Origin of the sequence: Paenibacillus contaminans, assembly GCF_003285015.1 — a bacterium.
In the GTDB taxonomy this organism is placed as follows: Bacteria; Bacillota; Bacilli; order Paenibacillales; family NBRC-103111; genus Paenibacillus_V; species Paenibacillus_V contaminans.
In genome coordinates this window covers 1-106,233 of sequence record NZ_QMFB01000026.1, presented here as the reverse complement: position 1 = coordinate 106,233, position 106,233 = coordinate 1, and the positions used below count along the sequence as shown (strand labels likewise).

The following is a 106,233-nucleotide window of genomic DNA, read 5'->3' as shown; positions in this document are numbered from 1 at the left end:
CGAATGGCTGTGCCCGTGATCATCGTGCTTATGATCCTGCGAATGGCTGTGCCCGTGATCATCGTGCTTGTGATCATGCGAGTGGCTGTGCCCGTGATGCTCATGCTCGTGATCATGCGAGTGACTGTGTCCATGGTGCTCGTGCTTGTGATGGTGGTGATGCTCATGCTCATGCCGGGTTTCATGTCCCATGTGGATCAAGGGAGGCGTGCACTTTGCCAAATGCGGGTCGGTGTGACCGATAACGATGCGAAGCACGTTCGGCTGGCTCGGCAAGTCGCGGGTACCGGCGCCGTAGCCGATCGATTCGACGATCATCGGCGGAAGGGCGCTTGAAAACTCGTCGACAATACCCGCTGCGATGCCTGCGCCGGTCGGCGTAGTCAGCTCCACGCGGTGTGAGGACGGCGCAATCGGCAATCCCTTCATCATTTCCAGTGTAGCCGGAGCAGGGACCGGGTAAATGCCGTGATCGCAACGAACGGTTCCCGATCCGAGGGGGACGGGGGCGCAAACGATTTTGTCGGCCCCTATGGAATCGAGCGCCAGCGCGACGCCGACGATGTCGACGATCGAATCGATAGCGCCGACTTCATGGAAATGAACCTTATCCACAGGAATACCGTGGATTTTCGCTTCCGCGATGCCGATATTGCGGAAGATCGCCAAGCTAAGCGTAACGACGCGTTCGCTGAAGCCTGCACCTTCTATAAGCTTAACGATATCCGTGTAATGGCGGTGATGCGAGGGAGCCGAGCCCGGCTCGATCACGACGTCCATTTTTAGCGCGGATATGCCGCTTTTGTTCACGCGTTTCCATTCGAGCGCAAACGGTTCGATGCGTATCTTCGCAAGCTCGTTCTCCACATATTCGCGGTCCGCCCCGGCGTCGACAAGCGCAGCCAGAGTCATATCACCACTAATCCCCGAAAAACAGTCAAAATAAACGATTTTCATGTTTCCCATCCTTCTTGGCTAAAATGGCAAGCTTATTTCGACGCCGCTTGATCGGCGATGTTCTTGTGAATGATGCCTGCTGCGTACCCTGCCCCGAAGCCGTTGTCGATATTAACGACGGTGACACCGGGCGCGCAGCTGTTCAGCATGGCAAGAAGCGCGGCCATACCTTGGAAGCTTGCGCCGTAGCCGATGCTGGTCGGGACGGCGACGATCGGCTTGGACACCAGGCCGCCGAGCACGCTGGCCAGCGCGCCTTCCATGCCTGCCGCGACAACGATGGCGCTTGCGCCGCGAATGACGGGCAGCCGCTTGAAAAGCCGGTGAATGCCGGCTACGCCGACGTCGTACACGCGCTCGACGTGCGACCCCATGCATTCCGCGGTCAGAGCGGCTTCCTCCGCTACCGGCAGATCGGAAGTTCCGGCGCAGACGACCGCTATATAGCCGCTTTTTACGTGCAGGATCGGCTTTTTGAACCAGGTCAGGGCACGGGCCGTCGCATGATAGGTTACGCCGCTCAGCTGCGCGATGACCTTCTCCGCTTTATCCGCATCGACGCGTGTCGCCAGTACCCGGTCGGCATGCTCCATCAGCTTGGCGAAGATCGCGGTAATTTGCTCCGTCGTTTTGCCTTCGCCGAAAATGACCTCCGGAAAGCCGGTCCGTTTCTCGCGTTCCGTATCGACCTGCGCGAAGCCGAGGTCGGCGATGCCGGAGGAGAGCAGCGGCTGCATATGTTTTTTGGCTTCGTCTATTTGCAGTTCACCGCTTTGAACTTTTTGCAATAGCTGTTCAAGATCCATCATAAAGACGCGTCCTTCACTTTCTGCTTCGTCGACTGGCTTAGCACTTCATTCATGCTTCCCGTCCGATAACCGGCCAAATCCAGCGTGACATACGTAAAGCCAAGCGAGGTGAATTTCTCGAAAATGAGCTCGCGATGCTCCAGCACCTTATTAATTTCCTCCGGCATAACTTCAATCCGGGCGATTTTGTCATGATGCCTGACGCGAACCTGAAGGAGGCCGAGCGAAATGAGAAAAGCTTCGCCTTCGTCAAGCTGATCGATTTTATATTTTTCGATTTTGGTGCCGTAGGGGATGCGCGACGATAAACAAGCGAACGACGGCTTATCCCAGACAGGCAGCCCGAGTTCCTTGGCCAGCTGGCGTATTTCCGTTTTGACGAAGCCGGCTTCTTGCAGCGTACTGCGGACGCCTTGCTCGTTTTTGGCCTGAAGGCCGGGCCGGTAATCGCCGAGATCGTCCACGTTGGAGCCGTCGAGCAAATAGGAATAACCGAGCTCGCGGGCGAGCGTTTGCAGATGGGCGTACAATCCCGTTTTGCAGTGGTAGCAGCGGTCCGGGTTGTTGGCCACGAAATCGGCGTTCTCGAATTCCTTCACTTCCGTTTTATGAATGCGGACGCCCAGCTCTTCCGCGAGCTTTACCGCCGCGTCAAATTCGCGTGTTGGGAACGTCTCCGATGCCGCAATAACCGCGAGCACCTGATCCCCGAGCTCCTGTTGAGCCCTTTTGAGCACGAACGAGCTGTCCACGCCTCCCGAAAACGCGACCATTACGCGCCCCATTTCCCGCAAAATGGCGCCTAGCCGCTCATCCTTCTCCCGGACGGCTGCCGGTATTTGTTCCAGTTCCATGTAAGCCGCCTCCTCGCCGATTGTGACTGATATTTTCAACCGTTTTGGTTGTATGTGTAAAATGCCGCGCACAAAGACATCGATTTCTATGCACACGTTATCTATGCTATTCAGTGTACCATATTTGGCTTTGAAATCGAACAAAATCACACCTTTTCAAACAACGTCATCCGATTATTTCAATTAGGCTCAGTGTAATATGGAGATAAACGTAACGGATAACAAGCCGGCCCTTCAAGTTTTCATGATTGCGCCGCTCGTTCTTTCCGGAAAAATAAGGTCTGGCTGATATCTCTGAACGTATAACCTTGGCTGTTCGTTCGATATCCCGGTAAACGCGCTTGTCAACAAGAAGACGTGGCGGTTTATCTTTCCGCTGATTGTTCCAATTCCCGGTAAACACGCTCGTCCAAAAGGACGGCACAGCCATTTATCCTTGGTTCCATTTTCGTGCTATAATAGCGGGAAAGACGGAATGACCAATCTACGCAGAAAGCGGGTTCCAGGGATGCCAAGAGAACGGAGCGGCCGGAAGCCGGAATGGCTGAAGATCAAGCTGACGACGGATGAGAATTTTACGGAAATCAAACAGATGATGCGTTCCAAGACGCTCCATACCGTGTGCGAGGAAGCCAAATGTCCGAACATTCACGAGTGCTGGGCGAATAGAACGGCGACGTTTATGATTTTAGGCGATATATGTACGAGGGCATGCCGGTTTTGCGCAGTCAAAACAGGGCTCCCGACCGAGCTCGACCTGCAAGAGCCGGAACGCGTTGCGGAAGCGGCGGAGCAGATGGGGCTGCGGCATTGTGTCGTGACGTCGGTTGCGAGGGACGATTTGGCCGACGGCGGAGCGGGAATTTTTGCCGAAACGATTCGGGCGATTCGCCGGAAGATGCCGATGTGCGGGGTAGAGGTGCTGATCCCCGATTTTATGGGCGACGCGGAATCGCTGCGAAAGGTGCTTGACGCGAAGCCGGATATTTTGAATCATAATATCGAAACGGTGGAACGGATGTCGGACCGCGTCCGCTCGAAAGCCAAATACCGCCGCTCGCTCGAGCTGCTGCAACGCTCCAAGGAGATGGCGCCGGCCATCCCGACGAAGTCCAGCATCATGCTCGGCGTTGGGGAAACATGGGAAGAAATTTTGCAAACGATGGACGATTTGCGTGCCGTCGACGTAAATATTATGACGATCGGCCAATATTTGCAGCCTTCGCTGCAGCATCTGGTCGTAAAGCAATATTACACGCCGGAGCAGTTCGCGGAGCTCAAGGCCGAGGGCATGAAACGCGGCTTCAGCCACGTGGAATCCGGCCCGCTCGTACGCAGCTCATACCATGCGCATGAGCAGGTGAAATCGGCGGTCGAGACGCTCGTTTAGCGGTAGGAAGCGCGGATTTGAGCGCTCGGATTGGTCATCGGGCATCGGGCAAGCAGTGCTCAGCTAGTACCGTGCGCATCTCTAGGGCATATAGATGGAAAAAGTGCATCTATTTTTCTAGTTTCGTGCCTCATTTGATAAATAGATGGATTTTCTGCATGTAAATTAGCGAAAACCTTCAATACGGGCGAAATGGAACGAAATTAACTGGAGAAATTCCCGTTAAATGCATTTTTTAGCTGTTTTGAGCAAATTTAGCTGTAGGATTTCCAGTTAGAGGCGAGCTTACGCTTCACTTTACAGGGTAATCGGGGCTCCCCGTAAAGTACTCGGAATAAGCCTCGAAGCATCACTTCACTTTATGGGGTAATCGGGGCTCCCCGTAAAGTATTCGGAATAAGCATCGGAGCGTCACTTCACTTTATGGGGTAACCGGGGCTCCCCGTAAAGTACTCGGAATAAGCATCGGAGCATCACTTCACTTTATGGGGTAATCGGGGCTCCCCGTAAAGTACTCGGAATAAGCATCGGAGCATCACTTCACTTTATGGGGTTGAGAATGGGGGGATAGCATTTGTATCATGTTGGTGGCAATACGTACGAGCTGCTGGCCGAAAATAAGGATGGCTGGAATTTAGAGGCATTTCGCGAGCGGTACAGCGACGTGCTGGAACGATATGATTACGTCGTCGGCGATTGGGGCTACAATCAGCTGAGGCTGCGCGGATTTTTCAAAGAGTCGAATGCGAAGGGCAGCAAGGATTTCTCGATTTCGACGGTTCAGGATTATTTGAACGAATATTGCAACTTCGGCTGCGCTTATTTCATTATCGAGAAGCTGAACGTCAAAAACGCCCGTCAAGCGAACGGCGAGCTGCTCGCCGAGCATCCGCTTCAAAACGGCGGCAATGGCTCGGACGAGCTGCAGGAGCCGCAAGAAGGAATCGTTCCGCGGGAATGGAACAGCAGAGGGACGAAGGAGCCGCGGGAGAACCAGGACCCGGAGCGCTTGAAAGATAATCCCGAGAGGGAAGGCAGAGACGCCCCGCGCGAGCATATCAGGGACGAAAGACATCATCAGCGCGCGGCTCAGAGAGAGCCGAAGGAAACGCATCGCGAGCATGTCCGCGAACCGCGCGAGCACAAAGAGCCGCGTGAGCGCCATCAGCAGCACCACGAGCGCCAGGAGCGCTCGCATAAAGGTCACTCCGGCAGAGAGCATCAATCGGCGAAGCCGAAGTTTCAGCAAGGGAAAGAGCAGCATTCGTCAGGCAAGCAGCATGCGAACGGGTCGAAGCAGCAAATGTCTCGCGGTCAATCGGGGCCCGGCCAGCCGGGCGGCAAGCATCAACAACGCGGCCAGCAGCCACAGCCTAACAGCACGACCGGCCGACCTTAACGGAGGCGACGCAGTGGGGAAGAAGCGGAGAAACGGAACGAAAGCGGGAACGATATTGGCAGCCATGCTGCTTATGTCCGGATGCGGATTGATTCCGGTACATGAAGAGGCGAAGCCTGAACTGCTGCCGCCGGTCAAGGACAAGGTTGAATTGTTGGAGGTAAGCAAAGGCCATCTTTCTAACGAGATCCATGGTACAGGCGTTATCGTGCCGGCTAACACCGAGTTTGTAAAATATACGATTGACGGCAAAATCGCATCGGTACAGGTCAAAGCCGGCGACCGCGTGAAGAAGGGCGACGTGCTGATGACGCTTGATCCGCAATCGCTGGAGCTCGATCTGAAAAAGCAGCAACTGGCGTTGGAAGCCGTTAGAGTGGAGATGGACAAGGTTCGAAGCGGCGATTCAGCCGACGAAACCAAAATCGCCGTAATGAACGTGCAGATTGAGGAGATGCGTCTTGCGGGCATGGAAGCGCGTAAAGAAAAGCTGAAGCTGATCGCTCCGATAGACGGGGTCGTCACATTCGTCGATTTCCTTCGCCCGGGCGATAGAGCGGTCGCTTATCAGGATGTCGTCGGTATAGCGAATGAGGGGGCTCTGCAAGTTCGTTATTCAACTCCGCAGGGTTCCCTGACGAACCTGACCGAAATCGAGAAAGGCATGCCGGTCGAACTGACGGTTCGGGACCAAACGGTTACGGGCGTCGTTAAGCAAAGCCCTTCGTCTGCACCGTTTACGCTGGATCAAGCCGTTGCCGATCAAAACGCCCGCACGCTGCTTTTCGAGTTTGATTCCGTATCGTCTGACTTCGCATTCGGCGATAACGTGCATTTCAAGCTAGTGCTGGCCGAAAAAAACGACGTCGTCAAAATTCCGAGGGTGGCGCTGCGCTCTTACCAGGGGCGGGACTTCGTGCATATTATCGAAGGAGAGAACCGCAAGGAGGTCGACGTTGTCAAAGGTCTTGTGACATCGACGGAGGTTGAAATCAAGAAAGGGCTTGCCGAGGGTCAGCAGATCATCATGAACCGGTAATAGCAAAAGGGTTGCCTCATACAGTGCAGCCCTTTTTTCGTAGTGCGCCATTACAATCCATATAGCCGGAAACCTTCTTGGCCTATCGGAATCGGTAATCGGATTTTGGATGAAGTTCGTTTTCAATCTTGCCGTTCTTCAATCACATCTTCAAATCCATTGCGGAGTAACGCCGACGGAATGTCGCTGAAAGCCGTCGGCGAGAATGCAGCTGTTTAGCGGGAAGAGCAGCTCGGCAGCCCTTTACCAGGCTTGCGCATAATTTTAGCGGTTGCCGGCATAGAGCGGCTTTTCCTACATATGCTAATGGTTGATACCATAAGCAATTAGCAAGGAGGCGAACGCAAATGTCGACATCGAAGCTGATGAAGTGGATTACCGGGGTGATGGAAGCGATATTGGGCATCCCTTTCCTGGGCGGCCTGATCGTGATCTCTCTTTCGTGGGTCCCGCTTATAATCATGCTTGTTCTGCACATCGTTACGCTGGTCATCTCGGTCAACGAGAAGTCCGGCAAAACGGGAAGCATTGTGGGCATCATTACTTCATGCATCGCATGGATTCCTTTTGTCGGGATGATCATGCATCTTATTTCGGCTCTTCTGCTGCTGATCGACGCGGCCAAGAAGGAGACGTACGGAAGAACGTACTAAACCATTCTGCTCCGCGCAGCTCCCATGTGGATATACGTATCGGCTGTCAGCCGCAGACCGCTGTAACCCCGATCCGGAACGCAGATATGCTTCCGGATTTTTTGCTTTGCGGAAAATTGCTGCGGCAAGCATGGCGCCACTCCTCCGGCTCAGCTCAAATATCCTTCTTCAAATAGTAGTGCGTAAAGCCGCCGGCATTCGGTATCGTTCCGTATACCTCGAACCCTTGCTTCAGGTAAAAATCCAATGCTTGAAAGCTTAACGTATCGAGCTTGATGAAATCGCATTTTTTCGCTTTGGCGATACGTTCGGCTTCAGACAGAAGCTTTGTGCCATAACCGAGATGACGAAGCTCCTCATCGACGAACAAATAATGCACCTCGAGCCAGTTCCAGCATATTTCGCCGACGATCCCGCCGTATATTTGTCCGCATTCGTTCTTCAAAAACAAACTCAGTTCTTGATACCTGCTCTTTAACTCATCGGGAAAATGCCTGTAATTAAACTCGATCAACTTGTTTCTTACATACGCTTTATCTTCGGCGCTCAGATCGTTCGTAATGGATAGTTCCATCCTTCATTTCGCTCCGTTCTTCCGACATTCGCCCGGCACGAGCCAGGTCATGCCACTACCTTACCATACTGCACCGGTTTTCGAGTGGTAGAAAACGCCTATAAAAAAACAAGCAGGGGATGCCTGCTTGCTTGTTATTTTTCCTCGAATCCGATGAACGCTTCGCGGACACGATCCCAGAACGGAAAGGGGCGGTAGCGGGCGAACCGGACTTTTTGCGTCGAGACCATCGTGCGGACGGAAACGACGTCGTTGCGGAGCGAAAGGTTATGGTCAACCGACAATACGAACTGATGGTGTCCCTTCGGATAAATATCGCAATGATGATGCTTCGGCAAAATCATCGGAGAGCCGAGCGTCCGGTAAACGCGGTTGTTGATCGAGGCGATCTCCGCGATCTGTATCGCTTCGATGGCCGGATGCAGCAGCGCGCCGCCCAAGCTCTTATTATAAGCGGTACTGCCCGAAGGCGTGGAGATACAAATACCGTCGCCGCGGAACATTTCGAACATTTCGTCGTTGATGTTAAGCTGGGCCACAAGCATCTTTTCGACGCCCTTCAGCGTGAATTCATTAAGCGCCAAGTGGGATTCCGTACCGTTCTCGGTTGTAATCAATATGTCGAGCAGCGGGTATTGAACGATCTTCAGCTTGCTCGCCGGAGCCGGCTGAATGATAAGCGCCATAAGATGCTCGATCTCATCGGGCTTCCAGTCGGCAAAAAAACCGAGGTGTCCCGTGTGAATACCGACGAAAGCGATATGATCGATCTGCTTGATGAATTTATGAAACGCATGCAGCATCGTGCCGTCGCCGCCGATCGAGAGAACGATATCCGGCTTCCCCTCGTCAAGTATCATCCCGTGCTTCGAAGCGAGCTTGTGAAAATGTTCGGCTAGCCGCAGAGACGCTTCGTCGCCGCGATCCACTACGTAATAGTTCAAAACGGAAATCCTCCTCTGTCTCGGGGCCAAGTGATGTGATGTACGAATGCCGGAAAAATAACCACCGCTGAATGATACCTTTCATGGCGGCAGGCTTGTCCTAAGCTTAAGCTAATTCCCACGGTTAACGCAATACTCGTCAATGCACTGCAGCAGCTCTTTCGGCGTATCGCGGAATTCAACGGCTACGCGGTAGGAGTCGATGCTGTACGGCGTGACGCGGATCACCTCGCCCGAAACGGAAAATTTCTCTTCAATATCGGGCAGATGAAAGGAAGCCTCTAAAAAGAGCGATTTAAACATGCGTGAATTCGTGACGAATGCCATGCCTCCCGCACATAGATCCAGCATATTGCCCGAGAAGGCGATCCCGTGCTTCGCCGAATTGGTACGTATGCCGACGATTTTGCACATTACCGGCGTTTTGGCGGGCAGCGTAATCCGGCTATACCTGCGGTTTTGAAAAAGATGCATCTCATCCGGCGCGGTTAGCGTCAGTATGCATTTGTTTTTGCGCGTTTCCAGGTTGAGCAGTTGAACGAATGAGTAAAATTGGACGCCGCGCTCGCGGAACGAGTATTCTACGAAGGTGACATGCTCCAATCGGTCAAACGGATTTTGCGCACGAATATCGAAGCCGACCGTTAGCTGCGTTTCGGTCACCTTCTCGATGCGAAAGCTATCTTCGTAGCAGAAAGGCCCGCCCTCTTTCGTCTCGCCGACGATAATCAGCTGGCAGTCGGTTTCGGGTATGACCATATCTTGCTTAAGAACGTCGTTCCATTTCATAGGATCACCAGGTTGTTGGAGTTTCCATCCGTCGGATGGACTAATTTTATAATAAACAATAAAGTTTTAGAAAACAATGCTATATCGCGTTTCGCAAGCTGAGAAGCACCTATATATTATGACAGGGTCAGGAAAAGAAATGTTTGCCGATCAGGCTGCGAATCCTTTTGAAGGTGGCAACACCGATTGCAAGAGCGAGAAGTCCGGCGCATATTGCCGCCAACAGCAGCAGCGAGGCAGGCAGCGAAGCACCCCATCCGAGAAGGGAAGGGCTCGCGGTTTTTGCAAAAGGAGCGAACGCCGTCAGATCCGGAGCTTGAGCGGGCTTGAGCCAATCCCACAGCAGTAGGACGGCCCCGGCCGACAGGAAGCCGTGCAGGACTCGGGCTAAAGCGAAAGGTGTATAGCGAAAAGGAGTTCGGTAGAGCAAGCTGACGATTTGAGCATGTACGGATAAACCGGCCCAGGATAGCACGAATGCGCAAACCGCTGCTTTATAAGCCAAGGGAATGGCGGCGCCTCCCGCGCCGGCAGCTTTCGCTCCAAGCGTAACTTCGAACATGCCGTTGATGATGGCAGCCGCCAAAGGCTGGGGCAAACCGAACAGTCCGAGCAAAGAACCGATCGCGATTGAGACGTACTCCATAAGGTGAGTAATGCGCATCGCTTCCAGCACGACGGAGAAAAATACGACTAACCCGCCGATGACCATAATGAGCTGAATGGCGATTTTGACAGCTTGATTCAGCATCGTGCCTAATGCGCGTCCGTCACGAAGTCTAGCCTCGTGCATGGCATGGAGAGCGCGTTTGAGCAGAGAGGGACTCGTTTTCGACCGCTTACGTCCGACGATTGCCGATCTTGCGGCGGCTTCATATCCGGCCTTCTTGTCTCTGCCGTGAAACCGCATAAGTAAACCAAGCAGCACGGCGCTGCCGTAATGAGCGGAAGCGAGCACGACGGCCAGCCGGACATCGTGAAAAAATCCGACGGATACGGCGCCGATCATAAAGATGGGATCGGATGTCGTCGCGAAGGCGACCAGGCGTTCTCCTTCTTCGCGATTGACCAGCTTCTGATCCCATAATTGGGAAGTGAGACGGGCGGCGACCGGGTAGCCGGATGCAAAGCCCATAGCCATTACGAATCCGCCGATACCGGGGACGCGAAACAAAGGCCTCATAAGCGGATCTAACAGCATGCCGATAAAATGCACAAGGCCGAGGCCGAGCATCATCTCGGCTATGACCAAAAACGGGAATAGTGCCGGAAACAACACGTCCCACCATATGACAATACCCCTCATTGCAGCGGCTGTTCCCTCCGCAGGGTAAACGATCATGAACAAGCCTATCGCAAGCAGAGCCAGCGCAAGGATATGAAACGGCTTCAAGCGCATCATGGTACCTCCCGGCTGTCCGTGCGCGTTTGGATACAGCTTTCCGCAGGACAGACTACACTTCATGAATATGAATGAACAAGGACATCCATGACGCTTTATGCTACAATACGAATAGGCGTAGTAAAAATGTACTGTGCTTTTCAACGATTCTAAAGCAGGAGAATGATCCTATGAGCGAAACGAATCATACCACTATATATGAAGCGATCGGCGGAGAACGGACGATTCGCCGTATCGTAGAAGCATTCTATCCGAGGGTGCAGGCACATCCCGACCTGGGACCGTTATTTCCGGAAGACATTATGCCGGTCATGGAGAAGCAGTTTATGTTTCTGACGCAATTTTTCGGCGGGCCTTCGCTGTTCTCGGATATGTACGGCCATCCGATGATGCGCGGGCGGCATATGCCGTTTCCGATCACTCCGAAGCGTGCGAATGCATGGCTGAGCTGCATGGGCGCCGCGCTGGAAGAGATCGGTCTCGATCCGACGCTGCGTCGGGTAGTGCTCGAACGACTGCAAGGTCCTGCCTACCATTTCGTCAATACGGAAGACGATACGACCGAATAATCTGCATAATCCTGAATAAACACTGTATAATTTCCGGTTTGCGCGAAAGGATGCTGGCAGATGTCACTCGACCCTTTATTCCAGACGAAAGTAACTTGCATGTATTGCGAAAGCGTTTTTGAAACGTCGCGCGTTCGGCCAAGCTTCAAAAAAGCAAGCGGCAGCGATACGGATTTTTATTTAAGATATAAAGAAGTGAATCCGGATTATTACGTGGTTCGGGTATGTCCCGTTTGCGGGTTCGCCAGCACGGAGAATTTCTCCGACCGGTTCGTCGCTTCGCACCGGAAGACATTCGAGGAACGGGTTAGAATCAATTGGTCGATGAGGGATTACGGCGGCAAACGCGGCTGGGACGAGGCGATGCAGACGTTCAAGCTGGCGCTGTTATGCGCGCAGATTAAGCAGGAGAAGGACCGGATTATTGCAGGCATGCTTCATCATATCGCTTGGCTTTGGCGGGAGAAGGAAGATGCGGAGCAGGAGCGGCGATTTTTGGAACATGCCTTGAACGCTTACGTTAAGGTTTACGAGACGGAAGGCGCGGATGTGAACAATGCCAGGCTCATGTATTTGATAGGGGAGCTGAGCCGGCGGACAGGCCGTTATCAGGATGCGGTCAAATGGTTCGGCAAAGTGATCAACGACAAGAAAATTATGGATTCCGGCATGATTCGCGCCAGCCGCGAGCAATGGGCCATTACGCGCGAAGAGATGCTCGCTGCGCAGATCGATCTGCCGGAGGAAATGAAGCAGCAAAAATAGCCTTACGGATAGGTTTCCATACACTCAAAAAAGCATCGCGTCCCGAAGTTGCGGGATGGATGCTTTTTTTGCGTTTGACGCTGCTCCTTACTTCCGTTTGCTCCTTACGGGCCGGTCGCTGAGCAAATAATCGTTGTCGTTATCGACGACAGTCATTTTATTATGGCAGCATGGGAATATGAGCAGCTTTTTGCGTCCGTCCCGGATTTCCTGAAGCTCGTCCTTCTTCATCCTCAGCATAACGTTGGCAGTCTGGCAGAACGGGCACTCCTGCACATAAACATCTTGCCCGATCGTCTCGTAAGGCCAAGTGTTGGCGAACGGAATCATGAGGATTGCTCCGGATCGTTCTTATCTGCGGCTGGAGCGTCTGCATTCGTTTGTTTGGCGAGCTCCGCCATCTTCTGGAGCAAAATATGCTGCGGCATGTGCATCAAGTGCTCGATCGGCACGTTCAGCGCCTTGGCGAGCTTCACTGCCGTTTCGGGCGATATTTGCAAAGGTTTCATTGAGTTAACCGCCTTTCTGCTTGCTATGCACTTATTTAATCACACGGTTGGCCGCCGATCAAGGGCGATGTTCGCGATGAACGGCGAAAGGCCGCCGGAGGCGACCTTTCTATTAAGCTTATGGCGTGTGCTCAAGCTTCTTATGCTACTTTGCGAAAGCACTTATAGCTTGAATATTTGAATCGCTTTCTGGAGCTGGTTAGCGGAGGAGGCCATATTCTCGGATTGTTTGACCATGCTCTGTACGGCAGCGATTTGCTCGTTCATGGAGGCGGAAACTTCCTGCGTACCGGCGGCCGATTGCTCCGTGATCGCCGAAATGTTCTCCATGGTGGCGGAAATCGTCTGTGCTCTTTCGAGCATCAGATCGCTTTCTTTGGCGAATACGTAAATTTGCTGCGTGATGAATTGAATGCTCTCGACGATTTCCGAGAAAATTTTCTCCGTCTCGGAAATTAGCGTCGTCTGCGCTTGGACGATGCTCTCGTTCGTTTGAATATTATGCAGCGCCTGGTCGATGCTTTGCTGGATGCTGCGCACAAGGCCGAAAACCTCCTTGGTCGACGCCGTCGATTCGACGGCCAGTTTGCGCACCTCCTGGGCTACGACTGCAAAACCTTTGCCGTGCTCGCCGGCACGGGCGGCTTCGATCGAAGCGTTGAGCGAGAGCAGGTTGGTTTGCTCGGCAATGTCCGAAATCGTACCGGTAATGCGGGAGATGTTATTGGCTTGCTTGGCAAGCAGGTCAATCGCCGACGACACCATGTTCGTCGCTTCTACGTTACGTTTCATCCCTTCATTTTGAGATTCTACTGCGTTTCTTCCTTTATCGACGAGTCCCACCATCTTCTCGGAATGCATGTTCATGTCTTTGGTCGAATGAGCGTAGTCGGTTACGCGCGTTTCGATATCCTTGATCGCGACGGATATGTTGCTGACTTCTTCGGAAATTTGGTTGGCACCCGCCGCAAGCTCGCCTGCGGAAGTCGTCACTTGACCGATGACCTCCATCAGGTTTTTGTTCTGCAGGAAGCTGTCTTGGCTTGCTTCCGCGACAACCTTGGAGGTTGTCGACGTTTCTTTGAGAATGTCCTTTAAGCGGTCGATCATTTTGTTGAAGGAATCGGCCAATTCCCCCATCGCGTCGTCGGAGTTTATGTATACCTTCTGTGAAAAGTCGCCTTTGGCGATGCTCATCGCGCTTCTGGTTATGTTGTCGATAGGTTCTGTAAGCGCTCTCTCCAGCCAGCTTATAAAAGGAAAACAGAGTCCGAAAAACACAACTGCAAGAAGAATGCTCAACCAAGATTGCGTAAAGACGATGAACAGCAGCGATAAAACCGCTACCGGCGTGTAGCAGCCGATTTGGAGCTTCCTCTTGAAAGATTTTTCGCGGAACCAACCCATACGTTTCGACAACTCCTTCGACAATACTTTGATATGTATCCTAGATTATACCATCGCTGTGTCATTTGGTCTATGAAATTTAGTACCCTCGACTAGTGCCGGAAACCCTAGTGGGGACCATCGTACCCTCCTATAATAGAAATAGGCACCCCCGCATTGGAAAGAATAGGTGCGAATGCTGTAGCAAATGTCATTCCATCACGGATACATGCGGCTTTTGTCGTGGAATATATCGTAGGAAAGCGAGAGTGAGTCCGAGTGGTACTGGGAAATTGCAAGAAATGCGGAACGCTCTATATCAAGGCCAAATCGCCGTACAGCAATGACTGCCAGGTCGTACAGGACGAGGTTTATTTGCAAGTGCGCAATTATGTGAAGCAGAATCCGAGAAGCACGATGCTGGATATTCATGAGAAGACCGGCATTCCGATCTCCAAGCTGCTCGAGCTGCATAACGAGGATTACTTGCCGTTCGGGAAATAAGTAATGCACAGTTGACGGCTAAGACTAAAGAACCGGGACGAAAGCGATCCATCGCCGTCCCTTTTTTGCGTTTGTTCTCGATTTCATTTTCGGAAAATTTCAAATATATGCAAATTAATGTTGAAATAGGTAAGATGCACTCGTATAATGTGACATAAGACCTGTATAACTTACATATATTTTACACTTCTGCGTCGAATTAACTACTTACCTGGCCGGAAGGAGGGAATTTATGTATTTGGAACAACTGCCATTGAGCAAGCAAATCGAAGTCGTTTTTCGTGAAGTTAGGGAAGAATTATGCAGAATGACTTCGGGGATCGTGTTCGTGCAAATCCGCAATAATATCGTCGGGAAATTCGGCATCCGCCATTTTCCTCTCGAGAGCAAGGGCGGAGTGCTGCAGGTTTGCGAGGAAGGGCTGTCGGAGACGCATCTTCAATCGTTCCGCAAAATGGCCGCCGAGTCGCTTCGCCACAAGCATCATTGGACGCATGGGGAGATTGTTTTCGAATTCGCGCTGAAGAACAACACGCTGCACGCAAGCGTACAGTTCGAATCGAATTACAACATGGCTACGCTGTTTGTTTCCAAAGATTCGCGTAAGGGAATCAAAGAGAAAGAACTGCATTAGCACTCATTTTATTATTCCTTGAAGACGCCTCGCGAGAGGCGTTTTTTATTATTTTTATCAGCATTTATAGGTTTCACGTTGCTTAGGCCTGAAAGTTCATCGGTAAACGGGGGCAAATGAAAATGTGTTGGACCCTCATTATTGTTTTGGGTAAATCGTCGATTTTCTTCGGTTTACGGGCTAATACTCTAATATTAATGGGTTCGCATGAACTTGTAATAAGAATATGTTGAAGAACCGAGTCAGAAGAACTAAAATAAGGAGAGCGCAATCGGTAATCTTTGAAGGCGCGGTAGCATGAATGTTCACTTACATAACCTGGGGGGCTGGCAGCTAGATGGAGAAGTCGAGTATTATCGGAATTATTCTTGCGGTTATTGCAGTTGGAGTCGGAATGGTATTGAAGGGCGCCAGTCTTAGCGCGCTTGCCAATCCCGCCGCGTTCCTCATCATTTTCGTCGGAACGGCCGCTACTTTATTTATCGGCTTTCAAATGCCAGAAATTAAAAAATTTCCGTTTTTGCTGAAAAAAATTTTCGTAGGCCAAAAACTGCAGGACAAAAAAGAGCTTGTTCAAATGTTTATCGAATGGACGAACATATCCCGCCGCGAAGGGCTGCTTGCGTTGGAAAGCAAAATAGAAACGATTGACGATCCTTTTCTGAAATACGGCATGAGAATGATCATCGACGGCAACGATCCCGATTTCGTAAAGGAAGTGCTGCTTGAAGACATCGGGGCGATGGAGGAGCGTCACCGTTCGGGAGCGTCTTTGTTCTCGCAGGCCGGGACATATGCCCCGACGCTTGGCGTTCTCGGGGCCGTCGTCGGATTGGTAGCGGCTCTCGGCAATCTGAATGAGATAGAAAAGCTCGGCCATTCTATAGCTGCCGCTTTTATTGCGACGCTGCTGGGGATTTTTTCCGGATACGTTCTCTGGCATCCAATGGCTAACAAGCTGAAGCAAATGTCGAAGAAGGAAACGGAAATTCGCTTAATGATCGCCGAGGGGATCCTCTCGATTCAGTCCGGCGTTTCGAGCATCGCGATCGAACAGAAGCTGTCGATCTTCATCCCGTTGTCGCAGCGATTCTCCGAAGAGAAACAGGACGGGGAGGAGAAAGCCGGTGAGTAAGCGAAAGAAAGAGCATCACGAGGAGCATATGGACGAAACGTGGCTGATCCCGTACGCCGATTTGCTGACGCTCCTTCTCGCCCTCTTTATCGTCTTGTTCGCAGCCAGCCAAGTGGACAGCAAGAAATTTAGCGAGCTGATGCAAGCCGTTAATGCGGCCTTTAACGGAAATGTGGGCGTGATGAATCAGCCGGGCATTTCGCAGTTCCCGAAGCCGATTCAGCAGCAGACGACCAATAGCCGGGACCTTGAGCAATCGGGCAAGGCGGAAGGAGACGGCCGCTTCGAAGAGGAAACGAAAGAGCTGGAAGCGATGAAGGAAAGCATAGAGAAATATATAGCCGACAAAGGGATGGATCAGCAACTGGCCGTAGGGCTCGATGATAAGCAGCTGACGATCACGATCAGCGATACCGCGTTGTTTGGTTCAGGGAGCGCTGCGGTAAGGCCGGAGGCGCAAAAACTGGGGATGACGCTCGCCGATATCCTGGTTCAGTATCCAGGCTATCAAATTCTTGTGACCGGCCACACCGACAACATTCCGATCAGCAACCGGGAGTTCGAATCGAACTGGGATTTGAGCGCCAAGCGGGCGATCAATTTCATGAAGGTGCTCCAGCAGAACAAGCAGCTCGAGCCGGGCAGATTCAGTGCCATCGGCCAAGGAGAGTTCCGCCCCGTAGCGCCTAACGATACGAAAGAAGGAAGGGAGAAAAACCGTAGGGTAGAGTTGTCCGTCCTGCGTAAAACCTTACCTTAACAATTTCGGATTGGCTATGGCAGGTGCGACAGTCGTATTGATTTGCAAACGTCCGGGTTCCGGGCGTTTTTTTCTAGGCCTACGCCAAACGCCGGCGTCTATTCTCCGGCTAAAATGAAAAAAGGTGACGGCTGTCACCTTTTCCATTCGAAGCGTTATGTGTTGCTTAGCGAGAAAATTGTCCTGCCAGCTGTTGCTCGGCAATTTGTACGAGGCGGCGAGTGATATGTCCACCGATCGCACCTGTATCGCGCGTAGCCATGAAACCATAGTATCCGTCCTGTGGGATTTGAATGCCCAGTTCTTGTGCCACCTCATATTTCAGCTGATCAAGAGCTGCGTTTGCTTGAGGGACGACAAGAGAGTTGCTGGAGCGGTTTTGTCCTTGAGCCATCATTATCACCTCCTGTACAGGTATTATGAACCAAAATAGAAAACTTACTCCAAAGAATAATTGGAAATTTTAACCTTAAAAATTTTGCGTATTTTGTCCTCCCGATGGCGTTCAGTAAGAATGCGTTTCACGCCTGATTGCCAGCTGCAGCGGCAAAATGATACGATTACGCCATAAAGCTTGCGGCAGTCAGATGCACAGGCGTCAAAGGGAGAAGTAAGATGCTTACATTATCTTTTGCCAATTGGTCGCTCGATAAAGATTTGCAAATCATCCACGCCGATGTCCGGTTCGAGATCGAAGGAAGCGTATTGGTGGACGAACCGGTTTGTGTCGATGTAGGATTGCCGGCGCTGCTGCTAAGCGGCTTGGAAAATACGGAGCCGAATCGTTGGGCGCCTGCGGACGAGTGGGGGAAGATGCCTTTCTTCGTATGCGGCTGCGGCGATCCGGAGTGCAGAGGTTTTTCCTTTGCGGTTACTCACCTTGACGGCGATCGTTTGGACATCGTGGAGGCGGAGGAACGTCAGGATGGCGGCTTTAAAACGCTTGACCGGTTTACCGTGAATGCGAAGGAGTATCGCGCGCTTGTGCTGGAGGCGGGGCGGACGTTTCTTGGCTTTGTCGCGGCATTGGATTATCGGCCGTATTTAGCGGATACGGTCGCCGTCGTGAGCGGATTGGTCGGACGTTTGGAAGCGATAGCTGCAGAAAATAAAGTTGTAGACTGAGAAAATAAAGGAATAAATTATCTATACGTATTAAGCTAAATAACGATAGAGGGTCGACTGATTATGTGTTTTAAGATGCGTTATCAGACGTTTAAAAAATATTTTCGTATGATGTAGAAATTCATCGATCTGAATCGTCTTTATAGCGAAGACATGAAACAACCCCAGTATGAATGTTGAGAGGAGCAATAACCATGAATTACACACTGCTAATGTATGAATCGACGGAGGATTTCGCCAAACGAATCGATCCGATTCACAAGGAGGCATATGTCGCAAGCTGGACACATTATGTCACAGCGATGATTGATTCGGGCATTGTGATAAGCACCGCAGGTCTTCAGTCCCCAGAGACGGGGACCACGCTCAGCCGGAAGGGCGGCGAACTGCTGGTTCAGGATGGCCCGATCACCGAAACCAAGGAGCATATTGGTGGTTTGGCCATCATCGACGTGCCAGATTTAGACACCGCATTGGAATGGGCGGCACGTTGTCCCGGCAGCTCGGTTGAGGTCCGTCCTACCTTGTATCCAATCTCGAAATGAGCGCCATGCATGCTCACCAAATGATTGAACAGACGGCCCGTGATTCCTATGGCCGTCTGGTTGCGTTTCTGGCTGTGCGCTGGCGTGACCCGGCTGCAGCGGAGGATGCGCTTGCCGACGCTTTCCTGGCTGCGCTGGAATCATGGCCTGCGACCGGAGTGCCGGATAATCCCGAGACCTGGCTGCTCACTGCTGCTCAGCGCCGACTGATCGACGGTACCCGGCATGCCCGCGTACATGCCGGTGCGGAGCAGACTTTGATCGCAATGGCGAAAAATATGCAGCAATGGGCCGGACTCGAAGCGTCTTTTCCGGATGAACGGCTCAAGATGCTGTTTATTTGCGCCCATCCCGAAATTGATCCAGCCGTGCGTACACCGCTCATGCTTCAGTCCGTGCTTGGCCTTGACGCAGCCCGCATTGCTTCTGCCTTCGTTGTTAAGCCTGCAACGATGGGGCAGCGTCTTACCCGCGCGAAAGCGAAAATAAAGAGCGACGACATTACATTCGACTTGCCCGGTAAGGACGAATGGTCGGAGCGCCTCAATGCCGTGCTTGAAGCCGTCTATGCAGCCTATGGAAGCGGTTGGGACGATATTACCGGCGTCGATCCGCGCCGGAAGGGGCTGGCCGAAGAAGCGATTTTCCTGGGAAGGCTGATCGTGCGATTCATGCCGGGGGAACCGGAAGCGCTAGGCTTGCTGGCTCTTATGTTGCATTGCGAAGCGCGCCGCCAGGCGCGGCGCGATGAGGCAGGCGGTTATGTGCCCATATCCGAGCAGGATCATTCGCGTTGGTCGATCGGGATGATCGAGGAAGCGGAGCATTGCCTTCGCACTGCCGCTCAAGGGAACCGCATCGGTCGGTTCCAGCTTGAAGCGGCGATTCAATCCGTGCATGCGCAGCGTGCCTGGACTGGCCGTACGGAATGGGAAGGGATCGCGTTGCTATACGAGGGGCTGGTAGGCATCGCTCCAACGATCGGCGCCATCGTAGGCCGCGCGGCAGCCATTGCCGAAGCGCGCGGCGCCGAAACCGGGATGGCGCTTTTGGATGAAATACCGGCAGAATCGGTTAAGAGCTATCAGCCTTATTGGGCGCTGAGCGCCCATTTATTCAAGAGGATGAAGAGGTTCGAGAATGCCCGTGCCGCATACAGCCGGGCCATCGGATTGTGCATGGATCCATCCATTCGAGCATTTCTGGAGAAGCAATCCGGCGAATGTTAGTTGTTTCGTTTGAAAATAATACATCCAGTCTAATCCTTTATTTTCACAGAACAAGCGAAGAACGGTTTATAAGCAAAAGACGCCAATACCTATTGCAGGTGTTGGCGTCTTTCTCTGCGTTTTTTTTGCCTGTATGCATCTAAGCAAGCGTCGATCGTTTACTGGGACTTACCCCCGTGCGAAATCTCCATTACGATATCCAGCGCAAGCGTCTCGCCCGGCGCGATGGCGCGCAGTCCGGTGATTTCGGGATCGAGCGGAAGGTTCGGCGCGTTCGTCACCCATGTGTAGGGCTCCAGGCAGATGATTTCGTCCGCGATGCCTTTGGTAAATATGACCCACTGCTTGAAGGGACCTTCACCGCGGTAACGAATTTCGCAGCCTTCTTTGGATAGGACGGCTTCGCACGGATTGTCCCCGATTTGAAAAACGGTGTCGAGATCCCGTCCGCGCAAATTTATTCCCCGGGCAATGTCCGACAAATCCCCCAGAGGCTTGCGCTCGCCTGTCGGCATCAAATCGCCGTCAAGCTCCCAGATCGATTCGACGGGTAGCGTAAGCGTCCATTTCTCCGGCTCGTTATCGAGCGCAAACCAAGTATGTACGCCATAGCCGAAGGGCGCCGGTTTGCCGCTGCCGTTGGTCGCGCGGAGCCGCTGTACGAGTGTCGTTCCGCTCAGCTCGTAGGTCATTTCAATGCGCATTTCATGCGGGTACTGGGCAAAAATATCCTGATGTGCGGTCGTGTCCAGCACGGATGTGACGGACAGCGTGCCGCTGTTATCGGCGGTATTGGTTACTTCCCACGCATGATTGCGTAAAAAGCCGTGAATATGATGCCCGTTCGGCGTGTTGATATCGAATTGGTAAGCCTGGCCTTCGTATTCGAAACGCCCGTTCCGGATCCGGTTCGGCGGCATCATAAGCGGCGTTCCGAAATGGCCGGGGTTGTCAATGAGCGCCTGAGGTCCGGCAGGGACGCGTAATATTTCACGTTCCGCGGCCTTGTCCCACATCCTGTACAAATTATTACCAAGCGATGGGCAAAGAGATATGAGCAGCTTGTCGTTCTCGAGGGTGACGATTGATCTGCCCTGCCATTGTTCGTGTTTGATCATCGTTCGTAAAAGCTCCTTTCGCCATCGGCGTAATCATTTGAATTGTGCACGTTTGCAAAGCTTTCCTTGTCCATTGTATCAGAGCCTGAGGGCAGTGCCAATGGAGCGGTTTACGAGAATCGTTTTGGCAGGATGCCGCGATTTTTTGTCGATCGATAATCGGATTCGTCATAAAGTGACAACATTTTTGGAGACAGCATACTATAATAGGATTTATTTTCCTGTTTTTGTGAGCTCACAATGGGAAGTTTGGAGGAGCGGTCTCTTGAATCTCGTAGTGCATTTCACCAAAAAAGGCGTAAAACACGCAATTATCGATGTGGACAATACGATTTCCAAAAGCAATGTGGTGGAGTTTTACTTGTTCGTTCGGTCCGCTATGATGCATCCGGTGCTGTATCGGGTGTGGTTATGCTACTTCATGATCGTGCATATCCCTATGTACCTCATGCTCGACTTTTGGAAACGCGAACGGTTTCAGCAGGTTTTTTACCGGAACTACGCCAAAATTCCGATCGGACAGTTAGAGCGGAGGGCATATGAGTTTTTTGAAATGAAAGTGAAAGCAAGCTTCATTCAACCCGTACACGACCTCATTTTCGACTTGAAGAGGGCCGGTATATCCGTCGTTCTTCTCTCGACCTCGATCGAGCCGATCGTGAAACAATACGCCGACTATTTTCAGGTGCCGTATGTTTGCTTGGAAGCCAGGTCGGAAAACGGTGCGACGCAAATCGATTTGTCGAGCTTAAGCGACTTTAAGCTCAATTATATTCGCGAATGCGGCTGTGACCCGTGCAATACGGTTTCCATCGCGGACTCGAAGCATGATTTCGATGTGCTGAACTATCCGAAATACGCGGTCGTCGTTAACGATCGGGTACCGAAATGGATGAAAGGGCTGCAGAACGACGCCGTTTTTTTGGATCGAAAGGGAAGGGAATAAAAGCGAGCCGGCCGGTCCTGCGAAGGGCCGGCTTTCAAACGTTCGAGGCAACTTCTCATTATTTATATGTTATATAATATTACAATAAAGTGACATAACTTCTCTTCATGCGTTCGTTATGTTAATATATATGACATAAAACATGGCGGGGGGAGATCCATGATGGGGGTAGGGCTTCGCGTTCTAAAAACGGTCATCTCGGTCGCCATCAGCATTACGCTGGCGAGGCTGCTGCGGCTTGACCCGGCGCATTTTGCCGGCATTATTTCGATGCTTGCGGTTCAGCCTTCCGTGTACCGGTCGCTGCATCATTCGCTGTCGCATATCGCCAGCGCGTTATTTGCCGCAATGCTCGGTATCGCCGTCTGTCTCTTGTTAGGCAATCTTTCGATCATTATCGCCGCAGTTTCCTTTATCGTGATGGCCATCCATATCAAGCTGAAAAGAACGGCGTCGCTGCAGCTGGCCGTTATCGTCACGATCAATACGATGGGCACGTTCAGCCAGCTTTCCGGGAGCGCCGCCTACAATCAATTCATGCTCGTGCTGATCGGGATGATCGTCGGCACGGTCGTCAACGTCATCATCAAGCCTGTGCACCGGGAGCGCGAGGAGGTGCTGCTGGCGAAGTCGGAGAGTATGTTACGCGTGCTGCTGCATTATGTCCGGCTCGATCTGAAAACGGGCCAAATGACGCCTTACCGTCCCTACATGCGAGCGCAAATCGAAGATGTGCGGGCGTATATCGAGAAGGGGAGGGCCGTCTCGCAGCTGATCCATGAGGATCGCTGGCTGAGGCGGGGGGAAGAGCAGGAGACGGCGTCGCTTTTCGATGCATACGAGTCGATGGTCGAACGCATCCGCGATATGATCAAGGTGCTGCAAAAAGCCGATCTGCGCCACCCTGAGGCGGGCAGGCTCATTCAAGCGATCACGCTGACCATCCACGTACAAGAACGCTTGCTGGCAGGCAGGAAGGCGCCTGTGAACATGCTGCTCCGCTCGCTCCGCCCGGACGAATCGAGGCGTTATGACGAAAATTACGGCTTGCAGCAAGTATTCGTATACTACCAGGCCTATGAGGCGCTGGGGGAATATTTAAGCGAGTTCGCCGCTTCGCAGGAGCGGGTTCCTTCCGTCAGTCTGAATAAGCTGGCCGATCTGCGGAAAGCGGCGGGGGTTCGCCGCGGCTCGGCGTTTTCCGCGCGTTACTGACGGAATGCGTTACGGCAGCCCGTAATCTGCCGAAGCCGCAACGGCGTTTTGCGTCGCTGCACGGCGTCGGAGCTGCCCGCGGCGTTCCGCAAGCGGCATGGTTGAACTTTTTGCGGTCACGGAGTATAATGAGTACTAATTTTATATTCGTTTTTGCGTTGAGAGGAAAGAGTAGAAAGCGATTGTGTCTCTGCAGAGAGCCGGGGGGCTGAGAATCCGGTGTGGCGCGCCTTTCGAATGGGTCCTTGAGCATAATGCCGAACGCGGCATGCAAGTAGCTATCGTGTCCAAAACGAGGCGAACGATGCGGCCAGTAGGTTGAACGGAAGCTCCCCGTTATCGGAGCGATAAGGCTTTCCGCTTGCGGTTAATGTTCCGGCATAATCCGGTCATTCCCTGGGGAAGCGAATTAGGGTGGCACCACGGTCTCTCGTCCCTTGCGGCGGGAGGCCTTTTTGTGTGTTTTTCAGAAAGTATATCGTGGAAGCAGCTCTAAACCTCGGTAAACGCGCCAGTCCCAGCTTATGCTTACGAAGTCGCTTTCTTCGAAAGCGATTAGCACGGCGAAGCCGTTTATCCTTGAGTGCGTCAGAAAGCGTATCCGGAATGCGGGTAGGGTAAACGCGGCATCAAGGGCGCTGAAACGCGTTTGGAGCTTTGGAACGAAAATCAGGAGGCGATAGGTTATGAAAAGAGTTTTATCAGGCATTCAACCGAGCGGTCAGCTGACGCTGGGCAACTACATCGGGGCGCTGCAAAATTTCGTGAAGCTGCAGGACGATCACGAGTGTTTCTTCATGGTGGTCGACCTTCATGCGATAACGGTACCGCAGGATCCGGCGGCTTTGCGCGAGCAAATCGAGTCCGTCGCAGCGCTGTTCATCGCGAGCGGAATCAATCCGGACAAATCGGCATTGTTCTTGCAATCCCATGTAACTGCGCATGCCGAGCTCGGCTGGTTGATGACGACGCTGGCCTATATGGGCGAGCTGGAGCGGATGACGCAATTCAAAGAAAAATCGGCCGGTAAAGAATCGATCGGCGCAGGCCTGTTTGTGTACCCGGCGCTTATGGCTGCGGATATTTTGGTCTACAACGCGGATCTCGTTCCGGTAGGCGACGACCAGAAGCAGCATCTTGAAATCACGCGCGATTTGGCGCAGCGCTTCAATCAGCGGTACGGCGATTTGTTCACCTTGCCGGAGCCTTACATTCCGAAGGTGGGCGCACGCATCATGTCGCTGGACGACGCTTCCAAGAAGATGAGCAAGAGCAACCCGAATCCGGGCAGCTTTATCGCCATGCTCGACGAGCCGGACGTCATCCGCAAAAAGCTGAGCCGCGCCGTCACGGATTCCGGCCGCGAGGTCAAATACGATCCGCAATCGAAGCCTGAGGTTAGCAACCTGATGAGTATTTATACGTATTGCTCGGGTCTGTCGATCGGCGAAATCGAGGCGAAATACGAGGGGCAAGGGTACGGAGCGTTCAAAAAGGATCTGGCCGAGCATGTCGTCGCGACGCTGGAGCCGATTCAGAAGCGGTATAAAGAGATCCGCGAAAGCGGCGAGCTTGCTTCGTTCTTGCGGAAAGGCGCGGAGCGCGCCAACGCCGCGGCAGAACCGCTGCTGCGTGAAGTGAAGCGGCGGATGGGCTTCGTCCTTCCGGAATAGCAACTGGACCCGCCTCTTTCAGAGGGTCTTAAAATCAAAGGAGCTGTCTGCGGACGGCTCCTTTTGCTGAAAATGGGCTGGCTAGACGGCATTCTCATCATACCTGCGACTCGTCGGGCTTGTCCTGTGTACTTTCGTACAGGCTAGCCCTTTTTCTTGCGGGCTTTCGCTTTGAACATGAAGCCTATTCCGATGAAGAGGATGGATACGAGGGAGCAGAGCAGCGTCAGCCATACGCTACGATAGCTGATGGCAAGCCCGATGGATGCGAGCAGCAGGGTGCCGACTACGGCGAAAAACAAAGCTTGTGAACGGTTCATGTGATGGACTCCTCAAATAAAAAGATTTTTGAAAACTTTGTGTATATTCTTTCGCAACGGAAACATAATAAGTTTGCAAGCTTGCACTATACATCAACGAGGTTTGAAAGGAGCACGACCTATTATGGCAAACTCGAGAAGCAGCAACAGCCTTGTCGTTCCGCAAGCAAGCCAAGCATTGGATCAAATGAAGTATGAAGTTGCACAAGAGCTGGGCATTCAAATCCCGCAAGACGGTTACATGGGCTACATGGCTTCCCGCGATGCAGGCGCATTGGGCGGAAACATCACTCGCCGTCTTGTGCAAATTGCCGAGCAAACGATTTCCGGTGGTAAAACGCGTTAATCATTTCCACTAGAACCGGGGGAATCGTTAAGATTCCTCCGGTTGACTGGTAATAATCCAATTGCTCGCATGGGCCCGGCAGCGCAACTAGACGCTGTCCGGGCCTATTCCATTGTCCGGTGAGCTTTGCCTGATAGTCCTCTATTAGAACCCGAGGCCGATACAGGCAGCCAATTCGGGCATCAAACCGACGCATATCGTTCGTCTGGCCGTTGACGGGCAAAAGGAAGTCGCCGTTTGACCGGCGACAAGGGAAAGCTTTTATAGTAGTACGTGCTTGACAGCGTCTGTTAATGCGTACCTACGCGAAGCTTTTTCTCCAAACGGGAGTCGCTGAGCCAGCCCACGTACGAATCAAGCGGCAGCAGCTCTCTGTCGAGCAGCAGAACGGCGACGAAGGGATATTGCTTGCGGTGCCGATACCGGACATCGACCCATCGAACCTCGTATCCCCAAGGATGCTCCTTCAATTCGGCACAAGCGAACGAGGAGAAGTACAGGAACGAGGAAATATCCGAATGATTTTTGGAAGCCTCTACGGCCGGATGCGATGCGCAGGAAACCGAATCGAACCATTTGAGCTGCTTGTTTTTGTACTCGCCGACGACGAACGTGCCGTTCTCTTGCTTCTTCACGACGTTCCATACGTACCAGTGAAAGGTCGGAATCAAGAAGTAACGGTCGGTTGGCGTGTAGTGCATATCCTTCTGATAAAGCCTGGATTCGAGCAGGTAATGGACGACGGTCCGCCAAATGTAGTATAACGCAATTAAGCCGTACAGCACAGGAAAAATCGTTTGCGGCTTTCCCGCACCGATCGACCATAGGAACACCGCGATCAGATGCGATCCGAAAATAAAGGGGTCGAATATGTGAATGATGTTCCACGACACCCACTTTTCCGAGAAAGGGCGAAGCGCTTGCGTGCCGTACGTATTGAATAAGTCGGTGAATACGTGAAAGACGACGGCGGCAAACACCCATCCGAGCACATGCAGCACCGGCAGACTGCCGAATGCGAGAACGAGGGCGGCGGTAATCAGAAGCGTCCAAATGAAGATGGCGGGTATCGAATGGGATGCTCCGCGATGGTTTCGAATATAGGCGGCGTTGCCGCGGAGACGAAGAAATCCGTCCGAATCGGGTGCCTGCGAACCGAGCACTGTGCCGATCAGCACGGCGGCCGAAACTGTTGAGTCTGCGGCGACTACAGGGTCAATGTGTGCGAGTCCGGCTAAACCGAGACCGATGACTAAATGCGTTCCGGTGTCCAAAAAGTAATCCCTCCTGGTGTGGAGATTCACACGTAGTGTTGTTATTATTGTATCATTTTATGCTGTAAATGAAATCCGTAACCGCTAAACCGCGAAACTTCGCGAATTTTAGGAAAAAGAAGGTGCTTCGATGATAACCGTTTTTGCCGAATATCGGGTCAAGGAAGAAGAAAGAAATAACTATTTGGATTGGATTGCGCCGATCCGCGAGCGAGCCGGGTTCGACTTATATGAAGGAACGGATCAGAAATCGCTTTTTGTGGAAATTTGGACGGTTGCCGATGAGGAGGCGTACCTCGCGCTCAAAAAAGAACGTACGGACGATCCAGATTCCGTCTGGCGGAAGCTCGACCTCTTTGTAACGGGCGGAATCGCCAAAGCGCATATGTGGGCGTTCCGGAAGGTTTGAAGATTTCACGGGCTCGCCGCGTCATCGCTGAAGCAGCTTCGGATCGGTTTGCATGGTGATGGTAATATAGTCCATGTTTTCGAGCATGGATATCCATGTTTTCTTCCTGTTTTTCATTGTAACCTTACAAGTAAAGGTTTCATGAAGAGAAGGTACATAGCGAAAGCGCCGTGATAACGGCGTTTTTTCTAGGCCGGACTGGGGGAGAACGAATGAAAAGAAAGGCGATTATTCTCGACTATATGCGAGAGAAACGATGGCCTTACCTGCTCGGCTTTGCATTATTGTCCATCTCTTGCTTGATGCAGCTGTTGATTCCGGACATTCTCGGAAGATTTACCGACCTGCTGGAGCAATCGCGGCTTACGCTCGAAGATGCCGGAACGTACGCGCTTTGGCTGCTGGCGGTAGCCGTGGGCGTAGCTTTGTTTCGATCGATGGGCCGGATTTATTTGTATCGTCTGTCCAGAATGCTGGAAATGCGTATCCGCAACAATTTATTTTCGCACTGGGAGAAGCTCTCGGCGCAATATTTCAACAATCAGCGGATCGGCGACCTGATGTCGCATGCGATCAGCGATGTAAGCGTCATTCGCGAAGTGACGATGAACGGCATTTTTAACATCATGGAGGCGCTAGTTCTCATCACCTTTACCGTCGTGACCATGGTTTCCGCGGTAAACGGCTGGTTGACTCTGCTTACGATGCTTCCGCTCCCGCTTTTGAGCATACTGGCATACCGGTTCAACAAGCGGATTCAGCAGCAGTCGAGCGATATGCAAATCGCGGTTTCCAATATGACGAGCCGCGTGCAGGAATTTATAGCGGGAATCCGCGTCGTCAAGGCTTTCGTCCAGGAGAAAGCGGAGCGCAAGCATTTTACGCGGGACAATCAGTATGCGGTCGAAATGAACAGGCGCTTCGTCCGCTCGAACTCGCTCTTCGGCGCGCTGAGCACGGGCATCGTAGGATTAAGCTTTCTCATATCCGTCGTTCTGGGCGGCGTCCTCGTGCTTAACGGAACGATCACCCTCGGCGAATTTGTAGCCTTCAACACCTATTTATCCCTCATCATGGGGCCGATCGAGAATCTGGGTAAAGTCGTGAACCAAGTCCAAAGAGGCATAGCGTCCGAAAAACGGCTTCTGTCCATTTTGGAAACGGAGCCGGAGGTTGTCGACGATATCGCGGCGAAGCCGGATATCGGGCAGCTCGAAGGGCGCATCGATATTCGCAACTTGACCTTTCATTACCCGGAGGCGAAGGAGCCTTCGCTCAAAAATATAAACCTCACGGTACCACGCGGCACCAGCCTTGCCATCGTCGGACGTGTAGGCAGCGGCAAAAGTACGCTTGTCCACTTACTGGTTCGTCTGTACAATCCGCCTCAGGGTACGGTGTTCATCGACGGACACGACATTCACGAAATTCCGCTTCGCACGCTGCGTGGGCAGATCGGCATCGTTCCGCAGGACCAGTTCCTGTTCTCGACGACCATACGCGACAACATCAGCTTCGATCCGAATCCGTATACGGAGAACGAAGTGGAGGACGCAGCGAAGCTCGCCCAGGTTTACGAGAATATCGCGGAGTTCCCGAACCGTTTCGATACGGCGCTCGGCGAACGGGGCATTTCGCTCTCCGGCGGGCAGCGGCAGCGGGTCAGCATCGCAAGGGCGCTTATCAAGAAGCCGTCGATCCTTATTTTTGACGACAGCTTGTCGGCTGTAGACACGATTACCGAGGATCTTATCCTCGAAGGCCTTAATTCGGTGATGAACGACCGGACCACGATTATTATCGGACATCGCATCTCGTCGGTGAAATCGGCTGACCAAATTGTCGTACTCGAGGAAGGCGCGATCGCCGAACGGGGAACGCATGAGGAGCTCCTGCAGCTGCAAGGGCTGTATGCGGATTTATACCACAAGCAGATGCTGGACGAAGAAGCCGAACGATTCCCTGAGCCGTCCGACGGTTCGGAAATTCGGGCAGCGGAGCGTGATATCGCTGCAGCCGGCGAACAGCTTGCCGGAACGAAGCCGGCCGTGCCGCTATCCAGGCCGCAAGTCTTGCGGGGAGGTGCGAACGGATGAGCATTCATAAGGAGAAGGAAGTCGTCGGGATTAAGGATTCGCAGCTGATTGTGAGGATGATGGCGTTCGCGAAGCCTTATTGGAAAATGATCGTGCTTTGCATTGCCCTTGCTTTCCTGATCGTCGTAGCCGATCTTGCAAGGCCGTATCTTATGAAAATGGCGATCGACGAGCACATCAACGGCATTAATAAGCCGATGGCGGCCGCTCCGGCAGCGGAGTCGGGCAAGCTCGGGAAGCTGGGCGATCCTGTCGTGTACGGCGAGTACGCCTATGTGCGGATATCGGAGAAGGAGGTCGCATCGGTCGCCGAGGAGCCTTCCTTGCAGAGGAAGCAAATCGTCGAAGTAGAAGGCTCCCATTGGATGATAGACGGCTGGCTTCCGGCCAAGCAGGAAGAGCTCAAGCTGGTGCGGGAGAACGGTGCCGCCGTGCTGCAGGCCGGAACGGAACGGTACGCGGCGGCGGAGCTTGACGATGAGGCCGTCAAGCAGTTCCTGCAGCAGGATTATACAGGCTTCGTTACGCTTGGCTTGCTGTTCTTGCTGGCGGTAGTCGGAGCGGCCGTTCTGAACTATGTGCAGAGCAACCTGCTGCAGTATACGGGACAGAGCATTATTTTCGCGATCAGGCAGAAGCTGTTCGAGCATCTAAGCCGGATGTCGATGTCGTATTTCGACCGCAATCCGGTGGGGAGGCTTGTCGTACGCGTCACGCAGGATACGGAATCGCTTAACCAGATGTATTCGCAGGTCGTCGTTAATCTTGTAAAAGACATCATCATCATCATCGGGATCGTTTTCGTTATGCTGCAGATGAGCGTCAAGTTGTCGCTGCTCGCCTTCGCGGTGCTGCCGGTACTGTTCCTGTTCACGGTCATTTACCGGCATATCGTCCGGAACGCGCAGCGGCGGTCGCGCATTATTTTGGCCCGGCTGAATTCGTTTCTTGCGGAAAATTTGTCCGGTATCCGCATCACGCAGCTGTTCGTCCGCGAAGAACGGCAATGGGAGCAGTTCGATAAGCTCAATAAGGAAAATTATAAAGCGGGTATGGTCGGTACGGTCGTCAACTCGATTTTTCATCCGGCGATCGGCATGCTGGGGAACGTTTCGATTGCGCTGCTGCTCTGGTACGGCGGGGTAAAAGTAATTGACGGCGCGGTTACGTTTGGGGTCGTCTATGCGTTCACGCATTATATCCGGCAGTTTTTCCAGCCGCTTATGAGCCTCGCGGAGAAATACAACCAAATTCAAACCGCCATGGTCGGTGCGGAGCGTATTTTCGATATGCTGGACGAAAAACCGGCGATCGTCGACGCGGCCAAGCCGATCAGCCTGCCGAAGCAGGTGCGCGGTGAAATTGCGTTCGAGAACGTATGGTTCGCCTACAACGGCGAAGATTGGGTGCTGAAGGACGTCAGCTTCCGCATTTCGCCGGGACAGACGGTGGCGTTCGTAGGAGCGACAGGAGCGGGCAAAAGCTCGATCATCCAGCTGATCAACCGCTTTTACGATGTGCAGAAGGGGGCGATCAAGCTGGACGGCATCGATATCCGAGAGATTCCGCTCGATGAGCTTCGCCATGCGGTCAGTATCGTGCAGCAGGACGTCTTTCTGTTCACCGGCGATATCGCTTCGAATATACGCTTGAATAATGAAGCGATTACCGATGAGCAGGTGGCCGAGGCGGTACGGATGGTGCACATGAACGACTTTATCGCCCGGCAGCCGCAAGGCATGAAGACCGCGTTGGGCGAGCGGGGGGTTACGCTTTCCCTCGGCCAGCGGCAGCTGCTGTCCTTCGCAAGGGCGATCGCCTTCCGGCCGCAAATCCTGATTCTGGACGAAGCGACCTCGAATATCGATACGGAAACGGAGCTTGTCGTCCAAGATGCGCTGCATAACATTTCGCGCGGCCGCACGACGCTGATCGTCGCGCACAGGCTGTCGACGATTCAGCATGCCGATCAGATCATCGTCATGCACAAAGGAAAGGTGCGCGAGATCGGCAGCCACTTCCAGCTGCTGGCGCAGCGCGGCTCGTATTACCGGCTCTTCGAGCTTCAATATAAGGAGCAGCGGGGGATGCAGACGGCTCGATGATGGGAGATGGAAGTGGCGTTGCTGGTGCAACTGCTCGTTTTTGTAAATGTAAATCCATACGCTTCACGAGTGCCGGCGTGCTCTCTCTAATAACCCGCCACAGCCGTATGTACGCCTTTTACGAAAGGGCGAACATACGGCTTCTTGTGTTGATTTGGGGGAGCGGTTTCAAATTGGGAGAATGGAACGATGTGCAGGGAGTCATGCAATGGGACGGTCAGCGCTTGTGGTCACCCAGGATACGTGGGTCGTTCGTGTCAGCAAACGCACTGCGACGGATGCTGCGGCACTGCAGCTCGCCAAGGAACATTTCCTATTTTGCCAATAGGTGTTGGAATCGTTTGATACAATCGGACAATATGCAGCCTATTTAATCGTAACGATGTATGGGTATTTTGGTAGGATTGAAGCGGCTATCCGATCTATGCAGATAACTACATTACTCCATATGAAAACCGCTTCGTTCCATTTTCCGGTCTGTTCTTTTCCGATATAGTGATGTCAGAAAGATCAAGTACATCCATATCGGAAGGAGGAGGAAGATATGTTTTCATACAGCGTCACGCAATGGATTTATGGAAATGAAGACATGGAAACCAGTTTTCAACGACTGCGGCGTTTCGGTTACGATGGCGTAGAAATGGCAGGCGAGCCCCAATCATTGAATCTTGCAGAAGTAAAGCGATTGCTCTGGAAATACGAGCTTCAATGCACGTCCATTTGCGGTATTTTCACAAAGGACAGGGACCTATCCAGCGCGAATCCGGACATTCGGCACTCCGCGGTGCAGTATGTAAAGGATTGTGTAGATATGGCCGTAGCGCTGGGAGCTCCGCTGGTCATTGTCGTTCCTTCTTCTGTAGGGAAGAACGGCCCGGAATCGACATCCGAGGATGAATGGAATTGTGCTGTGGAAAGCCTGAGAGAAGCGGGAAACTACGCGTCTGCCAACCATATTTCTCTCGCAATCGAAGCGCTCAATCGATTTGAGACTTACTTGGTGAACCGCTTAGAGGATGCTAAAAAGTTAGTGGAGCAAGTTTATGTAGACAGCGTTAAGCTGATGGCGGATCTGTTTCATATGAGCATTGAAGAACGAAATCTAAGTAGTGCGATTCGAAACATCGCCCCTTATTTGATCCATGTTCATATTGCTGACAATACTAGAGAAGCCGCTGGATTGGGTATGACCGATTTTAAGGAAGTGATGAGGACATTCATGGAAATCGGGTATCAAGGGGCGATCACGATGGAATTTATGCCGCCCATCTCCAATCCGTATTTGGTCGCGGCTCGTCAACCGAACGATTCTGGCCGCATAAATGACCTGTACACGTGGCAATCGATTGAGCACATTAAGCATATAGTGAGATTGCTCTCGCCGCTTGATCCTACTCCATTTTGTCCACCGAATTAAATAGAAAATGTGGCCAGCCGCCGTGTCATCCGGGAAGTCGACAGTGACATATAAAGGGCCGCCCCAATGGCGGTTTTGCCTGGGACGGCCCTTATCGGGAAACCTTTATGAATTAATCAGTTTTGCAGCTTGCAACAGGCGGCGTACAAGAGCAGCCGTTTCGGCACGAGTCAGATTAGCGTCAACTTCCAGCTTTTCGCCTCGTCCGTTCATAAGGTTAAGGCTGATCGCAGCGGCGACGTTCGTCCGTGCCCAGCTCGCTATTTCGCTGCCGTCCTTAAATGTTGACAATACGCGAGTAACCTCTGCAGCAGGCAGTTCCGATTTCAGCTTTGCGATACTTGCAGCGCGTGCCAACACAGCCGTTGCTTCTTGCCGGGTGATGTTCTGATCCGGACGGAATGTGCCGTCCTCGTAACCGTCAATCAGCTTGTAGTCGATAGCGGCTTGTACCGTTCGTGCATACCAGCTGTTGATCGTAACATCTTTAAAGGAATCGGCATATGCGTTTTCTTGAATGCCAAGACCTCGTGTGACGATTGCCACAAACTCCGCTCTCGTAATCGATGCGTCAGGATGGAAATCCGTTGCCGTCATGCCGTTTACGATAAGGCGGGAGCTCATGTCGTTGACATCGGCTTGCGCCCAATGCCCCTTTACGTCATTCATTTCGCGAGGGTTGTAAACGACGGAATACGTGCTGTTGGTCAAGCTATTGATAATAGCGTATGTCTTGCCGTTCTCTTTCACGACAATGGTTGGCACATGACCCAGCTTGCGGTCTTCCGTCCATACTACGCCTGTAGTCACATCACTTGCATCGGTTCCGTCGGGAAGGACAATCTTCCGTTCTACATAGCTGTTAAATTTGTTCGCCGGAACCGTCCGGGTACCGTAGGAAGCGGTAACCTCGAAGTCAACCGGTGCTCCGACGAGCGTGTACTGATTTTGCTTAGCCGCTCCCTCTACTTGGGTAGCCTTGTCTTTTGGCGTTTCGGAGATTTGGATGTTGATCGTGATGTCTTCCAGCTTCACGCCGGATCCCGCCTGAGAAGAGAGGTTATCGATATTGATTTGCGATGCCGGCAGCGTGTAAATCGCTTTGTCGGTTACAATCCGGATTAACGCATCCTTCGATTGCAGGGATTTCACTAAGCTGCCGTTCAATTGGCCAACCACAACATCGCTATCGCCGCTTACCGGAATGGTAATCAGATTGTTGTTTTCTTTCTCCAGCTTGTCCATTACTTTCTTGTTGTCCAGCGTAATCGTTGTAACGTTCCGACCGTTCACTGTCGTTCGTTGAGCGGTCGCCAGCTGTTCCTGAATCACACCGTCGACGATGATTTGAAAACCGGGGTTAGAAGGCGTTGAGCCGCCGCCGCCACCGGAGGATTCGTGCGAATAGACCGTTACAATCGCTTGAGCCTGCTTGTCTCCATATGTGGCGGTAATGACCGTCTGTCCGTCATTGAGGGCAGTCACCAAACCGGTGCCGTTCACCGAAGCGACATTCGCATTGCTCGAGGAATACGTAACGCCCGAGGAAAGCGTGAACGTGCTATTGTCGGAATACACCGCAGTCGTTACGGTTTGGTGTGTAGAACCCCGCTCCAGTGTATAGCCCGCGCTGTCCAGCGTAAGGCTTGATAAGGTTACAGGAGGCTTAAAGTATGCCGTATATGTAATATCTTCTGTTACATCAGTAGATGCCAGTTGGAGACTTGTCAGGAGTGTTGCTCCTCCATCTTTGCTCCAGCCAAGAAACGTATTTCCTAGCTCAGGAGTTGCTGTCGGCACTGAAACAGGGAAGCTTCCACTGTAAACCGATTCGGTGACCGAGCCGCTCAGGCTTCCTCCAATTCCAGCCTGGTAGGTAACGAGATACTTAGGGATCTGAATCCACTTCGCATAAAAAATGACATTACCCGTGATAGTGAATGTTTCTCCCGGGGCATAAGTACCTTCCGTGACGCCAGAACCTGTGGTCCATCCACCGAAGATGTGATAGGGTTTTACGAGATTGCCGGTATTGCCATAAACCGTAGCTGTTACGCCTTGTTTGTAAGCTCCGCTATCAACCGGCACGCTTCCGCCCGTATTGCCGTTGCCGTTGTAAGAGATTGTCGACACCGGTGTCCAATTGGCATACAGCGTTATGCTTTGTGTCATAGTGATCGTATCGCCCGGAGCGTAAGTAATCCCCGTTAAAGGATCGGAAGTGCTCTTCCAGCCTTCAAATACGTGTCCTGTTTTCACCAAATTACCTGTATTGCCGTTCACGATAGCCGTATCACCCGACTTATATCCGGGAGCAGTAGGAACACTGCCGCCCGTGCTGCCGTTACCGTTGTATGTGATAGTTAACAGCGGAGACCATACGGCATATAAGGTCACGCTTTGCGTCAAAGTGATCGTATCTCCAGGTACATATTCAGGAACAGTCGCATTTGAGGCGGTGGCCCAGCCGTTAAACAGATAACCCGATCTCGCTAGACTGCCTGAGTTGCCTGCTACGATAGCCGATTCGTACGGCTCGTACCCGACAAGGTCAATTGGTGCGGTCCCGCTCCCGCCATTGGCATTATAGGTAACAGACGCCATCAGCTTGGAAACGTTGCCGTAAACGAGATTGGTGCTGTAAAAGTAACCGGAGCTGTCTGCGGCTACATCAAATGCGGAGACAGATAAAGAATCGGATGTAACCGCAATATTTGTCCAATCGTTCTGGCCGCCATTGTACCTCAGTTTGTTTACACCGCCGCCTAAGCCTATTGTATATACATTATCGAATTTATCGACACTGATGCCGGCAGCGAAAAACGAGTTGGCTTGCCCTGCCGAAGGCGCGATATTCGTCCAGATGTTACCTCCAAGAGGAGTGGGAGGACCAGGAGGACGCTTTTGAACGACAGAGAAGCCATTCACAGGCGATGAATCACTTACGAATACATTTCCTTCACCGTCAGCCGCAATGTCCCACGGAACATAGAACGACGTAGCCACTCCATTAATATTAACCCATGAACTCCCGCCGCTAGGCAGCATAAAAACATTCCCAGTAGGTGATAAGGGGTTGTTGGTTCCACTATATTCGGTGACAAACACATTGCCTTGGTCATCTGCCGCAACGCCTAGCGCAATTCTGAACGTTTGTGTGCCTGTAATGGGTACCCATGAATTCGTTCCATGAGGCAGCTTTAGGATTCTGCCGACACTGCCTGGGCCGAGGGTGCTATTATCGGTAACGTAAACGTTTCCGTTTTTGTCTACCGCTATCCCCCGCGGATTAATTAGATTGGCGTTGTAGGTAATGTCTGTGACCGTCCGGCCGTTGTCGGATATTTTCTCTACCACACCGGTCATAGTGACTATACCTGTAGAATTTTTGGTACCTACCGTATAGATGTCGTCGTTGTCGTCAATATCCAATGCCATCAGAGAATAATTGAAAGTCCCTGGAAGCGGGATTGTACTGTTGTTCCTCGGAGAGGAATAGTGATTCCAGCTCAAAGGTCCCGAGTAAGCGGGTGTTACCTCATCAATTGGTTCGTAGGCTCCTTCGGCAAACGCCTTGCTTCCGACTGCAATGAATGACACTAGCGAAAGAACGACCAATAAAAAGCTCATTAGTACGGAAACCGCTCTAGTATTAGCAGAGTTGCATCTCATCATATACACTTTCTCTATTCTCCTTTTTCTAATTCTATCAGGTATGAATGGCCTTGTTCACGGGCGGCAGCTAATGGCTTTCTGCCTTGTGGAACATAACCGATAAGGTCTTGCTTCCTATCTTACCTCCCAACCCAAACTAACTAGACTATGAAACTTGCGAAAAAATGGGACTTTAGTACATTGTAACAATTTACTTATTACTTTAATAGCCCTGTCCGTAAGCGTACGCTTACGAAGTCGTTTTCTTCGAAAGCGTTTAGGACGGCGAAGCCGTTTATCCTTGTGCCGCAATGAACGAGGTTACCCTTCGTACACTTCGTGTTGTATACTATACAGGGGTAACTTTTATCTGGTTATCCATCTATTTACTCCAAACTTCGAGGGACCTGCTTCATGAATTCCACTGCGGAACTTGTTTTTATGATTGCTTCATTGATGATGACGGGTATCATTTTATTCTTTGTGTATGGATATCGAAAAGAACGCGGAGTAGGTTATCTCGTCGGTGTAGTTGTGTGCCGGATGATTTACTCAAGCAGTGTCATTCTGGAGAAAAGCAGCGATCTATTGCCGTATAAGCTGTTTTTTCGCAATATCCAGAGTACGACGATGAATTTAATGGTCCCTTTTTTTCTCCTTTTCGTGTATCAGCTGGTCGGTCGCGAAAAGCTGGGGAGGCCGCTATGGAAAATCGCGATGTTTATGTTCTTTGCGTTATGGTCGCTGCTGTCATGGCTCGATCCCAAGCTTCATCTGATCTATCGCACGATTGAGCTTGAGCAAGGACATTTAATGACGACGAAAACGATCTACTCCATGGCGTTTTCGGTCGCTTGTTACTGCATTTTAGCTGCGTGTCTCTATTTTCTGTTTCAATATATACGGAGCATTCGCAACGACTTTCGCAAACCGGGGATGTGGGTTCTGTTCCTGAGTACATTTCCGGTCGTCCTTGAGATGGCCAAGCTCATAAAGCCCGACTGGTCGTCCTGGATGCTTCCGTTGTCGGTTTATTGCGGATTTACAGGTACGTTGATGCTGCTGATTATGCTGCGGATCAAGTTTTTCTCTACCGTACCGTTTGCCCGCAATCTTGTGCTGGATACGCTTCAGGAGTGCATCGTCGTTACGAATGCTTCAGGCAAGATCATCGACAGCAACAAGCGGGCCGCCGATTGGTTCTCGGAGATCGGATACGGGGCTATCGACGGTCGGCATGCGGCGGACGTATTGGCGGCTTGGCCGGAGTGGCGGGAATTGTGCAAGTCCATGCAGCAGGGCCGTGTGGAGATTGACGCTCGAGTGGGCGGGGAGAGAAGAATATACAGCGTGACCGTATACCCGTTGCATATCTTGCGCAAGCAGGGGCAGGGCAGTATCTCCCTCGTCGTCGACATTACGGAGAAGCAACGGAATCTGGAACAGATCGCCCAGCTCAATCGGATGAAGGATCAACTGTTTACGATCGTGTCGCACGATATTCGCAGCCCGCTGGCCGTACAGTTCCAGCTCATCGAATTGCTGGAAACGGATCGCGATCGCTTTGACTCGGATCATCGGGAGATTATCGAGACGCTCGGCGGCCAAATTCGCAATACGCTCGGAATGACCCATAATTTGCTAGAGTGGTTTCGCAGTCAGAGGGAAGATATGACTCTTCGTCCACAGGTGCTTGAACTGGCTGAGGTCGTGGAGGAGTGCTGCCAATTGCTGCTTATTGCAAGCGATGCCAAGCAGATTAGCCTGAATAACCGGATTCGCTTAGGCACCCGCGTATATGCCGACCGGGAAGCTTTTGGCTTGATCCTCCGTAATTTGCTGTCCAATGCGATCAAGTTCACCGGTCCGGGAGGTTCGGTCGAGGTGTATGCCCAGCCTTCGGGGGACAGGGTGACTGTATCCGTCCGGGACAGTGGGGTGGGAATGGAAGAGGAGCGGCTTCGACAGCTTTTCACCGAAGCGCAGTTCGTCTCGTCGGCCGGAACCTCGGGGGAGAAGGGGGCCGGACTCGGACTGCTCGTAAGCCGACAGTTCGTCGAGCGGAGCGGCGGGAGCATATGGGCGGAAAGCCAAGCGGGACAAGGAAGCACGTTTCACTTCACCATGAGAGGCGGGGCAGAGGGATGAGAGTTCTTCTTGTAGACGATGAGCCTGCTATGCTGCTAGCGATGAAGCGGCTGCTGTCGAGCATGAATGGCGTGGAGCTTGTCGGAAGCTTCCGGAGCGCGCGAGAAGCGTTGGATTTCGTTCGAGACAAAGAAGTGGATCTCGCCTTCTTGGACATCCAGATCGCTGAGGACGACGGGCTGGAGCTGGCCCGCAGCTTGCGCGCGTTTCACTCCGAACTCATTATCGTATTTACCACCTCCCACGCCGAATACGCGATGGACGCTTACGATGTGTATCCGCTGGATTATATGGTTAAACCGATCTCCAGAACGCGTCTGGCTCAGACGATCGCCAGGGCGGCGAGCAGCGGTCGGGCTTCTTCTGAAGCCGGCGTCCCCCCGTCCAATCGACTGACGGTTCGAGGGCTTGGGTGCTTCGAGGTCGGCAGCACACAGGCGGGGGCGGTAAAATGGATCTCTAAGAAAAGCATGGAGTTGTTCGCCTATTTGCTCGTTAATCGAGGCCGAAGCGTTAGTAAGCTCCGCATACTGGAGGATATATTCCCGGGGTTTCCTCTCAAAAATGCGGAAATATATCTCAATACGGCGGTTTATCAGCTTAGAAAAGCGTTATCCGATCATGGATTCAAAGAGATCGTCATCAATGCACAGGAACAATACCGCGTTGACTTGTCCGAGGTGGATGTAGACTTTATTCAGCTTGAGCTGGGCATGGAGGAGTTGAGCGAGCTCGGCGCGGCGAATGCGGCGGCAGCCGTCGAGCTGGATAGACAGTTTACGGGCGAGCTGTTCGAGGACAAATCCTTTGAATGGGCGGCTATGGAGCGCGAGCGGTTGGCGTTATTGTACAACTCTTTTGCCAAGCGCCTGGCAAGCTGGCTCCTGGCTCAGAATCGATATAGCGAGGCCTTGTTGATAGCGAGAAGATTAATACACCGCAATGAATTCGAAGAAGAGTCCAATCTCCTGCTGCTGCGAATACTCGGTTCGATGGGGGATAACCAAGCCTTAATCCATTATTATGAGCAGTATACGATGCTGTTGTCCGGGGAGCTTGGCTTGCAGCCTTCGATGGAATTCCGCCGACTCTATGAGGAGTATCAATGATTGTTTACTTCGAAGGCGATGGAACGAGGAATAAGCCTATTAACAGCATTGCCGACGCGATCGAAAAAGCGCTGGGCAGCATGGGCATCGACGCGGCTGAGCGCAATCTTTGGTATTTTTCTTCCGTTGGGGAGTACGCCGCGCTTCTGGAAAAGTCCGGTTTCCGGGTAAGAGGCTGCGTCGGAGGGAATCCCTCCCATGTATGAACGAACATGAAGCGTCCATATAAAAACCATCTGGAACTCCCGGATGGTTTTTCGTTTTGTCTGAACTCCGAAAGAGGTATACAAACGTATATAAAAGTATGAAGAATGTATATAGAGGGGATAGGGAACGGGGCGGTATACTGAAACCGTAATCCGTGCCATACGCACGCATGATAGGCGAGACCTATAAGCTTTGCCAGATGATTTGATGAAAGGGCTTTCTTAATCCCTGCATGGCGTGAGCAAAAAGGAGGTGAAGCGAGATGTCGGGAATAGGAGCCTCAGGGTTAATCTGGATAGCTGCAATTGTTATCCTGCTATTTGGTTCCCGAAAGCTTCCCGAGCTGGGGAAGGCGGTAGGGAGAACACTACGTGAATTTAAACAAGGAACACGAGAATGGACTGATGACGATGATGAGGTTGATGCGCAAAGGAACGCGTCAAGCAAACGTCTTTCCGACGGCAGGATACAAGAGAATTGAGGATGCCGGAGTTAATCGGGAAGTGTTAACCATGAAGGGGGAATGAGCGATGAAGCTCCGGGCATTATTTTTGCTGCGGGCTGTTTGTGTGGTCGTTATTACGACGCTGCTAGCTGGAAGTCTTTGGTCTTTACAGGTTAAAGCGAATGAAGCGGCTTCCTATCTGGTCCATGCGGGAGTAGGCCCGCATGCCGTAGCGGTCAACACGCTGACAGGCAAAGTATACGTAGCCAATGTCGGCAGCGACAGTGTAACGGTAATCGGGGATAGCGAGGAGCCGGGAGGCGCAGCGGTTGTTGCAACTGTAGCGGTGGGGACGGCTCCTTACGCACTGGCAGTCAATTCGTTGACCAATACGATCTACGTGGCTAATGTAGACGACGATACCGTCACCGTTATTGACGGCGCGACGAACGGTACGTTCACGATCCCGACGGGCAAGCAGCCGGTTGGCGTTGCGGTGAATGAAGCAACGAATAAAATTTATGTCGCCAACATGGGCAGCGATAATGTAACCGTCATTGACGGAGCTACGCACGGAACCGTGACAGTTGCCGCTGGCAGAAGTCCGTTTGCCGTAGCGGTCAACGGGGCGGCGAACAAAATCTATGTGGCGAACATCGATAGCGACACTGTCACCGTCATTGACGGCGCGGGAAATACGACAACTTCCATATCGACAGGCCTCGGTCCGAATGCGCTAGCAGTCGATCCGATAACCGGCAATGTATACGTAGCCAACTTTTTCAGTAACAATGTCACGGTCATCGACGCCTTAACGAGCCAGACAACCGCCATTTCGGCTGGCGCAGCTCCGAATGCGGTTGAGATTAACGAGGTGACAGGGAAGATTTATGTTGCGAATGATCATGATAACAGCGTGACGGTTATTGACCGTACGAATCATAGCGCTGTGACGGTTGCGGTTGGACAAGGGCCTGACGGGATCGCGGTCAATACGGAAACAAACAGAATCTACGTGGCGAATTACGAGAGCGGCAGCGTGACCGTTGTGAACGGCGCGGATCATACGACGTCGACGATTGCAGTCGGAGAAAGTCCGATCGCCATTGCCGCCAATGCCGGAATTGGCAAGGTTTACACCGCAAACTTCAATAGCGGTGATGTTAGCGTTATCGAAGAAGAACGTGCCGCTCTGCCGAAGAGCGCGGCGTTAAAAGCTTTAACTGTAAGCGAAGGCTCCTTAAGCCCGGCATTCCAGCCGAATATCGAGGCGTATACGGTTCAGGTCGAGCATGCTGTCGCTCAACTGGTTGTGGCGGCTGAAACGCTCGATCCGGCTGCGAGCATTTCGGTAACAGGGAGCGTATACGGAAATGAATTGTCGCTTCCGATTGACTTGCAAGTTGGCGCCAATGAGGTCTCTATCGTCGTTCAGTCGGCTGATGAATTACAGAGCCAAACGTATCGCTTGACGATTGTGCGGCTAGCTGTCGATGAACCCGGGCAGCCTGCGCGTTCCGCCAATGCCGAGCTGACGCAAATTCTCGTAAGCGCCGGTACGCTTCAGCCGGCATTTACGCCTTCCGTGTATACATACGGGGTAGATGTCGGGAATAACGTGACGACGGTCAGTGTTACGGCAAGCACCTATGATTCTGCTGCTGCGATGCAGATTAGCGGTCAGCTGCATGGCAGCGGAGTTCCGTTTGTCGTCAGTTTGCAAACAGGTGCCAACCATGTACCGATCATCGTTACGGCGGAGGACGGGATAAGCAAAAGCACCTATATGCTGACTGTACGCCGCGCGGAACAAGTTCAGCTTCCAGGTACACCGCATGAAGAGAAGAACGAGCAGGTTGTGACACCATCGCAGCCACAGCCGAAACCGGAGCTGATCGTAGAGACGGCGAACGGCTTGATCGTCAAAAGCGAAGCGGCTGCATATACCGTCTCGACAGCGGCAGATGGGACCACAATGCTTACTGCGCTGCTGGATGGCGATGTGCTGACGAAGGCGTTCGGCATGTTGACAGAGAAGGCGGAAGACTCCCGAAACATCACGTTTACCATAACGGGTACGGAAAACATTCGCAAAGCGGGAATTCCGGCTAACGTAATCAAACAGGCGGCGGTCGTTCCGAATACGGTTCTGTCCATCCAGGCAGGCGATGTTGCTTACAATCTGCCGGCGAACTTGCCTGCGCTTGCGGCTATTCTGGAGCAGCTCGGAAGCGATGCGGACAAGGCTGTCGTGTACGTAACGATGGCAACCGTTACAGGAGATGCCGCCAAGCAAGTGGAGGATCAGGCGAAAATGGCGAGGGCGCGTGTCATCGGTCCTGTTCTGGACTTCAGTTTGAGTCTACAGACGCCAGATCGTACCATAACGATTTCCGATTTCGGCAAAACATACGTGACTAGAAGTATTTTGTTGTCGCGAGCCGTTGATCCGGCAAAGGCAACAGGCTTGATGTTCGACGTAAAGTCGGGAACCTTATCCTTCGTGCCGTCTGTGTTTACGGCAACGGACAAGGATGAGACAATCGTCAAGATGTTGCGTCCTGGAAACAGTCTTTATACGGTGATCGAATTCCGGGCATCGTTTGCCGATGTGCGCGAGCATTGGGCTGGCGCCGATATTGAGCTGCTTGCATCGAAGCTCATCGTGAACGGCATGACAGACACAAGCTTTGTTCCCGGGAATTCCGTAACGCGCGCGGAGTTCGTCAGTCTTCTCATTCGCGCGCTTGGGCTGCAAGAAGATGCGGCGAATGCAACACAGTTTCAGGATGCAGCGTCGCACGACTGGTTTGCAGGGGCGCTTGGCGCAGCAGCGAAGGTCGGGATCGTTGGCGGCTTCGAGGACAATACGTTCAGAGCCGACGAAGCGATAACGCGCGAGCAGATGGCGGTTATGCTGCTTAAGGCGCTGCGCTTTACAGGGCAGCAGAACACGGTAATCGACAAGCCGGGCTCTGCCTTGACAGCTTTTGAAGATCGCGGAGAGATCAGCGCTTGGGCGAAAGCTGCGGTGGAACAGATCGTGCAAGCTGGAATCATGAATGGCCAAGCAAGAGATTCTTTTGCACCGGATCATCATGCGACCCGAGCTGAAGCGGCGGTTGTTGTCAAAAGACTGCTGCAAGCAGCGTCGTTCATCAATTAGACAGAAGCTGTCCATACGAGGCTGTCCCAAAAGGGTGCGCTCAAGTGAGCGAATCCCATAAATGATGCAAAAGAACCTTCAAAACCACTATGTAAGTGGAATTGAAGGTTCTTTTGTTACACGAATTCACGTGTGAAGTGGGGGCCGAAAACTCCGAAACGACTTTTGGGACAGCCCCGTACTGGTTTTGGGGCATGACACATGCATGCCGGGAGCGCAGCCTATTTGTGCGAACGAGTGTCGCCACGCGCCAAAAAGAACCGTCCGATGAACGTTCCGTACGGTTCTTTTTGCAGGATCAGAAACGCCTACAGCCTGGCTTCCCATTTCCATATGAGGCCGTTTGCCGCAGATCCTGGAGCGGCGGCATAATAGACGATGATGTTCGATGAATCCGCTCCTACATGTTGAATGCCGGATGCTTTGGCGGATGCAGGGATAACGTTATAGAAGTTTGGCGTATTCCCCAATCCGTGCGGGATGTAGAAGGTTGCTTGACTGCCGTCGGCCGATTGCACGCTGGTTCCTCTTTTTACGTTCTGCTCCCCAACGACCTGGCCGTCTGAATCGGAGGTCGGTTCTACGCCTTTCTTGATCCGCAGAGAACCGAGAGCATCCACCCACAGATGAGAAGCTTCGCGGGATGTGGAATCCGTGAATTTGAGCAGCCCTTTGTTCCATGCGCCCACGATATTGATGCTGCCGTTCGTCGAGTAGCTGTCCCGCTTTTCTTGACCGTTTGTTAGCGATTTCATTTTTGCTCCGGAAATCGAGACTTCTCCGAGAGTCGTGCAGACGGTCTGGGCATCATCGAGATAATCCCGATTCGTTGACAAGCCGTTTATGAATAGCTTCGCGCTGTTCGTAATTTCGGCGAATTTAGCGCCCGGATTCCCGACGATTGCCATATCTCCGCCCGTAAGGGTCAGCATGGAGCTGTTCTTGACGCTGACCGCATAGGTTTCGCCCGCTGCCGGTCCGTAGTAGTTATAGGTCATAAAGCCTACGACGTTGACGGAGCTGGATAAGCCAATAGACGGTATGTTATAAACGGACAGGAGCGTGCCGGTGGCTTCTTCCGTGCCGCAGCCGCTAAGCGTCAAGGCAACGCCGCGAAGCTGGTAAATAAACTCCGGAGGATTAGCGGGGTTGTAACCGATATAATCTGCTCCGCAAGCGATGAAGTTGGAATAGGAAACATTAATTTTCCACGCCCACTTCTCACAGGCTCCCGCCCAGCAGGAGGTAACGGTATGGCTCGTGCCGCCGCCGCCTTGCGCATCGTAGTCGCCGCATACAAAGCCTTTGGTTACCCAGCGCGATGATACCCGCTCCAGCGTTACCATCCACGCGTTCACCGTATAGTAGCCTGTGTCGGCATGGCGATATTCCACATTTTTTTGCGTAAGAAAATAAATTCGCGGCGCATAGAAGCAATAGGACGCATTTTTGGGTAACGTTTCAGGCGCCGCTCCGCGCTTGGCCATGATCCCCTCGATATGGAGGTATCTGACGTAGTCATTGTTGGGAGCCAGCGCGATAATGACTGCATCGACATTGTAATTATCCACAGCGCTCCACATCGTTCTCGTGCCTAATGTGGCGGCCGTTACGGTCGTTTTCTCAATAATCGTGGATTCCGGTCCTTCGCCGACCAGCGAGTCGCCCGTTTGCACAACGATTGGAGCTGACGTCAAATATTTTCCTTTCGGCATAAAAACGGTGCCTCGCTTGGCGTCGATCGCTTGCTGAATGGCGGTCGTGTCGTCATGACTGCCGTCGCCCCTGGCTCCGAACCATTTTACATTTACCGCGCCGTCAAAAATTCGTTCAAACCTTGCCCCGGATGTCGAAACGAGAAGCGTGCCGCCGTTATCCGCAGAGGTCGTATCCGCCGGATTGTAACGGAACATCCCTTCTTGCTCCGGATCGGTGACATAATACAAGCTTTCGATATCCAGACTGCTGCTTAGCGCGCGCAAATCGGCAATCGTCGTGTAAACGAGCAAATTTTCCACCATCAAATCCTTCACTTTCTTGCGCCGCTCGACAGGCTCGGCATGAGCGGTGGAAAGCGCGCCGCCGATCAATCCCGAGGAAGCGAGCGCAACCCCTGCCATGCCTAGCGAAGCAAGCATTTTTCGTCTGCTGACCAATTCCTTTTTCCCCTCTGGTTCCTTGTCCGTCTGTTGCCGGTCCGTTCCTTCCGATTCATTGCGCATAGTCGGTTCCTCCTGTAAATGAGAGATGGAAGCTGATACATGGTTCACAGGTACAGTGTATCGTTTGGCGTGCATGCGCTTCCATACGCACTTCTCTACTTTTATTTACATTTGTAAACCGTTTCACAGGTTTCGGTATTCCTGCGGCGTCATATTCATTTGTTTCTTGAAAAAGCGGATGAACGACAAGGCCGAATCGTAGCCGACTTTCTCGGCAATTTCGTAAATTTTGAAGTGCGTGTTCTTGAGCAGCTCCTTCGCCTTGTCCATCCGGCACATGTTCACATAGTCGGATATGCCGACGCCGGCCGTCTGGATGTAGAGGCGCGACAGGTAAACCGGGCTTAAATGGACGATTTCCGCAAGCCGCGCCAGCGACAAGTCCTCGGCGATATGCTTCCCGATATAATCGTTCAGCCAGAGAATCAAGTTCTCTTTGCCGATCTCCTTCGTCTCCGCCGCTTTATGCGCGAATATGCGATCCGCCATTGTCGCGAAGGATGCTTTCATCTCCTCCCACGACAAATCGGGATCGGTCTGCGTCAGCTTGCCCAGCTCGACTATGGCAAATAGCGAAGGGTTTGGCGGATGGAGACGGAAGTAGGAGAGAAATACCGAAGCGAGCGTATGATGCACTTCCAGCTTCAGAAATCCGGAGGCGGACTGGCGGGCAGGGTCATCCATAATTTCCTCGTAGAGCTGGTCGAATTCCGCTTTCATGCCGGTTTCCAGGTAATGGCCGAGCAGCTCGATTTTTTTGATGACGAAGCTTTGCATCTTGTGCTGGGCTGCCGCGGCGGCCGACGGATTGTCCGCGGCAGCCGATTTTCGGTCTGTGAGCCGCAGTTCTTTGCCTGCCCCGGCATGGCTCAGGAACAGCGAGCGCAGTTGGTCGAACGCCTCCGGCAATTGGCTGAGCGGCACAGGCTCCGCGCCTAGCGCGAAGGAGAATTGCAGCTTAAGCAAATCGCGGCAGGTTGACTGAAGGAACGGGAGCGATTCGAATACGAAGGAGAAGGTTCGTTCCCATACATCGGCCGGTACAGCCTCCTGCCGCGCGGCGTTCAAGCACGCTTTCGGCTGGAGCAGGCAGGCGATTTTGGATTCCTCCACCGTCGCCGAAACGATGACAACCGATACGCCGAGCAGTTCCTCCGCCACATTCCGCGCGGCATAGAGCAGCAGCTTGCGGTCGGCGGCGCCCGTTATCGTTCCCCAGTCATCGGCTCTGCCGACCAGCACATAAACGGGCATGTCACTTTGCAACGGGATGTCCAGTTCACGGAGCGTCTCCTTGCCGCCGTGAATGTCCCTTCCTTTGCCGTACAGCAAATGGGACAGGGCCTGCTCTTGAAGCAGAGGAATCATCTGCCTTTTCTGCATTTGAGCCTCGTGCAGCTGCTTCAGCGCGGCATATTCGTCGTGCAGCGCCGCGACTGCTTTTTGCACGGATTCGATAATGACCTCGTCGCTCTCGAACTTCAGAATAAAATCGAACCCGCCGCCCGAGATCGCACTTTTCGCATAATGAAATTCGTCATAGCTGGTCAGAAAAATTACTTTGCATCGCGGCCAATATTTACGAATCTCATGTAGCAGCTCGATGCCTTCCATACCCGGCATTTTAATGTCGGTCAGCACGATGTCGATCTTGATCTTCTTGAGCAGATCGAGCGCCTCGAAAGCCGAATACGCCTTGATCAGCTCCAACTCTAATTGCTCATGCTCGTCAATCAGCCGCACCATGCGGTCGACAATAATCGGGAGATCGTCCACAACCATCATTCGGTACATCCCGCATCCTCCGTATCTTCCTGTTGTTGGTCTGAGATCGAGAACGTCATCATGACGCACAGCCCGCCGAGCTGTGAACGGCATAAGATCAGCCCGCTGTTCGAGCCGAACATGAGCTGCAAGCGGCGGTGGACGTTCAGAAGCCCGGTCGGTTCCTCGCGCGGGACTGCCCTTGCGGCGAGCTGCGCCGACAAAGCGGCGATTTGCGCATCGTCGATGCCGGTTCCGTTATCCTCAACGAAGATCATCAGGTTATCGTTATCCATTTTGTGATGAATCCATAGTTCGCCGTGGGCAGGGTGACAGACAAGCGCATATTTATAGGCGTTCTCGATAATCGGCTGCACGATCAGCCGGGGAACCGGCATGAGGCTTAGACGATCGGGGAGCGGCTCCATTTCGACGTCGATCCGTTCGCCGTAGCACAGCTTTTGAATATCCAGATACGTTTGCGCATGCTGCATTTCGTCCCGAAGCGGGATATGATCTTCCGCGTTCTTCGTGATGAAGCGATAGTAATCGCGCAAATATTGAACAAAGCCGTATGCTTTGGTATATTCCTTGTCGGTGATCAGGCCACCCATAATAAAAAAGCAATTGTACAAAAAATGCGGATTAATTTGCGCCTGCAGCCGCTTCAATTCCGATCGCTGCGAGCTGATTTCTTTCTCATATACTTCATGAATCAGGATGTTCAGTTGGGAAACCATACGGTTAAAACCAGCGAACAAGTAGTGGAACTCGTCCTGAGCCGTATTTTCCGCAACCGGCACAAAGCGTCCCTGCTGCACCATCCGGAAGGCGGAGACTAGCTTGCGAAGCGGGTTATGAATAATCCGGTATGTTGTTAACGCAAGCAGCACAATGGCGACAAGCGAGACGACAAGGATGATCCATACCCATTTTTCATAGCTCCGCAGTCCCCCCAAAACCTTATCCTCCGGGATAAAAACATATAGGGAAAGCTGCAAAGGATCGGATGTGGTGTAGGATTCCCAATAGGTCGTATTTCCCAGCCTGACGGAGCCGGATCCGGCATGAGCGCCCTCTGACCGTTTATCCTCAGCCAGCGATTTCAGATTTTGCAAAGTCGATTCGTCCTGGGTGCTGGACAACGTCCAGTTTTCTTTCGCATGAACCAGCAGAAAATCCCCTTGCTGCGGGCTTACAATGTTTCGCAAGCTGTTTTGCAGTTGGTCGACGGAAAGCTCCAGCATGACCACGAACAAGGGAGGGCGCTCAAAATCGGCGTTCAAGGGGTAACGCAGGCTCAGAAAGAAGCGGCCGTCCTGAAGCTGGACGATGCGGTTCGGGTCCACGTTGCGGGACAGCCGATCGACTTCATCGGGGTTTTGCAGCTTGTCGTAATCGGATACGCCGCCTGGCGAAATCAAACGGTTCATCTGGGGAAAATAAATCATCGGCTTCTCTACGAGCGTGCTGGAGGCTTTAACTAGTTGAAGCCGTTTTTGCAGGGTAGTCACTTTGTCCAGAAGAGCCGGCGCAGACAAGTCGTCGGATACACCGATCAGCATCGGGTCTTTATCCAGCAGCAGCTCGTAAAAAATTTGCGAAAGCCGTTTCATTTCCTGCTCGAGATTTTGCATATAGAAGGCGTCGCGGCTGTTCACGGAATGGCTGATTTCACTGCGAATGCTTTGCGAGCCCTTCAGATTGAGAAACAGCGTCATCCCGTAAAACGGCAGCAGAACAAGCAAAAACGTCAAGGATAGCTTGGTGAAAATCGACATTCGCACAATCTTGTCCCCCCGTCGCTCTTAGTAGGACTTATCATAAGGACTGCCCGGCGGCTCGTCAAGACGGTCGCCTGCGAAGTAGTATACAAATGCATATAAAAGTTTAGGAATGCCTGTAGTTGTTAAGCCGCCTCGTCTGTATAGTTAATGGCAGGCAAGCGAATTCATCATCCACGAGGGGGAAAAGAAATGGGTTCCAATTTAAGAAAAAGTTTAGCGCTTTCCTGCCTGGTTGCTATATTGCCTGCAGCTGCGGCATGCAGCAGCGCGAACAGCAACAAGCCGGCTGAAAGCTCCGCGTCGCCGAAAGCGGTGGAATCAGCCAAACCAGGTGGGTCTGCGAAGCCGGCGGATTCGGCGAACGCGGCTGATCCGGCTGCCAAGTTTGATCCTCCCATTACGGTAACGACGGTCAGAGGCAGCGCACCGGAGTTGTTTTTTCCGGGCGAGACGATGGATAAAAATGCAATTTACGATGCGTACGAAAGAGATCTGGGCGTGAAGCTCAAAAACAATTGGGTCGTGGACAACAAGGAGTACTTTTCCAAGCTGAAAATCAGCATTGCATCCAACGACCTGCCGGACTTCTTCAAAGTATCGGCTGCTGATTTAAGCCAACTGGTCGAATCCGACATGGTGATGGATTTGACAGAAGCCTACCAGAAGTATGCCACCGACAAGACGAAAAAAATGCTGACGGCCGACGGCGGCAAACAAATGAAATCCGCTACGTTCAACGGAAAGCTGATGGCGATTCCGCAAACGAACAGTCCGTTCAATGCCGCTGAATTCGTCTGGCTGCGCAAAGACTGGCTGAAGGAAATGAACTTGCCGGAGCCGAAGACGATGCAGGATTTGCTGAAAATATCCGAGGCGTTTGCGACGAGAGATTCGGGCGGCAAAGGGAAAATGATTGGCCTCGGGATGGACAAGGATGTTTTGAAGAAGCCGGTCGGTTTTATGAACAGCTACCATGCATACCCTGGCCAATGGTTGAAAGACAGCTCGGGTAAACTGGCCTATGGCAGCATTCAGCCGGAAGTGAAGACGGCGCTTAAGCAGTTGCAGGATCTTTACAAGGCGGGGCAGCTTGATCCGGAAATCGCGGTTAACGACAATGCGAAGCTGATGGAGCAGGTCGCGAATAACCGCGTAGGCTTGATGTTCGGTGCGTTCTGGTACAGTGCGGCCATGCAGGACGCCGTGGTCAAGGATAAGAAGGTAACGCAGGATTGGGGCGTCTACACGATTCCGTCCATTGACAGCCAGCCATCAATGTCGCAAGTTTCGGCCGGCATCGACACCTTCTACGTCATTAACAAGAAAGCCAAAAATCCGGAGGCGGTTTTCAAACTGCTGAATCAGTGGGTCGGCGTCTTGACCGGAGGATTGCCGAAAGACGGAGAGCCGCGCGCGGTTTACAGCTTCGGCAAAGAGCTTAAGGATACGGGCAAAGAGGTTTGGGCGGTCAACCCGTTTACCGTTCTTCTGCAGGACTTGTACATCCAGGGCGGGGAGCATATCGCGAAAGCGGTGCAAACGAACGATCCTTCGGCGATCGAATGGAGCGGCGACCTGAAAAACCGCTATGAGCAGGTTAAAAAGTTCAATGCCGGCGATACAACCTTCTGGCTGCAAAGCAAAATTGCCGGCGAAGGCGGATCCTTTGCCAAAATGTATGACTACTTCAAGCAAAACCGTTATCATTTCGACGAATTTTACGGCGCAGCAACTCCGACGATGGTCGAACGGAACGAGCTGTTAAAGACGAAGGAAGAAGAGCTGTTTACGAAAATCATCATCGGCAGCGTGTCGATCGACGAGTTCGACAAGTTTGTTGCAGAGTGGAAGAAGCTGGGCGGAGATAAAATCACGGAAGAAGTAAACGCTTGGTACAGCAAAATGAAGTAAAGCCAATAAACAATCGCTAGGGCGTGTCTGGAAACTCCGAGGACAGCAGATTTTGCCGAATTTTCGTTCTAGGCAAGGCGCGTTTGTGAAGGCGTACCGGGGGTACGTCAAGCAAACGGAACGAAGCATAGGGCGAAAAGGTGGTGAAAGATGCACCTGAGCGAGTTTTCAGACACGCCCTAGGGCGAGAAGAGGGGGAACGTGTACTTCTCGCCCTCCGGTTTTGGAGGACGCAGGAAAGGAGAAGAACCTATGATGTCCGCTATACGGAAATACTGGCCGCTGCACGCGATGATTTTACCGGGCTTTCTGATCGTGCTGATTTACAGCTATGGCCCGATGTTCGGGCTCATGATCGCCTTCAAAAAGTTTATGCCGTCCAAAGGAATTTGGGGCTCCCCTTGGGTAGGGTGGGACAATTTTCAGTTTATTTTATCGCTCCCGGATACTTCGCAGATTATTCGCAACACGATCATCATTGCCGTGATGAAGATGATAGCCGGATTAGTCGTGCCGATTACGATCTCTCTCCTGCTTAACGAGGTACGGAAGGCTTTGTTCAAGCGAACCATTCAGACGTTGATCTATTTACCTCATTTTTTGTCGTGGATTATTTTGGGCGGTATTCTGATCGATCTCTTATCTCCCTCGCAGGGGATTGTGAATAAAGTTTTGGGCTTGTTCGGCGTGGAACCGATTTTCTTTCTCGGCGATAATCGCTGGTTCCGGTTCACGCTGGTGACGTCCGATGTGTGGAAAGAATTCGGCTTCAGTACAATCGTCTATTTGGCTGCTCTGACGAGCATCAACCCGGCGCTGTACGAAGCCGCCGAAATAGATGGGGCAAACCGCTGGCGTCAAACTTGGCATATTACGCTGCCGGGCATGCTGCCGATCATTGTGCTGCTTGGCACGCTTAGCCTCGGCAACGTGCTCAATGCCGGATTCGATCAGGTGTTTAATCTGTACAGTACACCTGTCTACGAGACCGGCGATATTATCGATACGTTCGTGTACCGGATCGGCATCCAGAAAGCGCAGTATGGCATTGCGACGGCGATCGGCTTGTTCAAATCGGTTGTTTCTCTGGTGTTTATTTCCGTATCGTATATATTGGCTTATCGCTTCGCCAATTACCGAATCTTTTAAACAGCTTGTAAAGGAGGGGGACCGATGGCTACTAAAATGACAAGCGGTTATCGCCTGTTTTCTATTATAAATGGTTGCTTCTTGTTGCTCTTGTCCATTACTTGCGTTCTTCCTCTCCTTCATATTCTAGCTATTTCGTTTAGCTCGGCGTCCGCCGTAACCGCCGGCGAGGTGACTTTCTGGCCGGTCGATTGGACGACGGCCGCCTATGAGAATGTGTTTGGAAAGAAGGAATATCTGGTTGCTTTCTGGGTATCGATCAAGCGGGTTGTGCTAGGAGCGTCAATCAACATGCTGCTGACGATCTTGATCGCCTACCCGTTGTCGAAGGAAAATAGCCAGTTTCCGGGAAGAACGATTTATGCGTGGTATTTTGTCTTTACGATGCTGTTCGGCGGCGGTCTGATTCCGTGGTACATGATTATTAAGGATACAGGGTTGATGGATACGATTTGGGCGCTCGTTATTCCTTCTGCCGTCCCTGTCTTTAACGTGATCGTGCTGCTTAACTTTTTTCGCGGCTTGCCTAAAGAGCTTGAGGAATCGGCCAAGCTGGACGGCGCCGGGTATTTCGGCGTGCTGTGGCGGATTTTCGTGCCACTCTCGATGCCGTCGTTAGCGACTTTGCTGCTGTTTGCCGTCGTCGCTCATTGGAACAGTTGGTTCGATGGCCTTATTCTCTCGAATCGCACCGAGCATTACCCGCTGCAAAGCTTCTTGCAGACGATTATTATCAAGCTGGACCCTGCTTACCTGACGCCTCGGGATGCGGAATTGCATGCGCTCGTAAATGACCGGACAAGCCGGGCGGCGCAAATATTCGTGGCGGCGTTTCCGATTTTAATCGTGTACCCGTTTTTGCAGCGTTTCTTTATAAAAGGCATTGTGCTGGGCAGCGTCAAGGAATGAGGCCCGGTATGACGGTTAGAGTACTTTAATAGAAAGGAAGTTATTGATGAACGGTACAGGTCCGAAGCCGGAGAAGGCGCAATATATTTTGCGTCCGCTGTTTACGATTTTGCAGGACGATACGCTGTGGAAGTCATTTATGGACTATGCCAAGAACATTCGCGCCGATGCGGTCATGGCGTTTAATATGCATCTGGAGGCGAACCACCCTGATTTGGAGACGATCCGCGAGAGGCTGCCTTTGTTCGCTGAACGGTTCGCGGAGGTTCGCGCGGCGGGAATGAGCCCGATGATTAATTATTATGTGACCCTTGGCCACAGCAATATGCTGCCTGCCGCCCATGCCCGCACGTTTACGGATATGGTCGACGAGACCGGCAGAGTGGAAAAAGGCTGCCCATGCCCGCTATGTCCAGAGCTGCGCCGCTACATGGCAGAAGCCTGTAAGCTGTTTGCAACGCTCGATGTCGACGCGATTTGGATCGATGACGATTTTCGCTTGTTTGGACGCGCGGTGACCCATTCGTTTCTTTGCTTTTGCGACCGGCATCTGGCGGCGTTTGCGGAACGAACCGGCACCTGGCGCAGCCGGGAAGAGCTTCAGGCCGCACTTCTGAAGGAACCGGCGAGCTGCACGGATACGGAAATGCAGCTTCGCCGCGACTGGCGGGCGTTTCAGGAGGATGTTCTGGTCGAATTCGGCGTTATGCTGCGCGAGGCTTGCGAGTCGGTCAATCCGCATATTACGATGGGGCTGATGACCAATACGATCGAAATGATGCTGCGTCATGGCCGGCATCTGGACGCCGAGGTAAGGGCGTTCAGGACGCGTCATCAGCCGGAGCCGCATATCCGCATTGGCGGCGCGGCGTATACCGACGAAAATTTGCCGGGCATTCTCGATCGTTGCGTTACGTTCGACGCAATGTCTTCCATGATCACCGAGCCTTGTCAAATCAGCTCGGAAATCGAGCAATTTCCCTGGACGATCGGCGGCAAATCCGCACGAGGTCTGGCTTTGGAACTGTATTTATTGACGGTTAGCTTCAGTCCGCGGCTGACCTTAAGCATTAACGACGGTTTCTTGGGCTTTTACGATGTTTCGGGCAATTATCAGAAGACGCTGGGACCGTTGAAAACGTATTTGCAGGCCGTCGCGGATGCCTTGCCGGGCAAAACGCGAAAAGGCGCGTCGCTGCCGTTCCCTAGCGATCCGGCGGTGACAGCGGGCATGGACTTAAGCGGGGAACCGTCGCTGCGGATGAACCATGCGCTGACCCGCATCGGCATTCCTGTTGCTCCGGGTACACAAACGCCGACACTACTGACGATGAAAGAAGCGATTGCTTATCCGGCAGAGGTGTTGACAGATTGGCTGGAGCAAGGGGCGCTGATTACGTCCGAAGCGTATTATCACCTGTGCGAGCGAGGTATCGTGCGCAACAGTCCCATCCGCGTCACCAAAGGGGATATGTCGCATCGAACCGCCTTCGAGCGCATAACGGCGCCGCATGCGCCGGATTGGCTGCGCAATAAGGATGTCATATCCTGGGTATACATGCCGCTGCACACGGATTATATCATATCGGCGGATGAGGGGGCCGAGGCATGGTCGTCGATTTACGATAACCTCGGCGGGCTGCAATCGCTCGGCGTGGCCGTGACGAAGGAGCCGTACCCGATGGCGGTTGTGGCGCATACGGGCGATCTGTTGAAGGAAACCGGCCGGCAATGGTTATATCAACAAATCATGTCGTATCTGGCGGATGGCGATTATCCGGCTATGGTAGAGTTTGGCGTCAATATGTACCCGGTCTGGTGGGAAGACGAAACGGAAGCGCTGCTTGGCTTGACCAATTTCAGCCTGGAGACGTATCCGTCCCTATCGCTTTGGATTCCGTCACGGAGGGAGCTTGCCCGAGTCGAACAGTTATCTCACAACGGCTTGTGGTTGGAAGCCGATGCGAGCGCGACTGCACATCCGGATGGCGGCATTCGTCTTACTTTGCACGGAGAAAGTGTGCCGGATCATGCTTCGTTCGAAACGTTCCGCTTAACTTTTTCAACATAGGATTCGGCTGTCCTTGAGTAAAAACGATAATAACGAATTAGGAAACACTGAAAACGGAGCAGCGTAGGATCGCTGGCTCCGTTTCTTCGCGTGGAAGCATGGAGACGGAGAGAGGAATTGGAATATGTTCCGATCCATCCGCTTGCAAGTGTTGTTTACGTTTGAATTTATTATAGGTTAAAACTATTACACATATTTATATTATATATTGGAACAATAAGTGGTTTTCCCTCACAATAGACTCAAGCGCCGGCGAATAGAAGTCGGATAGGTCGCCAAAGAAAGGATGAGGGAATCATGAGCCAACCAAAAAACAATGAGCAAAAGCATGAACACAAGAACGAGCATCAAATTGAGCATCGGCATGAACGGCAGCATAACAAGGGACAGGAGCAAGTAAATGAAAATGAACGTACCGCTCAGCAATGGAACGCTTCGTTGTACGATTCGCGAATCGGCTTCGTGTCGGAGTACGGGAAAAGCGTAGTCGAGCTGCTCGATGTGAAGCCCGGAGAGAACGTGCTCGACATCGGCTGCGGAACCGGGGATTTATGCCGCGAGATGGCTGACCGCGGGGCGATTCCGCACGGCATCGATTTCTCGGCGGAAATGATCGCGAAAGCGCAGGTCAAGTATCCGGACTTGTCCTTTGAGGCGGCTGACGCCCGCAGCTATCGTTCCGGCAAGCGGTTCGACGCGGTATTCTCCAATGCGGCGCTGCATTGGGTCAAACCGCCGGAGGAAGCGATCCGTTCGATCCGGAGCGCGCTGAAGCCGGGTGGAAGATTTGTGGCGGAGTTCGGCGGCAAACACAATATCCAGGGCATAGCCGAGGCGATCGGAGAAACGCTTGACGGTATGGGTATAGATGCCGCCGCCCGCAATCCGTGGTATTTTCCATCCGTCGGGGAATACGCGGAGCTGCTGGAAAAGGAGGGCTTCCGGGTAAGCTTCGCGCTGCATTTTTCCCGGCCGACGCCGCTTGTGGATGGAGAGCGCGGACTGGACCATTGGCTCGATATGTTCGCTTCCGTTTTTTTCGCAGGAATGGATGAGGCTGAGAAGCTTGCGGCTTATGAGCGCATCAAGCGGATTGCGAAACCAATCCTGTTCCGCGACGGGCAATGGATAGCCGATTATTGGCGTCTGCGCGTAGCCGCCATTGCTCCCGCAGGCGATCGAGAGGAGAGGGAATAAGCGTCCGATTCCCTTCGGGAACGAGCTTACGTTTGACTACTTTTGTAATGAGGTGTAATATCGTCGTAAAACTCGTTGCTTTTGTGTAAACCCAACCTTCAAGCAGCAGGAAGGGGAAGTCAGTGAAAAGGTTCGGAACGCAATCGCGGTTATTCAATCAGATTTTTTTATCCCATGTACTTATTTTCGCCATTCCATTCATCATTCTCAGCGCCGTGGTTTATTATAATGCCGTCGTCCACTTTAAGAGCGAAATCGAGTCCTCCAACCTGTATAAGCTGACCCAGGTCAGGAATACGTTCGATTTGTTCGCCCGCGGATTGGACAATTCGGCGGCGCGCATTTCGATCGATCCCCATTTGAGGCCTTTTGCCGTGAAAGACGGCATTTACAATCAAATGCAGGCGATTGAGGAAATAAGCAAGTATAAGGCGAATAATGCGATTATCGATGATTTAGCTCTGTATTTCCATGGCGACAATCAGTTATATTCGTCGTCCGGCTTAACCACATTGGAAACGTTTACCCAAAGGGTGTACCGTTTTACCGATTTGAACGGTCAAAGCTTGGCCGATCAGTTAAACGCGATCCAATTGCCTTCGATTCGCCGGGCGCAGGTGCAGTTATCCGGCAGCGAAAACGTGCAAAACATGCTCACCTATATGTTCCCGATTCCGCGCAACAGCCAGTCGCCTTATGCTACGGTTGTCTTTCTCATTCGCGAATCGATGCTGACCGATCTTGTCGGACCGATTCTGGGAGATTTCAACGGGAGCGTTTATATCGCCGACCAAGACGGCACGATCATTGCAGCGCGCAGCCGCGAGACCGACCTGAATGAACAGGCAGCCGCGCAGCTCCTGACGGGGCATGATGAGGAAGGAATCCGCGACATCACGTACGAGAACGAACGTTACTCCATGATGACGGTGAAGTCGGAGATGACCGGCTGGTCGTACGTCGTGATGATGCCTGCGAGCCAGTTTTTCGGCCGAGTGCTGGAAATGCGCACATTTGTCCTGATCGTCTGCGCGGCTGTCGTCGCATTCGGGATTGCGACGGCGATTCTTCTCTCCTCCAGGCAGTACCGGCCGATCCGCAAAATCGCCGAGTATGCGCGGCCGTTGGCGGGACGCCTGCAAGGGAGCGAGGAAAAGCGCGGCGACGAGCTGGATTTGATTCGCGATACGGTGTGGGTTACGCGCGACTTGATGGAGCAGATCGATGTGCAGCGGCCGATCGTTCGAGAGCAGTTTTTCGTCAAGCTGCTGAAGGGCGCTTTGCGCGATGCCGGCGAGGTAGAAGCTTTTATGCAGCGGGAGAAGCTGGCGCTCGCAGGCAAATCAAACTTCGTGGCAGTCGTGTCGATGGAAGGAAGCGACTACGTCTCCACCCAAAACCGCGAAGAGCTTCTGCGTATTTTGGGCGAGGTGGAGCTGCCCGAAGCGGTAGGGCACGGCGTCGAAATGATTCAAGACAACGCCATCGTCATTCTCATCTCCATTTCAGCGGGGGAAGGGACACGCGGCCAACAGAAGAGCATCGCCGAGAAAATCGCCTTGCTTTTCGAGCAATGCATCGGCTTGCGGCCTGTCATCGGCCTCGGGACCATTGTGTCCGATCTGCTGCAAACGAATCGCTCGTACATCGAGGCGTTCGCGGCGATTGAGTATACGATGCGCGTACGCAAGGGCGATATCGTCTTTTTCGACGAGCTGTCGCAATGGCAGGAAAACAACTGGTATTCCGTCGAGGAGCAAATCCGGCTCGTACAAAGCATGAAACAAGGCAATAAGGAAGCTGCAGCAACGGCGCTCGGCAATTTGCTGAACGATTTGCGGGGCAAAGACGTGTCTCTGTTTTATTTGCGCTGCATGAGCTTCGATTTAATCAATACCTTTTTGCGGACGATTAACGAGCTGCAGCTGAAAATCCCGCAGGAGCATCGGCAAGGGTTGACCGAGTTTACGACGCTTGAGCAGCTCGGCGCGTGGATGAGCAGCTTGATCGATGAAATATGCGCGCATGTGAACGCCAACAAGGAAAGCAAAAATAACGAGTTGGGCGATCGTATTTTGGATTACATCAGGGATAACTATAAGGACTACGAATTGAATTTGGAAAAAATATCCGATCACTTCCAGATGTCGATCTCCTATTTCAGCCGTTTTATGAAGGACCAGACCGGTTATACGTTTATTGAATACGTAACCCATCTGAGGATGGAGGAAGTGAAGAGGCTGCTTAAACAGACCGATATTCCGATCAAAGATATCGTCGTCAGCGTGGGGTATGCGGATGTTCCGAACTTCATGCGGAAATTCAAAAACAGCGAGGGCATCACGCCGGGGCAATACCGGAAGATGAATTGAAGTTCGAACCAAAACAGGATAGGGTAAGAATGACAAGAAGGCTCCCGTTCGCAATTCGCGAAATCGGAGCCTTTTTTGAGCTGCTGCACAAACCGACAATCCGCTGCAAGAATTACATATTTACTTCGCGAGCCCTACTGCCGCAAGGCATGCAAGATGCGACAAGTCCATGCAGGAACGACAAATTTACGACAACGCTCTCTTGGAGGTATGCTAACTGGCATAGACCGTTAAGGTTAGGGGGAGAAGCATCTTATGTCAGTCCAAACGGAGCCGCTGGCTCAAAAAAGCGGGGAACGCGCAGCGCGGCGAAACAGCGGCTGGAAATCGCTTCGCAAAAACTGGGAGCTGTATTTATTCGTACTGCCCACCGTTGCGTATTTTATTATCTTCCATTATTTCCCGATGTATGGTCTGCAGATTGCATTTCGGGATTACACGCCGAGCCTCGGCATATGGAACAGTCCATGGGTCGGACTCGAGCATTTGAAACGTTTCTTCGATTCCTATTATTTCTGGACGCTTATCAAAAATACGATCGGCATCAGCGTTTATGAATTGGTAGTCGGATTTCCGATACCGATCGTGCTCGCCCTGGCGCTTAACGAACTGCGGAACGGGGCTTTCAAGAAGTGGGGGCAAACGGTTACGTACGCGCCGCACTTTATTTCCGCGGTAGTCATGGCCGGGATGGTCATCGCGTTTTTATCGCCGGGGACCGGAATCATCAATCTCGTAATCAAAGGGCTGGGCGGAGATCCCATACAGTTTTTAACCGAACCGGGCTGGTTCAAGACGGTGTTCGTCATGTCAGGCGTCTGGCAAAACATGGGGTGGGGAACGATCATTTATTTGGCCGCTTTGGCCGGCGTCGATCCGCAGCAGCATGAAGCGGCGATGATGGACGGGGCGACCCGCCTGCAGCGCGTCTGGCATATCAACTTGCCGAGCATCGTGCCGACGATGATCATTTTGCTTATTTTGAACGTGGGCAGCTTCATGTCCGTCGGTTTCGAGAAAGTATTCCTGCTGCAAAATCCGCTCAATCTGCAGTCTTCGGACGTCATCTCCACTTATATTTACCGGAGCGGGCTTGTCCAGGGACAGTTCAGCTTCTCCGCAGCGATCGGCCTTTTCAACTCGGTCATCAACTTTATACTGCTGGTTATCGTCAACCGGATCGCCAAACGGGTGAACGAAACGAGTCTATGGTAAGGGAGGAGGGAAACAATGAATAGGGAATCATGGTCCGACCGTTTATTCAATATCGCGAATAAATGTTTTCTGCTAATCGTGCTTATTGCCGTCTTATACCCGCTTGTGTATGTCATCAGCGCTTCGATCAGCGACCCGATCTATGTCAATCAGGGTAAAATGTGGCTGTTCCCGCGCGGCATTACGTTCGAAGGCTACCAGAGGGTATTCCAAAATCCGGAGATATGGTCCGGCTATCGCAACACGGTGCTGTATACGCTTGGCGGTACGCTCATCAACCTGTTGTTTACCGTTCCCGCCGCTTACGCGCTTTCCCGGAAAGACTTCAAGGGGCGCGGGATCATCATGGGTCTGATCGTTTTTACGATGTTTTTCGGCGGCGGTCTTGTCCCGACTTTCTTGCTGGTCAGTGAGCTTGGCATGCTCAATACCGTATGGGCGCTCATCATTCCGAATGCGGTGACCGTCTACAACCTGATCATTTGCCGCACCTTTTTCCAGACGAACATACCGCGGGAGCTGCAGGAGTCGGCGGAAATCGACGGCTGCTCGAATACGATGCTTTTTGTGAAAATCGTGGTTCCGCTATCCGCTCCGATTATCGCCGTTATGGCGTTATATTACGGGGTAGCGCACTGGAACAGCTATTTCAGCGCGATTATTTACTTGAAGGACCGCGGCTTGTATCCGCTGCAATTGGTATTGCGCGAAATTCTCGTGCAAAATCAAATGGGCGACGCCATGCTCATGACAGGCGACGATATGGAGGCGATGGCCAAGCAAGCCCGCATCGCCGACATTATCAAATACGCGGTCATGATCGTTTCGAGCTTGCCGATTATTATCGTGTACCCGTTCATGCAGCGCTTCTTCATGAAGGGCGTCATGATCGGTTCCGTGAAAGGCTGATCCGCGAATAACGGCGAAAGCCGTTTTTCATACAAAGAACATTGAGGGGAAGGGGATTAAGAGATGAAGAAATGGTTGAATACAAGTATCGCAACTGTCGTGGGGGGAGCCGTTCTAATGGCCGGCTGCAGCTCCGGCAAACCGGCCGGGGAAGCCAATAAAGAGAGCGAAGCGCCGAAAAACTTTAATGCCGAAGGGTATCCGATCGTCAGCGAAAAAATAACGTTGAACATGATGGGTTCGAAAGCGGCGATCCACGGTCCTTGGAATGAGATGGTTCTGTTCAAGGAAATGGAAAAAATGACGAACATTCATTTCGAATTCAATACGCCGCCGCAAGCGAACTATCAAGAAGCGAAAAATTTGGCTTTTGCGAGCCGCCAGCTGCCCGACGTCTTTTTCAATTCGCTGCTTACCCCGGACGATGAAGTCACTTACGGCAGCCAAGGTTATCTGATCCCGCTCGAAGGGTTGATCGAGAAATATGCGCCGAATTTCAAAAAGCTTCTTGAGAAAAATCCGGATATCAAAAAATCGATTACGACGATAGACGGACATATTTACTCCCTGCCGCTTATCATCGATCAGCCGCGGGCGTTCGTGCCGAACCGGATGTGGCTGAACGGGGACTGGATGGAAAGCCTGGGCATTACGAAGCTGCCGGAAACGACGGATGAATTTTACGAGCTGCTGAAGCAATTCAAGAACGGAGATCCGAACAAAAACGGCAAGGCCGACGAAATTCCGCTGTCCAACGTGAAGCTGAACAACTTCGAAGGGGTCGTTCTTCCGGCCTTCGGTCTGCTTGGCCGCGAGGTGGAAGTGAAGGACGGCAAGGTACGCTTTAATCCGGTGCAAGAAGGATACAAGGAATATTTGAGCTATTTGAATAAGCTGTTCACGGAAAAACTGCTCGACAATGAGATGTTCGTGCAGACGTCCCAACAAATGGTAGCCAAAGGGAATTCAAATCAAATCGGCGCGTTCGCAGGGTCGGCTCCCGATCTTGTGCTGAAGGTGACCAAGCCGGAGGACAACCATAAGCATCCGATGCTCGCACCGCTTACGAGCCCGCTTAACAGTGAGAAGCTTACGCTGCGCGCTTCGAATATCCGCCGCGGCACGTTCGCGATCACCAGTCAGAACAAAAATCCGGAAGCGACGATGCGGTGGGTCGATTATTTATACTCGGAAGAAGGCAGCCGGCTCGGCTTCCTCGGCAACAGCTACAAATGGCTCGACGACGCCAAGACGAAGTGGACGTTCGTCTCTCCCGACGGCGTAACGCCGGAAGAATACCGCGCTAAGCTTACACCGGACGTAGGCGGCCAGCTTCCGCTCATCAAGGAAAGAGAGTTCGACTCGAAGCGCGATAACGGCAAAGGGCTGGACTTCAACAAAATGGTGGACGAGAAGCTGAATCCGTATGCCAAACGGGAATTTCCGGATGTGTATTTTACGAATGACGAACAAAAACGGTTGAATGTGGTCAAGACCGACATCAAAACGTATGTCGACCAGATGGAAGCCAAATTTATCGTCGGCCAGGAGCCGCTTGCGAAATGGGACGACTATGTCAATACGATCAAAAAGATGGGTCTCGACGAAATGCTGAAAATCTACCAAGACGCTTACGACCGCTGGAACAATAACAAATAATGCTGTAAGGGTGTGAACGGGATGTCAAAGCCGAATATCGTAGTGATTTACTGCGACGATTTGGGGTATGGCGATTTGGGATGTTACGGGTCCGATGCGATTCGGACTCCGCATCTTGACTCGCTCGCTGCGGATGGAGTCCGCTTCACCGACTGGTATTCGAATTCGCCGGTTTGCTCTCCGTCGCGCGCCTCTCTTCTGACCGGGCTTTATCCGGCGAAAGCCGGAGTCAGCCATATCCTGGGCGGGAAAAGAGGAACGGGAGGTCTGAAGCCGGAAGCGAAAACGCTGGCCGAACGGCTGAAGCCGGCCGGCTACCGGACGGCGCTGTACGGCAAGTGGCATCTCGGCTCCGCGGACGACGCGAAGCCGAACGCTCGCGGGTTTGACGACTATTTCGGCTTTCACGCCGGCTGCATCGACTATTACTCGCATATTTTTTACTGGGGCGTGCCGCATGTGAACCCGGTGCACGACTTATGGAGCAATCGCGAGGAAGTGTGGCATGACGGCGAATACATGACGCATCTCATTACCGACAAATCGGTAGATTTTATCGAGCGGAACCGGGAGCAGCCGTTTTTCCTGTACGCGGCGTACAACGCACCGCATTATCCGATGCATGCGCCCGAGAAATATATGCAGCGGTACAGCCATCTGCCGCGCGACCGCCAATTGATGGCGGCGATGATATCGGCCGTGGACGACGGCGTAGGCGACATCGTCGCCGCTCTGAAACGCGCCGGGGTATATGACAACACGATCGTCTTCTTCTCGAGCGACAACGGGCCTTCTTCGGAAGCGCGCAATTATTTGGACGGCACGGAAGACGTTTATTATGGCGGAAGCGCCGGCATTTTCCGGGGGCATAAAGCGAGCTTGTTCGACGGAGGTGTTCGCGAGCCGGCTATACTCGTCTACCCGGACCGCGTTCCGGCCGGGCAAGTATGCGGTCAAATGGGCATGATGGCCGACTTCGTGCCGACCGTGCTCGAATTTGCCGGACTGTCTGCGCCTGCCGCCGGCGAAATCGACGGCAGCAGCGTGGTGCCGATGGTGACCGAAGGAGCCGCTACGCCGCACAAGCAAATATTTTGGGAATACGGCAGCCAGCTCGCCGTCCGCGAAGGAAAGTGGAAGCTGGTTCTGGGAGGCAAGCTGGATTTCGACCGGACGCAGCCCGACGCGGTTCATTTGTCCGATCTGGAAGCCGATCCCGGCGAACGCGTCAATCTGCTGGATACTTATCCGGAGCTGGCGGCCCGGCTGGAGCGGGACGTGCGCGAATGGTATGCGGGACTCGTTCCCGCAGGTAAATAAGCGGAGCGAAGCTGCCGAAAGGGAGCTGTATACGATCCGTTATAGGGAAGATAAGCACGACTCGTTTATTTCGCCCCCGTCGCTGCGACGGCTAACATGAAGATAGTCGGAAAAGAGAGGGACGCGCCTCTCTTTTCTCTTTCTTTAACCGGGGCGGAAAATATGGATGAATTTGAACTGTCCGCCGCATAGCATAGCGAGAAAGGCGCGGCATACGTTTTGCCGAACCGATCGAGCGCAAGCGGCATGAGGAGGATTTATACGTATATGACAAAGAAAACCGCCCATATCATTTCGCATTCGCACTGGGACCGCGAATGGTATTTGCCGTTCGAGACGCACCGCCATTTGCTCGTCAAGCTGATGGATACGCTGCTCGATACGATCGAGGCAGACCCGGCGTTCCGCAGCTTTCATCTGGACGGGCAAACGATCATTTTGGACGATTATTTGGCGATTCGTCCGGAGCAGGAGGAGCGGCTGGCGCGCCATATCCGCGAAGGGCGCCTTATTATCGGACCTTGGTATGTGCTCCAGGACGAATTTTTGACGAGCAGCGAAGCGAATGTGCGCAATCTGCAATACGGCCATCGCGACGCCGCCAAGTACGGAGCGGGAGTCGTTTGCAAAATCGGCTATTTTCCCGATTCGTTCGGCAATATGGGGCAGGCGCCCCAGCTGCTGCTGCAAGCGGGCATCGACACGGCCGTCTTCGGCCGCGGCGTAACCCCGACAGGCTTCAACAACTCGGTAGGTGAAGCGGGACAATTCGAGTCGCCCTATTCGGAGATGATGTGGCAATCCCCGGACGGCTCTTCGGTGCTTGGCATCCTGTTCGCCAACTGGTATTGCAACGGCATGGAAGTGCCCGTCGATCCGGAGCAGGCGAAGGCATATTGGGATTCCAGACTTGAAAAAGCGGAGAAGTTCGCTTCCACACCGCATCTGCTGTTTATGAACGGCTGCGATCATCAGCCGGTGCAGACCGATTTGTCCGAGGCGATCCGGACAGCGGAACAGCTTTACCCGGATACAAGCTTCGTTCATTCCAGCTTCGACGAATACGTGCAAGCAGTGAAAGCGACGATGCCGGAGCGTCTGTCGGTTATCGAAGGGGAATTGCGCAGCCAGCGGACGGAAGGCTGGTATACGCTGGTTAATACGGCGTCCGCCAGAGTGTATTTGAAGCAGATGAACCATAAGGTGCAGACGCTGCTTGAGAAAGCAGCGGAGCCGCTGGCCGTATTTGCGGCTTCTCTCGGCCATCCGTATCCGTCGCATTGGCTGGAATACGGCTGGAAGACGCTGATGCAGAACCATCCGCACGACAGCATATGCGGCTGCAGCGTTGATGAGGTGCATCGGGAGATGGTGACCCGCTTCGAGAAGAGCGGCCAGGTGGCCGAAAATGTGATCGCCGAATGTTTGCAGGCGATTGCCGGCCATATCGATACGGCACCGTTCGTCGGGTATGGTGCGGCGGGTGAAACCGCATTTCCGTTCGCCGTATTTAATACGTCCGGCTGGGAACGGGAAGGAACGGTTTCGGTCGAGCTGACCGTTTATCGCAAATATTTCAGCGAAGGGGCGCCGGATCGGATTGCCCGCGAGCTTGGCGCAATGCTGCTGCCAAATGGCATGCTCGCGGATGAGGCCGGTCAGATCGTTCGCCATACGTTGGAGGATCTCGGCGTCATGTTCGGTTACGATTTGCCGGAAGACAAGTTCCGTCAGCCGTATATGGGCCGCAAAATCCGCTTGACGTTCCACAGCGGCGCGGTGCCGGCGCTCGGATACCGCTCCTTTGCGTGGATAACCGGCCAAGCTTCGGAGGCGAAGGCGGCTGTGGAAGCCAAGCAGGCGGAGACTGCTCCTAACCTGCCGAAAGCGGACGGTATCCCGGTCGAGGCTAACGCTTGCGATCAAGTGCTGACCGGCGAACGGACGATGGAGAACCGGTATTTGAAAGTAGCTGTTTCGGATGACGGCTCGCTGACCGTAACCGAAAAAAGCACCGGCCGCGTATACGCGGGTCTCGGTATTTATGAGGATACGGGGGATATCGGAAACGAGTACATTTACAAGCAATCCGCCGACGGAGCCGTGTGGACGTCGCAAGGACGCCCTGCCGAAATCCGCTTGGTCGAAAACGCAGGTTACCGCGCCGCCTTCGAAATCGTGCACCGGATCGAGCTGCCCGCTTCGGCGGACGAGCGGCTGGAAGCCGAAATCGCCGGCATGACGCCTTTCACGCAGCGCGAGGCTTGCCGTTCGGCGGCAACCGTACCGATGGAGCTGCGGCTTTCCGTCAAGCTGGAGGCGAACGGAAAGGGCGTTCATTTGCAGACGGCTTTCGAAAACAAAGCAAAGGATCACCGTTTGCGGATGCTGTTTCCGACCGACTCGAACTCGGCCGTTCATTATGCCGATTCGATCTTCGAGGTGGCGCAGCGCGACAACGAACCTTCGGCGGAATGGAAAAACCCGAGCAACTGTCATCACCAGCATGCTTTTGCCGGCGTGTATGACGAAACGAGCGGTCTTACCGTGGCAAATCGCGGCTTGCAGGAATACGAGCTGCAACGCGACGGCCGGGCAACGATTGCCGTTACGCTCGTCAGAGCGGTCGCCGAGCTGGGCGACTGGGGCGTCTTCCTGACGCCGGAGGCGCAATGCCTGCGGTCCTGCACCGCCGAGCTGTACGTTATTCCGCATAGCGGCGGCGGGGAAGAACGGGCATTCGACGCTTACGAGGAAGCCTATAAGTACCAGGTTCCGTGGCAGTCGATCCAGATGCAGGTATCGGCTGGAGCACAGGGCAATACCGATGCTGATGCAGCGTCACGTGCGGCCGGAACGGCAATCACAAACGGAGCGGCCGGAGCACAGGGCAATACCGATGCTGATGCAGCATCCCGTGCGGCCGAAACGGCAAAAACAGACGGAGCGGCAATCACAGCCGGAACGGCCGAGAACGCAGGAGCTGCGGCGATTTCGCCTGCAGCCGCCGAGATTCGCCAGGCTCGCTCCTTGCTGCCCGCCTCATTATCGTTCCTCCAATGGAGCGGAGCGGGTATCGCCTTTTCGAGCTTGAAGCTCAACGAGCAAACAGGCGACTGGATGGCAAGGTGGTATAACATGGGCAAGGGCGAATCACGTCTTTCCTTCCGGTTGAACGACGCGCTGGGCTCCGGCGGAGCGTACCGCAGCGGAGTGCTTGAGGACATCGTGGAGCGGCTGAGCGCCGGGAACGAAGCGGAACTGCCGGTGCGCGGCTGCGAGATCGTAACCGTCGGCATTCATCCGGGGAACGTTTCCCGTTAAGGGAGCGGACCGGGTCGGATCGAAGCGAAGCGAATAAAACCTTAGGGCGGGATATAACTGCCAGATCGAACCGAATCTTGTGTATTGCGCCTTTTCGGACCGAACCTTTGCCTACCGGATCAGAGCGGATCGGATCGAATCGAAACGAACAGTAGGATACCTGCCGATCGAACCGAACCTTTGCCTATCGGATCAAGAGCGGATCGAATCCAGTCCGCTCATTCCGATTCGAATCCGGTAAACGACCGCTAGCGGAATCCATCGACAAGGAGAGAATCATCATGACTTTACCGCGTGCCGTACAGAACCTGCTGTGCGAGGCAGACGCCAAGCTGGCTGATCGTCCGAAGCTGCTGCGTCTATTCAAACAATCCTACGTCAATACGCTGGAAACGACTACGAAACGGCTTGCCGACGGCACGACCTTCGTCTTCACGGGCGATATTCCGGCCATGTGGCTGCGCGATTCAAGCGCCCAGGTCCGCCACTATGTGCCGCTGGCTGCGGGGGACGAAGAGCTGCAGGCGCTGATCGAAGGGCTGCTGCGCCGCCAGTTTTTCTATATCGGGATCGATCCTTATGCTAACGCGTTTAACGAGGAGCCGAACGGCCGGCGCTATGAGGAGGATTTGACCGAGCTCAGTCCGTGGGTATGGGAGCGCAAGTATGAAATCGACTCGCTCTGTTATCCGCTGGAGCTAGCTTATGCGTACTGGAAGGCGACCGGCCGTGCCAACGTGTTTGATGAATCGTACCGGGCGGCGGTTCGCGCGATCATCCGCTTATGGACCGTAGAGCAGCACCACGGCGAACAGTCGGGCTACCGCTTTACCCGGCTGATCGGTACGAAATCGGACACTTTGCGCAACAACGGCAAAGGAATGCCGGTTCAATACACGGGTATGACCTGGTGCGGCTTCCGGCCGAGCGACGATGCTTGTACGTTCGGATACTTGATTCCGTCGAACATGTTTGCGGCCGTTGCGCTCGGCCATGTGGCGGAAATCGCCGAAGCCGTCTTCAAGGACGATTACTTGAAACGGGATGCGGCGCTGCTGCAGGAGGAGATCGGATACGGCATCGAAACGTACGGTACGGTGCTGCACCCGGAATACGGAAAAATATACGCTTACGAAACCGACGGCTTCGGCAATTATAACCTGATGGACGACGCGAATGTGCCTAGCTTGCTCTCCATTCCTTATATCGGCTACAAAGGCGCAGAGGACGAAACGGTACAAAATACGCGGCGGTTCATCCTGAGCAAGCGCAATCCTTATTTTTATGAAGGGGCCGCCGCCAAAGGCATCGGCAGTCCGCATACGCCGGACCGCTATATATGGCATATCGCTTTGTCGATGCAGGCGCTTACCGCGATCGACCCGGACGAAGCCGAAGCGCTGATCGAGACTTGCGTGTCTACCGATGCCGAAACCGGCTATATGCACGAAGGATTCCATGCCGACGATCCCGGCAAGTTTACGCGCCCTTGGTTTGCCTGGTCCAACAGCCTGTTCGCCGAGGCCGTATACAAGTGGATGAAGCGGTGATTACGAAAGCAAACACGGAAATCGTAACGGTTATGCACGAACCGTGCGCTTAGTGGAGAAAACGTTATTGTTTATGAGGCTGTCCTGACTATTCCAACGGTAAAATTCGCGTTCTCGTCCGTTAATGAGGTAAACGCCACTATCAATTTCGTTTGTCTCACTAATAGTTGAGTTTGCCTCATTACCTCACCAAAACACGGGTTTTCGGCTTCAAATAGTGAAGTTTGCCTCACGAACAGTAATCTTTTCCTCATTATGAGGGTTACTATCCGTTGCACGGTCAATGCCTTACATCCTTAAAATTTACCCTGAAAATAGCTCGGTACGAGCGGCGGCGTAAGTGATTTTCATGCATCATGGTGCCGCAGCGGCGGGGAGACTACAGCATAAGAGTTGAAAGACTACTAGCCGGCCGCCGTTATGCGGCGTAACACAAGCACGCTGTATGACGCACGCTGTCCTAAACGAGTTTTGGCTGTCCAAGCAGCAGCTTGCATACCGCAAGCGCTGACTGTTTAAAACGCTAGAAAGACCGGGAGGAGCGAGATTATGTCTACCATCTCAAGCAATAATAAGGCGGAAAACCGTCAGCCGAATATTTTGTTCATCCAGACCGATCAACAGCGGGTCGATACGTTGAAAAGCTACGGGGGAAAGGTGTGCCAAACTCCGCATTTGAACCGGCTGGCGGAAGAAAGCGTTGTGTTCGACAACGCTTATACGAGCTGCCCGGTATGTACGCCGGCGCGCGCTTCGATGCAAACCGGTCTGTATCCGTTCAAGCACGGGATGCAGACGAACAGCTACGGCATGGGCAGCATGGTGCAGGAGCTGCCGGATACGCCGCGGCTGCTTAGCCGGCAGCTGGAGCAGCAAGCCTACAGCATCGGCTACACCGGCAAATGGCATCTCGGCTTCGGCCCCGGGATGGGCGAATATTTACGGGGGAATCTCGCGCATGTGCAATTTGCGGACATTGCCGGCGGCATCCGTTCATTGCCGACCGATGTCGGCTACGAAGGCGATGACTTTGCCGGTCATGGCGGCGGGGGGATGACTTATCCGCAGTTTCGCCAATATTTGCAGGACAACGGCCTGACCTGGCAGGAAGAGAACAAGGTGAGCGGACATTTCGAATGGCATTATGCGTCTGAGCTTACTTCTCCTGTCGAATCGACGGTGGAATACTTTTTGACGGAGCGCGCGATCCATTTTATCGATGAGTTCCGCAAGCGGGACAAGCCGTTCTTTTTCTCGCTTAACTACTGGGGGCCGCACGAGCCGTATGTTGCGCCGACTCGCTTCCTGGACTTGTACCGGGACGCAGAGCTGGAGCCTTGGCCGAACTTTTACGACGACCGCTCGGACAAGCCGTCCATCCATAACATCAAGAGGGGTAATACGACCGAATGGGCCGATTTCGTACCCTACATTAAACACTATTACGCGTCCATGAGCAGCATTGACGAGCAGATCGGGCGGCTGATCGACTACTTGAAGCGGCACGATCTGTATGACAATACGGTCATTATTTTCACCGCCGATCACGGCGAATCGCTCGGCATTCACGGCGGGCTGTGTGACAAGTCGTTTTTCATGTACGAGGAAACTTGCCGAATTCCGCTTATTGTCAAGCCGGCTGCAGGACTGGACGGTTCGCGCATGGAAAAAAGCTTCGTCGGCACTTGCGATATTCATGCCACGATCCTTGATCTGGCAGGAGCGGGGGCCCCGCCGGAAGGAACGGACGGCCGTTCGTTCGCGCCGATGCTGGAGGGACAAATGGTGGAAAATTGGCCGGACAGCATCGTCACGGAAGGAGCGGGGCTGGAGGCGGCGATGTTTACGCAGCGCATGATCCGCAAAGGACATTACAAATATGTGTTTAATTGCGGCGATCTGGACGAGCTGTACGATTTGCAGGCGGATCCGTACGAGATGACCAACCTGATCGGCAAAGAGAATTATCGGAATACGCTCGCCGAGATGCGGCAGTCGCTCGCGGATTGGATGACGCTTCACGATGACGGTTTGCTGCGGCAATATAAGCGGATGAGGATCGAGCAGTAAGGAGGACGATATGAACCGTACGATTTTGTTTTACGAACCGGGCTTTCCGCTCGCTTCCGATGCGCCGGACGCGGTACAGCTCGAACGGCTTTCCGCCGCAGGCTTCTTAGTCGGCGCCGAACGGTTGGCCGAGTTGCTTGAAAGCTGCGAGGGCGGCTGCTTCGTCAATTTGCATGCCCCGTATTTCCCAAAGGACGCTTGGTGCGCGATTTTGGCGTTTCTGAAGCGGGGCGGAGGCTTGGTAAGCTTGGGCGGAGCGCCTTTCCGCCTGCCGGTGAGCCGTAAGGAAGGACAATGGGCGGCGGAGGCCGAGCAAACCGCGTACCACCGCCAATTGCTTATTCATGAGGCGATGCCGGTCGCCCCGTCACCGATCGAACGGCTCGTTTCATTCGAGGATATTCCAGCTGCCGCTCATTATGTCGACGCTTTGACTATTGAGCCGACATTCAGCTTGATCATGCACGTCACCCGGCAAAGCGATATTCCGCACGAAAGCGGCTCGGCCGGACCGATGGATGCGCGGATTTATCCGCTCGTGAAGGGGCTGTCCGCCGACGGACGCGAGGTGGCGGCGCCGGTCGTGCTGCTGGAGCATGCAAAAGGCGAGTTCGCCGGCAGCCGCTGGCTGTTCGTCAACCAGCGGCTCACGTCAGGTTTTTGGACGGAAGCGGGAGCGGAGGCGATCGCCGCCTGGGCCGGCTTTTGCGCACACGGCGTTGCCGAGATGTGGCTGCTGCCGCTGTACGCCGCGTATGAGCCGGGAGACCGGCCGAAGTTTCGCTGCCACATGCAGCAATTGGGCCGATGCTTGGCGGGCGGACATGGCGCAAACGGCCTGCAGGAAACGAACCGCAGCTGGAGCTGCACGTTCCGCTTCGGCAAGCAAGCGGCAAACGGCGACATCGCAGCGGAATGGACGCATACGTTCCAATGGAACGGCTCCCGGGAATTGTCGGTAATCCCGCTGAATGTTCCGGTTGAGCTGAGCACGGGGCTTTACGGCGCCGAGTTGACCGCCGTCTCCGATACGAGCGAGAAGCGCGTGCTGCGCCAAGCGCTTTGGGGCATCGATCGCGAATTGCTGTCGCAGGGCGAGCCGCTTGTGTGCGATCGCGACTATTTCCGCAAAGAAGGGCGGCCGCTGCCGATTGTCGGGATGACGTACATGACGTCGGACGTCGCGCGCAAGTTTCTGTTTATGCCGAATGTCGCGGTATGGGACAAAGACATGGCCGAGATGAAGCGGGCGGGGATCAACCTGATCCGCACCGGCTTATGGACCGGCTACCGAAATGTCATGTACGAGGACGGTCATCCGTCCGAGGAGGCGCTGCGGGCGATCGACGCTTTTATTTTGACCGCCAAGCGGCATGAGCTCGAGGTGACGTTCAACTTTTTCGCTTTCACGCCGGAGCTGTGGGAAGGGGCGAATCCTTATCTCGATCCGCGCAGCGTGGCCGCGCAAAAACGGTTTATCGCGGCCGTCGTAACGCGGCATCGCGAGACCACGAATGTGCATTGGGATTTGATCAACGAACCGTCGATGTTCGATCCGAAGCGAATTTTCGAAGGTCCGCGCAGCAGCCGGGACGTATACGAGCAAGCTGCATACATCGAATGGCTGAAAGCTCGTTATGAGACAATCGGCGAGCTTCAGGCGCGATGGGGCTATACGCCGGCCGAGCTGCCCGGCTTCGAAGCGGTCCGGCCGCCCGAGCCGTCGGAAATCAACTTCGACATTCAGGATATGCATGCCGGCAAAAAAGGGACGCGCTGGCTCGACTACTCGCTGTTCGGCATGGATATGCTGAACGGCTGGGCGAAGGAGCTTAGCGCCACAATCCGGACGCTGGCTCCTAACCGGCTCGTCACGATCGGTCAGGATGAAGCGCTCGGCGCACAGCGGCCATCGCCTTTCCTGTACGAAAGCGCGGTGGACTATACGACGAACCATTCGTGGTGGTTGATGGATCAGCTTGTTTGGGACGGTGTATTCGCCAAAACGCCGGGCAAGCCGAACCTGATTCAGGAGACGGGCATTATGTATGTGGAGACGCCGGATGGCAGAGCGAAGCGGTCGGAGGCGGAGCTGCGCAACATATTGGAACGCAAGTACGCCTACGCGTTCTCGACCGGCGGCGCGGGAGCGGTACAATGGCTGTGGCATACGAATATGTATATGAATAACGTCAACGAGTCGAACATCGGGGCGCTGCGCGCGGACGGCACCCAGAAGCCTGAGGCGGACGTTTCGTACGGCTTCGGCCGATTCATGAGTACCGTTCGCGATTTGTTCGAGGATCGACGGCAGGAGGATATCGTTGTCGTATTCCCTTATTCGAACGATTTGTCGAACCGGCGTCTTGCCGTTGAGGCAACGAGCCGGCTGACGAGAGTGCTAGCTTACGAGCTGAACACGCATTTCCGTGCCTTGGGCGAATACGAGCTGAGCGCGCTGAAGGATAAGCCGCCGAAGCTGATCGTCGTACCAAGCGCGCACAATTTCAGCGATAAGGCTCTGCAGCAGCTCATGGCTCATGTGAGCGAAGCGGGAGGCACGCTGCTGTTCACCGGCCCGGCCGGGCTGAGTGAGCACTGGCAGCCTGTCGAGCGGCTGACGGAGCAGCTCGGGCCGCGCGTTCTTGGGAATGTCCAACGCGAAGAAGAACTGCTAGTCGGAGAGGGCGTCCTGCGCTTGTCGTTCGGGGAGCGTAAAATCGCCCAGTTATGTAAGGAAATCGCGGTTTCTGCCGCCGGGGCAGGGCAGGAGGCGGAAGACGCGGAAGTGCCGGCTGGGCTGATGGAGGTCGCTCTCGGAGCCGGCCGGCTGTTATGGACCGGCTTGCCGGTTGAGTTGAACGACCGAAGCGAAGCGGTCAAGTCTTTGTATGAGTTTGTTCTGGCGGATTGCGGCATTGCCGCAGAGCTGGAGTGGCAGCGAGGCGGGGAGCTGCCCGGCGTATACGGACGCAAGCTGGCGTTCCGCGACGGCTCTTTATACGTCTTCGTATCGGAGTACGGCCGCAGCGCCGCGATCCGGGTTAAAGATCCGGCTTCGGGCCGCACCTATGAGTTCAAGCTCGCGAGCGAGCGTTCCGTGCTGTTTGCGACGAATAACGCAGGCGAGCTGCTTTCCGTATACCGGCCGGATGAAATCGAGATTCGGGTCGGCTAATCATAAAAAAGCTTGAAATCTCTTCCTGATTGACGGAAGAGCGTTTCAAGCTTTTTTGACGTACGAAGGAAGGAATGAAATCGATGTAACCCCCTCGTCATACAGAATCATACAGACAGGTTTTTTTGCTTGTTCATACGAATTATTAGTGCCCGGCTTGACTCTCCCCTCAACTGGAGGGATATACTCGGTAATGACATAAGGACAACAGAAATATTTTTGCAAGGAGATGCAGCAACGATGTTTAAAATCAGCGAATTTTCGAAAATCAGCCAATTGTCCGTGAAAACGCTGCGTTACTACGACCAGTTGAACCTGCTTAAGCCGGCTCACACCGACAAATTTACAGGATACCGGTATTACTCGGCCGACCAAATGTTTCAACTACACCGTATTTTGGCATTTAAAGAACTGGGCTTCTCCTTGGAGCAAATTCGCGTGATGATGGACGAGCAAATTCCGCTTGAGCAAATCAGGGGGATGTTCCGGATCAAGCAAATTGAAATTCAGTCCGTTCTGGAGAAGGAACAGGCCAGACTCGATCGTATCAAGGAACGTCTTAGCGGCATCCAACATGAGGGGAAAGAACGGTCGCAGGATGTCGTTTTAAAAGAAGTTGAGCCGCAGCTCGTGCTGTCTTACCGTCAAAAAGCTTCGCTTAGACAAATCCCCGAGCTTTTCCGCCAGCTGGACGATTATTTGGGGAGCTACGGTCTGTCTTCGCTGTCTCAAATGGTTCTTTGGCACGGCTGCGAGGAAAGCGACGACGAGATAGACATGGAAGTGGCCCGTGTGCTTGCTCAAAAAATACCGGAGCGGCACCCTTTTATCGTAAAACAATTGCCGGAAGTTCCGCTGATGGCGACGCTAATCCATCATTGCCGAACAACGAGCCGCTGCACGGCTAGCACGGAACTGGCGGTGTGGATCGAACGAAACGGATATCGAATGAAGGAGAATGAGCCGCGCCGCGAAATCTGCATTCCGCATGAGAAATCAGACGATCCAGAAGCTTTTGTCGCGGAGATACAGATTGCCGTTGAAAGACTTTGATTTACTTACGATCATAAGGAAAGGAGTTTCGGTTTTGACTAAGCAGCAAAGGCTTCTAACAATAAATTTGTTTGCAATGACTTTCGTCTTGGGAACGAGTGAATTCGTTATCGTAGGGCTTCTGGCTGAAATAGCCGCCGATTTAAATATCGTCATATCGACGGCAGGAGCTGCGGTATCGGCCTTCGCCATAGCTTTTGCGATCGGTACGCCGGTCTTGACGGCTATAGTAAGCCGATTCTCGAAGTATCCGCTCGTGCTTGCTTTGATTGCCGTTTTTATTGCAGGGAACATCATAACCGCCTTATCCGGATCATTTACGCTGCTTATTGTTTCCAGGGTGCTCACTGCCGTCGCTACCGGAATGTTAATTGCACTTGCGATGGCGGTTGCCAGCGAAACGATGCCTGCCGAAAAGAGAGGCAAAGTTATTTCGGTCATCTTTGCGGGTTTTACGATAGCCAGCGTAGCGGGGGTGCCTCTTGGAACCGCTGTGGGACAATGGGGCGGCTGGCATATGGCCTTTTGGTTTACCTCTTTGTTGGGGATCGTTTCATTGATCGCATGTTCGCTAACAATCCCAAGAGAACTAAAAGGGACAAAAAGTTCGTTTATAAAACAAATCCGACTGTTAACCAATTTGCGAATCATAATCGCCTTTTTTATTCCGGCGTTAAGCATTGCTGCGACTTATACCGTATATACGTATTTAACGCCTCTGCTGCTGGAAGTGCTCTCGGTTCCGTACCGATATATTAGTCTTGTATTTTTGCTTTACGGGGTTGTTTCCATATTCAGCACGTTAATTGGCGGAAAAATCGCGGCTCGCAACGGGATGGGAAAACTGCGGTATGTGTTCCTTTTTCAAGCGGCAATTCTTGCATCGCTTTATTTGACTTCCCATTCGACAATAGCAGCATTAATAAGCCTATCGTTTGTTGCTCTTGTCGTTTATACAATGAATGCCACCATGCAGTTGTATTTCATCGATTTGGCCGATAAGCATTTTCCGTCTGCAAAAGATTTAGCTTCATCGCTGACCCCGGTATCCGTAAATGTGGGAATTGCGCTCGGCTCATCCTTGGGCGGATTTGCCGCTACGAATATGGAGCTTATCGATGCTTCCTGGATCGGAGGGCTTACTGCGGTCGCTGCTTCATTAATGACAGCAATCAGCTATTTTCTGGACCGTAATCAACAAGGCGAGGCTAAGCATATGCATAGGGCCCCGAATCGTCTACAGAGTTAATTGTAAGCAGCTATCTTGCAGATGGAGGAGATCTATTCTTAGTAGGAGGGGGCTGTCCAAAAAGTCGTTTTCGGAGTTTTCGGCCCCCACTTCTCACATGAATTCGTTTAACAAAAGAACCTTCAATTCCACTTACATAGTGGTTTTGAAGATTCTTTTACATCATTTATGGGATTCGCTCACTTGAGCATACCTTTTTGGGACAGCCCGTTTGCCTTCGATTTATCAATGATTGCTCGCTTCCCCGATAATCGCGCTTCGTCTGTCAAAAACGCCGATGTTTATCCTTATTGATTTCTTTTCGTCTGGCGGTCGTATGAACGGATGACCGCCTCCGCGTATTCCTGCGAAATGCTTCGGAATTGCTCCACCTCGAGGCGCTGCGAAGCGGACAACACGGTGCCGCGTTTGGCTCGGGAATTAACAAGCAAAGGCAGTCCCTCCAACTGCAAATAGTATTTCGCGTTTAAGGAATAATTTTGCGTTTCCAGAACGGACGACAGGCCGAGGAAATTTTGCAGCCGCTCCGCTTGATCGGGGGCTGTCCGCCAATTGCGAGTTAGCGCGACATACAGCTCCGGATGGAAGCTGCCCATCACGCCGCTGAACCCGGCATACCCGAGCCGGAGGCTTTGCAGAAGCGTCGCCGATTGGCGTTGAACAGCTGCAGGCCGCTCCCGGCACACAGCCGTAACCGTTCCTGAAGCGTCGCGGGATCGCAGCACGTATCTTTCAGGAACGAGAAGCGGCCGGAGCGGGCGCACCACGCGATCAGCTTCTCCGACATCAAGCGTTTATAAGGATAAGGGCATTCATATAACCCGAAGCTCATTTGTGGGAACGCGTCCAGGATGATGCTCGCGCGCGCGATCCATACATCGTCCGATTCCTCCGCAGCAGCCAGCCGATTCGTGACTTGGACGAACGCGTCGATCCCCGTGTTTGTCTGTGGAAGCCTTAAGCGGATGCGGAATGCTTTCCCGCCGGACAACGCGATTTGGGCAGCTACGTAAAACGATACACCAAAGGACCGCCGGTAACGGACGGTCCTTCTGTAAAACTTGAGATAGTAAATCCTCAGCCAGTTGTTCCATTTCTCGGAAAACGCGCCGGACTTTTAAGGGCGGCGAAGTCATTAGTCCTTGGACTAGGGGCTAAATTATGTTCACCGCTCAATTGTGTATGAATAATCATATAGATTTTTTCGTTCTGGAATCATCTCGACGAATCTATATGAAAACTCATATAGAATTTATTATTTTGCGATATTTCCGACGGATTTATATGAAAATTCATATAGAATTCAACGCACTTGAAAATCGACTACTCTATACGTTATTCTCCGTGAATTGTTTTTCCTTCCACTTGACGGTAATGCCGAGGCCAATGACCATAATGACAGCAGCAAAAAGATACGGAAAATGGATGTTTGCATCAAACAATATCCCGCCCATGGCCGGTCCGACGATATTGCCCAAGCTCGTATAGGTCGAGTTCATGCCGGCAACGAACCCTTGCTCTTTTCCGGCGGCTCTTGACAGGAAGGTCGTCAATGCCGGACGCAGCAGGTCAAAGGCGAGGAAGATGAGGCATGTTACCGCCAGCACGGCGCCAAAGCCGGTGATGACGGTAGAACCTACCGCTAGAACGGCTCCGGAAATTAAGCAAATCTGGATCACTTTTTTCTCGCCGAGTTTGTCGACCATTTTACCGAACAGGAAGATCTGCACAATAACGCCGAAAATCGAGCTTATCGTAATAATGGCTGCGATGTCCTTGGGCGTATAGCCGAATTTGTGATCGGAAAACAGGCTAAACACGGTTTCATAGGCGGATAAGCCGAATGCGAGCACGAATACGATGATAAAGGCAATAAAGTAAAGCGGGTTAAGCGATCTTTTTAAATCGCTGAAAAAGCTTGTTTGAGCGGTAATCGCGGAAATTTCCGCAAGCTGTTTCTTGGTTAGCGGCTCTTTTAAAATAAAGATCGATGAAATGCAAGCGACAAAGGCTAAGACTGCCGCAAAGTAGAAGGGCATCCGTATTCCATACTCCGCAAGAAAGCCGCCGATCCCCGGACCGATAATAAAACCGGTGCTGATGGCTGCGGACATATAACCCATCGCCTTCGGCCGTTCCTCGATCGATGTAATGTCCGCAATATATGCCGTAACGGCGGGCATAATAAAGGCGGCGCTAAATCCGTTCAGAATCCTTGAGAAATAAAGCACGCCTACATTCGTTCCCAGACCGAAGATCAGCTCCGCAATGCCGAAGAGGCCCAGACCGATGATGATCATTTTCTTTCTGCCGTAGCGATCAACCCAGCGTCCTGCGAGCGGCGACAAAACCAGCTGTGCCACCGCAAATGCAGCGACGAGATACCCCATCGTTTTTCCCGACAAATGCATGATATTCATAAAAGACGGCATCACGGGAATGACGAGACCGATGCCGAGAAAGGCAATGAAAATATTGCTAAGCAAAATAATTAAAACCGCTTTTTGTTCTTTAATCGTTTTTTTCATGACTGTTTACTCCATTATGTTATAAGTTGCGAGTTTAAAGTACCTCTAAAAAATCAATGATGTGATATCCCTCTCCAAAATACTGTCCAAGAGGCCTCCAGCTTATCCTTCAGCCGCTTCTGATTATTGCCGTATACAAGCTCCAGCATAATCGAGTCCACGATTCCCGAGAAAGCGAGGGTCGCCGTTCTGGCCGAATCCGCGGCAATTAAATCGGCGTCGATCCATTCGCGAAACCTGCCTTCCAGAAGCGCCTGCACTTTGTTTTCGATATCGATAACTTCTATTTCAACCGCATCGACAAGATGAGCCGGCGGAAAAAAGGACATGCGCAGCCAAAACTTCAACTGCTCGCTTTCTTGAAAAAGATCGTTGATGAGCTGCAAAAATCCGAATAGAGCGTTCTCGGGATTTTGCGGGCCAATTTGAGCGAAATATCGGATGATGGAAGACAGCTCGGCCTCCTTCGCATCATGCACCACTTGCAGGAAAAGATCGTCTTTTCCTTTGAAATGCGCGTATAGCGATTGTTTCTTCATGCCGACTTCATCGGCTATCTGAGATAAGGAAGCTCCTTCATAACCGTGCAAGGTGAAGTATTTTAGAGCCGCCCGCTTAATATCGTTGCTTTTCAAAGAAATCGCCCTCATTCCTAACGAACGTTCGTCAGTTATCGTAGCAGATTAAAGGAGGAATTGCAAATGAAGCCGCACGGCTGTTCATGACTCTTGTATGAAGCCGCAGGCAAGACTTAATTCGAGAAGGAGCGGGGGCATGGTCACGAGATATCTGCTACAATGATAAAAATTGGATTTCTATACAAATCGGGTTCAGTGAATGGGAGAGTAGAGCATACATGATGATTGAACTAGGAAAATTCCAAGTCGAGTCGGGTAAGCTAGTCGTATCCGATCCGTGTTTTGATCTGAACGACGTGCCGGTTATGGGCGTTTTGGAAAATGCGCGGAACGGAGTCTGGAACGGGCTTGTGGAGAAAACGGAGCTGGACGATTGGGGCGAGGTGTGCTCCAAGCTGTTCGCTCATCATAATAATAACTCGATTGACGATTTGCAGTGGGTGAGATGCGATTTTATTATTGGCGTGGACAGCGGGCAAGCCGGTATTTTCGACATCGTCAAGTACAGGCTAAGCGACAGCGAAACGGAAAACCAAGACCCCGATGCGGATAGCGATTGGTATTTGGCATGCTGCGATATTACGGAAAGCAATGATGAAGCCGGCGTCATAGACGGAGGCGTCGTTTCCCGATCGGGAATGGGCGACGGAGGATATCAAGCTTTTCTGGCCAAAGACGAACGGGAGCAAATCATCGGCGTGAAAATCGTATTTATTCGGGAAGAAAGGTTTTGAGGCGCGGTCGCAAGGCGTTTTCAGCATCCTATGGTGCACTAAAGTGTTGTATACTTACAGTATTTATACCGAAGCAAGGGGGGGATGGCCGATACCGCTGCTAAGACAATTTCTGTTAAACCTCGTCCGGATGAACAACGTTATGCTGTTTTCGTTTACCTTCGTACTAATCGCAATAAGCTCGTTTTTGATGTGGTTTCTTGAACCGGATGTGTTTACCGACCCGTTCGTCGGATTGTGGTGGACCATGACCACGCTTACGACGGTTGGGTACGGCGACGTTTCGCCGACTACCGTCTTCGGGCGGTTGTATGCGATGTTTTTGTTTATCGTGGGGATCGGTCTGATCGGTGTCGTGATCGGCAAAGTCATCGACATACTGACCGGTTTCTCAAGAAGAAGGGAGGAGGGACGCTTGCAATATAAAGGAAAAGATCATATCCTTCTCATCGGCTGGAGCCGTAAAACGGATTTTGCTCTCAAGGAGATTAAAGAATTCGAATACCCCGGCGATGTCGTGATCATCGACCAGCTGCCGAAGTCCCCGGTGGATCTGGAAAATGTACACTATATCCAAGGAGACCCGGCTAACGACGAGACGCTTTTGAAAGCAAACTTGTCTGAGGCCCGTGCGGTTATTTTGTTCGCTGACCCGCTGATCGAGGATTTATCGTTAATTGACGGCAAGACGCTGCTCATTGCCACCTCCATCGAACGAATGGCTCCGCAAGTCCATACGACCGTTGAGGTGATGGTGGAGCATCACATCCGTAATTTCAAGCACGTGCGCGTGAACCATTTTCTTGTCTCCGGGGAAATGATATCCAGTCTGGCCGTCCGGTCGGCGCTTTCGGAAGGGCATAGCTCGATTGTCGCGCAGCTGGTAAGCCGCAAACATGGCGACGACTTATTCGAAATGAAACGGAGGCCGGGGTGGCGAACGTATCGGGATGCCTTCCACGCGCTTCTTGACGAAGGCGCGACTTTAATTGCGGACGGCGGCGATCTGGGCATTAACCGCAAGCTGGATGAAGAAATACCGCCTGAAGCGAAGCTTCAAATCATTTGCAGCAAAGAAAAGTATGCAGAGATCGTGAGTAAAAGGTAATGGTGTACTAGCAATTATATAATTAGACTGAGTAACCTGGCGGCAGTCCGCCGGGTTATTTTTTTCGCGAGCGGAACGGCGCAGCCGTTTATTCATGCCGGTTTGCTGAAGCTGCAGCTCAAAAAGGTCAACAGAAGTCAATTAAAGATAATAGAATCTCGTAGTTGAGGGCGCCGGATCAACTTATGATGAAAGCATGCAATAAGAAACTAGAATAAGCGAGAAGCTTCCACTCTGATCGCAGCGCCGGTCAGCCCCGTAAGACGGTTTCATTAGCTTGAAAGCGGCAGCTAGACTTGTATCGGAGGATAGACTTAGTACGGATCACATTCGAACGGGAGGCTATTAGGATGAACTCAATGGACGAACGGGAACATGTAGAAAGTAGCACGCTAATGAGCAGAAGAAAGCTGATGGCATCGCTAGGCATGGCGGGCGCCGCGATCGCGGCAGGAGGGCTTCTGGGACGCGAAGCGAATGCGGAGGGAGGGAGCGGTTCAAACGCCAGACCGGCAAGGGAGATCAGAGCCGAATTGGAAGCAAGCTCGGGAGCGTCGATGGTCGGATTTCTGCAATCCGGCTCGGCTGCCGTCCCACGAACCGTATATAGCAAGCTGTGCGAAACGATATCCGTCGAAGATTTCGGCGCAGTAGGGGACGGAGTGACTGACGATACCGCAGCGCTGTTAAGCGCGGCCGCATATGTAAACGCTATCCCTAACCCTGACGGAGTACCCGTCGAACTGGTTTTCACCCGAACGCATTATTTGTTCGGCACCACCTTGAAATTCACCAGGCCGGTTCATCTTAACGGGTGCCGGTCGGCATACATGCTTTACACGGGCTCCGGCAATGCGATCCAGCTAGGTCCTGACGGCTTGACGGGCTTAACCGACACGCAAAAATATTATTCCGTATACGGCCTCAATTTTCGCGGCGGCACGACCGGCGGCTGCGCATTTTACGTTGCGCCGTGGGTGATCTACCCGTCTTTTGACAAGTGCCGGTTCGATGCGTTCGGAGGCAACGAATCGTGGGCGATCTTTTGCCAATACAATAGCTGGTCGATATACGTTCGCGATTGCGAGTTTTGGGGCAGCACGCCGGTCGACAATGACAAGCGCAATTTCTTCAAAGCAGCAGGTGTAGATCTCGATGGCGTGACGTTGGACTATTGGGCTTGCCGCGCAAACATCATAGACTGCTGGATTTACTCGGGCGGCTATTATGCGGGAGGTACGGCGGTTTGGTTCTCCGGCTGGAAATCCCGTATACAGGGCGGCGGCATCGAAGGGCCTTTCACAGGTGTCGTGATCGCAGCGGGATGCAACGACGTGGAGCTGAGCGGCGTTTATTGGGAAAGTCTTTTTGCCAATACCCCGGCACCAAGATTCCTGCAGCTGTCGGCACCGTCCGGCGACGCGTACTGGCCGGCACACAGTACGGTCAAGAGGCTAAAGATCAAAGACATGTACGCCAACATGCACAACACCGATTCGCTCGCTTCGAACGGACGGTTTGCGCTGTGCGCGCAAAATATCAAAGTAATCGATTTGGACATTGACGGACTGACTCTGGTGCACAGCAGCAAACCGATTTTTGAACTCCCGGATGTAGCCGGTCACCGCGGAATCAGCTACCGGGACATTAAGCATGACGGGAACATCGGGGCCGAGACGTTTTTGTTCGAGACCCAATATGCGAACACGAACCGGCCGGGTTACGGCATGACTCAACATAATTATGTGAAGGTTCCGGACTTCTCCGCCATCGTCACCGGCGTAACGGGGGCCGCTGCGCCGTTAAACGACTCGTTCGGCATCGACGGACTCACGATTACTTCGGATGGCACCGGCGGGTCGTATAGCGTGACCAAGGTCGCTTCGGACAATACCGCGGGCACAAGCTTCGAGCTGTACCGGATCGGTCAGCAGTTGTCGTACGGCCTGTTCCGGTGCACGGCAGCCCCGAGCGGGCAAACGTATTACACCGTCAATTTCGATATCGACGCTGCGCCGACCGAGCTGCAGGGCGAAAATTGCGTGTTGTCGTTTTGGGCCAAAGCGAACAACGCCCCGGTGACGCTTAAGGCGATCCACGCGTTCAGGATGAGCGGGCTGCTGACTGAGGCGAACAACCCGCAGGTTGTAGCCGTGGGGGATTGGAAACGCTACGCGATGCAGATCAGCGTTCAAGCTTTCAGTCCCGGCTTTGCCGCTGCAGCGGGCGAAAAGCAGCAGGTATCGATCGTGCTGCCGGCAGGCGTCTTGTTCTCGCTGGCTATAGCCGGCGTCGTATTTAATAAAGGCGATGTGGCGATACCTCTATCTTGCTCAAGGTAAAGGGGCTGACTCAAAAGGGCTGTAGAATGGGTCAATCCCAAAAGATGTGCAAAGACGCCTCCAAAAACCACTGTAATAGTGGGGATGGGAGCGTCTTTATTTAAAATATAAGACTTTATATGTTTCACATGATAATTCCTTATATTTCTACGGTAAACGTATGGCGACAAAGACGCCGACTGGCGTTTATCCTTGATGCAAGGAATTTTTTGCTCGGCTTGTCAGATGACGACAGCAGTCCGTTATCCCGGTTAATTCCGCTCATTCCAACGACATGCCTCATGTGTTACGATGAAGCAAATTTTATACTCCAACACGGAGTGAAGAACCGGGTGATGCGTTATGTTTCGTAACATGAGTTTCCGCAGATGGTCCATATTCCCCAAGCTGATCGTGACCTTCCTCGCCATTATGACGCCGCTGTCGGCGCTAAGTCTCGTGCTAAACGAGCTGGGAAAGGGTGAGGTCCGCCATCAAATCTCAACCGCAACCGTTTCGCAGGTACACAATTATTTCGACGCGCTCGAGAAGGAAATCAAAAGGATCACGAAAGTCCAGCAGGAATACATCGGCGACGAGGATTTGCTGAAGCTGGGCACGATCGCCGGCATCATGCCGGCTTACGAGCGTACTCAAGCGATTAACCGGCTTCAAAGCAAAGCAAGAATCCTGAAGGACTCCAGCGTCTATATTGAGGACGTTATTATTTACATTCCCCGTGACGATCGGTTGATCGCCGCATCGTCGGCCGGCGGCGATCCGGTACCCAAGGATCAAATCGCGGAGCTTACCGGAGCGATTTCCAGACAAGCCTACCCGATTACCTATTGGCGGGAGAGGCTGTTTTTAAATTTTACGTATCCTTTTTTTCGCGCTCCGGGCAAGGAGCCGACATTCAATCTCATTGTGGAGCTGTCGCAGCCTGAGCTGAAAAACGCGCTGGCTCGCTTCCATCCGGACGGAGGAAGCGTGTTATTCAGCGGAAACTGGGAAATAGCCGGCGGACTCAGCAATCCGATGCTACTGCAGAACGAACGGCTGCGGCAGCTGCGCGACGGAAAAGAGTGGGAGAAGCCGACCGAAACCTTAAGCATCGGGAACAAGCGTTACCTTGCGACGTACGAGAAATCGTCGGCTCTGGAAGCGACGCTGGTCGTTTACATTCCCGAGGAAAAGCTGATCGGAACCTTAAAATCGTATCAAACATGGTTTTGGCTGCTGGCGGGCTGCTCGGTCGTAATTCTGATTTTATTTTCGTACGGCATCTATTTGCTCATTCACCGTCCTTTACGTGTGCTCGTGAAGCAATTCCGCAGCGTGGAGGCGGGCAATTTCAACCTGTCAATCCGCCATAATAATCAGGACGAATTCGGGTACCTGTTCAGGCAGTTCGAAGCGATGGTGAAAAATTTGAAGACGCTGATCGACGAGCTTTACGTGCAGAAAATCAGGCTGCAGCGTTCGGAGCTGAAACAGCTTCAAGCGCAGATCAACCCGCATTTTTTGTACAACAGCTTCTTCATTCTGCACCGGCTGATCCAATCGTACGATAACGAAAAAGCGGAAATCGTATCGAGAAATCTCGGCGACTATTTCCAATACATTACACGCGACGCTCAAGATGAGGTCGATCTGGAGACGGAAATAAGCCATTCCCGGTCTTACGTGGAAATTCAAAGCATAAGATTCGCGGGACGTATCGATGTCGCGTTCGATTTGCTCCCGGATGCATATGCGGATGTGTCCGTGCCGCGATTGATTTTGCAGCCTGTTTTGGAGAACGCTTACCAACATGGGCTCGGAGAAATCATGGAGCACGGGAAGCTGGATATCCGATTTCGGAGCGAAAACGACAGGCTGCGCATCGAAGTGGAGGATAACGGCCCCGGCTTGTCTCCGGAGGCGGCGCGGCAGCTGATGCAGAAGCTGCGGCACGAGGAAACGAACGGCGAGAGCACGGGCATCGTCAATGTGCACCGCCGCTTGCAGCTGAAGTACGGGCCGCGGGGCGGAATCGATATTGCGCAAGGAGAGCGTGGAGGGCTGCTCGTCAGCATTTATATACCAATGGAAGAGGGAAACGACCATGTACCGTCTATTGATCGTGGACGATGAACCCATCATCGTGGATAACCTGTACGGCCTGTTTCGCAATACCGCACATCTCGATTTGGAGGTTTATCGGGCGTACAAGGTTACAAAGGCGCTGGAGCTGCTCGAGTCGACGCGCATCGACCTGCTGCTCTCGGACATCCGCATGCCGGGCATGACCGGCATCGAGCTGTATAAGCAGGCACTGATCCGCTGGCCCCGCTGCAGAGTGGTTTTCCTGACGGGATACAATGATTTTACTTATGCGCAGCAAGCGATCCGCACGGGAGGCGTCGTCGATTATTTGCTGAAAAACAAGGATGACGACATGATCGTTCGCTCGGTAGAGAAGGCTTTAGTCGAAATCGGCATGCAGCGGCAGGCGGAAAATCATCTTCGCAAGGCAACGATGAAGCTTCAAGTGGCGGAGCCCGTACTTCGTCAGCAGTTTTTCCTTGCTTTTCTGCATGGGGACGGACCGGCGGCGGACGAGCTTGCCAAACATTTCGAAAGGCTGGAAATTTCTTTAGCTTCGGATATTCCGGTTTATATGATGCTGGGGCGGATCGACGAAGGTGCATGCGAGCTGTCTGCGGCAGACCGGCAACTGATGCTGTATGCCGTGCAGAATATCGTCGCCGAATATATGTCTCCTTCGGCCGCTTTCATTTCCGTCGAATTGGAAGGCGGTAACGTCATCTGGTTTATTCAACCGAAAGAGCTTGAGACCGGCGTTTCTCCTGAGCAAGCCGCACGGGAGGAGAAAGCGGCGGACGCCGCTTCCTTGAATAGGGCCGATTCCGATATCATATGGCGCAACCTGATATCCAGAATATACACCATAGCGGAGGCAGCTCAGGAAACGAGCAGGTCGCTGCTCAAGCTTTCGCTTTCGTTCGCGATGAGCGACGGTCCTTGCTTGTGGAAGGGGGCCGGCGCGAAAGCCGCCAATTTGAAGTTGCTTCTGGGCCGGGGATTCGGGTTCGACCGCGAGCTTCTTTTGAAAGAAGGCCATATGGCGGAACGGGATGGCGGCGATTCCGAAAGCGGTTTACAGACGGCTTACGATTCGCGAAATCTGAACAAGCAGCTCAATATGCTGGAAAGCTATCTGGAAAGCGGGCAGAAGGAGTCCTTTTTGCAGCTCTATTATGAATTGACGCAAGCTGCCGGCGCACCGAAACCGTCCGATTTGACGGAGATTTATTATACATTGTCGATATTTTTCGCGGCCAAGCTGAACCGATTCGGATTATTTTACGAGTTTGCGATGAGAATGGACGCCGGGAAGCTTGCCCGGTACGACCGGCACCGTTCATGGGCAGAGGCGGTAGGTTACTTCGCGCGGGTAGCCGAGCTTCTTTTCGAGTTTAAAGAAAACAATCAGCAGGAGCCTGCGCAAAAGCTGATCGCTTTTATCAACCAATACATTCAGAACCATCTGGAGGAGGAATTGTCGCTCACCAGATTGGCTTCGCTCGTCAACCATAGTCCGACCTATTTGTCTCGTTTATATAAACGGACAACCGGCACGATGCTGTTCGATTTCATTATCGAGCAGCGTATGAAGAAGGCGAAGCATCTTTTATCCGATACTACGATGAAAATTCACGAAATAGCGTCTGCGATCGGCTATGAAGCGGCGCCTTATTTTACCCGATACTTCAAAAAAATGTTTCAGGTGACTCCGCAGCAGTTCCGCGATGCCGCTTATCAGCACGTTCGCGGGGAGCAATAAGAACGGCAAAGAGGTAGACAGAAGTCAAGGGAAGATAACAGAATCCCGTAGTTGGAGCCGCGGGCCGGGACTTATGATAGTTACAGGAAGTCATCATTCCAAACAAGGGGGAAAGCGCTTTGAGATTCAGAAAAGTTTTGTCTACAGGGATCGCAGCCATGCTAAGCTCGTCCATGCTGCTCGTAGCGTGCAGCGGAAATAACGGGGATGTCAAACCCGGAAACAGCCCGGGAACAGGTTCCGCAGCCGCCTCGAAAGAACCGGCCAAAGCGGCGGAAAAGCCCGATCCGTTCGGCAAGTACGACCCTCCGATCGAGGTAACGTCCGTTCGCGAAATGAACAGCGCGTGGAAGTTTCCGAGCGACCAAACGATGGAAAACAACGTATGGACGAAAGGGTACGAGCAAGATCTCGGCATGAAGGTCAAATATTTGTGGACGTCGGACCAGTACGAGCAGAAGCTGAACCTGACGATCGCTTCCGGCCAGCTGCCGGACGTTATGGCAGTCAATGCGACGCAGCTGCAGCAGCTCGCGGATGCCGGTCAGCTTGCCGATTTGACCGACGTTTACCAGCAGTATGCATCTCCGGTCACCAAGGAGTATTTGGAGAAAGACGGAGGGGCGTCGATGAGGGCCGCTACGTTAAACGGAAAGCTGCTTGCGCTGCCTTTTACGGCTTCCGGCTACGATCAGGCTCCGCTTCTATGGGTACGCACCGATTGGCTCAAAAAGCTGAATTTGCCGGAGCCGAAAACGATGCAGGACGTATTTGCGATTGCAGAAGCGTTCACCACTCAGGATCCGGACGGCAATCAGAAGAACGATACGTTCGGACTTGGCGCGACGAAAGGCCTTTATGGCCATATGGGCACTCTGGAAGGCTTCTTCAACGGCTACCATGTTTATCCCGGCAAATGGGTCAAGGATGCTTCAGGCAAGCTGGTTTACGGCGGCGTTCAACCGGAGATGAAAGCGGCGCTGGCCAAGCTGAATGAAATGTACAAAAAGGGGCAGATCGACAGCGAATTCGGCGTACGGGACGGCAATAAGCTTGCCGAGTCCTTAACGTCAGGGAAGCTGGGCATGTTTTTCGGCGAAATGTGGGCGTCTCTCTTCCCGCTTCAGGACGGCAAGAACCTGAATCCGGAGATGGATTGGAAGGCTTATCCGCTTCCTTCGATCGATGGTAAGCCGGCGAAGCCGCAAATCGGTCTCGGCACCGTAGAATATTATGTGGTCAAGAAAAACTTCAAAAATCCGGAAGTCGTCGTCAAATTGATGAATTATTACTTGCGTCAATGTCTCGACCCCAATACGAGAGAGACGTTCAGCTACAAGGACGGCATGGAATTTTACCGGTTCTCGATCGTGAAGTCGTCATCCGTTACGTCGAATATCGATGCATACCTTGATGTGAAAGGAGCGCTCGAAACGAAAGATACGTCGAAGATGAAGGTGGAGAGCAACAAGGTATACTACGAGGCGGTCGACAAATTTATGAATCAAGGCGACATATCCGGATGGGGGTATACGCGAGTATTCGGACCAGGTGGCTCCCAGTCGCTGCTTCATCATTATTTTACGAATAACGGTTTTCAAAGGGATGAGTTTTTCGGCGCGCCGACGCCGTCGATGGGCGATAAAATACCGACGCTCGGTAAAATGGAAGTCGAACAATTTACGAAAATCATTATGGGCGCGGCGCCAATCGATTCGTTCGACGAATTTGCAGCCAACTGGAACAAGCTGGGCGGCGAGCAGGTGACGAAGGAAGTAAACGATTGGAAAGCCAAGCAATAAGCCGCAAATAATCGGCATGGAGGGGGAAGGAAGGGACGATCCCGCCTTTCCCCTCCTTCATGTTTAAATCCGATATAGATAGGACGGATTAGGATGGAAACGAAGCGAAGAAGGCTGCGCGAGCTGCCGCTGCATCTAATGCTGCTGCCCAGCGTCATTATATTGATTGTATACAGCTACATCCCGATGGCGGGCGTGGTGATCGCCTTTCAGAAATTTATACCGGCCAAAGGCATATTCCACTCGGAGTGGAACGGTTTGGACAACTTCCGTTACGTGCTGCTGATGCCCAATGTGACCCAGGTGTTATGGAATACGTTCTGGATTGCGGTGCTGAAAATTATTGCGAATCAGATCGTGCCGATTACGATTTCGATATTGCTGAACGAAATTGCCGGGAAATTTGTCAAGAGAGGCATCCAGACGCTCATCTATTTGCCGCATTTTTTATCTTGGGTCATTCTTGGGGGAATCCTGATCGATATTTTGTCGCCGTCCCAAGGAATCGTCAACCAGATGCTCGGCACGTTCGGAGTCAAGCCGATTTTCTTTCTCGGCGATAACGATTGGTTCCGCACCGTGCTTGTCACTTCAGACGTGTGGAAAGAGTTCGGTTTCAGCACGATCGTTTATTTGGCCGCATTAACGAGCATCAATCCGTCGCTTTATGAAGCGGCGCTCGTCGACGGAGCGAACCGATGGAAGCAAACCTGGCATATTACGCTTCCCGGCATGCGCCCGATTATCGTCCTGCTTATGACATTAAGCTTGGGGAGCGTACTCAATGCCGGTTTCGACCAGATTTACAATTTGCTTAGTCCGGTCGTTTATGAGACCGGAGACGTACTGGACACGCTCATTTACCGGCTTGGGCTTGTGGAATTCAAATTCGGTGTGGCCACCGCAGTAGGGCTGCTCAAATCTGCCGTCTCTTTGGTGTTGATTTCGATCTCTTACTTTCTGGCTTACCGGCTCGCCAACTACAGAATTTTCTAAAGGATATATTGTACGGCCGACTAACCGACAGGCGAAAGAAAGGAAGGGACCGTTTTGCGATATCAAAGGACGTTAGGCAGACAAAGCTTCATCATTTTTAATTATATATTCATGATCACACTCTCCTTTCTATGCTTGTTTCCGCTCATCCACGTGCTGGCCGTTTCCCTCAGCTCAAGTCCTGCGGCGACGGCGGGGCTTGTGAAATTATGGCCGGTCGACTTTACGACGAAATCGTATGAATTTATTTTGCAAAAGCCGGAGTTTCTTCGCTCCTTCGGCATTACGTTGAAGCGGGCGGCGCTTGGACTGGCTATCAACATGCTGTTTACGCTGCTCGCAGCATACCCGCTGTCCAAAGAGGTGTCGGCGTTTCGTTACCGGACGGTTTATGCATGGTTTTTCGTGTTTACGATCTTGTTCGGCGGCGGTCTCATTCCATGGTATATGACGATCAGGATGACCGGACTGCTCGATTCGATTTGGGCGCTGGTGCTGCCCGGCGCGGTCCCCGTGTTTAGCGTCATTTTGCTGCTGAACTTTTTCCGCGGATTGCCGAAGGAAATCGAGGAGTCGGCCTTCATGGACGGGGCGGGGCACTGGAAAGTGCTGTGGAGCATTTACGTTCCGCTTTCGATGCCGGCGCTGGCGACAATCGCTTTGTTCACTCTGGTGGGGCATTGGAATTCCTGGTTCGACGGACTCATTCTGATGAATTCGCCTGAGCGCTATCCGCTTTCCAGCTACCTGCAAACTGTCGTGATCGATAAAACGATGACGACCATGAAGGGGAACGATTGGATGTCGCTGGCCCAAATATCCGACCGTACGGCCAAAGCGGCGCAAATCTTTTTGGGGGCTTTGCCGATCTTGCTTGTTTACCCGTTATTGCAAAAATATTTCGTCAAAGGGATCGTGCTTGGCAGCGTGAAAGAATGAACGGTTTGTGGAGAGGAGATATGAACAAAGATGAGAGAACCGAACTGGCATTCCATTTCCGGTTTATACCCGCGCCCGCGGAGCAAAAGGATTTTCATTCACAGGCCGCTCGACCGAACGCTTGTTGAGGTGCGTCCCGATATGACGCTGCTGCTAAGGGACGCCCTTGGCAGATATGGCCCGATTCGAAGGGGATACGGCTTCGCGATCGCCTCTTTGGAGGAGGAACGGCCGCAAATGATCGACTATCGCGGTATGGAGCAATCGCTCCTCTCTCCCGAGCTGCCCGTCGCGAAGCTAACTTATCGGGACACAGCGATCGAATATCGCTTGACCGCGCTAACGACGAATGGTCCGGATGGGAACGGCTCGGTGCACATGTATCTAGATCTCACGAATTTACATCCGACGCTGGAGAAGCAGGCGTTTGTGCATGTACTTGCGATCGATACCGTCCATGACGCGCTTTATCGGCACGACAATGAGGATTATATTCCGTTCGAGACCGTAGAGGATGCGTGGCGGCGCGGACAAATCGCTTCGGTAACCGCTGGAAGGGACGATTCTGCGGATGCGGCGGAGCATTCTTGTACAGGGATTGCAAAGGATGCCGCCGGGCGGGAGCTTCTCCGTTTTGCGGCCGATGGCGGTACGAAAGCCGCACTTACAGGAGAAGGTGAGCAGGTTCTTTTCGCCAATGCTTTGAAGTTCGCCGCTGCGCTAGCACCGGGTCAATCGAAACGTATATCGCTCCAGGCGTTATACCCGGATTTTTCGGAACGGCCGGATGCCGCGGCGGCCGGCAGGACGGAGCGCAGCGAACTTCCCGATACGGCTGCGGCTGAAGCCGTGAAACCGGAATGTGGAGCGCAGCTGTTCGGAGCCGGCGAGGCGATTGCCGCCTGCCGTCAAATGTGGAGCGATACGCTTAAAGGCGGCATGACGGTGCGTATTCCCGAACGTATCGTTCAGGACGTGTTCGATACGATAAGAACGAATCATTTCCAATTAATGACCGAGCTTCCCGACGGCTCGCAAATCATCCCCGGACAGGGAGGATTTCACGACTTTTCCGAGGTTTATTCGTGGGAGGTGTCCGCTTATTTGCGGACGCTAGACCGGATGGGATACGGGCATTTGACGGAAAAAGCGCTCCGATATTTTATGTCGACTCAGGAAAGCAGCATTGGACCCGACGGCGATATCGCTTCTTCCGAAGGCTCGTTTCGCGCCAAAATCCATTGGATGTCGGAGACAGGCTCGGTTCTCGGCATGGTCGCGAGCCACTTCTGGCTGACGCATGATCGCGAGTGGCTGTATGCCGTGCTGGAGCCGGTGTTGAAGGCATGCGCTTGGGTGGCGAACGAACGGGCCGCCACGAAGAAATCGGCTTCAGGGTTGGGAGGGGAAGCACGCCATTACGGGCTTCTGACTCCGGGAAGACCGCACGACTGGCCGAACAGAGGTTACTTTTTCTTTACCGATACGATAACCTGGTACGGTTATTACTGGATCGCCCGGGCACTGCGGGAAATCGGCCATCCGGAAGCGGAGCGGTGGATGGCGGAGGCGGAGGATTACCGCACGTGCATCCTGAATGCCGTCGATCGGGCGACGCATATGTACCCGCAGGGAGAAAACATACGCTGGATCGCAAACGAACTATACGCGGAACCGGGCCGTGATGTCGGCATTTACGCTGTCGACGGTCCGATCAATCTGCTGGAATACGGGCTTTTGGCCCCGGATGACGGGCGCGTAGCCGAGCTTGAGCATTTTATGCGGATTTCGGGCAGGCTGACCGATTTATTCGCATGCAAGATGGATCAAATGGAAGATGCCGAATTGGGCCGGCTGCAGAAGGAATACGCAGAGGGAGACGTCGATTTGTATTACGTCAACGCCTCGGAAAGGATTTGGCACCGGACTTGGGCTATGCAGGGCAAACGTGAGAAGGCGCTGCGTTATTTTTATTCGACCCTGGCTTTCTCGACTACACTAGATACGCTTCACACCCATGAAAGGTATTGTCCGCAGCTCCCGTGGCTGTCTCCTTGGCAGCCGAACGGCAGCGGCAACGGGCGGCTGATCGAAATGATAAGCAACAGCTTATATATGCTGACTGAGGACGAGCTGCATCTGCTGCCGTGCATTCCGCGGGACTGGCTCGATACCGGTAAGACGGTAGAGGTGAGCGGAGCAAGAACCAACAGCGGCACATTGTCATTCGCAGTGACCCGCCTCTCAGCGGAAAAGCTTGAATTAAAGGCCGTTTTGCCGGGCCGGGTGGCAAAGTGCAAGCTGACTTTGGAGCTGGAGGTGCCGTATCGGGTATGTCAAGCGGCACATTCGGTCACTTGCGGGGCGGACATCGTTTCTTCGCTGGGCGTGGAAGGGAATAAATTGACCTTCACGCTGCTTCCCGGCGAATCGGATCGCGAGATCCGGCTTTCCGTTGTACTTGAGGAGAATGGATAGAATTTCAGGGTACGTAATTGAAAGGCAGGGATAAACTCGTGCAGACGCGATCTACGGTTAAATTGGGCGTAATCGGATTGGGGGAGAGGGGAAGCGGCTTGCTCCAATGCCTTCTGGCCATGGACGATGTGGAGGTGACGGCCGTCTGCGAGCTTTACGAGGATCGGCTGCAGACAGGACTGGACATTATGAAACAGGCGGGACGTCCAAATGGGGAAGGGTACTCGGATTATAGGCAGCTGCTTGCGCGCGGCGATATACAAGGCGTTATTATCGCCTCGACCTGGAATACGCATGCGGAAATCGCTATCGCGGCAATGAAAGCTGGCAAATATGCAGGTATGGAGGTTGGCGGAGCCGCTTCGCTGGAAGAGTGCTGGGAGTTGGTCCGAACATCGGAGCAAACGGGGGTGCCCTGCATGCTGCTGGAAAATTGCTGTTACGGACGGGAGGAGCTTGCCGTTCTCCACATGGTGAAGAAGGGGCTGCTTGGCGAGCTGGTCCACTGCCAGTGCGGCTATGAGCACGACCTGCGAAGCGAAGTCGCGCTCGGCGAACGGAATCGGCATAACCGGTATCGCAATTATTTGCACCGCAACGGCGAGCTGTACCCGATTCACGGACTCGGTCCGGTATCGAAAATGTTGGACGTTAACCGAGGAAACAGACTGATGACCTTGACCTCGATGTCCTCGAAGGCGTGTGGCATTCGGGAATGGGCGGCGGACAGGTTCGGCGAAAATGACCCGTTGGCCAAAACGAAATTCGCCCAGGGCGATATCGTGACGACGATGATCAAATGCGCGGGCGGCGAAACCGTCCAAATGATTCACGATACGACGCTGCCTCGTCCCTATTCCCGGGCGGGGAGGGTACAGGGAACGAAGGGGCTCTGGATGGAGGACAACAATTCGATCCATATCGAAGGAAGAAGCCCTGAGCACCAGTGGGAGCCTTTCGACACCTATCGCGATCAGTATGAGCATCCGATCTGGAAGCGATTTTTGAAGGAAGGGGTACAAGGCGGTCACGGCGGCATGGATTATCTGGTGCTCCGCGCATTCATAGAAAGTATACGAAACCGGGCGGATACGCCGATCGACGTCTACGATACCGCCGTTTGGATGGCGATTACCGTATTGTCCGAAAATTCGATAGCGCTGGGCAGCGCTCCTGTCGCGATTCCCGATTTCACAAAAGGCAAATGGATCGGCCGTTCTCCGGGTCCGGCCGGCCGATATAGGCTGGACCGTGTGGATGAATCCGTTTAGAGCGTGTCTTCAAACTATAAATCAATCCCAAAACATGGTAAAATTCTCCTATGAGAAGACGATATATTTTGTTATGGTTATATTAGGTTTGAAGACGCTCTAATAGGGAACGCACGTTTGACTCCTAATGCAAAAACGATCAGATGCAGGAGATGAACGCTCATGTCCGGGCAAGCAAAAAAGATCGACGTCAGAGAACTCGACAAGAATATGAACGTTGAGAATAGTATAAATACGTCGCTAAAGTGGCTGTCTCCATTCGAACAGCCATTTCAAATCGCCGGTTTTCCTTGGATCGCCAAGGAAGGCAGGTACCGCCGCCTCCCGGTTTCTCCGGCTGATCCCCTGCCTGAAGCAGTCGATATGCTGGCAGATTGTACCGCAGGCGGGCAAATCCGCTTTCGCACGAATTCTTCAAGTCTTTCGATCAAGGTTAAGCTATCGGGATCGGGAGGCGTGTATCATATGGCCGCGACCGGAGAGCGCGGCTTCGATTGCTATCTTGGCGAGCCCGGCAGCGAGCAATTTTGGGGAACGGCCCGTTTCGATCCTGCGAAAGCTGACTATGAAGCGCTATTCTATGACTGGCAGATGAAACGCGAATACTGTATAACGCTTTACTTCCCTTTGTATCAAGGAGTCGATGAAGTATGGATCGGCATCGATCTGGATGCCGATTTGAGCGAGGCTCCCGGTTTCGCGTGCGCCAAACCGGTCGTACTTTACGGTACGTCGATTCTGCAAGGGGGCTGTGCCTCGCGTCCTGGTATGGCGTATCCGGCGATTTTGAGTCGTGCCATTCCGCTCGAATTCGTCAATCTCGGCTTTTCCGGCAATGGCAAAGGGGAGCCGGAGCTCGCCCGGACGATTGCTGAAATCGCCGATCCGGCCCTGTTCGTTTTGGACTACGAAGCGAACGTAGCATCTGTCGAGCATATGGCGTCGACTTTACCGGCTTTTATCCGCATATTGCGAGAAAGCCACCCAGTCGTGCCGATTTTGGTAGTCTCCAAAATACGCTATGCGAAGGAACGCTTCGATGAAGGCATGCTGCACATGCGAGAAGGCTGTAAACAGGTGCAGCAGGAAACGGTTGAGCGGTTTACGAAGGAAGGGGACGCCAATATCCATTTCTACGACGGCTCTAAACTGCTTGGAGACGATTTTAGCGAGTGCACCGTCGACGGCATTCATCCGACCGATCTTGGCTTTCAGCGAATGGCGAAATCGCTTGAACTGACGATCCGCGAACTTGTAAAGTCTTTTCTGCAGCTGCAGACATTTTGCGGCGAGCAGGAAGGGAGGAATTAATGAACGCCGAAGCTTCAATAAAAAGACCGAACATAATCTTGATTATGACCGATCAGCAGCGCGGCGATTGCCTGAGCATCGAAAATCATCCGGTACTGCTGACGCCCAACATGGATCATATAGCGGGAAGCGGAGCTAGGTTCAGCAAATGTTATACGACATGTCCCGTATGCATTCCGGCGAGAAGGTCGCTGCTTTCCGGCCAGTTCCCGTCTACTCACGGGATGGTTGGGTACCGGGATCATGTTTCGGACTGGGATCCCGCTTTGAGTCTTCCTACGCATTTGAAAAAGGCAGGTTATCAGACGTATTTGGCCGGCAGAACGATGCACCAGCATCCGGAACGCAAACGATACGGCTACGATCATATGGTTCTGGGTACTTTGGATTACGATCGTTGGCTGCGGAAAAAAGTGCCGATCGAAACGTATATGCCTTCGGGCGAGCATCCCGGCACAGGGGATTATTACGGTACAGGCGTGATGAACAGCGATTGGACGGCGCGTCACTGGCATCTGGACGAGGCGCTGCATCAGACGAATTGGACGGTCAATGAAGCTTTGCGCTTTTTGCAAGATCGTGATCCCTCCTGTCCTTATTTTCTGACCGTTTCCTTCCTGGCTCCTCATCCGCCGTTAATTCCTCCGGCTTTTTACATGGACAGGTATTTGCGGCAAGAACCGCATGAGCCGGTCATTGGGGATTGGGCCGAGCCGCCTATCGGCGGAGGCAAGGGCAGAGGACCTGCAAGCACGAACGTCGATTTGCGCGGCGAAGCGCTGCGTTCTGCAAGAGCGGGCTACTATGGGCTGATCAATCATGTCGACGATCAAATTCGCAGATTTTTATTCGGTTCGGCCGTGGATAACCGCGATACCGTCGTTATTTTTACAAGCGATCACGGCGAAATGCTCGGCGATCATTATTTTTGGAAAAAAAGCCTGCCCTACGAACCGTCCGTACGAATTCCGCTGTTGATTCGCGCTCCCGAGCACTACGGCATTCGGCCTGGAACCGTCATCGACAATCCGGTATGTCTGGAAGATATTATGCCGACCATACTTGACATGGCGGGACTGGACATTCCTGAAACAGTCGATGGGATGAGCCTGCTTCCCCTGCTGCGGGGAGAGCAGACGGAGTGGCGCTCCTACCTTCACATCGAACAAGGCGAAGGGGCGCTGGAAAAACAATATACGCATCATACGCTGACCGACGGCAAGGAAAAATACATTTGGTTCGCGAATGACGGCAGGGAGCAGTTTTTTCATTTGGCGGAAGATCCGAATGAATGCCGGGAGCTTTCCGTTAAAGAGCAGGCCGCGGAAAGGATGAACGATTGGCGGAGGCTGTTGATCGAGGTGCTGAAGGATCGTCCGGAAGGATTTACCGATGGCGGGCGGTTGATCGCAGGTCGTCCATATTCGCCTGTGATGCCTCGGCGTGACGGCTAAGGTTAGATAGAAATGCGCTCCTCGGCATGAAATATGCATCCTATATTGATAAATAGCGGAAGCTCGGGCTACTATTAGCTTGAGCTTCTTTTTGAGTTTGCGGGACGCAATTTAGAGTTTGTTAAGCGTTTTGCCGTACAATGAGAAGACGCAGCTGGGAGGGTGAAACAAGTGGGGCGTTTGGTCAAGGATAAGTTTCTGATATGTCTCCTCCTGCTGACCGTCTGCTTTGGATATGTCATGTGGCTGACAATGACGTCCGACCGGAGCGAGATGTCGGTGAGCCGCGGGGTTTTGGATTTAAGCGGCTGGGACTATGACAATAACAGCTTGATGTCTTTGGACGGTGAGTGGGAGTTTTATGCCAGTCGTCTGCTCGAACCGGGAAGCTCCGAAATAACGGAGAAGGCCCGAAGCTACATTCAAGTTCCGGGAAAATGGGACGGGCTGCAGGACGGCGAAGGCGGAACGATGCGGGGCAATGGGTTCGGCACCTATCGGCTCGTCATCAAAAATGCCCCGGTGGGGATGTCGCTTGCGATCGCCAAAAATTACGCGCGGTTTGCGGACAAGCTGTATATCGACGGTGCGCTGGTCGGAGAATCGGGGGAAACGGGGGTCTCCAAAGACCGTTATACGCCCCGCAACGTTCCTTATGCCGCGTATTTTCAATCGCGTTCGGGAGAGCTCGAAGTTTTGCTGCAGGTGTCCAATTTCGACTTCAAGAACGGCGGAATAACGGATTCTCTCGTGTTTGGACTCGGCAAGGAGATGCAGATCCAAAAAACGTTTCTGACCGGCCTTGAAATTATGGGAACGATTGTTTTGCTTATATTTGCCTTGATCAATATCAGCTTGTATATATGGTTTCATCGGGATTCCTTACTTCTCTTGTTCGGAAGCTTTTTCCTCTTCTTCACGGTGAGCATCTTTACGAACGGAGAACGATTGTTTTTGCAGCTTTTGCCGGCCGTTTCTTTTGAAGTGGCCTTTAAAATAAAAGTGATTTCGACGTTTATGGCGCCGGCCCTTCTTTTCTATATCTCCTGGAGTCTGGTCCGGCAATCGCGCATTCGCATACTGTTTTTCGTTTACGCATTGATTCTGACCGTTTATTGCATCGGAGTTGTTTTTCTGCCGTTTCGGATATATTCGGGGATACAAGACATTCTGTACGCGGGAATTACGTTCATCTACTTGGTCTTGGTCGGTTACCTTCTTACCTCTTATGTCCGTGAGCGTTACGGCTTATTGGACAAACGCCAATTCCAGTTTTACTTTGCGGCGGCTTGGTCTCTTCTGCTGCTTGGCATTAACGTCATTCTGGGCAACCAGATCATGACCACAAGGCTGCTGAACTATGTTGCGGTCCTCTTGTTTCTCATTTTTATATCGATGCTGCTCATTCATCAGTTTGTCGGGACGTATACCGCCATGAAAAAGCTGACCAAGCAGCTTCAGCTGGCCGACCGTATGAAGGACGAATTTTTGCTCATTACGTCCCATGAACTGAATACGCCGCTCAACGGCATTATGAACGTTTCACGGGCTTTGCTGAAGGAGCCGTTCAAGAAATCGTCCGAGAAAGAATTGAAGGATAAGCTGCAAATGATCCGAAATACGGCTTACCGCATGTCCAATATGGTCAACGATATTATCGACTCCGTGCGGATTAAGGACGGCAAGCTTCCGGTGGAGAGGAGAGCCGTCGATCTTGCTACTTGCGTGTCCGTTGTGATGGAGGTTTTCGGTTATATGGCCAAAGGAAAAAACACGCAGCTCATTTCCCGGATCGATCCCGAGGCCAGATACGTGTACGCGGATGAAAAGCGGTTAATGCAGGTTCTCTACAATGCGCTTAATTTCAGCCTAAAGCATAATCAAGACGGCAGCGTGGTTATCGGCAGCGGGAGGAAAGGGGAGATGGTCGGCATTCGCATCCATGCGGAAAACGGGCTGTCGGGTCCGGCTCAGCGGGCTCCGGACGCGGAAGCCGAAGAAACGGCGGAGACCGGCGGATTTTCCGTAGGATTATCCGTTGCGAAAGAACTCGTCGAGTTAATGGAAGGCACATTCATCCCTAGCGCGGAGGGGGTGGAGGTTTTTATGCCTGCAGCCGATCACGACGGCGCGACGGAAGAAATACCGGCCAATGACGACGGGGAGCCGCAGCAGCCGGTATTGGCGGATTTATTCGAATCGAAGAGCACTGCGGGAAAAACCGCGAAAATCCTGATCGCTTCCGCGGATCCGGTCGACGTCGAGCATCTGTACGGCATGCTGACGACGGAAGGCTTCGAGGCTAGCTGCGCCGGCACCAATAAAGAGGCCTACTCCCGGGTGACCCGCATGGACCGGCCGGATCTTGTGCTGCTGGACGTTATGCTGCCGGATGAAAACGGCTACGAGTTATGCCGGCGCATTCGCGACCATTTTACGCAGGCGGAGCTGCCGATTCTGCTGATCAGCTCCCGCTGGACTTCTGCGGAGATTGAAGCCGGCATTGCTGCCGGCGGAAGCGACTTCGTAACGAGGCCGCTCGATCCGGGGGAAATCAGGGTGCGGATCAACACGCTGTTGTCGATGAAGCGTTTGGTCAAGGAAGCGGCCGTTAACGAGATGGCCTTCCTGCGTTCTCAAATCAAGCCGCATTTTCTGTACAACGCTCTAGGCACGATCATGTCTCTTTGTTACACGGACGGCGTTCGTGCCGGGGAATTGCTCAGCATCTTCAGCCGATATCTTCGCATCATCTTTCATCTCGACAATACGGAGGAAACCGTCAAGCTGAGCAAGGAAATGGAGCTGATCCAGGCATACGCCGATATCGAGCAGGCACGTTTCGGCGATCGCGTGCGCTTCGAGGTCGATGTCGACAAGGAGCTGTACGGATGCCAAGTGATGCCGCTGACGATCGAACCGTTGGTCGAGAACGCCATCCGGCATGGCGTATCCAAGAAGCTCAGCGGGGGAACCGTCAAGCTGACGATCAAGAAGGACGGCGAATACGTCCGAGTCGTCGTCGAGGACGACGGCACGGGCATGACGCCCGAGCAAGTGAGCGCCATTCTGGATAGCGGCAGGCGGGAGCATGGCGTCGGCTTCCGCAATATTATGCGCCGCGTGGCGCATATGACGGGAAAGCCGCCTGTCGTGGAGAGCGAGAAGGGCAAGGGCACGACGGTTACGATTTGGCTTCCGCTGGTTTATTCTTCTTGATATAGCACGAACCGTGCTTGAACGGGCCGCATTCCCGCCGCCGGCTTGTTAAGCGTTTGTTAAGCAGTCGTCGGTATGATGGTGTCGTGTAGGGGATATTTTCATTGGCCATGATTTTAACGGCTCAAGACCGGCATCGGTGCAAAAAGCTCTGGACTATAGGACAACAATCATGATCATTCGGCAGAATACGGTCAGGCTGCCGGGACAGGGGAGAGAAAAGTGATTCAAGCGTTTCTAGTCGACGACGAAGAGCATGCGCTCAATATTTTGGAGCTTTTCCTCGAGAGGATCGGCGGTGTCGAGGTCATCGGCCGCTCGAACAACGGATTCGACGCGATCCGGCAATTGGAGAGCCTGAAGCCCGATGTGCTGTTCCTCGATATCGAGATGCCGGAGATGAACGGAATCGAACTGGCCGAAAGGCTGAGAAACGACCGGTCGGACGTACGCATCATTTTTGTAACGGCTTACGACCAATACGCGATATCCGCATTCGAGCTGGCTGCGATCGATTACATATTGAAGCCGCTTGAGATGGAGAGGCTGGTGAAGACGGTCTCGCGGATTTACAAGGAGCTGGACAGGCATAGAGGGGGCGCAGGTTTGGCGGCAAATAACGCCGTTCCTTCCCTCGCGGAGGCTCCCCGGCTCACGATCCGGTTAATGGGACAATATTCGGCGGGCATCGAGGGCAAGTCGGGCATCCGATGGCGAACGAATAAGGAGAAGGAATTGCTGGCGTATCTCGCCTCGCGAAACGAATATCGCGCCCATCGCGATCAGATTATCGAAGATTTATGGCCGGAGGAAAATTTCGATAAAGCCAAGGTTTATTTGCATACCTCCGTCAGCCTGCTGCGCAAGCATTTGAAGCAAATTGATCTCGACGGGATCGTCAAATACGAGAACGAACGGTATTTCCTGGACAAAGACCGGGTTGATGTAGACGTACCGTCCTTCAAGAAGCATTTGCAGGAATTAAAGCAGCTGGAAAAACCGACTCCAAGGGACATTGAACGGGCACTTCTCTTCCATAAGGGACCTCTGCTGAAGGACGAGGATTACTTATGGGCGGACTATGACGCGGAGCTGCTCGAGAGAACGGCGGCGGAATGGCGGCTTGCTCTTGGCGGATTTTACTGGGAAAGCGGGGAATATGATAAAGTTGCAGAGACCGCGGAGCTTGCCATCGAACGTTCTCCTTACGATGAAGAAGCTTATCGTTTGTTGATGAAAAGCTATAACGGTCTCGGGAAAAATTATTTGGTGCACTCGGTTTACCACCGGCTTACCGATAAGCTCGAGGAACTGCAAATCAAGCCGTCGGAGCTCACCTTGAAGCTTTATGAAGAGTGCTGCAAATAGGGAGCGCGGCGGATTGTCAGCCAGAGAGAGCCTTCCATTCCGCCTCATGCGGGTTTGGAGGTTCTTTCCTTTTGCCTAAAGTTTGTTCAGCCAAATGAATAGGACGGCCGAAAAACTGTGAGTTTTTTGAGAGTTCGTGATGATAGGATAGAGTAACGGATATGGCGGCGATCGGCGATCGGAAAGGTTATCAGCCAGGGAAGCGCTGGACAAGCTTGCGGAGCGCCGCGATGTCGACCTCTTCATCATCGATGTCAGGAAACGACCGACCCGGTTCACCAAAGGAGAGACGGACATGTTTAACGTTGTGATCGTGGATGACGAAAAACCGATTCTGGAGCTAATGAAGGTCGTCATCGGCCGGAACCCGAATTACTCGATAGCCGGGGCGTTCATGAGTCCGTTCGAGGCGCTGTCGCATATGGCCGAGCTTAAGCCGGACGTCGCGTTTCTGGATGTGGAGATGCCGCTCATGAACGTACTCGAGCTCGCGCATAAAATCAACGAGATGTCGGAGCGGACGAAAATCGTTTTTACGACGGCGCATAAGCAATATGCTTTGGATGCTTTTCATGTGTATGCCTTCGATTATATTTTGAAGCCCGTAACGGCTGCGGCAATCGAGCGCGTCACGAACCGTCTGGTCAAGGAGCGTCAACAAGCACTGCCTGTCAAAAAGGAAAAGCGCGCCGCCTCGGTAACATGCTTCGGAGGCTTCGAAGTGCGAAGTCCGGACGGTGAGCTCGTCCGGTGGCCGACCCGCAAAACGGAGGAGCTGTTCGCTTATTTCTTATGCCACCCGGGCAAAGATATCGGCAAATGGCAGCTCGCCGATATGTTATGGCCGGATATGAGCGAGGAGCGAGCGTCGCATAATTTGCACAATACGGTGTACCGGCTCAAAAAAATACTCAAGGAGCAAGAAATAGGCATGGACGTGCTGAAGACGAATGCCGGTTATATTTTGGAAACGTTCGGCTGGGAGTACGACGCGCTCGCATTTCAAACGTTTGCTTTAACGTCTGAAGGGAAGGAAAGAGAGCCCGCATGGGCGGAAAGGCTCAGCTCGTTATACAAGGGGCCGCTGCTTGAGAACAAGGACTATCTCTGGAAGGCCGGGCTGGAAGAAACCTGCAGCAAGCAATATGCTTCCCTGGTAGGCGGCCTTGTCCGGCGCGAATCGGCGGAAGGGCGGTGGAGCCAGGCGGAGCAAAGGCTTGGCGCTTATTTGGCGCTGTACCCTTTGGACGAGGAGATGAATCAGCTTCTGCTCGACGTTTATGCGCAAAGCGGAAGCACGGATAAACTAACGAGACATTTCGCCAGGTTTGAGGTGACTTACCTCAAGGAAATGGGGATCGAACTGCCTAAAGCGATGAAGGAGCGGATAAATGCGCTCCAGTCCGAAAGCCGGGATAAGCGGACATAACGGCTCATATCTTCGCAGAACGTGAGCAAGGCCGCAGGTAACTATGCATATAGATATACTTCATGCCAAGGAGGTGCAATAACAGCCGTGACAAAAATTATGGTAGTCGACGATGCGGTTTTTATGAGAACGATGATGAAGGAAATCCTCAAATCGGAGGGTTTTGAAATCGTGGCTGAAGCAGCGAATGGAGAAGAAGCCGTGCAGCTGTATAAGCAGGTCAAACCCGATGTAGTTACGATGGATATAACCATGCCGGAGATGGATGGCGTAGATGCGCTTGCAGCAATAAAGAAAATCGATCCCCAGGCGAAGGTAATCATGTGTTCGGCAATGGGGCAGCAAGAAATGGTTATTCGCGCCATACGGGCAGGGGCAATGGACTTTATCGTGAAACCGATCCAGAAGGATCGGGTTATTGCGGCGGTTAAAAAAGTTTTATAGTTGAAAAAACTGGTTAAACCTTCCCGGCATTGACGGGAGCTTCAAGGTCAAGACGCCGCTGACGCTCCCAATGGAGATGCACCATGCGCCCGAAACGCCCGAAGCGTGCGATGCGCCCTGCGCACTTCGGCCTACCCGAAGCTGTGCAGGCATTCGATCGGGGCGGAGCTTTTCATTTGCGGCACATGTTCAGTAAAGTCTTTCATAAAGTAGTTAAAGGCGACGCATCGAATTACCGATTTTGATTACAAGGAGAGAAGGGTATGGCCCCAAAAAATTTGAAGCAAATGCGCAGTCAACTGGATAAGATTAATCTTCAGCTGCTGGAGCTGCTTTCGGAACGGGCGCGCATTGTCCAAGCGATCGGACGGGAGAAGGAAAAGCAAGGTGTCCCCAGGTTCGATCCCGTGAGGGAGAGGGATATGCTTGACGAGCTGGTTGCGAGCAATAAAGGGCCTTTCAGCCATGAAACCGTCCGGCATTTGTTCAAGCAAATTTTTCAGGCGTCCTTAACCCTGCAGCAGGAAGAGCATATCAAGCATTTATTGGTAAGCCGCAAAAAGCGGAGAGAGGATACTATCGTTCAGTTGGACGGTATCGCGATCGGAGACGGAAAGCCTGTCCTGATAGCCGGCCCCTGTTCGGTCGAGAGCCTTGAGCAGGTGCGGCAGGTGGCATCGGTGCTAAAGCAAACCGGCATTTCCGTTATGCGCGGCGGCGCGTTCAAGCCGAGAACATCCCCATATGATTTCCAAGGGCTTGGAGTGGAGGGACTGAAGATCCTGAAAGAGGCGGGAAGCGAGTTCGGATTGAAAACGATCAGCGAAATTGTCGATCCCTCCCATATCCCTTTGGCCTGCGATTATATCGATGTCATCCAGATCGGCGCAAGAAATATGCAAAACTTCGAGCTGCTCAAAGCGGCGGGCGACGTGCGCAAACCGATCCTCCTGAAACGCGGGCTGGCGGCGACGCTGGACGAATTTCTTCACGCCGCGGAATATATCGTATCTCGGGGCAATACGCAAGTGATGCTGATCGAAAGAGGCATTCGCACATACGAAAAAGCGACTCGAAATACGCTCGACATATCCGCCGTGCCGATTCTGAAGCAGGAAAGCCATCTCCCGGTTCTTGTCGACGTTACGCATTCCACCGGCCGAAAAGATATTATGGCGGCCTGCGCCAAGGCAGCATTGGCGGCAGGCGCTGACGGCATTATGGTCGAGGTGCATCCGGATCCGGCAACGGCATTGTCGGACGCCGCACAGCAGCTAAATTTCGAAGAGTTCGCGCGTTTTTTGGCGGAGGTCAAGAAGTCGGGATTGCTTTGAAAAATTTCGCTCACTTATCCCACTCAGTAAATTCCGCCAACTCAGTCACTCATCCCACTTAGCACATACCGTCTACTCAGTCGCTCCTCCCACTTAGCACATTCCGCCTACTCAGTCGCTCATCCCACTCAGCACATTCCGCCTACTCAGTCGCTCAACCCACTTAGCACATTCCGTTTACTCATATCGTCCGCTTGTCTGCCTGCATCGACAGTTCGCCAGCTAGTACGCGATCCAGTCTAATTGATGAAGACACGGCTAAGAAGCAACCACGGAGAGTGAAATTGTTAGGCATGGCCCGTGCTTAGTGGAGAAAACCTTATTGTTAATGAGGCTGTCCGCACTATTTCACAGGTAAAATGCTCGTTCTCGCTCACTAGTGAGGCAAACGCAATTATCAATTTCGTTTGCCTTACTATTAGCATTCCTGTAGGTGCTAAGATTTCGGCTTTGAATAGTACGAGCACCCTCTGTATAGTAG

At 52.8% G+C, this 106,233-nt stretch carries 81 protein-coding genes; 60 read left to right on the top strand and 21 right to left on the bottom strand.

What is annotated here, in order from left to right; translation table 11 throughout:
- The 3 genes from larC to larE all read right to left on the bottom strand — a co-directional run.
- On the bottom strand, positions 1-957 hold a 957-nt coding region (gene larC, locus DQG23_RS31655), incomplete at its 3' end, for a nickel pincer cofactor biosynthesis protein LarC (RefSeq protein ID WP_113035058.1).
- A 32-nt stretch (positions 958-989) separates the two neighbouring features.
- Complete coding sequence (larB, locus tag DQG23_RS31650; protein ID WP_113035034.1) at positions 990-1,766, bottom strand: nickel pincer cofactor biosynthesis protein LarB; 777 nt, start codon at positions 1,764-1,766, stop codon at positions 990-992.
- On the bottom strand, positions 1,763-2,620 hold the full coding sequence (gene larE, locus DQG23_RS31645) for an ATP-dependent sacrificial sulfur transferase LarE (protein ID WP_113035033.1): 858 nt from the start codon (positions 2,618-2,620) through the stop codon (positions 1,763-1,765). The genes larB and larE overlap by 4 nt, the downstream gene beginning before the upstream one ends.
- Positions 2,621-3,128: 508 nt before the next feature.
- Between larE and lipA the strand changes: the two genes are divergently transcribed.
- The 4 genes from lipA (at position 3,129) to DQG23_RS31620 (ending at position 7,101) form a co-directional block, all read left to right on the top strand.
- The gene (gene lipA, locus DQG23_RS31635; RefSeq protein WP_113035031.1) at positions 3,129-4,010 is read left to right on the top strand and encodes a lipoyl synthase; all 882 of its coding nucleotides are present in this window, start codon (positions 3,129-3,131) and stop codon (positions 4,008-4,010) included.
- A 574-nt stretch (positions 4,011-4,584) separates the two neighbouring features.
- Positions 4,585-5,409, top strand: a complete 825-nt coding sequence (locus tag DQG23_RS31630) for a YutD family protein (RefSeq protein ID WP_113035030.1) — start codon at positions 4,585-4,587, stop codon at positions 5,407-5,409.
- 13 nt (positions 5,410-5,422) lie between these two features.
- The gene (locus DQG23_RS31625; RefSeq protein ID WP_158560795.1) at positions 5,423-6,448 is read left to right on the top strand and encodes an efflux RND transporter periplasmic adaptor subunit; all 1,026 of its coding nucleotides are present in this window, start codon (positions 5,423-5,425) and stop codon (positions 6,446-6,448) included.
- Positions 6,449-6,795: 347 nt separating this feature from the next.
- Positions 6,796-7,101, top strand: coding sequence for a hypothetical protein (locus DQG23_RS31620; RefSeq protein ID WP_113035028.1), 306 nt, complete (start codon positions 6,796-6,798; stop codon positions 7,099-7,101).
- Positions 7,102-7,255: 154 nt separating this feature from the next.
- Here DQG23_RS31620 and DQG23_RS31615 read toward each other — a convergent pair whose 3' ends face one another.
- The 4 genes from DQG23_RS31615 to ylbJ form a co-directional block, all read right to left on the bottom strand.
- A complete protein-coding gene (locus tag DQG23_RS31615; RefSeq protein ID WP_113035027.1) occupies positions 7,256-7,675 on the bottom strand; it encodes a GNAT family N-acetyltransferase in 420 nt (139 codons plus the stop codon).
- Between the two features lie 134 nt (positions 7,676-7,809).
- Positions 7,810-8,619: an NAD kinase gene (locus tag DQG23_RS31610; protein WP_113035026.1), complete on the bottom strand. Its 810-nt coding sequence runs from the start codon at positions 8,617-8,619 to the stop codon at positions 7,810-7,812.
- 111 nt (positions 8,620-8,730) lie between these two features.
- Positions 8,731-9,408, bottom strand: a complete 678-nt coding sequence (locus DQG23_RS31605; protein ID WP_113035025.1) for a PilZ domain-containing protein — start codon at positions 9,406-9,408, stop codon at positions 8,731-8,733.
- Positions 9,409-9,535: 127 nt separating this feature from the next.
- On the bottom strand, positions 9,536-10,810 hold the full coding sequence (gene ylbJ / locus DQG23_RS31600; RefSeq protein ID WP_113035024.1) for a sporulation integral membrane protein YlbJ: 1,275 nt from the start codon (positions 10,808-10,810) through the stop codon (positions 9,536-9,538).
- A gap of 170 nt (positions 10,811-10,980) precedes the next feature.
- Between ylbJ and DQG23_RS31595 the strand changes: the two genes are divergently transcribed.
- Entirely contained in the window at positions 10,981-11,379 is a 399-nt protein-coding gene (locus DQG23_RS31595; RefSeq protein ID WP_113035023.1) for a globin domain-containing protein, read from the top strand.
- Between the two features lie 60 nt (positions 11,380-11,439).
- Positions 11,440-12,144, top strand: coding sequence for a DUF2225 domain-containing protein (locus DQG23_RS31590; protein ID WP_113035022.1), 705 nt, complete (start codon positions 11,440-11,442; stop codon positions 12,142-12,144).
- An 87-nt stretch (positions 12,145-12,231) separates the two neighbouring features.
- Here the strand turns inward: DQG23_RS31590 and DQG23_RS31585 are convergent, their stop codons facing one another.
- From DQG23_RS31585 to DQG23_RS31575, 3 genes are all read right to left on the bottom strand, one after another.
- Entirely contained in the window at positions 12,232-12,474 is a 243-nt protein-coding gene (locus tag DQG23_RS31585) for a hypothetical protein (protein ID WP_113035021.1), read from the bottom strand.
- On the bottom strand, positions 12,471-12,653 hold the full coding sequence (locus DQG23_RS31580) for a YycC family protein (RefSeq protein ID WP_113035020.1): 183 nt from the start codon (positions 12,651-12,653) through the stop codon (positions 12,471-12,473). Before DQG23_RS31580 ends, DQG23_RS31585 begins: the two co-directional genes overlap by 4 nt.
- A 162-nt stretch (positions 12,654-12,815) precedes the next feature.
- Positions 12,816-14,060: a methyl-accepting chemotaxis protein gene (locus tag DQG23_RS31575; RefSeq protein WP_113035019.1), complete on the bottom strand. Its 1,245-nt coding sequence runs from the start codon at positions 14,058-14,060 to the stop codon at positions 12,816-12,818.
- Positions 14,061-14,318: 258 nt separating this feature from the next.
- On the opposite strand from DQG23_RS31575, the gene DQG23_RS31570 reads away from it, so the two are divergent.
- From DQG23_RS31570 to motB, 4 genes are all read left to right on the top strand, one after another.
- A complete protein-coding gene (locus DQG23_RS31570; protein WP_113035018.1) occupies positions 14,319-14,543 on the top strand; it encodes a hypothetical protein in 225 nt (74 codons plus the stop codon).
- 232 nt (positions 14,544-14,775) lie between these two features.
- Positions 14,776-15,177: an O-methyltransferase gene (locus DQG23_RS31565; RefSeq protein ID WP_113035017.1), complete on the top strand. Its 402-nt coding sequence runs from the start codon at positions 14,776-14,778 to the stop codon at positions 15,175-15,177.
- 337 nt (positions 15,178-15,514) lie between these two features.
- The gene (gene motA / locus DQG23_RS31560) at positions 15,515-16,312 is read left to right on the top strand and encodes a flagellar motor stator protein MotA (RefSeq protein WP_113035016.1); all 798 of its coding nucleotides are present in this window, start codon (positions 15,515-15,517) and stop codon (positions 16,310-16,312) included.
- Entirely contained in the window at positions 16,305-17,072 is a 768-nt protein-coding gene (motB, locus tag DQG23_RS31555; protein WP_113035015.1) for a flagellar motor protein MotB, read from the top strand. The genes motA and motB overlap by 8 nt, the downstream gene beginning before the upstream one ends.
- A gap of 166 nt (positions 17,073-17,238) precedes the next feature.
- On the opposite strand, the gene DQG23_RS31550 is transcribed toward motB, so the two are convergent.
- Positions 17,239-17,466 carry an alpha/beta-type small acid-soluble spore protein gene (locus tag DQG23_RS31550; protein ID WP_113035014.1) on the bottom strand — a complete coding sequence of 76 codons (228 nt, stop codon included), beginning with the start codon at positions 17,464-17,466 and terminating at the stop codon, positions 17,239-17,241.
- A 221-nt stretch (positions 17,467-17,687) separates the two neighbouring features.
- On the opposite strand from DQG23_RS31550, the gene DQG23_RS31545 reads away from it, so the two are divergent.
- From DQG23_RS31545 to DQG23_RS31535, 3 genes are all read left to right on the top strand, one after another.
- A complete protein-coding gene (locus DQG23_RS31545; RefSeq protein ID WP_238178135.1) occupies positions 17,688-18,197 on the top strand; it encodes a hypothetical protein in 510 nt (169 codons plus the stop codon).
- A 194-nt stretch (positions 18,198-18,391) separates the two neighbouring features.
- Positions 18,392-18,742: a YciI family protein gene (locus tag DQG23_RS31540; RefSeq protein WP_113035013.1), complete on the top strand. Its 351-nt coding sequence runs from the start codon at positions 18,392-18,394 to the stop codon at positions 18,740-18,742.
- A gap of 20 nt (positions 18,743-18,762) precedes the next feature.
- A complete protein-coding gene (locus DQG23_RS31535) occupies positions 18,763-19,971 on the top strand; it encodes an RNA polymerase sigma factor (protein ID WP_238178134.1) in 1,209 nt (402 codons plus the stop codon).
- Positions 19,972-20,129: 158 nt separating this feature from the next.
- Here DQG23_RS31535 and DQG23_RS31530 read toward each other — a convergent pair whose 3' ends face one another.
- On the bottom strand, positions 20,130-21,089 hold the full coding sequence (locus DQG23_RS31530) for an aldose 1-epimerase (protein WP_113035012.1): 960 nt from the start codon (positions 21,087-21,089) through the stop codon (positions 20,130-20,132).
- Between the two features lie 265 nt (positions 21,090-21,354).
- On the opposite strand from DQG23_RS31530, the gene DQG23_RS31525 reads away from it, so the two are divergent.
- From DQG23_RS31525 to trpS, 3 genes are all read left to right on the top strand, one after another.
- Positions 21,355-22,035 (top strand): haloacid dehalogenase-like hydrolase, encoded by a 681-nt coding sequence (locus DQG23_RS31525; RefSeq protein WP_158560794.1) that lies wholly within the window; start codon positions 21,355-21,357, stop codon positions 22,033-22,035.
- Between the two features lie 159 nt (positions 22,036-22,194).
- Complete coding sequence (locus DQG23_RS31520) at positions 22,195-23,250, top strand: FUSC family protein (RefSeq protein ID WP_238178133.1); 1,056 nt, start codon at positions 22,195-22,197, stop codon at positions 23,248-23,250.
- A gap of 686 nt (positions 23,251-23,936) precedes the next feature.
- Positions 23,937-24,923, top strand: coding sequence for a tryptophan--tRNA ligase (gene trpS, locus DQG23_RS31515; RefSeq protein WP_113035010.1), 987 nt, complete (start codon positions 23,937-23,939; stop codon positions 24,921-24,923).
- A 143-nt stretch (positions 24,924-25,066) separates the two neighbouring features.
- Here the strand turns inward: trpS and DQG23_RS42350 are convergent, their stop codons facing one another.
- Complete coding sequence (locus tag DQG23_RS42350) at positions 25,067-25,243, bottom strand: DUF5325 family protein (RefSeq protein WP_158560793.1); 177 nt, start codon at positions 25,241-25,243, stop codon at positions 25,067-25,069.
- A gap of 124 nt (positions 25,244-25,367) precedes the next feature.
- Here DQG23_RS42350 and DQG23_RS31510 point away from each other — a divergent pair, with 124 nt between their 5' ends.
- The gene (locus DQG23_RS31510; RefSeq protein ID WP_113035009.1) at positions 25,368-25,589 is read left to right on the top strand and encodes an alpha/beta-type small acid-soluble spore protein; all 222 of its coding nucleotides are present in this window, start codon (positions 25,368-25,370) and stop codon (positions 25,587-25,589) included.
- Positions 25,590-25,879: 290 nt separating this feature from the next.
- On the opposite strand, the gene DQG23_RS31505 is transcribed toward DQG23_RS31510, so the two are convergent.
- A complete protein-coding gene (locus DQG23_RS31505) occupies positions 25,880-26,863 on the bottom strand; it encodes a metal-dependent hydrolase (RefSeq protein ID WP_113035008.1) in 984 nt (327 codons plus the stop codon).
- A gap of 130 nt (positions 26,864-26,993) precedes the next feature.
- Here DQG23_RS31505 and DQG23_RS31500 point away from each other — a divergent pair, with 130 nt between their 5' ends.
- The 5 genes from DQG23_RS31500 (at position 26,994) to DQG23_RS31485 (ending at position 32,890) form a co-directional block, all read left to right on the top strand.
- Entirely contained in the window at positions 26,994-27,272 is a 279-nt protein-coding gene (locus tag DQG23_RS31500) for a hypothetical protein (RefSeq protein WP_113035007.1), read from the top strand.
- A 212-nt stretch (positions 27,273-27,484) separates the two neighbouring features.
- The gene (locus DQG23_RS31495) at positions 27,485-29,368 is read left to right on the top strand and encodes an ABC transporter ATP-binding protein (protein WP_113035006.1); all 1,884 of its coding nucleotides are present in this window, start codon (positions 27,485-27,487) and stop codon (positions 29,366-29,368) included.
- Positions 29,365-31,473, top strand: coding sequence for an ABC transporter ATP-binding protein (locus tag DQG23_RS31490; RefSeq protein ID WP_113035005.1), 2,109 nt, complete (start codon positions 29,365-29,367; stop codon positions 31,471-31,473). The genes DQG23_RS31495 and DQG23_RS31490 overlap by 4 nt, the downstream gene beginning before the upstream one ends.
- A gap of 208 nt (positions 31,474-31,681) precedes the next feature.
- Entirely contained in the window at positions 31,682-31,801 is a 120-nt protein-coding gene (locus DQG23_RS43200; RefSeq protein WP_238178132.1) for a DUF4253 domain-containing protein, read from the top strand.
- A 216-nt stretch (positions 31,802-32,017) separates the two neighbouring features.
- Positions 32,018-32,890, top strand: coding sequence for a sugar phosphate isomerase/epimerase family protein (locus tag DQG23_RS31485; RefSeq protein WP_113035004.1), 873 nt, complete (start codon positions 32,018-32,020; stop codon positions 32,888-32,890).
- Positions 32,891-32,995: 105 nt separating this feature from the next.
- On the opposite strand, the gene DQG23_RS31480 is transcribed toward DQG23_RS31485, so the two are convergent.
- Positions 32,996-36,520: an S-layer homology domain-containing protein gene (locus DQG23_RS31480; protein ID WP_158560792.1), complete on the bottom strand. Its 3,525-nt coding sequence runs from the start codon at positions 36,518-36,520 to the stop codon at positions 32,996-32,998.
- A 438-nt stretch (positions 36,521-36,958) separates the two neighbouring features.
- Between DQG23_RS31480 and DQG23_RS31475 the strand changes: the two genes are divergently transcribed.
- The 5 genes from DQG23_RS31475 to DQG23_RS31455 all read left to right on the top strand — a co-directional run bounded on the left by DQG23_RS31475 (position 36,959) and on the right by DQG23_RS31455 (position 43,619).
- On the top strand, positions 36,959-38,692 hold the full coding sequence (locus DQG23_RS31475; protein ID WP_113035002.1) for a sensor histidine kinase: 1,734 nt from the start codon (positions 36,959-36,961) through the stop codon (positions 38,690-38,692).
- Positions 38,689-39,801 (top strand): response regulator, encoded by a 1,113-nt coding sequence (locus tag DQG23_RS31470; RefSeq protein ID WP_158560791.1) that lies wholly within the window; start codon positions 38,689-38,691, stop codon positions 39,799-39,801. Before DQG23_RS31475 ends, DQG23_RS31470 begins: the two co-directional genes overlap by 4 nt.
- Positions 39,798-40,007 (top strand): hypothetical protein, encoded by a 210-nt coding sequence (locus tag DQG23_RS31465; RefSeq protein ID WP_113035000.1) that lies wholly within the window; start codon positions 39,798-39,800, stop codon positions 40,005-40,007. The genes DQG23_RS31470 and DQG23_RS31465 overlap by 4 nt, the downstream gene beginning before the upstream one ends.
- Positions 40,008-40,270: 263 nt before the next feature.
- Entirely contained in the window at positions 40,271-40,489 is a 219-nt protein-coding gene (locus DQG23_RS31460) for a twin-arginine translocase TatA/TatE family subunit (protein WP_113034999.1), read from the top strand.
- Positions 40,490-40,538: 49 nt separating this feature from the next.
- Positions 40,539-43,619 carry an S-layer homology domain-containing protein gene (locus tag DQG23_RS31455; protein WP_113034998.1) on the top strand — a complete coding sequence of 1,027 codons (3,081 nt, stop codon included), beginning with the start codon at positions 40,539-40,541 and terminating at the stop codon, positions 43,617-43,619.
- 308 nt (positions 43,620-43,927) lie between these two features.
- Here DQG23_RS31455 and DQG23_RS31450 read toward each other — a convergent pair whose 3' ends face one another.
- The 3 genes from DQG23_RS31450 to DQG23_RS31440 all read right to left on the bottom strand — a co-directional run bounded on the left by DQG23_RS31450 (position 43,928) and on the right by DQG23_RS31440 (position 49,386).
- Complete coding sequence (locus DQG23_RS31450) at positions 43,928-45,841, bottom strand: glycosyl hydrolase family 28-related protein (RefSeq protein WP_202865978.1); 1,914 nt, start codon at positions 45,839-45,841, stop codon at positions 43,928-43,930.
- A 123-nt stretch (positions 45,842-45,964) separates the two neighbouring features.
- The gene (locus tag DQG23_RS31445) at positions 45,965-47,635 is read right to left on the bottom strand and encodes a response regulator (protein ID WP_158560790.1); all 1,671 of its coding nucleotides are present in this window, start codon (positions 47,633-47,635) and stop codon (positions 45,965-45,967) included.
- Positions 47,623-49,386 (bottom strand): sensor histidine kinase, encoded by a 1,764-nt coding sequence (locus DQG23_RS31440; RefSeq protein WP_113034996.1) that lies wholly within the window; start codon positions 49,384-49,386, stop codon positions 47,623-47,625. The genes DQG23_RS31445 and DQG23_RS31440 overlap by 13 nt, the downstream gene beginning before the upstream one ends.
- Positions 49,387-49,581: 195 nt before the next feature.
- On the opposite strand from DQG23_RS31440, the gene DQG23_RS31435 reads away from it, so the two are divergent.
- The 16 genes from DQG23_RS31435 (at position 49,582) to DQG23_RS31355 (ending at position 76,528) form a co-directional block, all read left to right on the top strand.
- Complete coding sequence (locus DQG23_RS31435) at positions 49,582-51,303, top strand: type 2 periplasmic-binding domain-containing protein (protein WP_158560789.1); 1,722 nt, start codon at positions 49,582-49,584, stop codon at positions 51,301-51,303.
- 252 nt (positions 51,304-51,555) lie between these two features.
- The gene (locus DQG23_RS31430; RefSeq protein WP_113034994.1) at positions 51,556-52,452 is read left to right on the top strand and encodes an ABC transporter permease; all 897 of its coding nucleotides are present in this window, start codon (positions 51,556-51,558) and stop codon (positions 52,450-52,452) included.
- A 24-nt stretch (positions 52,453-52,476) separates the two neighbouring features.
- The gene (locus tag DQG23_RS31425) at positions 52,477-53,361 is read left to right on the top strand and encodes a carbohydrate ABC transporter permease (protein WP_113034993.1); all 885 of its coding nucleotides are present in this window, start codon (positions 52,477-52,479) and stop codon (positions 53,359-53,361) included.
- 46 nt (positions 53,362-53,407) lie between these two features.
- Entirely contained in the window at positions 53,408-55,432 is a 2,025-nt protein-coding gene (locus DQG23_RS31420) for a hypothetical protein (protein ID WP_113034992.1), read from the top strand.
- Positions 55,433-55,729: 297 nt separating this feature from the next.
- Positions 55,730-56,629 carry a class I SAM-dependent methyltransferase gene (locus DQG23_RS31415; RefSeq protein ID WP_113034991.1) on the top strand — a complete coding sequence of 300 codons (900 nt, stop codon included), beginning with the start codon at positions 55,730-55,732 and terminating at the stop codon, positions 56,627-56,629.
- A gap of 122 nt (positions 56,630-56,751) precedes the next feature.
- The gene (locus tag DQG23_RS31410; protein WP_113034990.1) at positions 56,752-59,001 is read left to right on the top strand and encodes a helix-turn-helix domain-containing protein; all 2,250 of its coding nucleotides are present in this window, start codon (positions 56,752-56,754) and stop codon (positions 58,999-59,001) included.
- Positions 59,002-59,256: 255 nt separating this feature from the next.
- Entirely contained in the window at positions 59,257-60,216 is a 960-nt protein-coding gene (locus DQG23_RS31405) for an ABC transporter permease (RefSeq protein ID WP_113034989.1), read from the top strand.
- A 15-nt stretch (positions 60,217-60,231) separates the two neighbouring features.
- Complete coding sequence (locus DQG23_RS31400; RefSeq protein WP_113034988.1) at positions 60,232-61,125, top strand: carbohydrate ABC transporter permease; 894 nt, start codon at positions 60,232-60,234, stop codon at positions 61,123-61,125.
- Positions 61,126-61,188: 63 nt separating this feature from the next.
- Positions 61,189-62,784 carry an extracellular solute-binding protein gene (locus tag DQG23_RS31395; protein WP_113034987.1) on the top strand — a complete coding sequence of 532 codons (1,596 nt, stop codon included), beginning with the start codon at positions 61,189-61,191 and terminating at the stop codon, positions 62,782-62,784.
- A 21-nt stretch (positions 62,785-62,805) separates the two neighbouring features.
- Positions 62,806-64,104, top strand: coding sequence for a sulfatase-like hydrolase/transferase (locus DQG23_RS31390; RefSeq protein ID WP_113034986.1), 1,299 nt, complete (start codon positions 62,806-62,808; stop codon positions 64,102-64,104).
- Positions 64,105-64,371: 267 nt separating this feature from the next.
- Positions 64,372-67,428 (top strand): alpha-mannosidase, encoded by a 3,057-nt coding sequence (locus DQG23_RS31380; protein ID WP_238178131.1) that lies wholly within the window; start codon positions 64,372-64,374, stop codon positions 67,426-67,428.
- 281 nt (positions 67,429-67,709) lie between these two features.
- Positions 67,710-68,978: a glycoside hydrolase family 125 protein gene (locus DQG23_RS31375; protein WP_113034984.1), complete on the top strand. Its 1,269-nt coding sequence runs from the start codon at positions 67,710-67,712 to the stop codon at positions 68,976-68,978.
- A gap of 549 nt (positions 68,979-69,527) precedes the next feature.
- Positions 69,528-71,048: a sulfatase family protein gene (locus DQG23_RS31370; RefSeq protein ID WP_113034983.1), complete on the top strand. Its 1,521-nt coding sequence runs from the start codon at positions 69,528-69,530 to the stop codon at positions 71,046-71,048.
- A gap of 10 nt (positions 71,049-71,058) precedes the next feature.
- Positions 71,059-74,226 carry a beta-galactosidase gene (locus DQG23_RS31365; protein WP_113034982.1) on the top strand — a complete coding sequence of 1,056 codons (3,168 nt, stop codon included), beginning with the start codon at positions 71,059-71,061 and terminating at the stop codon, positions 74,224-74,226.
- Between the two features lie 240 nt (positions 74,227-74,466).
- Positions 74,467-75,279 carry a MerR family transcriptional regulator gene (locus tag DQG23_RS31360; protein ID WP_113034981.1) on the top strand — a complete coding sequence of 271 codons (813 nt, stop codon included), beginning with the start codon at positions 74,467-74,469 and terminating at the stop codon, positions 75,277-75,279.
- 34 nt (positions 75,280-75,313) lie between these two features.
- Positions 75,314-76,528, top strand: a complete 1,215-nt coding sequence (locus tag DQG23_RS31355; protein WP_113035054.1) for an MFS transporter — start codon at positions 75,314-75,316, stop codon at positions 76,526-76,528.
- Between the two features lie 287 nt (positions 76,529-76,815).
- Here the strand turns inward: DQG23_RS31355 and DQG23_RS41935 are convergent, their stop codons facing one another.
- The 3 genes from DQG23_RS41935 to DQG23_RS31335 form a co-directional block, all read right to left on the bottom strand.
- Entirely contained in the window at positions 76,816-77,295 is a 480-nt protein-coding gene (locus DQG23_RS41935) for a hypothetical protein (RefSeq protein ID WP_146762417.1), read from the bottom strand.
- Between the two features lie 561 nt (positions 77,296-77,856).
- A complete protein-coding gene (locus tag DQG23_RS31340; RefSeq protein ID WP_113034978.1) occupies positions 77,857-79,056 on the bottom strand; it encodes an MFS transporter in 1,200 nt (399 codons plus the stop codon).
- Between the two features lie 53 nt (positions 79,057-79,109).
- Positions 79,110-79,691: a TetR/AcrR family transcriptional regulator gene (locus DQG23_RS31335; RefSeq protein ID WP_113034977.1), complete on the bottom strand. Its 582-nt coding sequence runs from the start codon at positions 79,689-79,691 to the stop codon at positions 79,110-79,112.
- A 221-nt stretch (positions 79,692-79,912) separates the two neighbouring features.
- Between DQG23_RS31335 and DQG23_RS31330 the strand changes: the two genes are divergently transcribed.
- From DQG23_RS31330 to DQG23_RS31250, 17 genes are all read left to right on the top strand, one after another.
- On the top strand, positions 79,913-80,428 hold the full coding sequence (locus DQG23_RS31330; protein ID WP_113034976.1) for a DUF4241 domain-containing protein: 516 nt from the start codon (positions 79,913-79,915) through the stop codon (positions 80,426-80,428).
- A gap of 43 nt (positions 80,429-80,471) precedes the next feature.
- Positions 80,472-81,536: a potassium channel family protein gene (locus DQG23_RS31325; RefSeq protein WP_337589421.1), complete on the top strand. Its 1,065-nt coding sequence runs from the start codon at positions 80,472-80,474 to the stop codon at positions 81,534-81,536.
- Between the two features lie 350 nt (positions 81,537-81,886).
- Complete coding sequence (locus DQG23_RS31320; RefSeq protein WP_113034975.1) at positions 81,887-83,878, top strand: pectate lyase family protein; 1,992 nt, start codon at positions 81,887-81,889, stop codon at positions 83,876-83,878.
- A 342-nt stretch (positions 83,879-84,220) separates the two neighbouring features.
- Positions 84,221-85,993 (top strand): sensor histidine kinase, encoded by a 1,773-nt coding sequence (locus tag DQG23_RS31315; protein WP_113034974.1) that lies wholly within the window; start codon positions 84,221-84,223, stop codon positions 85,991-85,993.
- Positions 85,965-87,707, top strand: coding sequence for a response regulator transcription factor (locus DQG23_RS31310; protein ID WP_113034973.1), 1,743 nt, complete (start codon positions 85,965-85,967; stop codon positions 87,705-87,707). Before DQG23_RS31315 ends, DQG23_RS31310 begins: the two co-directional genes overlap by 29 nt.
- A gap of 119 nt (positions 87,708-87,826) precedes the next feature.
- Positions 87,827-89,509 (top strand): extracellular solute-binding protein, encoded by a 1,683-nt coding sequence (locus DQG23_RS31305; RefSeq protein ID WP_113034972.1) that lies wholly within the window; start codon positions 87,827-87,829, stop codon positions 89,507-89,509.
- 93 nt (positions 89,510-89,602) lie between these two features.
- Complete coding sequence (locus DQG23_RS31300) at positions 89,603-90,505, top strand: ABC transporter permease (protein WP_113034971.1); 903 nt, start codon at positions 89,603-89,605, stop codon at positions 90,503-90,505.
- A 111-nt stretch (positions 90,506-90,616) separates the two neighbouring features.
- Entirely contained in the window at positions 90,617-91,444 is an 828-nt protein-coding gene (locus DQG23_RS31295; protein ID WP_113035052.1) for a carbohydrate ABC transporter permease, read from the top strand.
- A 30-nt stretch (positions 91,445-91,474) separates the two neighbouring features.
- Complete coding sequence (locus DQG23_RS31290) at positions 91,475-93,922, top strand: hypothetical protein (protein ID WP_113034970.1); 2,448 nt, start codon at positions 91,475-91,477, stop codon at positions 93,920-93,922.
- Positions 93,923-93,960: 38 nt separating this feature from the next.
- A complete protein-coding gene (locus tag DQG23_RS31285; RefSeq protein ID WP_238178129.1) occupies positions 93,961-95,193 on the top strand; it encodes a Gfo/Idh/MocA family protein in 1,233 nt (410 codons plus the stop codon).
- A 162-nt stretch (positions 95,194-95,355) separates the two neighbouring features.
- Entirely contained in the window at positions 95,356-96,504 is a 1,149-nt protein-coding gene (locus DQG23_RS31280) for an SGNH/GDSL hydrolase family protein (protein WP_113034968.1), read from the top strand.
- Positions 96,504-97,958 carry an arylsulfatase gene (locus DQG23_RS31275; RefSeq protein WP_113034967.1) on the top strand — a complete coding sequence of 485 codons (1,455 nt, stop codon included), beginning with the start codon at positions 96,504-96,506 and terminating at the stop codon, positions 97,956-97,958. The genes DQG23_RS31280 and DQG23_RS31275 overlap by 1 nt, the downstream gene beginning before the upstream one ends.
- Before the next feature lie 171 nt (positions 97,959-98,129).
- Positions 98,130-101,177 carry a hybrid sensor histidine kinase/response regulator gene (locus DQG23_RS31270; RefSeq protein WP_113034966.1) on the top strand — a complete coding sequence of 1,016 codons (3,048 nt, stop codon included), beginning with the start codon at positions 98,130-98,132 and terminating at the stop codon, positions 101,175-101,177.
- 222 nt (positions 101,178-101,399) lie between these two features.
- Positions 101,400-102,545 (top strand): response regulator, encoded by a 1,146-nt coding sequence (locus DQG23_RS31265; RefSeq protein WP_113034965.1) that lies wholly within the window; start codon positions 101,400-101,402, stop codon positions 102,543-102,545.
- A 295-nt stretch (positions 102,546-102,840) separates the two neighbouring features.
- Entirely contained in the window at positions 102,841-103,974 is a 1,134-nt protein-coding gene (locus tag DQG23_RS31260; protein WP_113034964.1) for a response regulator, read from the top strand.
- A 99-nt stretch (positions 103,975-104,073) separates the two neighbouring features.
- Complete coding sequence (locus tag DQG23_RS31255; RefSeq protein WP_192894659.1) at positions 104,074-104,418, top strand: response regulator; 345 nt, start codon at positions 104,074-104,076, stop codon at positions 104,416-104,418.
- 263 nt (positions 104,419-104,681) lie between these two features.
- Positions 104,682-105,752, top strand: a complete 1,071-nt coding sequence (locus DQG23_RS31250) for a bifunctional 3-deoxy-7-phosphoheptulonate synthase/chorismate mutase (RefSeq protein WP_113034962.1) — start codon at positions 104,682-104,684, stop codon at positions 105,750-105,752.
- Positions 105,753-106,233 lie beyond the last annotated feature (481 nt).

Excerpts from the sequence above, each read along its gene's own strand:
- DQG23_RS31575 (WP_113035019.1), bottom strand. The coding sequence starts at position 14,060 with ATGGGTTGGTTCCGCGAAAAATCTTTCAAGAGGAAGCTCCAAATCGGC.
- DQG23_RS31405 (WP_113034989.1), top strand. The coding sequence starts at position 59,257 with ATGTCAGTCCAAACGGAGCCGCTGGCTCAAAAAAGCGGGGAACGCGCA.
- DQG23_RS31380 (WP_238178131.1), top strand. The coding sequence starts at position 64,372 with ATGACAAAGAAAACCGCCCATATCATTTCGCATTCGCACTGGGACCGC.
- DQG23_RS31370 (WP_113034983.1), top strand. The coding sequence starts at position 69,528 with ATGTCTACCATCTCAAGCAATAATAAGGCGGAAAACCGTCAGCCGAAT.
- DQG23_RS31540 (WP_113035013.1), top strand. The coding sequence starts at position 18,392 with ATGAATTACACACTGCTAATGTATGAATCGACGGAGGATTTCGCCAAA.
- DQG23_RS31415 (WP_113034991.1), top strand. The coding sequence starts at position 55,730 with ATGAGCCAACCAAAAAACAATGAGCAAAAGCATGAACACAAGAACGAG.
- DQG23_RS31420 (WP_113034992.1), top strand. The coding sequence starts at position 53,408 with ATGAACGGTACAGGTCCGAAGCCGGAGAAGGCGCAATATATTTTGCGT.
- DQG23_RS31320 (WP_113034975.1), top strand. The coding sequence starts at position 81,887 with ATGAACTCAATGGACGAACGGGAACATGTAGAAAGTAGCACGCTAATG.
- DQG23_RS31480 (WP_158560792.1), bottom strand. The coding sequence starts at position 36,520 with ATGAGCTTTTTATTGGTCGTTCTTTCGCTAGTGTCATTCATTGCAGTC.
- DQG23_RS43200 (WP_238178132.1), top strand. The coding sequence starts at position 31,682 with ATGGGACGGTCAGCGCTTGTGGTCACCCAGGATACGTGGGTCGTTCGT.
- DQG23_RS31425 (WP_113034993.1), top strand. The coding sequence starts at position 52,477 with ATGGCTACTAAAATGACAAGCGGTTATCGCCTGTTTTCTATTATAAAT.
- DQG23_RS31310 (WP_113034973.1), top strand. The coding sequence starts at position 85,965 with ATGTACCGTCTATTGATCGTGGACGATGAACCCATCATCGTGGATAAC.
- DQG23_RS31545 (WP_238178135.1), top strand. The coding sequence starts at position 17,688 with ATGCTTACATTATCTTTTGCCAATTGGTCGCTCGATAAAGATTTGCAA.
- larB (WP_113035034.1), bottom strand. The coding sequence starts at position 1,766 with ATGATGGATCTTGAACAGCTATTGCAAAAAGTTCAAAGCGGTGAACTG.
- motA (WP_113035016.1), top strand. The coding sequence starts at position 15,515 with ATGGAGAAGTCGAGTATTATCGGAATTATTCTTGCGGTTATTGCAGTT.
- DQG23_RS31595 (WP_113035023.1), top strand. The coding sequence starts at position 10,981 with ATGAGCGAAACGAATCATACCACTATATATGAAGCGATCGGCGGAGAA.
- ylbJ (WP_113035024.1), bottom strand. The coding sequence starts at position 10,810 with ATGATGCGCTTGAAGCCGTTTCATATCCTTGCGCTGGCTCTGCTTGCG.
- DQG23_RS31495 (WP_113035006.1), top strand. The coding sequence starts at position 27,485 with ATGAAAAGAAAGGCGATTATTCTCGACTATATGCGAGAGAAACGATGG.
- DQG23_RS31485 (WP_113035004.1), top strand. The coding sequence starts at position 32,018 with ATGTTTTCATACAGCGTCACGCAATGGATTTATGGAAATGAAGACATG.
- DQG23_RS31615 (WP_113035027.1), bottom strand. The coding sequence starts at position 7,675 with ATGGAACTATCCATTACGAACGATCTGAGCGCCGAAGATAAAGCGTAT.
- trpS (WP_113035010.1), top strand. The coding sequence starts at position 23,937 with ATGAAAAGAGTTTTATCAGGCATTCAACCGAGCGGTCAGCTGACGCTG.
- DQG23_RS31290 (WP_113034970.1), top strand. The coding sequence starts at position 91,475 with ATGAGAGAACCGAACTGGCATTCCATTTCCGGTTTATACCCGCGCCCG.
- DQG23_RS31585 (WP_113035021.1), bottom strand. The coding sequence starts at position 12,474 with ATGATTCCGTTCGCCAACACTTGGCCTTACGAGACGATCGGGCAAGAT.
- DQG23_RS31450 (WP_202865978.1), bottom strand. The coding sequence starts at position 45,841 with ATGCGCAATGAATCGGAAGGAACGGACCGGCAACAGACGGACAAGGAA.
- DQG23_RS31475 (WP_113035002.1), top strand. The coding sequence starts at position 36,959 with ATGAATTCCACTGCGGAACTTGTTTTTATGATTGCTTCATTGATGATG.
- DQG23_RS31550 (WP_113035014.1), bottom strand. The coding sequence starts at position 17,466 with ATGGCTCAAGGACAAAACCGCTCCAGCAACTCTCTTGTCGTCCCTCAA.
- DQG23_RS31520 (WP_238178133.1), top strand. The coding sequence starts at position 22,195 with ATGATGGGGGTAGGGCTTCGCGTTCTAAAAACGGTCATCTCGGTCGCC.
- larE (WP_113035033.1), bottom strand. The coding sequence starts at position 2,620 with ATGGAACTGGAACAAATACCGGCAGCCGTCCGGGAGAAGGATGAGCGG.
- DQG23_RS31395 (WP_113034987.1), top strand. The coding sequence starts at position 61,189 with ATGAAGAAATGGTTGAATACAAGTATCGCAACTGTCGTGGGGGGAGCC.
- DQG23_RS31330 (WP_113034976.1), top strand. The coding sequence starts at position 79,913 with ATGATGATTGAACTAGGAAAATTCCAAGTCGAGTCGGGTAAGCTAGTC.
- DQG23_RS31470 (WP_158560791.1), top strand. The coding sequence starts at position 38,689 with ATGAGAGTTCTTCTTGTAGACGATGAGCCTGCTATGCTGCTAGCGATG.
- DQG23_RS31295 (WP_113035052.1), top strand. The coding sequence starts at position 90,617 with ATGATCACACTCTCCTTTCTATGCTTGTTTCCGCTCATCCACGTGCTG.
- DQG23_RS31465 (WP_113035000.1), top strand. The coding sequence starts at position 39,798 with ATGATTGTTTACTTCGAAGGCGATGGAACGAGGAATAAGCCTATTAAC.
- DQG23_RS31430 (WP_113034994.1), top strand. The coding sequence starts at position 51,556 with ATGATGTCCGCTATACGGAAATACTGGCCGCTGCACGCGATGATTTTA.
- DQG23_RS31440 (WP_113034996.1), bottom strand. The coding sequence starts at position 49,386 with ATGTCGATTTTCACCAAGCTATCCTTGACGTTTTTGCTTGTTCTGCTG.
- DQG23_RS31360 (WP_113034981.1), top strand. The coding sequence starts at position 74,467 with ATGTTTAAAATCAGCGAATTTTCGAAAATCAGCCAATTGTCCGTGAAA.
- DQG23_RS31445 (WP_158560790.1), bottom strand. The coding sequence starts at position 47,635 with ATGTACCGAATGATGGTTGTGGACGATCTCCCGATTATTGTCGACCGC.
- DQG23_RS31490 (WP_113035005.1), top strand. The coding sequence starts at position 29,365 with ATGAGCATTCATAAGGAGAAGGAAGTCGTCGGGATTAAGGATTCGCAG.
- DQG23_RS31565 (WP_113035017.1), top strand. The coding sequence starts at position 14,776 with ATGTATTTGGAACAACTGCCATTGAGCAAGCAAATCGAAGTCGTTTTT.
- DQG23_RS31365 (WP_113034982.1), top strand. The coding sequence starts at position 71,059 with ATGAACCGTACGATTTTGTTTTACGAACCGGGCTTTCCGCTCGCTTCC.
- DQG23_RS31580 (WP_113035020.1), bottom strand. The coding sequence starts at position 12,653 with ATGAAACCTTTGCAAATATCGCCCGAAACGGCAGTGAAGCTCGCCAAG.
- DQG23_RS31455 (WP_113034998.1), top strand. The coding sequence starts at position 40,539 with ATGAAGCTCCGGGCATTATTTTTGCTGCGGGCTGTTTGTGTGGTCGTT.
- DQG23_RS31435 (WP_158560789.1), top strand. The coding sequence starts at position 49,582 with ATGGGTTCCAATTTAAGAAAAAGTTTAGCGCTTTCCTGCCTGGTTGCT.
- DQG23_RS31460 (WP_113034999.1), top strand. The coding sequence starts at position 40,271 with ATGTCGGGAATAGGAGCCTCAGGGTTAATCTGGATAGCTGCAATTGTT.
- DQG23_RS31390 (WP_113034986.1), top strand. The coding sequence starts at position 62,806 with ATGTCAAAGCCGAATATCGTAGTGATTTACTGCGACGATTTGGGGTAT.
- DQG23_RS42350 (WP_158560793.1), bottom strand. The coding sequence starts at position 25,243 with ATGAACCGTTCACAAGCTTTGTTTTTCGCCGTAGTCGGCACCCTGCTG.
- DQG23_RS31255 (WP_192894659.1), top strand. The coding sequence starts at position 104,074 with ATGGTAGTCGACGATGCGGTTTTTATGAGAACGATGATGAAGGAAATC.
- DQG23_RS31590 (WP_113035022.1), top strand. The coding sequence starts at position 11,440 with ATGTCACTCGACCCTTTATTCCAGACGAAAGTAACTTGCATGTATTGC.
- DQG23_RS31535 (WP_238178134.1), top strand. The coding sequence starts at position 18,763 with ATGATTGAACAGACGGCCCGTGATTCCTATGGCCGTCTGGTTGCGTTT.
- DQG23_RS31400 (WP_113034988.1), top strand. The coding sequence starts at position 60,232 with ATGAATAGGGAATCATGGTCCGACCGTTTATTCAATATCGCGAATAAA.
- DQG23_RS31260 (WP_113034964.1), top strand. The coding sequence starts at position 102,841 with ATGTTTAACGTTGTGATCGTGGATGACGAAAAACCGATTCTGGAGCTA.
- lipA (WP_113035031.1), top strand. The coding sequence starts at position 3,129 with ATGCCAAGAGAACGGAGCGGCCGGAAGCCGGAATGGCTGAAGATCAAG.
- DQG23_RS31250 (WP_113034962.1), top strand. The coding sequence starts at position 104,682 with ATGGCCCCAAAAAATTTGAAGCAAATGCGCAGTCAACTGGATAAGATT.
- DQG23_RS31280 (WP_113034968.1), top strand. The coding sequence starts at position 95,356 with ATGTCCGGGCAAGCAAAAAAGATCGACGTCAGAGAACTCGACAAGAAT.
- DQG23_RS31375 (WP_113034984.1), top strand. The coding sequence starts at position 67,710 with ATGACTTTACCGCGTGCCGTACAGAACCTGCTGTGCGAGGCAGACGCC.
- DQG23_RS31340 (WP_113034978.1), bottom strand. The coding sequence starts at position 79,056 with ATGAAAAAAACGATTAAAGAACAAAAAGCGGTTTTAATTATTTTGCTT.
- DQG23_RS31275 (WP_113034967.1), top strand. The coding sequence starts at position 96,504 with ATGAACGCCGAAGCTTCAATAAAAAGACCGAACATAATCTTGATTATG.
- DQG23_RS31500 (WP_113035007.1), top strand. The coding sequence starts at position 26,994 with ATGATAACCGTTTTTGCCGAATATCGGGTCAAGGAAGAAGAAAGAAAT.
- DQG23_RS31300 (WP_113034971.1), top strand. The coding sequence starts at position 89,603 with ATGGAAACGAAGCGAAGAAGGCTGCGCGAGCTGCCGCTGCATCTAATG.
- DQG23_RS31605 (WP_113035025.1), bottom strand. The coding sequence starts at position 9,408 with ATGAAATGGAACGACGTTCTTAAGCAAGATATGGTCATACCCGAAACC.
- DQG23_RS31620 (WP_113035028.1), top strand. The coding sequence starts at position 6,796 with ATGTCGACATCGAAGCTGATGAAGTGGATTACCGGGGTGATGGAAGCG.
- DQG23_RS31510 (WP_113035009.1), top strand. The coding sequence starts at position 25,368 with ATGGCAAACTCGAGAAGCAGCAACAGCCTTGTCGTTCCGCAAGCAAGC.
- DQG23_RS31315 (WP_113034974.1), top strand. The coding sequence starts at position 84,221 with ATGTTTCGTAACATGAGTTTCCGCAGATGGTCCATATTCCCCAAGCTG.
- DQG23_RS31530 (WP_113035012.1), bottom strand. The coding sequence starts at position 21,089 with ATGATCAAACACGAACAATGGCAGGGCAGATCAATCGTCACCCTCGAG.